At 61.6% G+C, this 112,413-nt stretch carries 107 protein-coding genes, 1 tRNA gene, 11 pseudogenes and 2 riboswitches (1 of these 121 only partly in view); of the genes and pseudogenes, 62 read left to right on the top strand and 57 right to left on the bottom strand.

Annotated elements, in window-relative coordinates:
- Nucleotides 1–33 precede the first annotated feature (33 nt).
- The 5 genes and pseudogenes from AC0L7P_RS17620 to mgtE form a co-directional block, all read right to left on the bottom strand.
- A complete protein-coding gene (locus AC0L7P_RS17620) occupies nt 34–846 on the bottom strand; it encodes a TIGR00282 family metallophosphoesterase (RefSeq protein ID WP_473433893.1) in 813 nt (270 codons plus the stop codon).
- A 67-nt stretch (nt 847–913) separates the two neighbouring features.
- A complete protein-coding gene (bfr, locus tag AC0L7P_RS17615; RefSeq protein ID WP_473433892.1) occupies nt 914–1,402 on the bottom strand; it encodes a bacterioferritin in 489 nt (162 codons plus the stop codon).
- Nucleotides 1,403–1,422: 20 nt separating this feature from the next.
- Nucleotides 1,423–1,644 (bottom strand): annotated as a pseudogene (locus tag AC0L7P_RS17610) ((2Fe-2S)-binding protein); the annotation flags it as partial.
- Nucleotides 1,645–1,741: 97 nt separating this feature from the next.
- Complete coding sequence (locus AC0L7P_RS17605; protein ID WP_473433891.1) at nt 1,742–2,296, bottom strand: 5-formyltetrahydrofolate cyclo-ligase; 555 nt, start codon at nt 2,294–2,296, stop codon at nt 1,742–1,744.
- Nucleotides 2,293–3,681, bottom strand: a complete 1,389-nt coding sequence (mgtE, locus tag AC0L7P_RS17600) for a magnesium transporter (RefSeq protein ID WP_473433890.1) — start codon at nt 3,679–3,681, stop codon at nt 2,293–2,295. The genes AC0L7P_RS17605 and mgtE overlap by 4 nt, the downstream gene beginning before the upstream one ends.
- A gap of 104 nt (nt 3,682–3,785) precedes the next feature.
- On the opposite strand from mgtE, the gene guaD reads away from it, so the two are divergent.
- The 15 genes and pseudogenes from guaD to folD all read left to right on the top strand — a co-directional run bounded on the left by guaD (nt 3,786) and on the right by folD (nt 18,664).
- Entirely contained in the window at nt 3,786–5,093 is a 1,308-nt protein-coding gene (gene guaD, locus AC0L7P_RS17595) for a guanine deaminase (protein ID WP_473433889.1), read from the top strand.
- Between the two features lie 96 nt (nt 5,094–5,189).
- Nucleotides 5,190–5,579 (top strand): annotated as a pseudogene (ybgC, locus tag AC0L7P_RS17590) (tol-pal system-associated acyl-CoA thioesterase); the annotation flags it as partial.
- A gap of 121 nt (nt 5,580–5,700) precedes the next feature.
- Complete coding sequence (gene tolQ / locus AC0L7P_RS17585) at nt 5,701–6,396, top strand: protein TolQ (protein ID WP_473433888.1); 696 nt, start codon at nt 5,701–5,703, stop codon at nt 6,394–6,396.
- 2 nt (nt 6,397–6,398) lie between these two features.
- Nucleotides 6,399–6,872, top strand: coding sequence for a protein TolR (tolR, locus tag AC0L7P_RS17580; RefSeq protein ID WP_473433887.1), 474 nt, complete (start codon nt 6,399–6,401; stop codon nt 6,870–6,872).
- A 10-nt stretch (nt 6,873–6,882) separates the two neighbouring features.
- On the top strand, nt 6,883–7,203 hold the full coding sequence (locus tag AC0L7P_RS17575) for a hypothetical protein (RefSeq protein WP_473433886.1): 321 nt from the start codon (nt 6,883–6,885) through the stop codon (nt 7,201–7,203).
- Nucleotides 7,200–8,093, top strand: coding sequence for a hypothetical protein (locus AC0L7P_RS17570; protein ID WP_473433885.1), 894 nt, complete (start codon nt 7,200–7,202; stop codon nt 8,091–8,093). Before AC0L7P_RS17575 ends, AC0L7P_RS17570 begins: the two co-directional genes overlap by 4 nt.
- A gap of 147 nt (nt 8,094–8,240) precedes the next feature.
- Nucleotides 8,241–9,569 carry a Tol-Pal system beta propeller repeat protein TolB gene (gene tolB / locus AC0L7P_RS17565; RefSeq protein WP_473433884.1) on the top strand — a complete coding sequence of 443 codons (1,329 nt, stop codon included), beginning with the start codon at nt 8,241–8,243 and terminating at the stop codon, nt 9,567–9,569.
- A gap of 139 nt (nt 9,570–9,708) precedes the next feature.
- The gene (pal, locus tag AC0L7P_RS17560) at nt 9,709–10,224 is read left to right on the top strand and encodes a peptidoglycan-associated lipoprotein Pal (RefSeq protein ID WP_473433883.1); all 516 of its coding nucleotides are present in this window, start codon (nt 9,709–9,711) and stop codon (nt 10,222–10,224) included.
- 1 nt (nt 10,225) lies between these two features.
- Nucleotides 10,226–11,038 (top strand): tol-pal system protein YbgF, encoded by an 813-nt coding sequence (gene ybgF, locus AC0L7P_RS17555; protein ID WP_473433882.1) that lies wholly within the window; start codon nt 10,226–10,228, stop codon nt 11,036–11,038.
- Nucleotides 11,035–12,282: a tRNA lysidine(34) synthetase TilS gene (gene tilS, locus AC0L7P_RS17550; protein WP_473433881.1), complete on the top strand. Its 1,248-nt coding sequence runs from the start codon at nt 11,035–11,037 to the stop codon at nt 12,280–12,282. Before ybgF ends, tilS begins: the two co-directional genes overlap by 4 nt.
- Nucleotides 12,283–12,357: 75 nt before the next feature.
- A complete protein-coding gene (gene ftsH, locus AC0L7P_RS17545; protein ID WP_473433880.1) occupies nt 12,358–14,277 on the top strand; it encodes an ATP-dependent zinc metalloprotease FtsH in 1,920 nt (639 codons plus the stop codon).
- The gene (locus AC0L7P_RS17540) at nt 14,277–15,056 is read left to right on the top strand and encodes a methyltransferase domain-containing protein (protein ID WP_473433879.1); all 780 of its coding nucleotides are present in this window, start codon (nt 14,277–14,279) and stop codon (nt 15,054–15,056) included. Before ftsH ends, AC0L7P_RS17540 begins: the two co-directional genes overlap by 1 nt.
- Nucleotides 15,053–15,652, top strand: a complete 600-nt coding sequence (locus AC0L7P_RS17535; protein WP_473433878.1) for an MOSC domain-containing protein — start codon at nt 15,053–15,055, stop codon at nt 15,650–15,652. Before AC0L7P_RS17540 ends, AC0L7P_RS17535 begins: the two co-directional genes overlap by 4 nt.
- 350 nt (nt 15,653–16,002) lie before the next feature.
- The gene (locus AC0L7P_RS17530; protein WP_473433877.1) at nt 16,003–17,679 is read left to right on the top strand and encodes a formate--tetrahydrofolate ligase; all 1,677 of its coding nucleotides are present in this window, start codon (nt 16,003–16,005) and stop codon (nt 17,677–17,679) included.
- 94 nt (nt 17,680–17,773) lie between these two features.
- Entirely contained in the window at nt 17,774–18,664 is an 891-nt protein-coding gene (folD, locus tag AC0L7P_RS17525; RefSeq protein ID WP_473433876.1) for a bifunctional methylenetetrahydrofolate dehydrogenase/methenyltetrahydrofolate cyclohydrolase FolD, read from the top strand.
- Here folD and AC0L7P_RS17520 read toward each other — a convergent pair whose 3' ends face one another.
- Nucleotides 18,665–19,762 (bottom strand): THUMP domain-containing class I SAM-dependent RNA methyltransferase, encoded by a 1,098-nt coding sequence (locus AC0L7P_RS17520; RefSeq protein WP_473433875.1) that lies wholly within the window; start codon nt 19,760–19,762, stop codon nt 18,665–18,667. It lies immediately after the preceding gene.
- A gap of 31 nt (nt 19,763–19,793) precedes the next feature.
- Complete coding sequence (locus AC0L7P_RS17515) at nt 19,794–21,101, bottom strand: P-loop NTPase family protein (protein ID WP_473433874.1); 1,308 nt, start codon at nt 21,099–21,101, stop codon at nt 19,794–19,796.
- A 132-nt stretch (nt 21,102–21,233) separates the two neighbouring features.
- On the opposite strand from AC0L7P_RS17515, the gene AC0L7P_RS17510 reads away from it, so the two are divergent.
- The 3 genes from AC0L7P_RS17510 to AC0L7P_RS17500 are packed head-to-tail and all read left to right on the top strand — an operon-like array spanning nt 21,234 to nt 22,752.
- Complete coding sequence (locus AC0L7P_RS17510; protein ID WP_473433873.1) at nt 21,234–22,427, top strand: hypothetical protein; 1,194 nt, start codon at nt 21,234–21,236, stop codon at nt 22,425–22,427.
- Nucleotides 22,427–22,549 carry a hypothetical protein gene (locus AC0L7P_RS17505; protein WP_473433872.1) on the top strand — a complete coding sequence of 41 codons (123 nt, stop codon included), beginning with the start codon at nt 22,427–22,429 and terminating at the stop codon, nt 22,547–22,549. Before AC0L7P_RS17510 ends, AC0L7P_RS17505 begins: the two co-directional genes overlap by 1 nt.
- The gene (locus tag AC0L7P_RS17500) at nt 22,546–22,752 is read left to right on the top strand and encodes a hypothetical protein (RefSeq protein WP_473433871.1); all 207 of its coding nucleotides are present in this window, start codon (nt 22,546–22,548) and stop codon (nt 22,750–22,752) included. The genes AC0L7P_RS17505 and AC0L7P_RS17500 overlap by 4 nt, the downstream gene beginning before the upstream one ends.
- A 109-nt stretch (nt 22,753–22,861) precedes the next feature.
- On the opposite strand, the pseudogene AC0L7P_RS17495 reads toward AC0L7P_RS17500, so the two are convergent.
- The 13 genes and pseudogenes from AC0L7P_RS17495 to AC0L7P_RS17435 all read right to left on the bottom strand — a co-directional run bounded on the left by AC0L7P_RS17495 (nt 22,862) and on the right by AC0L7P_RS17435 (nt 33,767).
- Nucleotides 22,862–23,349 (bottom strand): annotated as a pseudogene (locus AC0L7P_RS17495) (prepilin peptidase).
- A 7-nt stretch (nt 23,350–23,356) separates the two neighbouring features.
- The gene (locus tag AC0L7P_RS17490) at nt 23,357–24,214 is read right to left on the bottom strand and encodes a tetratricopeptide repeat protein (protein ID WP_473433870.1); all 858 of its coding nucleotides are present in this window, start codon (nt 24,212–24,214) and stop codon (nt 23,357–23,359) included.
- 40 nt (nt 24,215–24,254) lie between these two features.
- Nucleotides 24,255–24,809 carry a tetratricopeptide repeat protein gene (locus AC0L7P_RS17485; RefSeq protein WP_473433869.1) on the bottom strand — a complete coding sequence of 185 codons (555 nt, stop codon included), beginning with the start codon at nt 24,807–24,809 and terminating at the stop codon, nt 24,255–24,257.
- Between the two features lie 5 nt (nt 24,810–24,814).
- On the bottom strand, nt 24,815–25,792 hold the full coding sequence (locus AC0L7P_RS17480) for a type II secretion system F family protein (protein ID WP_473433868.1): 978 nt from the start codon (nt 25,790–25,792) through the stop codon (nt 24,815–24,817).
- A gap of 12 nt (nt 25,793–25,804) precedes the next feature.
- Complete coding sequence (locus AC0L7P_RS17475; RefSeq protein ID WP_473433867.1) at nt 25,805–26,773, bottom strand: type II secretion system F family protein; 969 nt, start codon at nt 26,771–26,773, stop codon at nt 25,805–25,807.
- 5 nt (nt 26,774–26,778) lie between these two features.
- Nucleotides 26,779–28,236: a CpaF family protein gene (locus AC0L7P_RS17470; protein ID WP_473433866.1), complete on the bottom strand. Its 1,458-nt coding sequence runs from the start codon at nt 28,234–28,236 to the stop codon at nt 26,779–26,781.
- A 10-nt stretch (nt 28,237–28,246) separates the two neighbouring features.
- Nucleotides 28,247–29,491, bottom strand: coding sequence for a CpaE/TadZ family protein (locus AC0L7P_RS17465; protein ID WP_473433865.1), 1,245 nt, complete (start codon nt 29,489–29,491; stop codon nt 28,247–28,249).
- Nucleotides 29,492–29,734: 243 nt separating this feature from the next.
- The gene (locus AC0L7P_RS17460) at nt 29,735–30,121 is read right to left on the bottom strand and encodes a hypothetical protein (protein ID WP_473433864.1); all 387 of its coding nucleotides are present in this window, start codon (nt 30,119–30,121) and stop codon (nt 29,735–29,737) included.
- A 5-nt stretch (nt 30,122–30,126) separates the two neighbouring features.
- Complete coding sequence (locus AC0L7P_RS17455) at nt 30,127–31,554, bottom strand: type II and III secretion system protein family protein (protein ID WP_473433863.1); 1,428 nt, start codon at nt 31,552–31,554, stop codon at nt 30,127–30,129.
- Nucleotides 31,555–31,758: 204 nt separating this feature from the next.
- Nucleotides 31,759–32,610, bottom strand: coding sequence for a Flp pilus assembly protein CpaB (cpaB, locus tag AC0L7P_RS17450; protein ID WP_473433862.1), 852 nt, complete (start codon nt 32,608–32,610; stop codon nt 31,759–31,761).
- A 186-nt stretch (nt 32,611–32,796) separates the two neighbouring features.
- The gene (locus AC0L7P_RS17445; RefSeq protein ID WP_473433861.1) at nt 32,797–33,018 is read right to left on the bottom strand and encodes a hypothetical protein; all 222 of its coding nucleotides are present in this window, start codon (nt 33,016–33,018) and stop codon (nt 32,797–32,799) included.
- Nucleotides 33,019–33,129: 111 nt separating this feature from the next.
- On the bottom strand, nt 33,130–33,324 hold the full coding sequence (locus AC0L7P_RS17440; protein ID WP_473433860.1) for a hypothetical protein: 195 nt from the start codon (nt 33,322–33,324) through the stop codon (nt 33,130–33,132).
- Nucleotides 33,325–33,572: 248 nt separating this feature from the next.
- The gene (locus AC0L7P_RS17435) at nt 33,573–33,767 is read right to left on the bottom strand and encodes a Flp family type IVb pilin (protein WP_473433859.1); all 195 of its coding nucleotides are present in this window, start codon (nt 33,765–33,767) and stop codon (nt 33,573–33,575) included.
- 359 nt (nt 33,768–34,126) lie between these two features.
- Between AC0L7P_RS17435 and AC0L7P_RS17430 the strand changes: the two are divergent.
- Nucleotides 34,127–34,946, top strand: a pseudogene (locus tag AC0L7P_RS17430) (lytic transglycosylase domain-containing protein).
- Complete coding sequence (locus AC0L7P_RS17425; RefSeq protein ID WP_473433858.1) at nt 34,939–36,372, top strand: UbiA family prenyltransferase; 1,434 nt, start codon at nt 34,939–34,941, stop codon at nt 36,370–36,372. The pseudogene AC0L7P_RS17430 and the gene AC0L7P_RS17425 overlap by 8 nt, the downstream one beginning before the upstream one ends.
- 79 nt (nt 36,373–36,451) lie before the next feature.
- Here AC0L7P_RS17425 and AC0L7P_RS17420 read toward each other — a convergent pair whose 3' ends face one another.
- The 9 genes and pseudogenes from AC0L7P_RS17420 to AC0L7P_RS17380 form a co-directional block, all read right to left on the bottom strand.
- Nucleotides 36,452–37,195 (bottom strand): SDR family oxidoreductase, encoded by a 744-nt coding sequence (locus AC0L7P_RS17420; protein ID WP_473433857.1) that lies wholly within the window; start codon nt 37,193–37,195, stop codon nt 36,452–36,454.
- A complete protein-coding gene (locus tag AC0L7P_RS17415; protein ID WP_473433856.1) occupies nt 37,195–38,502 on the bottom strand; it encodes an FAD-binding oxidoreductase in 1,308 nt (435 codons plus the stop codon). The genes AC0L7P_RS17420 and AC0L7P_RS17415 overlap by 1 nt, the downstream gene beginning before the upstream one ends.
- Nucleotides 38,483–39,475, bottom strand: coding sequence for a lysylphosphatidylglycerol synthase transmembrane domain-containing protein (locus AC0L7P_RS17410; RefSeq protein ID WP_473433855.1), 993 nt, complete (start codon nt 39,473–39,475; stop codon nt 38,483–38,485). The genes AC0L7P_RS17415 and AC0L7P_RS17410 overlap by 20 nt, the downstream gene beginning before the upstream one ends.
- Before the next feature lie 87 nt (nt 39,476–39,562).
- The gene (locus tag AC0L7P_RS17405) at nt 39,563–39,853 is read right to left on the bottom strand and encodes a GNAT family N-acetyltransferase (protein ID WP_473433854.1); all 291 of its coding nucleotides are present in this window, start codon (nt 39,851–39,853) and stop codon (nt 39,563–39,565) included.
- A complete protein-coding gene (locus AC0L7P_RS17400; RefSeq protein ID WP_473433853.1) occupies nt 39,846–40,469 on the bottom strand; it encodes a 3-oxoacid CoA-transferase subunit B in 624 nt (207 codons plus the stop codon). Before AC0L7P_RS17400 ends, AC0L7P_RS17405 begins: the two co-directional genes overlap by 8 nt.
- Nucleotides 40,469–41,173 carry a CoA transferase subunit A gene (locus AC0L7P_RS17395; RefSeq protein ID WP_473433852.1) on the bottom strand — a complete coding sequence of 235 codons (705 nt, stop codon included), beginning with the start codon at nt 41,171–41,173 and terminating at the stop codon, nt 40,469–40,471. Before AC0L7P_RS17395 ends, AC0L7P_RS17400 begins: the two co-directional genes overlap by 1 nt.
- Nucleotides 41,174–41,246: 73 nt before the next feature.
- Nucleotides 41,247–44,011, bottom strand: a pseudogene (gene topA / locus AC0L7P_RS17390) (type I DNA topoisomerase).
- A gap of 153 nt (nt 44,012–44,164) precedes the next feature.
- A complete protein-coding gene (dprA, locus tag AC0L7P_RS17385) occupies nt 44,165–45,271 on the bottom strand; it encodes a DNA-processing protein DprA (RefSeq protein ID WP_473433851.1) in 1,107 nt (368 codons plus the stop codon).
- 261 nt (nt 45,272–45,532) lie between these two features.
- Nucleotides 45,533–45,616 (bottom strand) — tRNA-Leu (locus tag AC0L7P_RS17380).
- Between the two features lie 190 nt (nt 45,617–45,806).
- Between AC0L7P_RS17380 and AC0L7P_RS17375 the strand changes: the two genes are divergently transcribed.
- From AC0L7P_RS17375 to AC0L7P_RS17355, 5 genes are all read left to right on the top strand, one after another.
- Nucleotides 45,807–45,956, top strand: a complete 150-nt coding sequence (locus tag AC0L7P_RS17375; protein ID WP_473433850.1) for a hypothetical protein — start codon at nt 45,807–45,809, stop codon at nt 45,954–45,956.
- 22 nt (nt 45,957–45,978) lie between these two features.
- On the top strand, nt 45,979–47,613 hold the full coding sequence (locus AC0L7P_RS17370; RefSeq protein ID WP_473433849.1) for a glycosyltransferase: 1,635 nt from the start codon (nt 45,979–45,981) through the stop codon (nt 47,611–47,613).
- Between the two features lie 59 nt (nt 47,614–47,672).
- Nucleotides 47,673–48,176 (top strand): hypothetical protein, encoded by a 504-nt coding sequence (locus AC0L7P_RS17365; protein WP_473433848.1) that lies wholly within the window; start codon nt 47,673–47,675, stop codon nt 48,174–48,176.
- The gene (locus AC0L7P_RS17360) at nt 48,173–48,661 is read left to right on the top strand and encodes a hypothetical protein (RefSeq protein ID WP_473433847.1); all 489 of its coding nucleotides are present in this window, start codon (nt 48,173–48,175) and stop codon (nt 48,659–48,661) included. Before AC0L7P_RS17365 ends, AC0L7P_RS17360 begins: the two co-directional genes overlap by 4 nt.
- 108 nt (nt 48,662–48,769) lie before the next feature.
- A complete protein-coding gene (locus AC0L7P_RS17355; protein ID WP_473433846.1) occupies nt 48,770–49,420 on the top strand; it encodes a DUF3047 domain-containing protein in 651 nt (216 codons plus the stop codon).
- 98 nt (nt 49,421–49,518) lie between these two features.
- Here the strand turns inward: AC0L7P_RS17355 and AC0L7P_RS17350 are convergent, their stop codons facing one another.
- The 3 genes from AC0L7P_RS17350 to AC0L7P_RS17340 are packed head-to-tail and all read right to left on the bottom strand — an operon-like array spanning nt 49,519 to nt 51,249.
- Complete coding sequence (locus AC0L7P_RS17350) at nt 49,519–50,223, bottom strand: hypothetical protein (RefSeq protein ID WP_473433845.1); 705 nt, start codon at nt 50,221–50,223, stop codon at nt 49,519–49,521.
- Between the two features lie 10 nt (nt 50,224–50,233).
- Nucleotides 50,234–50,461: a hypothetical protein gene (locus AC0L7P_RS17345; RefSeq protein WP_473433844.1), complete on the bottom strand. Its 228-nt coding sequence runs from the start codon at nt 50,459–50,461 to the stop codon at nt 50,234–50,236.
- A 2-nt stretch (nt 50,462–50,463) separates the two neighbouring features.
- The gene (locus AC0L7P_RS17340) at nt 50,464–51,249 is read right to left on the bottom strand and encodes an acyltransferase family protein (RefSeq protein ID WP_473433843.1); all 786 of its coding nucleotides are present in this window, start codon (nt 51,247–51,249) and stop codon (nt 50,464–50,466) included.
- A 434-nt stretch (nt 51,250–51,683) separates the two neighbouring features.
- On the opposite strand from AC0L7P_RS17340, the gene AC0L7P_RS17335 reads away from it, so the two are divergent.
- The 11 genes and pseudogenes from AC0L7P_RS17335 (at nt 51,684) to AC0L7P_RS17285 (ending at nt 63,999) form a co-directional block, all read left to right on the top strand.
- Entirely contained in the window at nt 51,684–51,995 is a 312-nt protein-coding gene (locus tag AC0L7P_RS17335) for an ETC complex I subunit (RefSeq protein ID WP_473433842.1), read from the top strand.
- A gap of 94 nt (nt 51,996–52,089) precedes the next feature.
- Nucleotides 52,090–53,022 (top strand): MYG1 family protein, encoded by a 933-nt coding sequence (locus tag AC0L7P_RS17330; protein WP_473433841.1) that lies wholly within the window; start codon nt 52,090–52,092, stop codon nt 53,020–53,022.
- Nucleotides 53,023–53,391: 369 nt separating this feature from the next.
- Nucleotides 53,392–54,729: a proline--tRNA ligase gene (proS, locus tag AC0L7P_RS17325; protein ID WP_473433840.1), complete on the top strand. Its 1,338-nt coding sequence runs from the start codon at nt 53,392–53,394 to the stop codon at nt 54,727–54,729.
- A 151-nt stretch (nt 54,730–54,880) separates the two neighbouring features.
- On the top strand, nt 54,881–56,167 hold the full coding sequence (locus tag AC0L7P_RS17320; RefSeq protein ID WP_473433839.1) for a lipoprotein-releasing ABC transporter permease subunit: 1,287 nt from the start codon (nt 54,881–54,883) through the stop codon (nt 56,165–56,167).
- Complete coding sequence (locus AC0L7P_RS17315) at nt 56,160–56,837, top strand: ABC transporter ATP-binding protein (protein ID WP_473433838.1); 678 nt, start codon at nt 56,160–56,162, stop codon at nt 56,835–56,837. The genes AC0L7P_RS17320 and AC0L7P_RS17315 overlap by 8 nt, the downstream gene beginning before the upstream one ends.
- A gap of 134 nt (nt 56,838–56,971) precedes the next feature.
- The gene (locus tag AC0L7P_RS17310) at nt 56,972–58,012 is read left to right on the top strand and encodes an L-idonate 5-dehydrogenase (RefSeq protein WP_473433837.1); all 1,041 of its coding nucleotides are present in this window, start codon (nt 56,972–56,974) and stop codon (nt 58,010–58,012) included.
- A 105-nt stretch (nt 58,013–58,117) separates the two neighbouring features.
- The gene (locus AC0L7P_RS17305) at nt 58,118–59,020 is read left to right on the top strand and encodes an SMP-30/gluconolactonase/LRE family protein (protein ID WP_473433836.1); all 903 of its coding nucleotides are present in this window, start codon (nt 58,118–58,120) and stop codon (nt 59,018–59,020) included.
- Entirely contained in the window at nt 59,017–60,444 is a 1,428-nt protein-coding gene (gene gndA, locus AC0L7P_RS17300) for an NADP-dependent phosphogluconate dehydrogenase (RefSeq protein WP_473433835.1), read from the top strand. Before AC0L7P_RS17305 ends, gndA begins: the two co-directional genes overlap by 4 nt.
- 183 nt (nt 60,445–60,627) lie before the next feature.
- Nucleotides 60,628–62,427, top strand: coding sequence for a translation elongation factor 4 (lepA, locus tag AC0L7P_RS17295; RefSeq protein WP_473433834.1), 1,800 nt, complete (start codon nt 60,628–60,630; stop codon nt 62,425–62,427).
- Between the two features lie 74 nt (nt 62,428–62,501).
- Complete coding sequence (locus AC0L7P_RS17290; RefSeq protein ID WP_473433833.1) at nt 62,502–62,693, top strand: hypothetical protein; 192 nt, start codon at nt 62,502–62,504, stop codon at nt 62,691–62,693.
- A gap of 48 nt (nt 62,694–62,741) precedes the next feature.
- Nucleotides 62,742–63,999: pseudogene (locus AC0L7P_RS17285) on the top strand (DEAD/DEAH box helicase).
- A gap of 140 nt (nt 64,000–64,139) precedes the next feature.
- Here AC0L7P_RS17285 and AC0L7P_RS17280 read toward each other — a convergent pair.
- Together AC0L7P_RS17280 and AC0L7P_RS17275 are read right to left on the bottom strand one after the other, a co-directional pair.
- On the bottom strand, nt 64,140–65,027 hold the full coding sequence (locus tag AC0L7P_RS17280; RefSeq protein WP_473433832.1) for a DMT family transporter: 888 nt from the start codon (nt 65,025–65,027) through the stop codon (nt 64,140–64,142).
- Between the two features lie 73 nt (nt 65,028–65,100).
- Nucleotides 65,101–65,243, bottom strand: a riboswitch (FMN riboswitch).
- A 69-nt stretch (nt 65,244–65,312) separates the two neighbouring features.
- A complete protein-coding gene (locus AC0L7P_RS17275; protein WP_473433831.1) occupies nt 65,313–66,617 on the bottom strand; it encodes an MATE family efflux transporter in 1,305 nt (434 codons plus the stop codon).
- A 266-nt stretch (nt 66,618–66,883) separates the two neighbouring features.
- Between AC0L7P_RS17275 and AC0L7P_RS17270 the strand changes: the two genes are divergently transcribed.
- The 3 genes from AC0L7P_RS17270 (at nt 66,884) to AC0L7P_RS17260 (ending at nt 71,488) form a co-directional block, all read left to right on the top strand.
- Nucleotides 66,884–68,974, top strand: coding sequence for a hydantoinase/oxoprolinase family protein (locus AC0L7P_RS17270; RefSeq protein WP_473433830.1), 2,091 nt, complete (start codon nt 66,884–66,886; stop codon nt 68,972–68,974).
- Nucleotides 68,971–70,680, top strand: coding sequence for a hydantoinase B/oxoprolinase family protein (locus AC0L7P_RS17265; RefSeq protein ID WP_473433829.1), 1,710 nt, complete (start codon nt 68,971–68,973; stop codon nt 70,678–70,680). Before AC0L7P_RS17270 ends, AC0L7P_RS17265 begins: the two co-directional genes overlap by 4 nt.
- Before the next feature lie 184 nt (nt 70,681–70,864).
- Nucleotides 70,865–71,488 carry a sulfite exporter TauE/SafE family protein gene (locus AC0L7P_RS17260; protein ID WP_473433828.1) on the top strand — a complete coding sequence of 208 codons (624 nt, stop codon included), beginning with the start codon at nt 70,865–70,867 and terminating at the stop codon, nt 71,486–71,488.
- Nucleotides 71,489–71,567: 79 nt separating this feature from the next.
- Here the strand turns inward: AC0L7P_RS17260 and AC0L7P_RS17255 are convergent, their stop codons facing one another.
- The 11 genes and pseudogenes from AC0L7P_RS17255 to AC0L7P_RS17205 all read right to left on the bottom strand — a co-directional run bounded on the left by AC0L7P_RS17255 (nt 71,568) and on the right by AC0L7P_RS17205 (nt 83,356).
- On the bottom strand, nt 71,568–72,512 hold the full coding sequence (locus AC0L7P_RS17255) for an ABC transporter permease (RefSeq protein ID WP_473433827.1): 945 nt from the start codon (nt 72,510–72,512) through the stop codon (nt 71,568–71,570).
- On the bottom strand, nt 72,509–73,546 hold the full coding sequence (locus AC0L7P_RS17250) for an ABC transporter permease (protein WP_473433826.1): 1,038 nt from the start codon (nt 73,544–73,546) through the stop codon (nt 72,509–72,511). Before AC0L7P_RS17250 ends, AC0L7P_RS17255 begins: the two co-directional genes overlap by 4 nt.
- A complete protein-coding gene (locus tag AC0L7P_RS17245) occupies nt 73,536–75,095 on the bottom strand; it encodes an ABC transporter ATP-binding protein (protein ID WP_473433825.1) in 1,560 nt (519 codons plus the stop codon). Before AC0L7P_RS17245 ends, AC0L7P_RS17250 begins: the two co-directional genes overlap by 11 nt.
- Nucleotides 75,096–75,144: 49 nt before the next feature.
- Nucleotides 75,145–76,122, bottom strand: a complete 978-nt coding sequence (locus AC0L7P_RS17240; RefSeq protein ID WP_473433824.1) for a BMP family protein — start codon at nt 76,120–76,122, stop codon at nt 75,145–75,147.
- A gap of 18 nt (nt 76,123–76,140) precedes the next feature.
- Nucleotides 76,141–77,433 carry an amidohydrolase family protein gene (locus AC0L7P_RS17235; protein WP_473433823.1) on the bottom strand — a complete coding sequence of 431 codons (1,293 nt, stop codon included), beginning with the start codon at nt 77,431–77,433 and terminating at the stop codon, nt 76,141–76,143.
- 128 nt (nt 77,434–77,561) lie between these two features.
- A pseudogene (locus AC0L7P_RS17230) lies at nt 77,562–78,789 on the bottom strand (mandelate racemase/muconate lactonizing enzyme family protein).
- Nucleotides 78,790–78,851: 62 nt separating this feature from the next.
- Nucleotides 78,852–79,943, bottom strand: coding sequence for a zinc-binding dehydrogenase (locus AC0L7P_RS17225; RefSeq protein ID WP_473433822.1), 1,092 nt, complete (start codon nt 79,941–79,943; stop codon nt 78,852–78,854).
- A gap of 142 nt (nt 79,944–80,085) precedes the next feature.
- The gene (gene pcaD, locus AC0L7P_RS17220) at nt 80,086–80,874 is read right to left on the bottom strand and encodes a 3-oxoadipate enol-lactonase (protein WP_473433821.1); all 789 of its coding nucleotides are present in this window, start codon (nt 80,872–80,874) and stop codon (nt 80,086–80,088) included.
- Nucleotides 80,875–80,889: 15 nt separating this feature from the next.
- Nucleotides 80,890–81,864: a threonine ammonia-lyase gene (locus AC0L7P_RS17215; protein WP_473433820.1), complete on the bottom strand. Its 975-nt coding sequence runs from the start codon at nt 81,862–81,864 to the stop codon at nt 80,890–80,892.
- Nucleotides 81,861–82,679: an alpha/beta fold hydrolase gene (locus AC0L7P_RS17210; protein ID WP_473433819.1), complete on the bottom strand. Its 819-nt coding sequence runs from the start codon at nt 82,677–82,679 to the stop codon at nt 81,861–81,863. The genes AC0L7P_RS17215 and AC0L7P_RS17210 overlap by 4 nt, the downstream gene beginning before the upstream one ends.
- Nucleotides 82,679–83,356 (bottom strand): haloacid dehalogenase type II, encoded by a 678-nt coding sequence (locus AC0L7P_RS17205; protein ID WP_473433818.1) that lies wholly within the window; start codon nt 83,354–83,356, stop codon nt 82,679–82,681. Before AC0L7P_RS17205 ends, AC0L7P_RS17210 begins: the two co-directional genes overlap by 1 nt.
- Before the next feature lie 177 nt (nt 83,357–83,533).
- Between AC0L7P_RS17205 and AC0L7P_RS17200 the strand changes: the two genes are divergently transcribed.
- The gene (locus AC0L7P_RS17200; protein WP_473433817.1) at nt 83,534–83,962 is read left to right on the top strand and encodes an FKBP-type peptidyl-prolyl cis-trans isomerase; all 429 of its coding nucleotides are present in this window, start codon (nt 83,534–83,536) and stop codon (nt 83,960–83,962) included.
- A 99-nt stretch (nt 83,963–84,061) separates the two neighbouring features.
- Here the strand turns inward: AC0L7P_RS17200 and AC0L7P_RS17195 are convergent, their stop codons facing one another.
- The 4 genes from AC0L7P_RS17195 to fabA are packed head-to-tail and all read right to left on the bottom strand — an operon-like array spanning nt 84,062 to nt 87,638.
- The gene (locus AC0L7P_RS17195) at nt 84,062–85,066 is read right to left on the bottom strand and encodes a serine hydrolase domain-containing protein (RefSeq protein WP_473433816.1); all 1,005 of its coding nucleotides are present in this window, start codon (nt 85,064–85,066) and stop codon (nt 84,062–84,064) included.
- Nucleotides 85,066–85,851 carry an enoyl-ACP reductase FabI gene (locus tag AC0L7P_RS17190; RefSeq protein ID WP_473433815.1) on the bottom strand — a complete coding sequence of 262 codons (786 nt, stop codon included), beginning with the start codon at nt 85,849–85,851 and terminating at the stop codon, nt 85,066–85,068. Before AC0L7P_RS17190 ends, AC0L7P_RS17195 begins: the two co-directional genes overlap by 1 nt.
- Nucleotides 85,852–85,857: 6 nt before the next feature.
- Nucleotides 85,858–87,087: a beta-ketoacyl-ACP synthase I gene (gene fabB, locus AC0L7P_RS17185; protein WP_473433814.1), complete on the bottom strand. Its 1,230-nt coding sequence runs from the start codon at nt 87,085–87,087 to the stop codon at nt 85,858–85,860.
- Nucleotides 87,088–87,128: 41 nt separating this feature from the next.
- Complete coding sequence (gene fabA, locus AC0L7P_RS17180) at nt 87,129–87,638, bottom strand: bifunctional 3-hydroxydecanoyl-ACP dehydratase/trans-2-decenoyl-ACP isomerase (protein WP_473433813.1); 510 nt, start codon at nt 87,636–87,638, stop codon at nt 87,129–87,131.
- Nucleotides 87,639–87,792: 154 nt separating this feature from the next.
- On the opposite strand from fabA, the gene irr reads away from it, so the two are divergent.
- Entirely contained in the window at nt 87,793–88,209 is a 417-nt protein-coding gene (irr, locus tag AC0L7P_RS17175; protein WP_473433812.1) for a Fur family transcriptional regulator Irr, read from the top strand.
- 9 nt (nt 88,210–88,218) lie between these two features.
- Here the strand turns inward: irr and AC0L7P_RS17170 are convergent, their stop codons facing one another.
- Nucleotides 88,219–88,653 carry a hypothetical protein gene (locus AC0L7P_RS17170; RefSeq protein WP_473433811.1) on the bottom strand — a complete coding sequence of 145 codons (435 nt, stop codon included), beginning with the start codon at nt 88,651–88,653 and terminating at the stop codon, nt 88,219–88,221.
- A 78-nt stretch (nt 88,654–88,731) separates the two neighbouring features.
- Entirely contained in the window at nt 88,732–89,601 is an 870-nt protein-coding gene (locus AC0L7P_RS17165) for a hypothetical protein (RefSeq protein ID WP_473433810.1), read from the bottom strand.
- A gap of 114 nt (nt 89,602–89,715) precedes the next feature.
- On the opposite strand from AC0L7P_RS17165, the gene miaB reads away from it, so the two are divergent.
- Nucleotides 89,716–91,023 (top strand): tRNA (N6-isopentenyl adenosine(37)-C2)-methylthiotransferase MiaB, encoded by a 1,308-nt coding sequence (miaB, locus tag AC0L7P_RS17160; RefSeq protein ID WP_473433809.1) that lies wholly within the window; start codon nt 89,716–89,718, stop codon nt 91,021–91,023.
- A 49-nt stretch (nt 91,024–91,072) separates the two neighbouring features.
- On the opposite strand, the gene AC0L7P_RS17155 is transcribed toward miaB, so the two are convergent.
- The gene (locus AC0L7P_RS17155; protein WP_473433808.1) at nt 91,073–91,414 is read right to left on the bottom strand and encodes a hypothetical protein; all 342 of its coding nucleotides are present in this window, start codon (nt 91,412–91,414) and stop codon (nt 91,073–91,075) included.
- 432 nt (nt 91,415–91,846) lie between these two features.
- On the opposite strand from AC0L7P_RS17155, the gene AC0L7P_RS17150 reads away from it, so the two are divergent.
- From AC0L7P_RS17150 to metK, 8 genes and pseudogenes are all read left to right on the top strand, one after another.
- Entirely contained in the window at nt 91,847–92,395 is a 549-nt protein-coding gene (locus AC0L7P_RS17150) for an OmpA family protein (protein WP_473433807.1), read from the top strand.
- A gap of 11 nt (nt 92,396–92,406) precedes the next feature.
- Nucleotides 92,407–92,712 carry a hypothetical protein gene (locus tag AC0L7P_RS17145; RefSeq protein ID WP_473433806.1) on the top strand — a complete coding sequence of 102 codons (306 nt, stop codon included), beginning with the start codon at nt 92,407–92,409 and terminating at the stop codon, nt 92,710–92,712.
- A 235-nt stretch (nt 92,713–92,947) separates the two neighbouring features.
- Nucleotides 92,948–93,889: pseudogene (locus AC0L7P_RS17140) on the top strand (PhoH family protein).
- Between the two features lies 1 nt (nt 93,890).
- Nucleotides 93,891–94,385, top strand: a complete 495-nt coding sequence (ybeY, locus tag AC0L7P_RS17135; protein ID WP_473435496.1) for an rRNA maturation RNase YbeY — start codon at nt 93,891–93,893, stop codon at nt 94,383–94,385.
- Nucleotides 94,386–94,456: 71 nt separating this feature from the next.
- Nucleotides 94,457–95,394 (top strand): annotated as a pseudogene (locus tag AC0L7P_RS17130) (transporter associated domain-containing protein).
- Nucleotides 95,297–95,779, top strand: a pseudogene (locus AC0L7P_RS17125) (hypothetical protein); the annotation flags it as partial. The pseudogenes AC0L7P_RS17130 and AC0L7P_RS17125, both read left to right, overlap by 98 nt.
- A 40-nt stretch (nt 95,780–95,819) precedes the next feature.
- Complete coding sequence (gene lnt, locus AC0L7P_RS17120; RefSeq protein ID WP_473433805.1) at nt 95,820–96,908, top strand: apolipoprotein N-acyltransferase; 1,089 nt, start codon at nt 95,820–95,822, stop codon at nt 96,906–96,908.
- A riboswitch (SAM-SAH riboswitch) is annotated at nt 96,908–96,957 on the top strand. (Overlaps the previous gene by 1 nt.)
- Before the next feature lie 6 nt (nt 96,958–96,963).
- The gene (metK, locus tag AC0L7P_RS17115; protein WP_473433804.1) at nt 96,964–98,145 is read left to right on the top strand and encodes a methionine adenosyltransferase; all 1,182 of its coding nucleotides are present in this window, start codon (nt 96,964–96,966) and stop codon (nt 98,143–98,145) included.
- Nucleotides 98,146–98,248: 103 nt separating this feature from the next.
- Here the strand turns inward: metK and AC0L7P_RS17110 are convergent, their stop codons facing one another.
- From AC0L7P_RS17110 to AC0L7P_RS17095, 4 genes are all read right to left on the bottom strand, one after another.
- Nucleotides 98,249–98,521 carry a cytochrome C oxidase subunit IV family protein gene (locus AC0L7P_RS17110; protein ID WP_473433803.1) on the bottom strand — a complete coding sequence of 91 codons (273 nt, stop codon included), beginning with the start codon at nt 98,519–98,521 and terminating at the stop codon, nt 98,249–98,251.
- Nucleotides 98,521–99,078: a cytochrome c oxidase subunit 3 gene (locus tag AC0L7P_RS17105; RefSeq protein ID WP_473433802.1), complete on the bottom strand. Its 558-nt coding sequence runs from the start codon at nt 99,076–99,078 to the stop codon at nt 98,521–98,523. Before AC0L7P_RS17105 ends, AC0L7P_RS17110 begins: the two co-directional genes overlap by 1 nt.
- A 68-nt stretch (nt 99,079–99,146) precedes the next feature.
- Complete coding sequence (locus AC0L7P_RS17100) at nt 99,147–99,662, bottom strand: copper chaperone PCu(A)C (RefSeq protein WP_473433801.1); 516 nt, start codon at nt 99,660–99,662, stop codon at nt 99,147–99,149.
- Nucleotides 99,663–99,724: 62 nt separating this feature from the next.
- Nucleotides 99,725–100,102, bottom strand: coding sequence for a hypothetical protein (locus AC0L7P_RS17095; RefSeq protein WP_473433800.1), 378 nt, complete (start codon nt 100,100–100,102; stop codon nt 99,725–99,727).
- 104 nt (nt 100,103–100,206) lie between these two features.
- Here AC0L7P_RS17095 and trmB point away from each other — a divergent pair, with 104 nt between their 5' ends.
- The 8 genes and pseudogenes from trmB to trpB all read left to right on the top strand — a co-directional run bounded on the left by trmB (nt 100,207) and on the right by trpB (nt 108,189).
- Nucleotides 100,207–100,950 carry a tRNA (guanine(46)-N(7))-methyltransferase TrmB gene (trmB, locus tag AC0L7P_RS17090; RefSeq protein WP_473435495.1) on the top strand — a complete coding sequence of 248 codons (744 nt, stop codon included), beginning with the start codon at nt 100,207–100,209 and terminating at the stop codon, nt 100,948–100,950.
- 239 nt (nt 100,951–101,189) lie between these two features.
- Nucleotides 101,190–102,543: pseudogene (aroA, locus tag AC0L7P_RS17085) on the top strand (3-phosphoshikimate 1-carboxyvinyltransferase).
- A 50-nt stretch (nt 102,544–102,593) separates the two neighbouring features.
- Nucleotides 102,594–103,205 (top strand): (d)CMP kinase, encoded by a 612-nt coding sequence (locus tag AC0L7P_RS17080; protein ID WP_473433799.1) that lies wholly within the window; start codon nt 102,594–102,596, stop codon nt 103,203–103,205.
- 317 nt (nt 103,206–103,522) lie between these two features.
- The gene (rpsA, locus tag AC0L7P_RS17075; RefSeq protein WP_473433798.1) at nt 103,523–105,223 is read left to right on the top strand and encodes a 30S ribosomal protein S1; all 1,701 of its coding nucleotides are present in this window, start codon (nt 103,523–103,525) and stop codon (nt 105,221–105,223) included.
- A gap of 301 nt (nt 105,224–105,524) precedes the next feature.
- Nucleotides 105,525–105,806: an integration host factor subunit beta gene (ihfB, locus tag AC0L7P_RS17070; RefSeq protein WP_473433797.1), complete on the top strand. Its 282-nt coding sequence runs from the start codon at nt 105,525–105,527 to the stop codon at nt 105,804–105,806.
- A gap of 7 nt (nt 105,807–105,813) precedes the next feature.
- Nucleotides 105,814–106,173 carry a LapA family protein gene (locus AC0L7P_RS17065; protein WP_473433796.1) on the top strand — a complete coding sequence of 120 codons (360 nt, stop codon included), beginning with the start codon at nt 105,814–105,816 and terminating at the stop codon, nt 106,171–106,173.
- A 3-nt stretch (nt 106,174–106,176) separates the two neighbouring features.
- Nucleotides 106,177–106,809 (top strand): phosphoribosylanthranilate isomerase, encoded by a 633-nt coding sequence (locus AC0L7P_RS17060; RefSeq protein ID WP_473433795.1) that lies wholly within the window; start codon nt 106,177–106,179, stop codon nt 106,807–106,809.
- A 150-nt stretch (nt 106,810–106,959) separates the two neighbouring features.
- On the top strand, nt 106,960–108,189 hold the full coding sequence (gene trpB, locus AC0L7P_RS17055; RefSeq protein WP_473433794.1) for a tryptophan synthase subunit beta: 1,230 nt from the start codon (nt 106,960–106,962) through the stop codon (nt 108,187–108,189).
- On the opposite strand, the gene AC0L7P_RS17050 is transcribed toward trpB, so the two are convergent.
- On the bottom strand, nt 108,186–108,518 hold the full coding sequence (locus AC0L7P_RS17050; RefSeq protein ID WP_473433793.1) for a hypothetical protein: 333 nt from the start codon (nt 108,516–108,518) through the stop codon (nt 108,186–108,188). The two genes, trpB and AC0L7P_RS17050, sit on opposite strands and share 4 nt — an antisense overlap.
- A 218-nt stretch (nt 108,519–108,736) precedes the next feature.
- Between AC0L7P_RS17050 and AC0L7P_RS17045 the strand changes: the two genes are divergently transcribed.
- From AC0L7P_RS17045 to AC0L7P_RS17030, 4 genes are all read left to right on the top strand, one after another.
- Complete coding sequence (locus AC0L7P_RS17045) at nt 108,737–109,186, top strand: group III truncated hemoglobin (protein WP_473433792.1); 450 nt, start codon at nt 108,737–108,739, stop codon at nt 109,184–109,186.
- Between the two features lie 64 nt (nt 109,187–109,250).
- The gene (locus tag AC0L7P_RS17040; protein ID WP_473433791.1) at nt 109,251–109,901 is read left to right on the top strand and encodes a 5-formyltetrahydrofolate cyclo-ligase; all 651 of its coding nucleotides are present in this window, start codon (nt 109,251–109,253) and stop codon (nt 109,899–109,901) included.
- The gene (locus AC0L7P_RS17035; protein WP_473433790.1) at nt 109,898–111,100 is read left to right on the top strand and encodes an NnrS family protein; all 1,203 of its coding nucleotides are present in this window, start codon (nt 109,898–109,900) and stop codon (nt 111,098–111,100) included. Before AC0L7P_RS17040 ends, AC0L7P_RS17035 begins: the two co-directional genes overlap by 4 nt.
- Nucleotides 111,101–111,134: 34 nt before the next feature.
- On the top strand, nt 111,135–112,413 hold the 5' portion of the coding sequence (locus AC0L7P_RS17030) for a hypothetical protein (protein ID WP_473433789.1). Its footprint extends 68 nt past the window's final position; only the first 1,279 of its 1,347 coding nucleotides appear in the window; it begins with the start codon at nt 111,135–111,137; its stop codon lies off the right edge, out of view.

The following is a 112,413-nucleotide window of genomic DNA, read 5'->3' as shown; positions in this document are numbered from 1 at the left end:
CTCCGCCGCCTGCACCGCGCCGGAACGTCGCGCTCAGGGCGCTGCCCCCTGCAACCGCCCGCCTTCGCGCACCATGGCCACCTTCACGGCCTTGCCCGTGGCATCGTCGGTTTCCACAAACAACCCCGACAGGGTGGCCGGTCCGGCGGCAGGGGTAAAACGGCCCTTGCTCATGCCGGTGATGAACCGGTTCAGGGGTTCGGCCTTGTCCATGCCGATAACCGAATCGTAATCGCCGCACATTCCCGCGTCGCTTTGAAAGGCGGTGCCCCGGGGCAGGATCATCGCGTCGGCGGTGGGCACATGGGTGTGGGTGCCGACAACCACGCTGGCCTTGCCATCGCACCAATGGCCCATGGCCATCTTTTCGCTTGTGGCCTCGCAATGCATGTCCACCAGCGCGGCATTCACCTGCACCCCCAAAGGCGCGGCCTTCAGCACCGGTTCGATGGCGGAAAACGGATCGTCAAAGGGGCGCTTCATGAACACCTGCCCCAGAACCTGCGCCACCAGAACCTTGCGCCCGCCGGGGGCCGGAAACACCCGCGCCCCGCGCCCGGGCGCCGCCTTGGAAAAATTCAGCGGCCTAATGATCCGCGGTTCCTCTTCCACAAAGCGCAGCATGTCTTTCTGATCGAACGCATGATCGCCCAGGGTCAGAACATCGGCCCCCGCCGCCAGCAATGCCTTGGCGTGATCCGCCGAAAGCCCGGCCCCGTTGGTGGCGTTTTCACCGTTGACCACGACAAAATCCAGCCGCCAGGCGTCACGCAGCCCGGCCAGCCGTTCGGTGATGGCGGCGCGCCCGGCGCGGCCCATCACATCGCCCAGAAAAAGTAATCTCATGGCGCAGCCCTAGTGCGCGCCGGGGGCAGGGACAAGAGAATTGCTCCTGCCCGCGCCGCCCAAACGCTCAGCCTTCGACCTGATCCGCCGGTTTCGCGTTCAACTGGCCGTATTTCTCGGCACCGATATCGTCAAACAGGGCAATCTGGGTTTCGAGGAAATCAATATGGCCCTCTTCATCGGTGATCAGCGATTCGAACAGCCCCTTTGAGGTGAAATCACCCACGGATTCGCAATGTTTGCGGGCCTCGATATACAGGGTGCGCGCGTCATGTTCGCCTGCCAGATCTGCCTCAAGGGTTTCGCGCAGGGTTTGGCCAATGCGCAGCGGGTCCAGTTTTTGCAGGTTCGGATGGCCCTCAAGGAACAAAATCCGTTCGATCAACCGATCGGCGTGGTTCATTTCCTCGATGCTTTCGGCGCGGGATTTGGCGGCGATATGGCCATAGCCCCAATCCTCTTGCAGGCGGTAATGCAGCCAGTACTGGCTCACGGCGGTCAATTCGCTGCGCAGAGCCTTGTTGAGATATTCGATGACTTTCGTGTCGCCCTTCATGAGGAATTCACCTGTGTCTTGGCGCGACGCAAGCCGCGCAGTTGCATGGGTACTTCGAATGTGTCGGAATTTCTCATGGTGTCAAGGAACAGCGGCAGGCACCCGCCGCAATCGGCGCGTTTGCCAAGGGCGCGAAAAATTTTTCCGGCGGTGATGACGGTTGCCGGGTCCGAGGCGCGCATCCAATCAACGGCGCTGCGAATCTCGGTGTCGGAAATACCGTTGCAGTGGCAGATCATCATGTGCGGTGCAAAACCTGTATCTGGTATGGCTTGCGTCAACACCTGACAAAATCTCTCGGATTTGTCAATTCCGATAAATTCACTCTGATAATGCCTGTCAGGGGACAATAACGCCGTGTTCGGTCACGATCATGTCAAGGGGCTGATCGGTGGGTTCCAATGGCAGGTCATCGGCCTCTTGCGCGGCAAAGGCAAACCCGATGGCAAGGGTGGGGCGCTGGTTGCGCAGGCCCTCAAGGGTGCGATCATAAAACCCGCCGCCATAGCCCAGCCGCCCGCCAGTGCGGGCAAAGGCGACAAGCGGCACGATCAGGATTTCGGGACTCATCCATTCGGGATTGGCCGGGATCATCGCGCCGAACGGGCCTGCCACCAGATCGCAATCGGGGGACCACAGGGCAAATCGCAGGGGCGCCCCTGCGCGCTCGATCACCGGCACGCCCACGGGGCCATGGGCGGCGGCCTCGGCCATGGCCGGGGTCGGGTCAATCTCGGTGCGGATCGGCAGGAAACCAGAGACAGGCACCCCGCGATACCCGGCCAGAACCGCGCTCAGATGCCCTGCCGCGCCGGGATGGGCGGCGTCAAAGGCGGCCTTGCGCCGGGTGAATGCGGCGCGGCGGGCCTCGCGCTTGCGGGTCTCAAGCGTCATATGAGCAGGGCTGCCGCCAGCCCGAGAAAGGCGAAAAAGCCGACCACATCGGTCACCGTGGTCACAAACGCCCCCGAGGCCAGCGCCGGATCGACCCCGACCTTTTCCAGAACCATGGGAATTGCCACGCCCGCCAACCCGGCCACCACCAGATTGATCACCATGGCCATGCCCAGCACCACGCCCAGCATCGGCGTGCCGAACCAGACAACCCCGACGATCCCCATGATCAGCGCGAACATGCAGCCATTCAGCAGCCCCGCCACCACCTCGCGGCGTACCACCCGCAGGGCGTTGGAGGATGTAAGGTCGCGCGTGGCCAGGGCGCGCACGGCCACGGTCATGGATTGCGTCGCCGCATTGCCCCCCATAGAGGCAACGATGGGCATCAGAACAGCCAGCGCCACCACCGCCGCCAGCGTCGATTCGAACTGGGCAATCACCAGCGATGCCAGAATCGCCGTGACCAGATTGACCGCCAGCCAGGGAAAGCGGCGGCGCACAATGGCAAGGGTGCTGTCCGACAGGCTTTCGTCGCCCACACCGGCCAGACGCAGGATGTCTTCCTCGTTTTCTTCACTCAGCACGATCATCGCGTCGTCGATGGTGATAATCCCGACGAGGCGTCCATCATCATCCACGACGGGGGCGGAAATCAGGTGATACTGGTTGAACGCATAGGCCACGTCGGCCTCGGGTTCGTCCACCTCGAAGGTGCGGAAACTGTCCTCGATGATATCGGCCAGCTTGATCTGGCGGCGCGATGACATGAGTTTGCCAAGGGTGACATATCCGGTGGGGCGCAGGCGCGGATCGACCAGAATCAGGTGATAGAACTGATCCGGCAGGTCGTCATGCCCGCGCATGAAATCGATCGCTTCGCCCACGGTCCAATGGGCGGGGGCCATCACCACCTCGCGTTGCATCAGACGACCGGCGGAATATTCAGGGAAGGACAGGGCGCGTTCGACGGCCAGCCGGTCTCCGGCCTCCAGCACGTCGAGAATCGCATCCTGCTGGGGCTTTTCCAGATCCTCCAGCAGATCGACCACATCGTCGGATTCCATCTCGCGCACAGCGTCGGACAGAACCTGTGGCGACAGGGCCGCGATCACCTGTTCGCGGATGGCTTCATCAAGTTCCGACAGGATTTCGCCGTCGAATTCCTTGCCATAAAGGATAATCAGCCGCTCTCGGTCGTCGGAATCGATCTGTTCCAGAAGGTCGGCGATGTCGGCGGCGTGCAGCGGCTCCATCAGCGCGGTCAGGGTGACGGCATCGCCCGCTTCGACCGCGTCAAGAATTGCCGCAACCGCGCGGCGGTTCAGTACATAGGCGTCTTCATCATCCCCGTCGATGTCTGTGGTCACGTCCTGATCGCTCATGGGCTGCCCTTTATGCTGATTTCCTTTTCTTAGGGCAGGTGACGGTGCGCGACCAGTGGTCAGGGGCAATTTACCTTACGCCAGCATCGTCCTAGACAGGGCGGATGAACAGCACGTGCCCCACCGCCCAAACCCGTTTGATTCTTGGTCAGACATTGGAATTGCCAAACGATCCGTTCGGCGGCCCGCCCACCGACGGGGCGCGCCACGACAGCCACGGCGCGATTGCGGTGGCCGGGGGGCAGATCATGGCCATTGGCAGTGCCGACAGCCTGCGGGCGGCCCATCCCGACGCGCCGATCGAGGATATGGGCGATGCACTGTTGCTGCCCGGGTTCATCGACGCCCATGCCCATTTTCCCCAGACGGCAATGATTGCCAGTTGGGGCAAGCGGCTGATTGATTGGCTGAACATCTATACCTTTCCCGAAGAAATGCGGTTTGACGATCCGGCCTACGGCGCAAAAATCGCCGGGCGCTATTTCGATCTGACGACGGCCCATGGCACCACCACGACCTGTTCCTTTGCCACGTCGCATCCCGCCTCTGTCACCGCTTATTTCACCGAGGCACAGCGGCGCGGGCTTCGCGCGGTGGCGGGCAAGACCTGTATGGATCGCAACGCGCCGGATGGCCTGCGCGACAGTGCCCAATCGGGGTATGACGACAGCAAGGCATTGCTGGAACGCTGGCATGGGGTGGACCGGCTGGAATATGCGATCACACCGCGGTTTACCCCCACATCGACGCCAGGACAGTTTGCCGCGCTGGGGGCGCTGTGGGGCGAACACCCCGAATGCCTGATGCAGACCCACCTGAGCGAACAGGTGGATGAAATCGCCTGGGTGCGCAGCCTGCACCCCGAGGCGCGCGATTACCTTGATACCTATGAGGCCCATGGCCTGTTGGGGGCGCGGGGGGTTTACGGCCATTCCATTCACCTTGAGCCGCGCGAGGTGGACCGCATCGCCGAGGTGGGCGCGGCCCTGGTGCATTGCCCGACATCGAACACCTTTATCGGGTCCGGCCTGTTTCAGATGGCGGCGCTGAAAGGGCGGGGCATTTGCGTCGGGCTGGCCACGGACACCGGCGGCGGGTCTTCGTTTTCGATGCTGCGCACCATGGCGGCGGCCTATGAAATCGGGCAGTTGGCCGGCACGGCGCTGCATCCGGCGCAATTGTTGTGGCTGGCCACTGCGGGATCGGCCCGTGCATTGCATATGGGTGATCGGATCGGCACGCTGGCCCCGGGCCACGAGGCGGATATCGTCGCGCTTGATCTTGGGTCGACCCCGGCGATTGCCCAAAGACTGGCCGAGGCGGATGATATCTGGGAGGCGATCTTTCCCACCATCATGATGGGCGACGACCGCGCCATCGCGGGTGTCTGGATTGCCGGAACGCGGGTTTGATCCAGCGGAGCGCCTGCGGCGCATTCCATATTTTGCGGGCGCCCGTGGTGGCGGTCACGTCAAAGTGTCAGAGTTGGCGCGATGTTGAGGGACAGCATGACAGAGGGTGAGCATCGGTTTTCCTGTCGGGTCTATTACGAAGAAACCGACATGGCGGGCATCGTTTATCACGCCAATTACCTGAAATACATTGAGCGGGCGCGCAGCGATTGGGTGCGGGGCCTTGGGGTGGATCAGGGGGCAATGCGCGACGCGGGAATGTTTTTTGCCGTGGCACGGATCGAGGCCGATTACCTGCGCCCGGCGCGCTTTGACGACGGGCTTGAGGTTGCCACCCGGGTTCTGCGCAAAACCGGTGCGCGGGTGGTTCTGGCGCAAGAGGTGACGCGCGATGGCGTTGTCCTGTTTGCGGCAGAGGTGACGCTGGTGGCGTTGGACCGGGCCGGTCGGGCCTGTCGCCTGCCGGCAGAGATTCTGCCGAGGCTGACACAGATCGCGGCAAATTTACGGCGTGGTGGTGATGATATTGGATTTCCCTCTTACATTGCTATAACGTCGCCCCCTAGGGAAGGCCGACGCAGAGCGGTCGAATGAGTGAGCAGGTCATATGGAAACGGAAACCCTTGCGCTGGCGCAGGACATCGATTTTTCGTTGCTGGGGCTTTTTGCCCGGGCGACACTTACCGTCAAGCTGGTGATGCTGATGCTGATACTGGCCTCGTTCTGGGGCTGGGCGATCATCATCCAGAAGCATATCGTCTTTGCCCGCGCCCGGCGTGAACAAAAGCGGTTCGAAGAGGCATTCTGGTCGGGCGATCCCCTGGATGAGCTGTATGACAAGATCGGCCCAGAGCCTGCGGGGCGGGCCGAGGCGGTGTTTGCCGCCGGGATGACCGAATGGCGGCGCAGTCACCGGGGCGATGGCGGGCTGATTCCCGGGGCGCAATCGCGGATCGACCGGTCGATGGATGTGGCAATCACCAAGGAATCTGACGGGCTGGAAAAGGGCCTGCCGTTTCTGGCCACGGTCGGATCGACCGCGCCCTTTGTGGGGCTGTTCGGCACGGTCTGGGGCATCATGCACGCCTTTATCTCGATCGCGCAGCAACAGAACACCAACCTGGCCGTTGTCGCCCCCGGCATCGCCGAGGCGCTTTTGGCCACCGGTCTGGGTCTTTTGGCGGCGATCCCCGCGGTTGTGTTCTATAACAAGCTGAGCAGCGATTCCGACAAGATCGTGCGTGGCTACGAAAGCTTTGCCGATGAATTCGCCACCATCCTGTCGCGCCAGTTGGACGCCTGAGCATGGGAAGCGGAGTTCTTCAGAGCGCGGGTGGGGGCGCAGGCCGCCGTCGCCGTCGCGCCCGGCGCAAACCCATGAGCGAGATCAACGTCACGCCCTTTGTCGATGTGATGCTGGTGCTGCTGATCGTGTTCATGGTCGCGGCGCCGCTGCTGACTGTGGGCGTTCCCATCGAGCTGCCCAAAACCAGCGCCGAGGCGCTGCCGACCGAGCGAGAGGAGCCTTTGACCATCACGCTCACCGCCGACGGGCGCGTGCTGTTGATGAGCAATGAAACCGAGAGCGAAGATCTGATGGGACAACTGCGCGCCATTGCCGCCGAGCGGACCAGCAAAAAGGTGTTCCTGCGCGCTGATGGCTCCATCCCCTACGAACGGGTGGTGCAGGTCATGGGCGCCCTGAATGCGGGCGGTTTCAGTGACATCGGCCTTGTCACCGACACCGGTGGCCCCACGCTCGACACCCCGGGAAACTGAGGAGCGGGGCGTGAAGACCGGCACCTATATCTCGGGCATCGGACATCTGGCACTGATCGGCTTTGCGCTGTTCGGGGGCATGTTTTCGCGCGACGCCGTGCCGCCCCCCGACGTGGCGAATGTCACGGTGATGAGCGAAGAGGACTTCGCCGCGCTGACCCGCCCCCAAGAGGCCCCGGCCCCCGCCACCGTGCCACCTGAAACCGAAAACCCGGCCCCCGAGCAGGCCCCGGCCATCGCGCCGGAACCGCCGGTGCAACCCACGCCCGACCCGGCCCCCGAGCCGACACCGGAACCAGAGCCGGTACGCCCCCCGATCCCGAACCGGTGATCGCGGCGCCCGACCCTGTGCGCGAACCCGATCCGGTGCCCGAGCCGCCCACGGCGCCCGAACCTCTGCCGCAACAGCCGGTGGCGCAAACCCCGCCCGAACCAACACCGCCAGTTGTTGCGCCGCCCCCGGTCGCGCCCACGGCGACCCCGCGACCGGCCCGCCGGATTGCGAACGAGGCTACGCCGCCACCACCGCCCGATGTGGAAACCGCCCCCGAACTGGTCGAAACCCAAGCGCCCGAGCCAACGCCGGACCCGCCTGTTGAACCCGCGCCCGAAGAACGCCCGACAGCGCCCGAGGAAACCACGACCGAAATCGTGACCGAGGCTGAAACGCCCACCGACGAACCGGCGCAACCACCCGCCGCGCCGCCCGTCAGCGCGCCCAAAACATCGCCCCGCCCGGCCAACCGGCCACAGCGCCCGGCTCCTGAAACACCCCGCACCCCGGCAAGCACGGCCGAGGCCAGTTCCGACAACGCCGCGAAACCCGCCGCGCCCGAGGCCGAGCCGGGCGAAACCACCAAACCCGACGCGGCCCCTGTCGTTGCCGCGCCTTCCGGGCCGCCCCTGACCTCGGGTGAAAAAGAGGCGCTGCGCGTGTCGGTGCAAAAATGCTGGAACGTCGGTTCGCTCAGCTCCGAAGCCCTGCGCACCACGGTTGTGGTGGCCCTGTCGATGAACCGCGATGGCACGCCTGTGGCGTCATCGCTCAGGATGCTGTCATCATCGGGCGGCGATGCCACGGCGGCGCGTCAGGCCTATGAGGCGGCACGGCGCGCCGTGATCCGCTGTGGCACGTCGGGCTTTCCGCTTCCGGCGGAAAAATACGGCCAGTGGCAAAACATTGAAATGACGTTTGACCCCAGCGGCATGAGGCTGCGATGACTGCAATGCAGCATACTCCAGCCGCGAATGGGCTGTCATCGCGGGGATCATCGCACCGTGCGCGTGTTTTTTCGAACCAATCACGGCCCGACCGCGTTGACAGGCCACGCGCCCCCGGCCCCCGGATTTGCCAAGATGAGGATTGCCATGACCCGTTTCCGTCTTCTGAGCTGCGCGCTGGCGCTGATGCTGGCCCCGCTTGCCCTGCCTGCCCAGGCGCAGGATGGCCCGCTGCGCATTGATATCACCGAAGGCGTGATTGAACCGCTGCCCGTCGCCATCCCCGATTTCATCGCCGAAAACAGTGGTGGCAGCGAATATGCCGCGCGCCTGTCCCGGGTGATTGCCTCTGATCTGGTGGGCACAGGCCTGTTTCGGGAAGTCCCGAAAGAGGCGTTCATCGCCCAGGTCACCAGTTTCACCCCCAGTGCCGATTATGCCAGTTGGAAGGCAGTGAATGCCCAGGCTCTGGTCACTGGCGCCGTGACCGCCAGTGCCGATGGGCGGCTGACGGTGAAATTCCGGGTGTTCGATGTGTTCTCCGAGGCGCAACTGGGCGAGGGGCTGCAATTTGCCGGCACCACCAACAGTTGGCGGCGAATGGCCCACAAGGTGGCCGATGCAGTCTATTCCCGGATCACCGGCGAGGGCGGCTATTTCGACAGCCGGGTGGTGTTCGTGGCCGAATCCGGCCCCAAGAACGAACGCAAGAAACGCCTGGCGGTGATGGATTACGACGGCGCCAACATCCAGTATCTGACCGACAGCTCATCAATCGTGCTGGCTCCGCGCTTCTCCCCCACCGGCGACCGGATTCTGTACACCAGCTATGAAACCGGCTTTCCCCAGATCTATCAGCTCGACGTGGGCAACGTCAGCCGCGTGCCCCTGCCGGTGCCCACCGACAGCATGACATTTGCACCCCGTTATGCACCCGACGGTCAGACGGTTGTGTTTTCCGCGTCCCAAGGCGGCAATACCGATCTTTATCGCCTGCGCCCCGGCGGCGCGCCGGAACGCCTGACCAACAGCCCCAGCATCGAAACCGGCCCCTCCTATTCCCCCGACGGCAGCAAGATCGTGTTCGAAAGTGACCGCTCCGGCGCGCCCCAACTCTACATCATGGACGTGAACGGAGGAGAGCCGACCCGGATTTCCTTTGGCGCGGGGCGCTATGGCACACCGGTCTGGTCGCCCCGTGGCGATCTCATCGCCTTCACCAAACAGAACGCCGGGCGCTTTCACATTGGCGTGATGCGCACCGACGGCTCCGAAGAACGCCTGCTGACGGCGTCATTCCTTGACGAAGGCCCCACTTGGGCGCCCAATGGCCGGGTGCTGATGTTCATGCGTGAAACCCAGGGGGCAGGGGGCCAATCGGCACTCTACTCCGTTGATATTTCAGGGCGAAATCTGAAAAAAGTGCCCATTGATACCGCCGCGTCCGATCCCGCATGGTCGCCGCTTCTGAAATAACCACGGCGTCTGGCTTTTTACTGATGAAAATACTCACTTTTCCGCCACTTGCCCCGTAAACCGACGCCGCCGTTTCCAAATCCGAAACAGGGTGCTAGAATCATCGGCAAACGGGCAGTCGCACAGACAGGATATAAAAATGATCAAGATCGGCATTGCATTGGCTTTGACTCTGGCAATTTCCGCCTGCACCAACGCTGACCGCTTCGGCGGCGGGGGCGCGGATGGCATGGGGCAAGGGGGCCTGCCGGGCAGCGAAACCATCGGGCAAGGCGCGCTCGATCCGGCCTCGCCGGCTTATTTCCAACAGACCGTGGGCGATCGGGTGCTGTTTGCCGTGGATCAATCGACGATCTCCGAAGACGGACGCGCCACCCTTGCGGGACAGGCGCTCTGGCTGACCCGCAACCCGGAATATACCGCCATCATCGAAGGCCACGCCGACGAACAGGGCACCCGGGAATACAACATCGCCCTCGGCGCCCGCCGGGCCTCGGCGGCACGCGATTATCTGGTGTCACAGGGCGTGGCATCGGGGCGGTTGCGCACCGTTTCCTACGGCAAGGAACGCCCGATTGCGGTCTGCTCCACCGAGGAATGCTATGCCAAGAACCGCCGCGCCGTCACCGTGATCGCGTCGGGGGCCACGTCATAATATGATCCGTGCCGCCCTTGCCCTGTCGGTTGCCCTGTCCCTGCCCATTGCGGTGCAGGCGCAGGACAACACGCTGGCCGACATTCGCCAGGAACTGTCGATCCTGCTGGTCGAGGTGCAGAAACTGCGCCGCGAACTTTCGACCACCGGCACACCGGGCGTTAATCTGGCAGGCACCTCGGCCCTGCAACGGATTGACGCGATGGAGGCAGAGCTGCGCCGCCTGACCGGCGATACCGAGCGGTTGGAAAACCGGGTGAACCAGGTGGTCAGCGATGGCACCAACCGGATTGGCGATCTGCAATTCCGGGTGTGCGAACTCGAACCGGGCTGTGATATTGGCGCGCTGGGCGAAACCAAACCCATCGGCGGCGAAGCGGCGCCCGTTGCCACGCCGCCGCCCCCGGCCAATTCCAGCGAAACCGAATATGCAATCGGTGAAAAAGAAGATTTCGATCGGGCCCGGGCGGTGCTCGATCAAGGTGACTTTCGCACCGCCGCTGACCTCTTTGCGACCTTTGCCCAGACCTACACCGCCGGTGCGCTGACCGGCGAGGCGCATTTTTATCGCGGCGAGGCGCTCTCGGCCCTGGGCGAACGGGAAGAGGCCGCGCGCGCCTATCTTGAATCCTTCTCCGGCTCGCCCGACGGTGCCATGGCGCCACAGGCCTTGCTGAAACTTGGCCTGCTGCTGGGGGATCTGGGCCAACCTGCCGATGCCTGCGCGATCCTTGGCGAAGTGACCACCCGCTTTCCGTCCAGCCCCTCCAGCATCGAGGCCCAGACCGCCCGCGCCGGTCTGACCTGCGGATGAGCGACGGCGCCCTGGCGCCGAGCGAAGACGCGCCCCTGTTGCAGGCCATCGCGACATTGCCGCAAAATGCCCCACTGGCTGTTGCGGTTTCCGGTGGCGGCGATTCCATGGCGCTGTTGCATCTTCTGGCCACCCGCCCCAACCTGCGCGCCGTCACCGTCGATCACGGATTGCGCGCCGCCGCACGGGACGAGGCGGCGATGGTTGCGCGGTTCTGTGCTGACAGAAACATCCCGCACACCATCCTCAACTGGCACCGCCCCGACACCCCCGGCAATCTGATGGATCAGGCCCGTCGCGCCCGGTATGGGTTGATGGCGGATTGGGCGGCGGGGCAGGGGGTTGGCCACATTGCCGTTGGCCATACCGCCAACGATCAGGCCGAAACCTTTGTGATGCGTCTGGCGCGCAGCGCCGGGGTGGATGGGCTGTCGGCCATGGCGCCCCGGTTTGACTGGAACGGCACAACCTTTCACCGCCCGCTGCTGGGCGAAAGCCGCACGGCCCTGCGCGGCTATTTGCGCCGCCACGCCACCCGATGGGCCGATGATCCCAGCAACGATGACCCAACGTACGAGCGTGTCCGCGTGCGTCAGGCGATGGCCCATCTGGCGCCTCTCGGGCTTGATTCTGAAACCCTTGGCGCCGTGGCGCGGCATATGGCATCGGCGCGTGACGCCCTGCGCCAGATCACCCACAAGGCCGCAGCGCGGATTGTGGTGCAGGATCGCGGCGATCTGATCTTTGCAAGCAAAGCCTTCCTTGCCCAGCCGGTCGAAATTCAGCGCCGCCTGATGCGCGATGCCCTGCGTTGGATCACCGGCGCCGATTACCCCGAGCGCAGCACAAAGATTGACCGCCTGTTGCGCGCCGCCGGCGCAAAACAGCAGGCCACCCTTGCCGGCTGCCTTTTGGGCGTGGGGCCGGAGGCGCTGCGCCTGACCCGTGAACTGGCCGCTGTGCAGGGGCAAACCTGTGCCACGACCGCGCTTTGGGATGGGCGCTGGCGGTTGACCGGCCCCCACGACGATGGGTTGCACATTGCGCCGCTTGGCCCCGCCGGCCTGCCCCGCTGCCCCGATTGGCGCGGGTGCGGCCTGCCCCGCCAAAGCCTTCTGGCCAGCCCGGCGATCTGGCGGGGCGATACTCTGATTGCGGCGCCTCTGGCCGCATTCGGCGAAAATTGGCGCGCCAGACTGGAAAAACCCCGCGACGATTTCGCCGCGACGCTGTTATCGCATTGAACAAATCGCCATGACCTCTATCTTAGGGGGAACCGTCGCACCGGCGACGATCTGACCTGTGACAGGAGAGTTTCCTTGGGGAATGCGCGCAATCTGGCCTTTTGGGCCGTCCTGATCCTGCTTGTCGTGGCACTGTTCAACCTGTTTTCAGGTGGCCAGTCCTCGATCAACTCGCGCTCGATCAGCTATTCGGAATTTGTGGAATCGGTGAAAGCGGGCAATGTGACCTCGGTAACGCTGGATGGCGAACGGGTGATGTTTCGCGGAGCCGACGGCAATGATTATGTCACGATCCGCCCCGACAACGGCGATGCCCTGACCCAGGAATTGATCGACAAAAAGGTGACGGTCAATGCCAAGCCACAGGAACAATCGGGGTTCACCACGATCCTGATGACGTTCCTGCCGTTCCTTTTGCTGATCGGCGTGTGGATTTATTTCATGAACCGGATGCAGGGTGGCGGCAAAGGCGGCGCCATGGGGTTTGGCAAATCGCGGGCGAAACTGCTGACCGAAAAGCATGGCCGCGTGACGTTTGACGATGTGGCCGGCATTGACGAAGCCAAGGAAGAGCTTGAGGAAATCGTTGAATTCCTGCGCAACCCGCAGAAATTCTCGCGCCTTGGCGGCAAGATTCCCAAGGGGGCGCTGCTGGTTGGCCCTCCGGGCACTGGTAAAACCCTTCTGGCGCGCGCCATCGCGGGCGAGGCGGGGGTTCCGTTCTTCACCATTTCGGGTTCCGATTTTGTGGAAATGTTTGTTGGTGTCGGTGCATCGCGCGTGCGCGACATGTTTGAACAGGCCAAGAAAAACGCCCCTTGCATCGTGTTCATTGATGAAATCGACGCGGTGGGCCGTTCGCGCGGGGTTGGCTATGGCGGGGGCAACGACGAACGCGAACAGACGTTGAACCAGCTTCTGGTTGAAATGGACGGGTTCGAGGCGAACGAGGGTATCATCATCGTCGCCGCGACCAACCGCCCCGACGTTCTGGACCCGGCGCTGTTGCGTCCGGGCCGCTTTGACCGTCAGGTGCAGGTGCCCAACCCCGATATCAAGGGCCGCGAGAAAATCCTTGGGGTTCACGCCCGCAAGGTGCCCCTTGGCCCCGATGTGGACTTGCGGATCATTGCCCGTGGTTGCCCCGGGTTTTCCGGTGCCGATTTGGCCAACCTCGTGAACGAGGCGGCGCTGATGGCGGCCCGTGTGGGGCGCCGGTTCGTGGTCATGGAAGATTTCGAGAACGCCAAGGACAAGGTGATGATGGGCGCCGAGCGTCGTTCCATGGTCATGACCGAGGACGAGAAAAAGCTGACCGCTTATCACGAGGCAGGCCATGCCATCGTGGGCCTGAACGTGCCGCAGCATGACCCGATCCACAAGGCCACGATCATTCCGCGTGGGCGTGCATTGGGCCTTGTCCTGTCGCTGCCCGAGCGCGACCAGCTCAGCGTGAGCTGGACAAAATACACCAGCAAAATCGCCATGGCGATGGGCGGGCGCGTGGCCGAGGAGCTGATCTTTGGCAAGGAAAACGTGACCTCGGGCGCGGCCAGCGATATTCAGCAGGTCAGCAAGATCGCCCGCGCCATGGTGACGCAGTTTGGCTATTCCGAAGAGTTGGGCTTTGTCGATTACGCCAATGAACAACAGTCGCATCTGGGGTCTTACGGCGGTGGCACGTCGCATTCTGCCGATACCCAGCGGATCATTGACGAGAAGGTGAAAGAAATCATCGACACCGGATATGAAACCGCCAAACGCATTCTGACCGAAAAGGCCGATGATCTGGAACGGCTGGCGCAGGGGCTTCTGGAATACGAAACCCTGACGGGCGGCGAGATCATGAAGGTCGTGCGGGGCGAACCTTTGAATCGGGGCGATGACAACGACAACCGCCCCGATCAGGGCAATGCGCCGTCGCTTACGGCTGTTCCAAAGACGAAAAAGCCCAAAAGCGACGATTCAGGGCTAGAGCCTGAGCCGATGGCCTGATGACGCGCGATCGTGACTGGAACCCCGGGGCCTATGACAGGTTCCGGGGTTTGCGTTTGCGCCCTGCGCTGGATTTGCTGGCGCAGGTTCCGGCGCTGCCTGATGGGGATGTGATCGACCTCGGGTGTGGTTCGGGGGCGGTCGGCCCGGCGTTGGCAGAGCGGTTTCCTGACCGTCGCCTGATCGGCGTTGATTCCTCTCCGGCGATGCTGGAACAGGCGGAACAGACTGGCGCCTATACGGCGCTGATCCGTGCCGATGCCGCCACCTATGCGCCGCAAACCGCGCCTGCGCTGATCTTTTCCAATGCCCTGCTGCATTGGCTGCCGGATCATGGCGCGCTTTTCCCACGTTTGGCGCAGATGCTTGCGCCCGGCGGTACGCTGGCCGTTCAGATGCCTGACCAGTTGGACGCCCCCTCGCACCGTCTGTTGGGCGAAACTGCGCGCGCCCTGTCACCCGACCACGGCGATCCGGCGGCGCGTCACGTTCTGCCGCTGACCGGTTATTACCGCCTGCTTGCGCCTCTGGGGACGGGTAATCTTTGGCACAGCGCCTATCTGCAATCACTTGCCGCGACACCCGACGGGCATCCGGTGCGTCATTTCACCCAATCCACCGGGATGCGCCCACATCTCGCGGCCTTGCCTGATACCTTGCATCCGGCGTTTATTGCGGCCTATGACACAGCCCTGAATGCCGCTTACCCTCTTGAGCAGGATGGAAGCGTGCTGTTTCCCTTCCGCCGCCTGTTTGCGGTGCTGACGAAAGACGGATGATGCCTGCCCTGATTGCCACCCAATACAGCGCCACCATCACCTGGCTGGGTTTTGTGCCCCACCGGGAGGATCGGATGATCGAAACCGGGGCACTGTCGGAAATGCCGCTGACATGGGCGGGGTACGGCCCGGATTGTCACAGTGGCGAAACCCGCCTGTCCTGTTCGCGGGTGGTGCAACAGCACAAGCGCGATACCGAAATCAGCAACGCGCGGCAGCTTTCACTGCTGTGCGCCGCCGAACTGGCACAGGTTGCCGCCACCCTGGGGATTGCGGCCATTGATCCCCGCTGGGTGGGCGCATCCATCGTGTTGGATGGTATCCCCGATTTCACCCATATCCCGCCCTCCAGTCGCCTTCAGGCCGCCGATGGCACCACGCTTACCGTTGATATGCTGAACCAGCCCTGCCAGTTTCCGGCGATGGCGATCGAAGCGGCGCATCCGGGCCATGGCAAGGGGTTCATCGCGGCGGCCAGGGGGCTGCGCGGGGTTACGGCATGGGTGGAGCGCCCAGGCACCCTGCGCCTTGGGGATCGCATGACGTTGCACATCCCCGGCCAACGTGCCTGGAATGAAACGACCCCCCAGACATGAAAAAACCGGGCGAGGGAGCCCGGCTTTTTCCAACCTTCTGAGAAGATGGTCTTAGATCAGCATCAATGTGGCCAGAGCGAGGCCCAGAAACAGGCCGGCGTGGATTGTCAGTGTTGCGGTGCGCATTGGAATTTCTCCTTGCTGTTGAAATTATAACGCCGCCGTGCCGCTTGGGTTCCCGAAAATCCGCCGGTTACGCACAAAAGTTTCCGATCTGCCTTGCCGGACTGTGCGATCTGGCGATTCCGCCGTGCGGAATGTCGTAATATCCCTCTGCATTGTGCCCGTCGCACGTTATGACCGAGGGCAGTAAGGCCCACAGGGGCACGCAGGGACAGGGACACAGTTACATGAGCTTTAAATCCGACATCGAAATCGCCCGTGAGGCCAATAAACGCCCGATTCAGGAAATCGGCGCCAAGCTGGGCATCTCGTCGGACGACCTGCTGCCCTATGGTCACGACAAGGCGAAGGTCAGCCAGGATTTCATCAATTCGGTGCAATCCCGCGAGAATGGCAAGCTGATCCTTGTGACGGCCATCAACCCGACCCCGGCAGGCGAAGGGAAAACGACCACGACTGTCGGTCTGGGCGATGGTTTGAACGCCATTGGCAAAAAGGCCGCGATCTGTATCCGCGAGGCATCGCTTGGGCCGAATTTCGGGATGAAGGGCGGCGCCGCGGGCGGTGGCTATGCGCAGATCGTACCGATGGAAGAAATGAACCTGCATTTCACCGGTGATTTCCACGCCATCACCAGCGCGCACAACCTGCTGAGCGCGATGATCGACAATTCCATCTATTGGGGCAACCCGTTAGAGATCGACACCCGCCGCGTGGTGTGGCGCCGGGTGCTGGACATGAATGACCGGGCGCTGCGCACCATAACCGCCTCGTTGGGCGGTGTGGCCAATGGGTTTCCGCGCGAGGCCGGGTTTGACATTACAGTGGCGTCCGAGGTCATGGCCATTCTCTGTCTGGCGAAAGACCTCAAGGATCTGGAAAAGCGTCTGGGCGATATGATTGTCGCCTATACCCGCGAGAAAAAGCCGATTTTCTGCCGTGATATTCAGGCCGATGGCGCGATGACGGTGCTGTTGAAAGACGCGATGCAGCCCAATCTGGTGCAGACGCTGGAAAACAACCCGGCCTTTGTGCATGGCGGGCCGTTCGCCAACATCGCCCATGGCTGTAATTCGGTGATCGCCACCACGACGGCCCTGAAACTGGCCGATTATGTGGTAACCGAGGCGGGGTTCGGGGCCGATCTGGGGGCCGAGAAATTCCTTGATATCAAGTGCCGCAAGGCCGGATTGGCGCCCGCTGCGGTGGTTCTGGTGGCCACGGTGCGGGCGATGAAGATGAACGGCGGGGTGGGCAAGGCCGATCTGGGCGATGAAAACGTCGCGGCGGTGAATGCGGGCTGCGCCAATCTGGGGCGCCATCTGGAGAACCTCAAATCTTTCGGGGTGCCGGTGGTGGTGGCGATCAACCATTTCGTCACCGACACCGATGCCGAGGTGCAGGCGGTAAAAGATTACGTCACGACCCAAGGATCCGAAGCGATCCTGTGCCAGCATTGGGCGAAAGGCAGCGAAGGCACCCGCGATCTGGCCACCCGGGTTGCCGAGGTCGCAGATGCGGGTGTGGCCAATTTCGCCCCGATTTACCCCGACGAAATGCCATTGGCCGACAAGATTGAAACCATCGCCACCAAGATCTATCGCGCCGACGGGGTGGTGATTGACGCCAAGATCCGCGCTCAGTTGAAAGAGTGGGAGGATCAGGGATACGGCAACCTGCCGGTCTGCATGGCCAAAACGCAGTACAGCTTTACCACCGATCCGACCGAACGCGGTGCGCCCACCGGGTTTACCATTCCGGTCCGCGAAGTGCGGCTTTCGGCAGGGGCCGGCTTTGTCGTTGCCATCTGTGGTGAGATCATGACCATGCCGGGCCTGCCCCGCACACCTTCGGCCAATTCAATTCATCTGAACGAGGCGGGCCAGATCGAGGGGCTGTTCTAGGAAAATGCGTTAATATCGCATAAGCAATATTCAGGCGGGGAAATGTGGGTTTTTTTCGCCTGAAATGTGCGAATTATATAAGTTAAGGAATGACATGACCGCCAAGATCATTGATGGAAAAGCCTTCGCCGCCAAGGTTCGCGCCCAGGTTGCCACTCATGTGGAGCGCCTGAAATCCGACCACGGCATCACGCCCGGGTTGGCGGTGGTTCTGGTGGGCGAAGACCCGGCCTCGCAGGTCTATGTCCGTTCGAAAGGCAAGATGACGGTCGAGGTTGGCATGGCCTCGTTTGAACACCGCCTTGAGGCTGACACGTCGGAAGGCGATCTTCTGGCGCTGGTTGAGCAGTTGAACAATGATCCGGCGGTGCACGGTATTCTGGTGCAATTGCCGCTGCCGGATCACCTGAATTCCGATCTAGTGATCAATTCGATCGACCCCGCGAAAGACGTGGATGGGTTTCACATTTCCAATGTCGGGCTGCTGGGAACGGGGCAGAAATCCATGGTGCCCTGCACGCCGCTTGGCTCACTCATGATGCTGCGCGATCACCTTGGGGCGCTCTCGGGGCTTGAGGCTGTGGTGATCGGCCGCTCCAACATTGTCGGCAAACCCATGGCGCAACTGTTGTTGAACGACAGTTGCACCGTCACGATTTGTCACAGCAGAACCAAGGATTTGCAAGAGGTGGTGCGCCGCGCCGACATCGTCATCGCCGCAGTGGGCCGCCCCGAAATGGTGCCGGGAAGCTGGATCAAACCCGGTGCCACGGTGATTGACGTGGGCATCAACCGGGTGCCCAACGGTGAGAAAACGAAACTGGTCGGAGATTGCGATTTCGCCTCTTGCGCCGAGGTGGCCGGTGCGATCACGCCGGTCCCCGGTGGTGTCGGGCCGATGACCATCGCCTGCCTTCTGGCCAACACCATCACCGCCTGTCGCCGCGCCAACAACCTGCCCGAACCCGAGGGGCTGACCGCCTGATCAGCGCAGCGGCGGGGTGCGATACAGCGAAATGCGCAAGCCGCCGTGTTGGACCGGCGGCAGGGCGGGCATGAAGGGCAGGGCGGTTGCCTTGGCCAGCCCCGGGTCACTGGTCACGATGCCGACACGCCAGCCCTTGAACCGTTCCAACAACACCTTGCCCAGTGAACCATAAAGCGCGAAAAGCAATTTGCGCTGCCCGATCCGTGCCCCGTAGGGCGGGTTGATGATGACAAGGCCGGGGGCGGTGTCGGGCGGTGTCAGGTCGGAAATTGCCGCGCGGGTGAAGGTGGTGAACGGGGCAACCCCCGCACGATCAGCGTTGGCGGTGGCGGCGCGGATGGCGCCATCGTCGCGGTCACTGCCGAAAAATACCGGCGCAGGCGGTCGCGGCGATCCTTGCCGCATCGCGCGCCATTGCGCCGGATCAAAGGACGCCAGTTGTTCAAACGCGAAAGACCGGTCGCGCCCGGGGGCCAACCCCGCGGCGATTTCGGCGGCCTCGATCACAAAGGTGCCAGACCCGCACATGGGGTCAACGACCGCCTCATGGCCGTCATAACCACATTGGCGCAGGAATGCGGCGGCAAGGTTTTCGCGCATGGGGGCCTTGCCGACCTGCAACTTGTGGCCGCGTTTGTGCAAAGGCTCTCCGCTGGTGTCGAGCGAGAAGGTGCAAAGATCATCCTCGATCCGGGCTTTCAGCGTCACCGGGGCATCCTCGGCCAATGCAATGCCTTGGGCGGCAAGCGCACCCTCGATCCGCTGTTTCGCGGCCTTGGCATGGTAAATGCGGGATTTGTGACAACTTGCCGTGACATTTACCGGCACATCAGGGCACAGAATGTCGGAAAAGGGAAACTTGCGCGCCCGTTTATCAAGCTGGGCGATGTGCATCACGCGGAACGATCCGATCCGCGCCAGCACCCTTGCGGCGCAGCGCAGATGCAGATTGGCGCGCCACACATCGGGCCAACCGCCGGTGACAGTGACTCCACCAACGCCGATCTCTGGGGTGAACCCCAGCGCGCGTGCCTCTTCTGCCAAAGGCTGTTCCAGACCCGGGGCGCAGACCAGAAAGATGTCGAGTGATTCCATTGGCCATGCCTAGCGGCAAAGCCCGCCGTTGTCAGTGCAAGATGTCTTCTTCCGCAACGAACATGTTGGCCCAGGCACGGTCCATCAATTCAGGAGTCATCTGATAGGGCAGGCCCTCAAACTCGCAAATCGCGATCATCTGGTCGATCAGGAACACCGGCTGATAATTCGCATAGATGTTGTCGATGGTCGGGTATTTCTTCTTGAGCAGATGCACGAGCGTCTTTTCATCCAGCGGCATTTTCTTTTTCTTCGCGACCATGGCAAAGATTTTCAGGTAATCCGCCTGTGACGGCCCGTCGATCTTGATCTTGTAGAAAATCCGCCGCAACGCCGCCTGATCGAATATCTTGTTCGGGTGGAAGTTGGTGGAAAAGATCACCAGCGTATCGAATGGCACAGTGAATTTTTCGCCCGATTGCAGGGCGAGGATGTCTTTGGATTCTTCCAGTGGCACAATCCAGCGGTTGATCAGCGCCTGCGGCGACGACGCCTGTCGCCCAAGGTCATCGACGATGAACACACCGCCGGAGGACTTGAGCTGCAACGGCGCCTGATAGGTGCGCGACGTGGGGTTATAGACCAGATCGAGCATTTCCAGCGTCAGTTCCCCGCCCGTCACCACCGTCGGGCGCAGACAATAGACATAGCGCGTGTCATAGCGGGTGATCCGGCGCAGGGCGTTGGGGTCTTGTTCCGGTTCGGCGACACGGGTGTGAATGATCGGATCGTAAACCGTGATGACCTGGCCGGAATATTCAATGGCACGCGGCACATAGATGTTGTCACCGATGGCATCGCGTACCCCGTTCGAGATCGAGGATTTACCGTTGCCGGGGGGACCATACATCAAAACCGACCGCCCCGACCCAACGGCAGGGCCAAGATTATCAAGCAGGTCATCGGGCAGAATCAGATGCCCCATGGCGCCGGTCAATTGCTGGCGGGTGATCTGGATATTGCGGATGGATTGCCGCTTCATCTGTTCGGAGTAGACATCCAGCGGCACCGGCATCGCCCCATAATATTCGGATTGGGATAATGCGTCGAGCGCGCGGGCCTTGCCGGCCTCGGACAGGGTGTATCCCATTTCGGAACCGGACGAGGCATGCAAGGTGCCCGTCGCCTCGACCATTTTTTGGGTGCGGGCGATATCGACCAATTCCTGCGCCACGTTCACCGGCAGGCAAATCTGGGCGGCAATTTCGCTGACGTGTTCCAGGTTCATGCGGAACATGGTTTTCAACAGGATATCCCGCATCATCACGCTGGGCAGTTGCATCTGTTCCAACGTACGGGGCGGCGGCGGGGCCATGACGGCCGTGGTCTGCATGTTCATTTTGCGCCTCAACTCAATTGTCGATTTCCTGCCTTTTCCACCGGGTTGCCCGATTTTGGTCACCATGGTGGGGCATGTCTGTGGAAAAAGAAGTGCCAGAGTATTGTGGCCAAATGATGGAAAGAGGCAGAGATGAACAGAGCAAAGCCGATCGGACTGTTGGCGCTGGCAATCGGGATGATCGCCGTTCTGGGCGGGCTGAGCCTGTGGAAGGGCGGTCTTTACATGAACTGGTACGAAGGTGACGTTCTGCATCTGGTGGAAATCGTCATGCGCATGGCCGACGGTCAGCGGCCCCACCTTGATTTCATGACGCCCCTTGGTGTGCTGGCAACCTGGCCGATTGCGGTGTTCGTCAAGGCGGGATTGGGCATTGGCATGGCCATTCATGCGGCGCAGATCATGGTGGCGCTGGTTTTGCTGGGGCCGGTTTTGCGGGCCGCGCACAGCCGGTTCTCGGGTGGGTTGGCCTATCTTTTTGTCGTTCTGATGATGGTGCTGCCTCTGGCGCTGGTTCATGGGGGCACCGAAGCAAATATTTCGCTGTCCATGCATTATAACCGCTGGGCCTGGGCGCTTTCGCTGGTGGCGCTGACGCTGGCGGCGTTGCCCCCGTTGGGGGCGCGGCGGCAGGTGTTGGACGGGGTGATCATTGGGGCGCTGCTGGGGGCCGTGGTGTTGATCAAGGTGACCTATGTTGTGGCGCTGGCGCCGGCGGTGATTGCCGGGCTGCTGATCCGCGGCGCAGCGCGTACGCTGATCGTCGGGTTGATCGCCGGAGTCGTGACATTGGGGGTGGCCACGGTGTTTCTTGGCGTGGCGTTCTGGCCCGCCTATGCGCAGGATTTGCTGACCACGGCGCATTCTGAACTGCGGCCATTTCCGGGAAAGCCACTTGGTGAAGTGTTGACCGCGCCGATGTTGCTGGGGGCGCACTTGTTGGCCTTGCTGGCGATTGTCCTGTTGCGGCAGGGACGGCGGGCGGGGCCGGGGTTGCTGTTGCTGATCCTGCTGCCGGGGCTGGTCTACATCACCTATCAGAACTTCGGCAACGACCCGCAGTGGGTGCTGTGGTTGGGGCTGGTGCTGCTGATGTGCCGCCCTGACCCCGGGTTGAAAAACGCGTGGGGATGGGAACTGCGCCCGGCGCTGGGACTGGTGGCGATCGCATTGATGGCGACCGGCTCGGCGTCCTTTTTCAATCTGGCTTACAGCCCGTTCCGCCATGCCTCGGTTGCGACGGAAACCTATGTCGATCTATTCCCGCGTTCCGCGGAGGAGGGGGGCTGTTTTTCCCGCAGGCACGGGCGTCAAAAGTTGGCCTGATGTTCGATGGTGACGCGCGCTATCCGCAGTTTTCCTATGCGCCCAGCAATCCGGAAGATGCCGAGAAACCCACCGTACTTGCTGGCGAAGTTATCGAGAAATGCACGGTTCAGGGGGAATGATCAAGTGGTTCGATCAAACCGCACTCGCCCTTGAAACGGCGGGTTACGCCAACGGATCACAGATCATGGTCGCTGATCTTTTGTCCAACCTGCCATTGTTCAGCGATGGCATCAATTGGGTCAAAGGGGGGCACCATGGCGCTATGACGGGCTTCCGGGGATTGGCGCGGCGGATTATGTGCTGGTGCCGGTTTGCGCTGTGATTCCGAAGGTGCGGCAAATGATCGTGGCGGAATTGACTGATGAAAATATTCCCCTGCACGAGGTGTTTCGTAACGATATGTTCATCCTGTTAGAGAATGGTGCCAAGGGTCAAAGGATCGCCAGCACCAGATAGAACAACAGGGTGCCGCCCAGCGGCAGGCCCATGGGGAATTTCCGGTTGGTCCAACTGGCCCAATCGGGTACCCGGCGCCGCAGGGCGGGGAAATGTTTGGCGGTGCGGTGGGTGGCAAAGGCGGCAAGGATGACGGCGCCAAACAGGAACAACAGCGGCCCGCCGTCCTGTACCAGAACAAAGGGTGCGGCGGCGGCGGCGAATTTTGCATCCCCCGCGCCCAACCCCCGGCCATGTTCATCACAAACCCGATAACCAGAACAACGACAAGGTTCAGCCATTGCCACAGCCAAATGTCCAACGGCAGGGCGATGGGGCCGATCACCAGAAAAACCGCAACCAGGGCCACCACCGCCTTGTTCGGGATTTTCATGAACGCCATGTCATTCCACGCCACCCAAAGGCAAATGGGGGCAACAAAGGGCAGGAACCACCAGGCGGCACTGGCGGGCAGGTGAAACACCACGACCCTAGTTCTGCACGTTGGCTTCCAGGGCCCGAAGGGACCGGACGGCAGCCTCGAAATATTGCGGATGGGTGTCGATCGCCTGTTGCAGCAGGCCCTTGCCGATGGCGACATCGCCTTGCTTGATGGCGGTCAGGGCCATGGTGTGCATCAGTTGCGCCTGTTCGATCTGGGTCATCGGAACGACGGGCATATCATATTTGCGCTGGGCTCCGCGCGCCAGAACCAGATTGTTCTTGGCGGTGAACAGATCCTTGTCATAGGTCAGCGCCTGGGTGAACAGCTTTTCAGCGGCCGGATAATCGCCCCGGCTCAGCTTGGAATAGCCCCAGTTGTTCATCACGCCCGCGGGTTTTGTCGTCAGGCCCACGGCGGTTTCATAGAAACTGTCGGCCTTGGTCCATTCCTTGTTGGAATCCGCGATCATCGCTTCCAACCGATAGCGTTTGTAGGATTCAAAGGTTGGCGGAACGCGGTCCAGCTCGGCTTCGGCCTTGGCCCAGGAACCGTTGCGGATCATCGCATCGGCCAGATCCACGCGGTCGTCCTCGGTGGCGCCGGGCAGGGCGACAACCTTGGTCCAGGTGGTGACGGCTTCGCCATAGCGTTTGGCGCGGATCAAAGATTGGCCCAGTCCCCGCATCAGATCAATCCGGTCGGGATTGTCGTTGGAGGCGCGGCGGAAATAATCGACCGCCTCATTCGGGTCGCCCACGGTCAGCATGATGTCGTTCAGGTTGCTTTCATCAATCACATTGACGTTCTTGATGGCCCGTTCCACTTCGGCGTCGCTTGACCTGTCACAGGCCGACAAGGCCAGCGCACCGCCAATGCAGAGCGCGAAAGTAATGGTGTGGCGCATGTGCCTGCGTCCTTTTTCCTGCTCGTTCGTGCCTTTGCTTTCAGATGCGCGACAGGATCCGATAGTCTCCGGTTCCGCGCCGCACCAATGCAAAGTTGCTTATCTGTTCAGAATCATATGTGGCATTTTCGATTTTGGCGAGGGCCAGGGCAAGATTTGCCCGAATGTCGTCACTTTCGCCACTATCCAGCGCAAAGGCGGTGCGAAACACCCTTTCGGCCTCGGGGTAATTGCGCCGTTCCATCAGAACCACGCCAAGGTTGTTCCAGGCCGGCACAAAGGTTTCGTCCTTTTTCACCGCCTGGCGCAGCAGGCGTTCGGCCTGTCCCAATCGCCCCAGCCGCAGGTTGGCCGACCCCAGCGCCGACAGCACATCAACCGTGGTGCCCTGGGTGCCTGCCGCGCGGTAATAGGCCTTGAGCGCCAGTTCATATTCACCCGCCGCCATAAGGCGATGCCCCACCAGCAACCCGTCAACGCTCTGTTCGTCGCCCGCCACCTGTGGGGCAAAGGGGCTGTCTTTGTCACGGCCAAGGCCGCCGGTGTTTCCACAGGCGGCCATCGCGAGGATCAGAAGAAACGGTATGGCGCGCATGGCCCCTACATTTTGAATTTGCCGAGCGTTTCGGCGATCGTATAGATCGACGGCCCCAAGAGGATGATCAGCAGGGGCGGAACTGTCAGCATCATTGTGGCAAGGGTCATCTTGGTGGGCAAGGTGTTTGCCTTTTCTTCGGCCCGCATCACGCGTTTGTCACGCATTTCGGCGGAAAAGACACGCAGGGCCTCGGCCACCGAGGTGCCGAAGGTGGCCGATTGGATCAACACGGTTACGAAACTGGCCACATCGGTCACGCCGGCGCGTTCGGACATGTCGCGCAGCACGCTTACCTTGTCTTTGCCGGCCTTGATTTCGTGGCTGACGATTTCGAATTCATCGGCCAGTGCCGGAAAACCCGCGCGAATCTCTTTGCTGACCCGCACGATGGATTGATCCAGGGATTGGCCCGCTTCAACACAGACCAGCATCATGTCCAGACTGTCGGGAAACCCGTTGGTGATTTCCTCGCGGCGTTGTTGCTGACGTTTGGTGATCCAGTATTTCGGCGCCATATAGCCCACGGCACCCGGAATAAGCACCGACAGGATAAGGGCCTGGGTGCTGGGCTGGCCTGTGGTGCTGGTCAGGATGGCGTAAAATACCCCCAGAACCAGCAACAACAGACCAAGGGCAAATTGCGCAAAATGGAAGGTGCGCACCGCATCCTTGCTGCGATATCCGGCCTGCATCAGTTTCAGTCGGATCGTGGAATATTCTTCGGCGTTCTGCGGTTCGAGAAAGCTGGAGTATTTTTCAAGCTTGTCATTCTTGTTGCCTGACCGCAGGCTTGGCCCGGCGGTGGCGCCGCTCGTGCGGGCCTCTTTGCGCAGCCGCGCCAGTTTATCCAGCGGATCGGCCCGGCGTTTGAACAGAAACGGCAGTGTCAGCAGGACAAGGGCAACCCCAAGCCCCCCGACCAACATCAGCGGGCCAAGGGGGCCAAGCTGTGCGACGATCATATCATTCAGCATTTCCATGATGTTACCCCCTTATACCTTGATGTTCACAAGGGCCTTCATCACAAAGATGTTGACCACAAGAAACGCGGCAACAACCAGGCAGGCCGGAATGAAATAGGCGGTTTCCTTAACCTCGTCATAGTAATCGGGCGACATCAGGTTGATCATGACCAGCGCACCAAGGGGAAAGACCGACAGGAACATGCCGCTCCATTTTGCCTCGGCGGTGATGGCCTTGACCCGGCGAAACAGCTTGAACCGCGACCGGATAACCGCCGCCAGACCGGCAAGGATTTCGGCCAGGTTGCCGCCCGATGTCTGCTGAATCGTGACCGCCACGGCCAGAAACCGAAGATCCTGCATATCCATGCGTTCGGCCATGGATTTCAACGCCTCGCCCACGTTGCGCCCATAGGCGGCCTCGTCAGAGATCACGCCCATTTCGGTGCCCAGCGGATCGGGCACTTCCTTGGCCACGATGTTCAGCGCGGCGTTGAACGGATGCCCCACCCGCAGCGACCGCACCATCAGTTCAACCGCATCGGGAAGCTGTTCTTCCATCAGCCCCAGACGTTTCTTGGCCTTGCCGTTGACCCAGACATAGACACCGCCGACGCCCATCCCGATGGCCACGGCAATTCGGATCGGGGTGCTGGCGCTGGTTTGCAGGGTCAGGCCCACATAGGCGATCACGCCCAGAACACCCATCACCATCATCATCTGCGCGGGCGTGAATGCGATATTGGCCAGCTGCGCCTTTTTCGCCAGCATGGAATAAAGCGGGATCTTCTGGCTTTTCATGTGCTGGCCCATCTCCTTGCGGAGTTGTTCCAGAACCTGTTCGCGGCCCTTGCCCTTTTCCAGCATGTCCAGCCGCCGGTTGACCCGGTTGTTCAGGCTGATTGATTTGCCGAAAACGGTCAGATAGATGCCTTCGACCAGAACAAGCACGGCCACGAAAATCAGGCCATAGATAAGCGGTTCTGCACTGATGACCATGGGCTTTATCCTTTGGTGGGTTCAAAGATTTCGGCAGGCAGGTTCATGCCCCACATGCGGAACCGTTCCGAAAAGTGCGACCGCACGCCGGTTGCGGTGAAATGGCCGATGATCTTGTTGTCGGGGGTCAAGCCGACACGCTGATATCGGAATACCTCCTGCATCGAGATGACATCGCCTTCCATCCCGGTGATTTCTGTGATGGAGGTCATGCGGCGCGACCCGTCCTGAAGGCGGCTGGCCTGAACGATCAGGTTGACGGCGCTGGAAATCTGCGAGCGCACGGCCTTGATCGGCATTTCCATCCCGGCCATGGCGATCATGTTTTCCAGGCGCGACACACCATCGCGCGCCGAGTTGGCGTGGATCGTGGTCATTGATCCGTCGTGACCGGTGTTCATGGCCTGCAACATGTCGATCACTTCTTCGCCACGCGTTTCCCCGACGATAATCCGGTCCGGGCGCATCCGCAGGGCGTTTTTCAGACAATCGCGCTGGGAAACCGCGCCCTTGCCCTCCACGTTGGCGGGGCGGCTTTCCATCCGGCCAACATGGGTTTGTTGCAGTTGCAATTCCGCCGTATCCTCGATCGTCAGGATGCGTTCGTCGTCGGCGATGAAGGATGACAGCGCGTTCAGCGTGGTGGTTTTACCCGACCCCGTACCGCCCGACACGATCACGTTCAGCCGGGTTGAAACCGCCGCCTCAAGATACAGCGCCATTTCAGGGCTGAACGCGCCGAAATTCACCAGATCCTGAATGGCCAGCTTTTCTTTCTTGAACTTCCGGATGGAAACCAGCGACCCATCTACGGCAATCGGCGGCACCATGGCGTTGAAACGGCTGCCATCGGCCAGACGGGCATCGACATAGGGGTTGGATTCGTCCACCCGCCGCCCCACCGCCGACACGATCTTGTCGATGATGCGCAGCAGGTGCTTTTCATCCTTGAAGGTGATTTCAGTAAGGGACAGTTTGCCGTCACGTTCAACGAAAATCTGCTGTGGGCCGTTCACCAGAATATCGTTCACGCTGTCGTCTTTCAGCAGCGTTTCCAGCGGGCCGAGGCCCTTTACCTCGTCAAACAATTCCTGATTCAGGGTCAGACGCTCATCGCGGTTCAGAACGATGCCGATTTCGTCCAGCGCCTCGCTGGTGATCTCCATGATTTCGGATTTCAGATCGGATTCGCTGGCCTGATCCAACGCAGCAAGATTCAGGTTGTCCAGAAGGCGGCTGTGCAGTTCGACCTTGATTTCGCCCAGGCGTTCACGGCGCTTCTTTTCCTTGTTCTCGGGGGCCGCTTTTGCGGGCACGGGCTTGGGGGCCGGGCGCAATGTGGCGGGTTTGGCGGCAGGGACGGGGGCCTTGGTGGCGGCACCACCGGCGACCTGAGCCAGTGGTTTGGGGGCGGCGTTGCCAGCGACCTTGGCGGTGTCCTGTTTTTTGTAGCGTGCAAACATGGTCTGGCCCTTACTTGGCTGCTGCGGCTGCGGCGCGGTTCAATTCATGGGCCGAGACGGCAAGTTTCTGAATTTCCCGACGCAGGGGGTTCTTTTTGGCGACTTCGACCAGTGGCAAGCCATGATCGCAGGCCTGCACCACCTGCGCACCGCCATCGGGCAGTTGTACCTCGATCGAGATGTCCAGATTTTCGGCCAGCCGCTTGACCCGGCTTTTACCGGTAAGATCGGTGAACTTGGGCGCGCGGTTCAGGATATAGCGCAGCTTTTCCACCGGCAGATCCTCGGCCTTGAGCGCACGGATCAGGCGCAGGGCGTTCTGGGCGCTGCGCATGTCCATTTCCAAAAGCAGAAAATAAACATGGGCGGCGTTCAGCACGGTTTCGGTCCATTGCACCACGGTGGATGGCATGTCGATCACGACATAATCGAAATTGCTGCGCGCCTGATCAATGATCCTGCCCACATCTTCGCTGGTGATCAGGTCAAGCGGCAGCATGTCGACCGGGCTGGTCAGCACCTGCAATTTGTCGTTGAACGGCATCAGCGCCTGAAGAAAGCTTTCGTTGTCCATCGTGTCGGTGTTGGTCAGCATCTCGAACACGGCTTCGCGGCGGGCCAGATCCAGATAGGTGGACACGGCCCCATATTGCAGATCGAAATCCAGAAGACAGACACGCGGCGCGTCGTCCTTGCTCATCGTGGCCAGTTCCCAGGCCAGATTGACGGCAAAGGTCGTGGCGCCCACGCCCCCTGACAATCCATGTACCGGCAGAACCACACCGTCGCGGTCGCCCTTGGGTTTGGTCGGCGTCGGCGGCTCAAGCTCCTGGATGGGTTCTGGTTCTGGTGTGCGGATGCGTTCGATCGCTTCGTGCAGGGCGCCTTCGGGCAGGGGGTAGGGGACGAATTCCTTGGCCCCGAGTTTCAACAGCTGATGCAGCACCATCGGGCTGACCTCTTCGGCGATCACGATCACCCGGATGCCGCGGTTCACGGCAGTCTTGATCAGTTCGGCAATGGTTGATGCGTTGGTTTCATCCTCTTCGTCGATGGCGACGGCGATGAATTCCATGGTGTCCGCTTCGGGCTGCGCCAGAAAAACGGTGGCGTCGGCAAAGCTGAGATCGCCCCAGCGTTCGCCAAGCTCGGCTTCCATATCCTCGATCAGAAGGTCGAAATTCTGCACATTCCGGCAGATGGTGCAGGCCAGGATCGGTTCGGGATCTGCCTGCTGCGCCGCTGTGTTCGTCATGCCTCGGTCCTTCCGTTGCCGAACCCGTCGGGGATTGGGCAACCGAAATGGGTTGCCAATATTGCCTGTCCCTGAGGTTCCGTGCGCGTATCGAGAATCGCGTCAGTTCCGTTGTCTTAAGGGATATTGACCGGCAATATTGGCGACATTGAGGCTAGAAAATCATAATTATCCGTCACTGAGAGACATTTTTGCGGCCATTTTGCGAACAATATGGCCGCGTTTACGGGCATCGTTGACGGCTTACTGCCCCGCAGTCGCGGCGATTTCCGCCAGACCACCCTGATCGCCGGGCGGAAGTTCGGTCGCGCTTTCGACGTACTCTTCGAAGATCACCTGAGCGTATTTGCCGTTCAGATCACCCGAGCAACGGACGCGCGCGCGCCGATATGTTGCCGTATTTTCCTGAGGCGGGCTTTTCGGATCGGGGTTCAGCACGACCACGTGATCGGGCACAATATAGCCTTTGGGCCGACCCACGCACTGGGTCATCGCCTGCGTATTGCGCATGGTCGCGTTGCCAAAGCCGCCTTCGTCGATGAACGCGCCGGCGGGCTGGTTTGCTGTGGTGCAGGCGCCAAGGCCCAGTATTGTTCCGGCCGCGAGAAGCGATTTGATGTGCATTGCCATTGTCCTCACTCCATCACATAGCCGTAGGAGCCGCTGAAATCCTGCTTGGCGACCTCGCCCGCAGCGCCCCGGGTGGGGCGGCGGCTGTTTTTGCTGCCGACCGTCTTGCCGAACAGAAACAATTCGGATTCCGTGGGGGGCGTTATCCGGTCAGTTGGCAGGGCCAATGCCTCGCCCCGGGTGGGGGTAACGAGATGGGGGGTGACGATGATCACCAGTTCGCTCTGGCGGCGTTCGTAATCTGCACTGCGGAACAGCGACCCCAGAATTGGAATATCGCCCAGCCATGGAACCTGACCCGACAGATCCTGAAAATCATCCTGAAGCAGGCCCGCAATGGCGAAACTCTCACCGTCACGCATTTCCACCACAGTGCTGGTTTCGCGGCGCTTGAAGGCGTTGATGGAAAACCCATTGGCCTGATACGTGACGGTATTGTCCAGCCCGGAAACCGCAGCCTTCATTTGCAGGTTGATCAGATCCTTGTCCACCACGCGGGGTGTAAAGGTAAGCTCGACCCCGAAAGGTTTGTAATCAATCGAAACTTTCCCGTCACCATCGGCGATCGGCACCGGATATTCGCCACCGGCCAGGAACGACGCCTCTTGACCGGAAAGGGCGGTCAGGTTCGGTTCGGCCAGGGTGCGCACGACCCCCTTGCTTTCCAGCGCCTCCAGAAGAACCGCAAATTGCAGGCTGCCTGCGCCGAACCCAATGGCCAGCGCGCCCTCGCTCTCTTTGCTTGACGTATACCCGTTGCCCGTCAGAATGTTGGTGGCATTGTTGTTGCTGCTCAGCGTTCCGGTGCCAAGGGTGATGCCGGTGCCGCCGGTGGTTCCGCCCGCGGCAAGCGAGGCTGACAGGCTTTTGCTGACCGATCTGGCCATTTCGGCAAACCGCACCTTCAACATCACCTGTTGGGTGCCGCCCACGCTCATCAGATTGCTGACGCGTTCGGGGGCATAGCGTTGGGCAAGGTCCAGTGCGCGATCCAGTTTGGTCATTGAGCTGACAACACCCGACAGAACAATCCCGTCGTTTGCGGTGCGCACCTCGATCGGCTCGCCGGGCAGAATCTGGCGCAAGCGTTCCTTGAATTCGGCAATGTCGGGGGTCACCTGCACCTCGACATTGGTGATTAACCGCCCCTCGGCGTTCAGCAAGGTTACCGTGGTGCGCCCCGGTGCCTTGCCCAGCACATAAATCGTGCGGTCGGATAATGTGGAAATATCGGCAATCGAAGGGTTGGCAACCGAAAGTTCCGCAAAAGGAACATCGGATTCAACAACCACCGCCCGGTTCATCGGCACATTCAGCGAACTGGATGCCGAACCGTTCATCACCCGCAACGTTTCGGCCCCGGCTGCCGGCGCACTGGCAATCGCCACGGAAAAGCCCAACAGCACGGCTTTCAGAAATCTGTCAATCTGCATGTGATCTGCCTCTCTGATCACGGATGGGATCGGATCTTTTGCCCGAATTTTGAGCCACCATGAGCGAAAAGCAGTTTTTTTGCAATAATCAAGGTGTTGAGCCTCACTGCTTATGTGGATAAGGCGCAACACCGGGATAGGGATAGCGGCAAACACCGGGGTCAGGCCCCAAATGGGGTATTCCTGCCCGGTTTCACATTTCGATCAATTGGTGCAGGGGATCGGAATTTCCACCACATCGGCACCCTTGCGGGTACGCACAGTGCAGACCTTTTCTTTCTCGACTTCGACAACCTGTTCTTCGACGATGCCAAGCAGATCGCGCTGATTGATTTCGACCGCTTCCGAGATCGTGGTGTCGGACGAGCCAACCAATGCCAGTGAAAGGCGCCCTGTCGATTGCGCCTGGGCCAGGGCCGCCACCTGACGACTGGTTGCCTCGACGGTAACGGTGCGCGCCACCGTGGGATGCGAACGGTCCTCATCGGCAGATTGGTCGATGGCCACGAGGCGCACGGCGGTTTCGATCAGCTTGGTCACTTCCTGGCGCCCCCCACGCGAGGTGGGCAGATCGCCGCTCCAGAACACGTCAACGCGGTCCCCCGGGCGCAGAAACCCCGACACACCCGACGACACATCGACCCGGATTGCAAACGCCCGCATCCCCGGCGAAAGACGTGCAGACACGCCGGCATCGACGCCCGGTTCGGTCACTTTCGTGGCCATCACGGCCTCGTCTTTTTCCATGGTCCGCAACACGGCGCGCGGCTTGCTGTTGTCATCGGGAAACAGGACCGCGATGTCAGTGAACGTGCCTTCCGGGATGGCATCGACCGGCCAGTTGACAGCGCGCACATCCTCGGGGGCCAGACGCTCGCCATAGCGGGCGGGGCGGGTCATGACGAACACCTCTTGCGTCGGTATTGCCGGAACGCGATTGGCCTGCGCCAACTCGGCGGCTGCCTGATAATCACTGATGTATCCACGGGCCAGATAAACAGCGAAACCCGCCAACCCAAGGCCCAGGATCAGGACCATTCCGAATACCAGACGCATTGTATATCCTTTCCAATGTCGATGACCTGTCCCCGCCGGGGGCTCGGTAACTCATGCACAGCATCGCCCAGCTTTGCGGCAGAATGATGCTGATATTGCGCAATTGTTGCGATTACACGGCGAAAGCACCGGATGCCCATGCAAAAAAGGGCGCGTGGCGCCCCGATCAATCGCACAATTGATGCCTCAGAACGTCGTGGTGATGGGGCGCGCGATGGAGGTGCTCACCGTTTCCGAAATGGCTTGGGCGCCGTTGCCGTACATGCTCATGACGGCCAGGGTCAGTGACATGACGCCTGCCGTCAGCAACACCCAATCAACCGTTGTTGCGCCTGATTCTTCGTTGAGGAACTCTTCGATGCTGTAGCGCATATCTGTCACCTGCTCTTCAGATTTGGTATGTTCCATACAGGTCAGGTTCCTTGGGATGGTGCATTCATTCCAGGCCCTTGGGGCAATGCCGGAACAGTGATCGTCAGACACGGGAGGGCGCCGGAACGGCACCCTCCCAGATCTATCTTAGAACGTGGTCGTCACGGTCGTGCCGCTCAGGTGGGTCGAAATGGCGCTTGTCACGGTCGAGGTGCCGGAGCGAACCGAAGTCAGCACGGCAATGCCGAGGCCAACGATGGCGGCGGTCAGCACAACCCAGTCGACGGTCACGGCGCCGTCTTCTTCGTTGCGGAATTTCTTGGCGATTTTGAACAGTTTCATTTTATGTCCCTTCAGGTTTCACTCGGTTCAAACGCTTCGGGTGTCCATGCAGCGCGGCCCGTTGGCTGCGTTTGCTCCGTCGCGATATTCCTGTTGTGGTGTTCAAATCAGGCGGGAATGGGGCCAATCTGGTCAGATTTAAAGGTTCTTTCGTGGAATGTTTGGGCTCTAAACGGTGTTCGCCGTGTTTCCGAAACGAAAAAGGCCGCACTCGGGGGTGCGGCCTTTCGACGGATCTGTGGATCAGCTTAGAACGTGGTCGTCACGGTCGTGCCGCTCAGGTGGGTCGAAATGGCGCTTGTCACGGTCGAGGTGCCGGAGCGAACCGAAGTCAGCACGGCAATGCCGAGACCAACGATGGCGGCGGTCAGCACAACCCAGTCGACGGTCACGGCGCCGTCTTCGTCGTTGCGGAATTTCTTGGCGATTTTGAACAGTTTCATTTGATGGTTCCTTTGTTTGATCTTGGTTCTGTCAGCGTCCGATCCGATTTTTGGCGCGGATCGGTCTGCTTTGTGACCGGCGCTTCTTTCGGAATGTCGCCATTAGGGGGGTAAACTGGGCATGAATTGGGCAACGGCAGGGCATTGTTGGATTGAGGTAAATTTTAGCGTTATTTCTTCGTTAAGGTGTTGAATATAATGAGATAGTAAAACTGAATATTTTTCAGTGCCGCTTGTGAACGTTTCAGAAAGGCGACACTTTTGTACGATTCGCGACCGCAAACATGCTTAAAACTGGCGGTGGCGATGTTTCTTTGCAACAAAGGACAAAACACAAAACGGGGCGGAGCAGTCACCGTATGAGGCAGAGATTTATAACGTCGATCACGGTCGCGGCCCTTTTGGTTGTGACGCCGGCCTTGGCCGATGGGCCAAAGCCGTTTCCTGAATTCACCTTCAAACGGATCAAGCCGCCCAAACCGGGCGTCAAGAAACGGATCACGGTGCAGGTCGAACCAAAGACAGTGCGCATAACGGCCCGCCCGGTGGGTGATGCCGCGTTGCCGACCAAGGGGCCGGATACTGATGAATACGGTTGGTTCTGGCAACAGGTAACAGGCGGTTCGCCGGCCGTGCGCGTGTCCAGCGCCCTTGCGGCATTGCAGAACGCTCCGGGGGGGCGGCATCGTCAGCCCACGGTTGCAAAAGCTGCGAGATATTGCCGATCACCACGGAACGGAAATCCTCAAGGCGACGGTGGGCACCCGTATTTCGCCGGCCTTCGCCCTTGCGGTGATCGCAGTTGAATCGGGCGGGCGCAGTGATGCCTTGTCGCGGGTGGGGGCGCAGGGATTGATGCAACTGATGCCGGCCACTGCCGAACGGTTCGGCGTGCTGGACCGCACTGTCGCGTCCGATAACATCCGTGCCGGTGTCACCTATCTTGACTGGCTCATGGGGGAATTCGGCGGCGATCCATTGCTGGCCCTGGCCGGATACAATGCTGGTGAAGGCGCGGTCCGGAAACACGGGGGTATCCCGCCTTTTGCGGAAACCCGGGGGTATGTGCCCAAGGTTCTGGCGGCCTGGGCGGTGGCCAAGGGATTGTGCCTCACGCCGCCGCAGTTGATCACCGACGGCTGCGTCTTTGTCGGCAATCGCGCAGCGACAAATGGCTGACCGCAAACCGCTGGTCCTGGATGTCGACGGGACGTTCCTGCGAACCGATCTGTTGTACGAAACGTTTTGGGCCGGATTGGGCCGTGACCCGCTGACGGTGCTGCGTCTGACGGCCCGGCATTTTCGCCAACCCGCTGTATTGAAAGAGCGTTTGGCCGAAATCACCCCCCTGCGGACCGATCTTTTGCCGGTGAACCCGGAGGTGGCCGAACTGGCCGCCGGTGCGCAGGCCGAAGGACGCGAGGTGATTCTCGCGTCGGCGTCGCACCGTACTCAGGTGCAGGATCTGGCGCGTCATCACGATCTGTCGCCGCGCGTTTTCGCCAGTGCAAACGCCTACAATCTGAAAGGCCAGGCCAAAGCCGATACCCTGGCCGAGGCGTTTGGCGCGGGCGGTTTTCATTATGCCGGAAACGAAGTGGTTGATCGCGCGATCTGGGAGGTTGCGGATGGCGCGATCATTGTCGGGTCGCACGACGCGATCACGCAATCATTGCGCCAGGCCGATCATCCGGTCACAAATATTGCCGCGGGTTGGCAATGGCGGGACATGAAACGCGCTTTGCGCCCGCATCAATGGGTTAAAAACGTGCTGTTGATCCTGCCGATGATCGCGGCCCATGATTTTGAAATGACGACGCTGTTTCTGGTCCTGGCCGGGATCTTTGCCTTTTCCGCGGCCGCCTCGTCAATCTATATCGTCAACGACCTGCTGGATCTCGAAGCGGACCGGCTACATCCCACAAAATGCCGCCGCCCTTTTGCCACGGGTAAGGTGCCCATACGCGCAGGCATGATGGCCTGTGTGATTCTGGGGGGGATTGCGTTGGCGGTTGGCGCCGCGCTCGGCGGTGCGATGCTGGCGATTGTGGGTATCTATATGATGATTTCACTGGCCTATTCGCTGAAGCTGAAAAGAATGCGCTGGGTCGATATCTTTACGCTCGCTTCCCTTTACACGATCCGGGTTGTGGCTGGGGCGGCAGCATCACGGGTGGATGTTTCGATCTATATGCTGATCTTCATCTTTCCGGTGTTCCTCACGCTGGGCTGCGTGAAGCGGATGACCGAACTTGCGCTTGCCACGGGGGATGAACCCCTGCCGGGGCGGGGTTATGGGCGGCGCGACCGGGGGGATCTGCTCAACATGTCGGGGCTGGGAATTGCCGGGGCGCTGGTGATTTTCGCGCTATATTCCGTCAGCGATCAAGGCAGGGCGCTGTACCCGACCACATGGATATTATGGCTGACGCTGATTCCCATAGCGGCCTGGTTGATCCGTATGGTGGCCCTGGGTTTTTATGGAAAACAGGATTACGATCCGATCGTTTTTGCGTTGCGTGACAAGATCGGCATCGGAATCCTGCTGTTGATCCTGTCGCTGATGTTCTGGGCCGCTGGATTGTGGGCGCAGTGGTTTGGTTGACCCAAGCGCTCATCGGTCCTTCGTCCCTCTTCGCTTTGACAGACGGCGAAGAGGGACGAAGGACCGATGAGGGGGCGTTTCAGATCGACATCTTCTTGAAAACCCTCTCGGGGATCGAGCGGATGATCAGCATTATATAGCGCCAGAAAAAAGGCGTATAAACCACATCGCGCCGCCTGTCCGCCGCCTTCAGAATATCTGCTGCCACATGTTCCGGTGCAGCGACCAGAAACATGCCATCAATCCCCCAGGTCATCGCAGTATCGACGAACCCGGGTTTTACCGTTACCACATGCCCCCCGGACCGGGTCAGACGGTTGCGCAGGCCCGACAGATAGGTGTGAAATCCGGCCTTGGCCGCGCCGTACACATAATTGCCCACACGCCCCCGATCCCCGGCGACCGATCCGACGCCAACCACCACTCCGGCGCCGCGGGCCTCAATTTCCGGGGCCAACAGTTGCAGAAAACGGGCCGGGCCGGTGAAACTGTCCATGATCGTGCCATCCACCAGCGCCGGATCGGCGTCGATTGCGCCCTGTTCGGGCATCGAGCCGACAAAGACGGCGGCGTTGACCACGCGATCATCAAGCGAGTCGAGGATCGGTTGAAATGTTTCAGGCTTGCGGGCGTCGAACGTTATTGCACTGGCGAAAGCGGCGCCGCGCGTTTCGCAATCTGCTGCGGTGGCGGCCAGATCTTCCATATCGCGGCCTGCGAGAATCAATGCGTCGCCCCGCGCGGCCAGCATGCGCGCCGTGGCCCGTGCCATTGTCGAGGTGGCGCCGAGTAAGATCCACAGCTCAGTCTTGCGTGCGGCCATCATAGGTTCCTCAGATCAAGTCGGCGGATCATATCCGTGGCCATGGTGGCGCCAGGATCGGCGGTGTTTACGGCCTGCACCCAATCGTGGTGCTCGGGATACATCGCGCGCACTGTTGCCGCCTTTGCCAGAGAATCCTTGGCGAGATAAATGCGCCCACCCGCCGCGAGGGTGTCGCTCTCTAGCTCGGCGATCAGCCGCAGGGCGCGCGCGCGGTTGGGGAAATCAACGGCCAGGGTATATCCCTCCATCGGAAATGACATCATGCCGGCACGTCCTAGCCCCATCCGTTTGAGAACCGCAAGCGGTGAGGCAAGCCCAGATCCGGCAATTCGGGCAAGCATGTCGCGCAGGGCAGGGGCCTGTTCCACGGGCACAACGCATTGAAATTGATGAAACCCTTCGCGACCATAAAGCCGGTTCCAGTTCTGAATGCGATCCAGCGGGAAAAAGAAATCCTGTATCGGCTTGACCGAGGTGCGCCCCTTTTCCGGCACACGGCGAAAATAGGCGGCGTTGAACAGCCGCACAACCGGCGGTGCCAAAGCGAACCCCGGCGTATTGAAAGGCACCGATTTGGCCCGGCCCGGCGCGGTGATCAGGCCTGAACCGGTTTCCGCCTCTTCCAGAATTCCACGGCCCAAGGCATCGCCCTGGGCCGTCGCATCAATCCAGCCCACGGTATAGCTTGCCTCGGAGCCATCGAGATGCGCCAGAAACGTGTCCCATCCGTCGATCCGCCGCTCGGTCACGACAATCACGTCGCCCTTGCATTTGAGCAGTTGCAACTCGGCGCTCGCGATTATGCCTGTCTGACCCAACCCGCCGATGGTTGCGCGGAACAGGGGATCGTCAGAGGTGATCCGGCGTGTCGTACCATCGGGACCGATCAGGGTGATCGCGCGGACATGCTGGCCGAATGACCCGGCGATATGGTGGTTTTTACCATGCACGTCATGGGCAATGGCGCCGCCGACCGTGGCAAATCCGGTGCCCGGCATCACAGCGGGCAGCCATCCGCGCGGGGCAAAAATCTCGGCCATCTCGCCCAACTGCATTCCTGCCTCGACCGTAACAATGCCGCTGTCTGCGTCAAAGCCCAGAATGCGGTCCATTCTCAACATCTGCACCGCCCGCCCGCCGCCGTTCAGGCAGGCATCGCCGTAGGATCGACAGTTGCCGATGGCGGGCGCGGGGCTGTTGGCCATGAGGGCATTCAGGTGCGAGACACGCTCGGGCCGGGCCAGTTCGCCGGTCGCCCGCAAGGCGCGGCCCCACCCGGAATATTCAGTGGTTTTCCAGCGCATCGGCACCCTTTCGTGAAAGACGTTCGGCCAGCGGAAAGGCGATCAGACCCAGAGCAATGGCGAACCACAGGGTGGTCAGTCGAATGATCGCAGTGGCCGGAACGGACACGGCCAGGGGCACGCCTTCGAGGCTGAGCAAGGCAATCATCGCCGCTTCGGCCCCGCCCACACCGCCGGGCGCGCCCGTCAATCCACCCGCCAGTGTGGCAAAGACAAATATCGCAATGGCACTGGCAAACCCAACGTTTTGCCCCATCCACACCAGCAAAAGGTGAAACGAAACACCCTCGGCCAACCATCCGGCCAGCCCGAGGAACAGGGCGGTGCCAATGGTCGCGGGGTTTGAAAAATGTGCCAGCGATCGCGCGGCGCGGCGCAACCGGGCAAACAGCCGGGGCAGGCGCCCGGTGATGCGGTACAGTGTGTTTGCCAGCCCGGACAACAGGGCCGGGCGCGTGGCCACAAAGGCGCCGATCAGGGCCAGTATCGTCACCGGCAGCCCGCCGGCGATACCCGTTGCCGACAGCGAAAGCGCGACAGCCAGCAGAACACCCATCGCCGCCAGGTCCGACGCGCGGTCGATCAGGGCAAGGGGGGCGGTGCGCTCAAAGCTCCAGCGGGTTTCCCGGCGTAACCAGCGCATCCGCACCAATTCGCCCAGCCGTCCCGGGGTGACAGACATGGCGAAGCCGCCAAAGAAATGCAGAAAATTGTGGAAAAATGCGGTGGGCAGGCCCAGACGACGGGCAAAAACATGCCACCGCAGGGCGCGCAGGGCGTAATTTATCAGGCTCAGCCCCAAAAGTGCGCCGATTTGCCAAGGCGCGATTCGGGCGATCTGTGCGGCGATTTCATCCCAACCGGTACCAGCGCCCAATCCGATCAGCCCGCCAATCAGCAACACCAGCAGGCCCGCCATAATCAGGCGGTCGCGGGTCAGATGGGCGCGGGGCGCGGTATTTGTGCTGCTCATGGTCATTGCCCGCCGATTAGCAACGGAATGGGGCGATTCTGTGGTGTTGTTTCTGTTCTCGCGACAAAAACCGCGCGAAATCGCGGCCTAACCGGTGAAAACATCGGCCCATTCGGGGTGTCGTTGCCGCTGTGCCACGACGTAAGAGCACAGCGGTGTGATTTTCACCCCTTCGGCGCGGGCATCCTCGACCATCCGTGCCACCAGTTTGGCGGCAATCCCCTGCCCGCGAAACGCATCCGGCACCCCGGTGTGATCGGCGCTGATCCTGCCGGGCGATTGGATCGTATAGGTCAGTTCGGCCTCGGCATCGCCGTGGGAAATCACGTATCGCCCACGGTGATCGCCGGTTTCGCGGCGGATGGTCGGCTCAGACAATTGTGGCCTCGGTTGCGGCACGCAGGTCGTCCTCGGTTACCCCATCGGCGCATTGAACGATTTTCAGCCCGCCGTCCACCACATCCAGAACGCCCAGATTGGTGATGATCCGGTCCACCACCTGCTGGCCCGTCAGGGGCAGGGTGCATTCCTTCAACAGTTTGGAATCGCCATGTTTATTGGTGTGGTCCATGACCACGATCACCCGGCCAACCCCGGCCACCAGATCCATCGCGCCGCCCATGCCCTTGACCAGCTTGCCGGGAATCATCCAGTTTGCCAGATCGCCGTTTTCGGCCACTTCCATGGCGCCCAGAATGGCGGCGGCAATCTTGCCGCCCCGAATCATGCCGAAACTGGTGGCGCTGTCGAAATAGGCGGTGCGGGGCAGTTCGGTGATCGTCTGTTTTCCAGCGTTGATCATATCCGGGTCTTCGTCGCCCTCAAACGGGAAGGGGCCCATGCCCAGCATCCCGTTTTCGGACTGAAGCGTGATGTCCTTGTCGCCGACGTAATTGGCCACCAGCGTCGGAATACCGATGCCGAGGTTTACATACATGCCGTCTTCCAGTTCCTCAGCCGCCCGCGCGGCCATCTGATTGCGATCCCAGGGCATTATGCGCCCTCCCTTTTCCGCGTTGTTCGCTGTTCGATCCGTTTTTCATGTTCGCCCTGAATGATTCGATGCACATAGATGCCGGGCAGGTGGATGCTGTCCGGCTCAAGGCTGCCGGCGGGGACGATTTCCTCGACCTCGGCGATGCACAGTTTGCCGCACATTGCAGCGGGCGGGTTGAAATTACGGGCCGTCTTGCGGAACAAAAGGTTGCCGGTTTCGTCGGCTTTCCATGCCTTTACGATGGAAATATCCGCGACAAGGCCACGTTCGAGGATATAGGTCTGGCCGTCGAAATCCTTGTGTTCCTTGCCCTCGGCAATCACCGTGCCAACGCCGGTTTTGGTGTAAAATCCGGGAATGCCACAGCCCCCGGCGCGCATCCGTTCGGCCAGGGTGCCCTGCGGGTTGAACTCCAGTTCAAGCTCGCCGGACAGATATTGCCGCATGAATTCGGCGTTTTCGCCAACGTAAGAGCTGATCATCTTTTTCACCTGCCGGGTCTGCAACAGGATGCCGATGCCAAAATCATCGACCCCGGCATTGTTGGACGCAAAGGTCAGATCCTTCGTTCCGGCTTCTTTGATCGCGGCCAGCAAAAGCTCGGGGATGCCGCAGAGGCCAAAACCGCCCGCCGCGATAAACATGCCGTCAAACAGTTGACCTTCCAACGCTTCCTGCGCCGAACCGTAAACCTTTTTCATCCCACGCTCCTTGCCGGTGTCATTACCCATGTTTTGGGCCGCGCCACCGGCGAAGTCAATCAGCCCTGCGCGATCAATCGGCCGCCTTTGGTGTCGCCTTTTTGGCGGCGGGTTTCTTTGTGGTCGCCTTTTTCGCGGGTGCCTTTTTGGCAGCCGGTTTCTTGGCGGCCGCTTTTTTCGGCGCAGCCTTGCGCCGGGTGCCTTTCTTGGCCGCCTTTTCGGCGATCAATTCCAGCGCCTGTTCCAACGTGACCTTTTCGACCTCGCTGTCCTTGGGCAGGGTCGCGTTCACCTTTTCCCATTTCACATAGGGGCCGTATTTGCCCTCCATGATGTCGATTGCACCGCCCTCGTCCGGGTGATCGCCCAGACTGCGCAGGGTTTTCGCCGCCCCGCGCCGTGCGCCGCGCGCCGCGACCTTTTCCGCCAAAAGCTGCACCGCGCGGTTCATGCCGACGGTGAACACTTCATCAATGCCGTCCAGATTTGCATTGGTGCCGCCCCGTTCGCTCGTGCTGGCGGCGTGTTTCAGATAGGGGCCATAGCGCCCGATATTGGCCCAGACCATCACCCCGTCTTCGGGATGTTCGCCAATGGGCCGGGGCAGCGACAGCAGCTTGAGCGCCTGGGGCAGATCCACCTCTTCGGCGGGCCAATCTTTCGGGATCGACTGACGCGGCGGTTTCTTGTTCTCGGTGGTCACTTCACCGCGCTGAACATAGGGGCCAAAGCGGCCCTTGAACGCATAGATTTTATCTTCGCCATCTTCGCCCAACAATTTGCCCTCGGGGGGAATGCCGCCAAGGTCTTCGCCATCTTCGCTGGGGGGGCCGAACGCGCGGGTATAGCGGCACTCGGGGTAATTCGAACAGCCGATGAATGCCCCACCCGAGCGTGCCGTGCGCATGGAAAGCCGCCCGGCCCCGCAGTGGGGGCAAAGGCGCGGATCGCTGCCGTCTTCCTTGGCAGGAAACAGGTGCGGCTCCAGTACCTCGTTGATTTTGTCCAATACTTCGCCAATCCGCAGATCGGCGGTTTCGGCGATGGCGGCGGAAAAATCACGCCAGAACCGGCCCAGAACTTCCTTGTAGTCTCTTTCACCGGCGGAAACATCGTCAAGCTGCGCCTCAAGATCGGCGGTAAAGTCATATTCAATATAACGGTGAAAATAATTCGACAGGAACGCCGTCACCAAGCGCCCTTTATCCTCCGGGAACAGGCGGTTGCCGTCTTTGCGCACATACTCACGATCCTGAATCGTGGTGACGATGCTGGCATAGGTCGAGGGGCGCCCGATGCCCAGTTCCTCCATCCGTTTCACCAGTGTCGCTTCGGTGTAACGGGGGGCGGTTGGGTGAAATGTTGCAGCGCGAGCGTGGCCTGATCGCCCGACAGGATGGCATGGCCGTTCGATTGCGCGCTGCCCGTGGCGGTGGGGCCGTCGTCGATGACATCGCCGCCGCCGCCCCCTGCCTTTTGGAATTCCTGAACCAACGCGGATTTGGCAAAGGCCGCCGGTTCACCCTGCATGATCTGTGGCAGGATCTTGTCGTCGTCCTCGGCAATGTCGTCGCGCCCTTCGACATAGACCTTGAGAAAGCCGTCAAAGGCGATCCGTTGTCCGCTGGCGCGAAACCCGACCTGTTTGTCCTGGCTCAGAATTTCCACCGTCGTCCGCTCAAGCCGGGCTGCCGCCATCTGGCTGGCCAAGGTACGTTTCCAGATTAGATCATAGAGTTTGCGCTGATCGCCATCGCTGATTTTTGCGGCGCTCGCGTCCAGGGTCATGTCGGTGGGGCGAATGCATTCGTGCGCTTCCTGCGCATTTTTCGCCTTGTTCTTATAGATGCGCGGGCTGTCGGGGATGTATTGTTTGCCATAGCGGTCGGTGATCGCGGCGCGCGCGGCGGTGACGGCCTCGGGGGCCATATCGATGCCGTCGGTCCGCATATAGGTGATGTGGCCCGCCTCATACAGACGCTGCGCCGTGCTCATGGTGGCGCGGGCGCCCATGCCGAATTTACGGCTGGCCTCTTGTTGCAATGTCGAGGTCATGAAGGGGGGCGACGGATTGCGCGTGCCGGGCTTGGCCTCGACCGAATCGATGGTAAAGCTGCGCGACGATACCGCCTGCACGGCCAGATCGGCGGCGGTTTCGTTCTCGAGCGAGAAACGTTCCACCTTATCGCCGCCCTGAAGGGTCAGACGCGCCTCGAATTCCTTGCCGCGCGGGGTGGTGAACACCGCCTTCACGCTCCAGTATTCCCGGGGGCGAAAAGCTTCGACTTCCATCTCGCGCTCGACGATCAGGCGCAGGCAAACCGATTGCACACGCCCGGCCGATTTCGCACCGGGCAGCTTGCGCCACAGCACTGGCGAAAGGTTGAACCCCACCAGATAATCCAGAGCGCGGCGCGCGAGATACGCCTCGACCAGTGGCCCATCCACCTGACGCGGGTTTTTCATCGCCTCGGTCACGGCCGATTTGGTGATGGCGTTGAATACCACGCGGCTGACCGGCGTGTCTTTCTTGATTGACTTGCGCTTGCGCAGGGTTTCTTCAAGGTGCCAGGAGATCGCTTCGCCTTCGCGGTCGGGGTCGGTCGCGAGGATCAGAACATTGTCGCTGGCCAAGGCATCGGCGATCGCCTTCACATGCTTGCGGCTGTCGCTTGCGACCTCCCATGACATGTCGAAATCGTTTTCGGTATCGACCGATCCGTCCTTGGGCGGCAAATCGCGGACATGCCCATAAGAGGCCAGAACCGTATAATCGGGGCCGAGATATTTGTTGATTGTCTTGGCCTTGGCTGGTGATTCTACGACGACGACTGGCATAAATTTCCTTCCGACTCGGGGCGGTCCCGCACCGCCGCTAGATGTGGGGTTGAAGCCGGGGTTGTCAATCGTGGCTCTTGGGTTGTCGGCACCCGAGTGGAAAAAACGTCGTGAATTTGGGGGATTAAGGGCGGTGGCAAAAATTTCGGTGCGTCAGAGTCTGGTCAGCAGCCCCCCGGGCTGACGCGCAATCCGTCCTTCCAGTTCCAGGCTCACAAGTTGCGGGCCGACCTCGCCCGCCGAAAGTGACAGATCGCGGATCAGTTGATCTTCGGCCAGTGGGCTGGGGCCAAGCCGGTCGAGAATCTGTTGATGCAGGGCGTTTGTGTCACGCAGGCGGCTGGCGGGTTTGGTGGGGCGCGTGGCGGTGGTAACGGCCACGGGACGGGGCGGCGCGGTGTCGCTTTTGGTGTCGGGGATGGGTGCCGGTGCGTTGCCAAGCGCCAAAAGCACATCGTCGGCACCACGCACCAGCGTTGCGCCATCACGGATCAGCATGTTGCAACCCGACGCGCGGGCATCAAAGGGGTGTCCGGGCACGGCCATGACCTCGCGCCCCTGATCCAGTGCATCGCGTGCCGTGATCAGGCTGCCGGAACGCGCTGCCGCCTCCACCACGACAACCGCGCGCACAGTGCCGGAAATGATCCGGTTGCGGGCCGGAAAATGCCGCGCCTGAGGTTGCAGGCCCATGGGCTGTTCGGACAGGCGCAGACCGCGTTCGGCGATTTCCTGTGCCAGAACGGCGTTTTCCGCCGGATAGATCACATCAACACCGCCGCCCATCACCGCGATTGTTCCATGGGGCAATGCGGCCATATGTGCCGCCGTATCAATGCCCCGGGCCAGGCCGGAAACAATGACATTGCCCGCCTGGCCCAATTCATCCGCCAACCGGCGCGCCATGCGGGTACCAAGAGATGAGGCATTGCGCGCGCCGACCATGGCGATGGCCGGTCGGTCAAGCAGGGTCAGATCGCCAATCGCCCAGAGAAGCGGCGGCGGATCGCCCAGATCATAGAGAGCTTTGGGATAATCCGCGCTGCCATAGGCGATGAGCCTTGCGCCCGCCAATCGCCCCGCTTTCAGTTCCGCCTGTGCAACCCCTGCGGGGCACACCTTGTAATCTTTAACGCCGGCCGCTCCTGCGACATCGGGCAGGGCATCCAGCGCGGCCCTGGCCGAGCCATGTTCCGCCATCATCCGAAAGAATGTCGCGACCCCCACACGGCGAGAGCGCAAGAGACGAAGCCAGTCCAACCGAACTTCCTCGGAGTGGGGTGGGGTGAGGGGGGTGAGGGAAGGGAAAAATCCACCGGTCAATCTGCCTCCGTCTACTTGCGCCTCCAACATGTCGTCAGAATGGTTAAGAGTTGATGAACAAATACCCGGGCGGCGGTGTCATGTTTTAAGCCGTTGATAAATAGTAGTAAATACTGGGGCATAAATCTGCCGTCGCGCATCGTGACACGGGATCTGACAAGAATCAGCGGCCCCGTCGCCCGTTCCCGTGACGGTTTTTGGTGCGGACGGTGGGAATCGAACCCACACGCCTTGCGGCAAGGGTGTTTAAGACCCCAGCGTCTACCGTTCCGCCACGCCCGCACGGATTTGTGCTTAGGTGAGGTTCGGGGCGGGGGTCAATGGTGGCCGGACAGAAACGCGCGGTTTCCCTGCGTGTCGGGATGATCCCTGCAATACCCCGCGTGATGGGGCGGAATGGATTGCCTGAACTCCGTATTGAGGTTAGAGTTCTGACATTCCAAGTCATGTAGTTTCCTTGAAAGAGCACCCCATGGCGATTTTAAAACGAATGGCATTAAAGGTTTCCGCCGCCCTGCTGGTCGCAGCCTGTCAGGTTGAAACCAACGCTTATGACGGCAAGGCCGCGCCCAAGATCAAGGCGGCACAGGCGTCGTCATCTTCGGGTGGTTCGCATTACTGAGCGGCGCTGACATGAGCCGCCGATGATGGATTTCGACGCGGTTTATATTGTCGATCTGCGGTTTCCCGGTGGCACCTCGACGGCGCTGATCCACGAGTTGCGCGCTGCCGTGCGTGCAGGGCTGAGCGTTGCGGTTCTCCCTATGCAGAGCGGGCTGCTCACGCCACGGCGCCCGCCAAATGATGCCGTGCTGGCCTGTCTTGGGGTGCTGAACATTCCCGTCATACCGCCCGACACGCCGGTGCGCACGCCGCTGACGCTGATCTATCATCCGACGTTGTTGAACACACCGCCCACCCGGCGGTTGCCTGTTGTGGCGGGTCGCGTCGCACTGGTGGCCCATCATCCCCTGCGCGACGGCACGGGGGCGGCGCAATTCCGCTATGACGCGCTTTGCCGGATTTCGCAGCATATGCTGGGCCAGGCGCCAGTGGTTTTGCCGGTTGGCCCAAAGGTGCGCGACAGTTTCGTGCAGATGGGCCACGGGGGCGATCTGGCCAGGGCGGATTGGCACAACCTGATTGATGTGGCCGCGTGGCCCCAGGTGCAGGGCAGCGGTCAGAGCGATCAGTTGCACATCGGTCGTCATTCCCGGCCCGATCCATTGAAATGGCCAGAGCGGGATACGGCGCTGTTGGCCTATCCTGCGGCTGCGGGGTTGAAATATACCATGCTCGGGGTTGATGGGGCCGTGCGCGCGGCGCTGGAGCCATGGCCGACCCATTGGCGGGCGCTGCCCTTTGCCCCCGACGGGGCGGGGCGGTTTCTGGCTGAAATTGACGTTTTCGCCTATTTTCACCACCCCGCGTGGATCGAGGCGTTTGGCTATACCATCCTCGAAGCGCTGGCATCGGGGGTGCCGGTTGTTCTGCCGCCGGATTTTCGCCCATTGTTCGGGGACGCGGCCCTTTATGTTGCCCCTGAGGGGGCGGGCGATCTTTATCACGCGCTGCGCCGTGACCCTGCACGCCGGGCCGCGCAGGGGGCACAGGGGCGGGCCTGTGTGGCGGCGAGGTTTGGCTATGATACCTTTGCGGCGCGCTATGAAACCTTGGCGGGCGGTCCTGCGCGGGCACCGAAACCGGCCCGTGCGCGGATCGTGCCCACCCGGCCTTTGCGGCTGATGACGGTCACCTCGAACGGGGTGGGGGCGGGACATATGGTGCGCCAACTGGCCATTGCCGGGGCGGCGGGCGTTGGCGTTGAAACGACATTCTTTTCCCTGTCGAAATCCGTGCGCTTTGCAGCCGAGGCGGGATATGGTGCCGAATACCGCGCCTTTCACCGCCAGACCGGCAGCGATGTTGCGGCGTGGAACGCGTGGCTGTGCGACGAAATGATGGAGGCGCTGGCGTTTTATCGCCCAGATGGCGTGATTTTTGACGGGAACATGCCCTATTCCGGGCTGCTGAACGCGCTGCAATCCCACCCCGAGGTCGCGCGCATCTGGGTGCGTCGCGGCATGTGGCGCGCCGCCAACCCCGACAGCCAGCGGCGCGCCGGTCTGTTTCATCTGGTGCTGACCCCGGGTGAGATCTGTAGCGCCGGCGATCCGGGCCACGGTGCCGCCGATGACCCGATGGCCCAACTGGTGGCGCCGATCCTGCCCCTCCCCCGGACGAGCGGTTTTCAAAAGTCACGGCGCGGCGCCTGCTGAACCTGCCGCCCGCCGCCACCCTGTGCCTGCTACACCTCGGCGCGGGGAGCAATTTTGACATGGCTGGCGCGCGTGAACGGGCCTTGGCACGGGTGCTGGCGCGCCCTGATTGCCATGTTGTTGAACTGGTATCGCCTGCCCGGCTGGACCGGGTGGAATGTGCCGGTGACCGCCACCATCTGCGCACGGTGTTTCCGGCGTTTCTTTATTCAAGCGCGTTTGATTTCGCCGTGGGTGCCGTGGGCTACAATTCGTTTCACGAGGCGGTGGCAGGCGCATTGCCCACGCTGTTCGTGCCAAATTCCGCCGAAGAAATGGATCTTCAGGAGGTCCGTGCCGCTTACGCCGCCCAAGCGGGATGGGGGCTGTGTGCGCGGGCGGATGATGTGTTCGGGCTGGACGATGCCTTGACGCGGATCATTGGCGATGATGCCCTGCGCGCTGGCATGCGCAGGGCCATGGGGGCGGTTGCGCAGAAATGGGATGGGGCAGGGCAGGCGGCACGGCTGATTGCCCTGATGGCGGCGACCATGCCCGTGGCCCGCCCCGTGGTGGCCACATGAGGTGGGGGCGCGGTCTGGGCCGCCGGTTGGCCTTTGGTCTGGCGCGGCTGGCCAAGGGGACGCGCCCGGAAGATGGCCCGGCAGGGCGGCTGTTGGCGCCCGAATCGCGCGATGGGGCGGTGGTGTTGATCTGGGCGCTGGATCAGCCCCCCGATGCCCCTGCGGTGGTCGAAACGCTGAACCGGCTGGCCGGGGTGGCGACGCGGGTTCTGGTGATCACGTCGCTGGACATCCGCAGTGCCGGACAAAACGGCGCGATGATCGAGGTGATCCCCGATGCCGCGATCCGGGCGCGCCACCGGGGGCAGGACTGGCACAGTTACATCACCCGGCGCATTGCACGGATTCGCGAAAGCTGGGACGCTGATCTGGAAGTGACCGTCGGCCCCGGCCCTGCCGATTTTCTGACCGCACTGAACGGGGCGACGCCATCCAAAACACCCCCTGCGCGCGATCCCGGTGTCACCGACGCGCCAATGGAATAGCCGATCTGGCCCGACCGCAGGGCGAACATCAACATGACGGCATCGTGACTGGCCCTGTCTGCGCAACATGTGGTTTTTTGCGTTAATCCGCCCCGGAAAGGAAATCCGATGTTCATGCGTATCCCTGCCGCCTCCCTTGCCCTTGTCGTGGCACTGTCTGGCCCGATGAGCGCGGGGCAACTATCGTTTTCGGGGTGGAAAGAGCAGAAATTCCACCTGTTTTCCAAGGTGGATTATACCCAGGGCGGAAACACTTTGGCGTTTCGTTCGAACGGGGCGGCGTCGCTGGTGTGGCAGCAGATGGCACAGGCGGATTGGGCGACACGGGGGGCCACCTGGAATTGGGCCGTGTCGCAATCGGTGCCTGCCACGGATCTCACCCGCAAGGGCGGCGATGATCGCAATGCGGCGGTGTATTTCGTGTTCCTGCCCACAGCAGTGGCCGCTGCCAATGCCGGGTCTGGCAACATTCGCAAACTGTTGGCGCGCAAGGACGCGCGGGTTCTGGTCTATGTCTGGGGTGGGGTGCACAAACGGGGTGCGCGGCTTGCCTCACCGTATATGGGGCCGCGCAGCCAGACGATTGTGTTGCGTGGGGCCGGCACCGGATCATTTACAGAAAACGTCGATCTGGCGCGCGATTACAGCCGGGCCTTTGGCGGCAGCCCCGGCGCGCTGGTGGGCGTGGCCGTTTCCGCCGACAGCGACGATACCGACACAAGACTGGCCGGCCAGATCAGCGGCCTGACCCTGCGCTAACGCACTTTCGTAAAAACCTGAATCCCCCAACACTGTCTGAAAACGGCGATTTCAACGCGTTCGGTGATGGTGAGTGTTCAAGGTATTGCGTTTCTCGGCTAGCTGCAAATGCCCCGCGTTTGCGCCCCCTTCCATGGCAGGATCACCCCGGTGCGCGGTACGCGGCTGTGGCGTTCCAACGTCGGGAAATAGGGCTGCAACAGTTCATAAAGCCGCTGGGTGCGTCCTCCCTCGGGGTCAAGGGCGCGGCAACAGACATATTCCTCGACGATGCCGCCCTGTTGTTCATAGCCAAAGCTCAGAAACCCCTCTCCCCGCCCCAGATCGAACAGATAAGGATCGCCACCGGGGCGATGCTCGGCGGCGGCGCGCAGGGGGTGATAACCGGTGATCGCCCGGTTCTGCCATTGCCACACATGGGTCAGTTCATGGGCGATAAACATGGCGCGGGCCAACGACAGGGTTGCCGGATAGCCGCGCAGGTAATTGTCGCGATACACCTTTTGCGCCGCAAACATGTGGTTGAACAGCACGAACGCGGCGGTGGAAATGCGGACATCGCCGGTTTCGGGGCGGCGAATCCGTTCGCGGCAGGTGAGCGCCGGGCGCGGCGGGCGGGTGCGGGTGACGTTGCCGATCAGCGCGCCATTGGTGATGCGCACTGGCGCCGGGTTCAGGGCTGGCCCCTGAATAGTGGCGGCAAAGGCCCGTTCATCGGGGCCAAGCGGGCGGGCGCAGGTGGCAAGAAACAACAGGCCAAGGGGCAGCAGGACAAGGCGGATATGACGGGGGAATTTGCCCATGGCAACGCGCTCAGGATGTGGCAGCGAGAGGGCGGCGATGCGGCGCCCGGGCCGGGCGATCAAACCCGACCAGCGCGGCAATCCCGGCCCGGCGGGCGGCAAAATAGAACACGACCGGCCCCATCACCCCCGCAAGCGTGCCAATCACCAAATGCGCCGTCAGATCGTCGATTCCGGCCCGGCCAAGGGCGATACGGATGCCGGCAGTGAACAGGATATGGGTCAGATAGATTGGCATGGTCAGACGCCCCAGCGCGGCAAACGCGGCGCACATGCGGGGGGCAGAGGCAGGTTGGCAAGGCAAAGGACAAATCCAAGCGTGGCCAGCACCATGGCGCTCTCGCTCCAATAAAGGGCGGTTTGGGCCAGCCCGGTGGCAAGAATACCCTGACCGGCAAGAAACAGGCCCAGCCCCGGCATCACCCGCCACGCCCCCAAGAGGCGCGGGCGCGCACCAAGGCTGGCCAAGGCGATTCCGGCAAAGAACTCGGGCATGTGGATAAAGACCGGCCACAGGCTTTCGAATGGTCCGGCGCCGATCCACCCCATGAGTGCGGCCAGCGCAAACCCCGCCATAAGCCCAAGCTGCACCGGGCGGTCGAACCGGGCCAGAACATAGGCCAGAAGGGACAGAAAAAACAACGTCCAGAGAAACCAGAAGATACCCGTTGTCGGCTCCCACGGGATGAGGATTTGCAGCGGCGTGACCGGGGCGCCGTTCACCGATGTTCCGGCGGAATATTTCGCCAGACCATCGACCGCAGACCACAACAGCATTGGCCAAAGCAGCGTCTGCACCCGTCGTTTCAGAAACGTCAGAGCGGGCAACGTGGCCGAGAAGAACAGGCCGGACAGAAAGAAAAAGACAGGCATGTGAAAAAGATAGATCGCCTGATCAACCCGTTGAAACAGGGCCTCATTCGCGATCATTCCAGCCGAATCCAACCCGCGCCAGACATGGCCGAACACCACCAGGATGATGGCGCCCCCTTTGACCACGTCAAACCCGATGAACCGCTGCTGCATCCGTCATTCTCCGTCTTGTCGGGCAGGCTGCATGACGGGGCTATAACTGTCAAATGCGGCAGGGCAATGGCAGCGCGCGGCGTGCAGGAACGGCCGATGTGATATTGTCGGCCGGGCGCATGCGGGCCGGCCCCAAGCGACACTTCGCCGTTCTCCCCTTAGGGTTGAGCGAATTGTCGCCATTTTATTGCGGTTGCCATCTGACACCAGTGTGATGCAACTTTAAGTTGCATTTTAGGCTTGCGCGGCGTCATCGCCCATGCGTAACTGACCGGGCAAGCAGCAAGGCCTGGTTGTCGAAGTTCCTGCTTATTACCCACCCCTCGCTCACCCTGCGGGTTCTTCGGCAACCAGCGCTTTTTGCCTACTATCGCGCTTGCTTTTCAGCGAAGCTTGTCCAATAACCCAAGGCGCATCACAGTGGGAGTCAGGACATGAGCGCACGCATTTTCAAACCTGCAAAAACGGCGATGTCCTCGGGCATGGCGCGGACCCATGCCTGGGTTCTTGAATTCGTACCGGACGAGGCGCGCCAGGTCGATCCGCTGATGGGCTGGACCAGCAGTGCCGACACCCAGGCCCAGGTGCGCCTGCGTTTTGAAAGCGAAGAGGCGGCGCTGGAATACGCCCGCGACAATGGAATTGAAGCCGTGGTCGCGCAACCGCGCAACCGCAGCACCAACATCCGCGCGGGCGGATACGGCGAAAACTTTGCCACCACCCGGCGTGGTGTCTGGACACATTGACGGTTGTAAACCGGGGCAAAATCACTTTTGTAGTGATGTGAAGGGCGGCCTGTTGGGCCGCCCAAATCGTTTTTACCGGCTGGAGCCTATCCCTATGACCATCACCCATCTTGTCACCCATTCCGGTGGCTTCCATGCCGATGAATTGCTATCTTCGGTCATCCTGACACGGTTGTTCCCCAAGGCCGATCTGATCCGCACACGGGACAAGGCATGGATGACGCCAGCCGCGGATCGGATCATTTATGATGTCGGCGGCGATTTTGATGCCGGGGCACAGATTTTCGACCACCATCAACGGCCCAACCCGCTGCGCGAAGATGGGCAACCTTACAGCTCATTTGGTTTGATCTGGGCGCAATATGGCCACGCATACCTGCGCGCGATGGATGTGCCCGACCATGATGCCGATGCGATCCACGGGTCGTTTGACCGTGGTTTTGTGTTGCCGGTTGATCTTGTCGACAATGGCGCGGTGAACACATCAGAGGCCGGGCCGCTGTTTTCCGGCATGACATTGCCGGTCTTGCTGGAAAGCCTGAAAACCGTGTTTGATGACCGCGACGAGGGCGCAGACGACCGCGCCTTCATGGCGGCTTTGCCGGTGGCGCGTTCGTTCGTCGAGGCCCAGATCAGACGCAAAGCCGCGAAATTCCGCGCCGAAACCATGGTGATGACCGCCATTGAGGCCGCAGGCGCGGGCCGCATTCTGGAACTGCCGATGGGCATGCCGTTTCGCGCGGGCGTGGAAAAGGCGGGGGCCGATCACCTGTGGTTCGTCATCCATCCGCGCGGCAGCGATTGGGCCCTGACCACAATCCGTGTGGGCGACGACACGTTCGACAATCGCGCCGATCTGCCCGCCGCATGGGCGGGGCTAACCGACGGGGCGCTTGCAACCGCCAGCGGCGTTGCGGGCGCAAAGTTTTGCCACAACGGCCGGTTTATTGCGGTGGCTGCGTCCCGCGAGGCGGTGCTGAAAATGGCCGACCTGGCCGTGGCAGAGGCTTTGGCTGAAAAGGCCTGAAATCTGAGGGTCTGCGGCGATGGCGCGCTTACATATCGCCCGGCCCTTACGCAAGGTCAGGATTCCCATACTTTCCGTCAGCGTCCGGGCGCGTCACATTTGCGGTGGTTTACGAGTTCGGATTGTCTTCCGAAAACCCAGACAGCCGATGCCGTGATGAGCCTTCAGACGGTTCGGCTGTCTGGACCTGTTCAAGATATATTGCGTTTCCTCTGTCGCCCGCCCCATGGGCGGACAGTTGATGGGGACCGGGCCGCAGCATTCTGTGGATGGTCTGTTGCGCCGATACCCCAGTGCCACCTTGCCTGTGCGGCGCGGCCCGTCTAAACCGAGGCGCAACAATCCTTGTCACAGACCGAGTGAGCCCACATGCGCCTGTCCCGTTATTTTCTGCCCGTCCTCAAGGAAACGCCCTCCGAGGCGCAGATCGTCTCGCACCGCCTGATGTTGCGGGCGGGAATGATCAAACAGGCCAGCGCCGGGATATATTCCTGGCTGCCTCTGGGGTATAAGGTGTTGAAGAACATCGAAAATATCGTACACGAAGAACAACAGCGCGCGGGCCACATCCCGATGCTGATGCCCACCCTGCAATCGGCTGACCTGTGGCGCGAATCCGGGCGCTACGATGCCTATGGCCCGGAAATGCTGCGCATCACCGACCGGCACGGGCGCGATATGCTTTATGGCCCCACCAACGAAGAGATGATTACCGATATTTTCCGGGGTGCCGTGGGCAGCTATAAGGATTTGCCGCTCACCCTTTATCACATCCAGTGGAAATTCCGTGATGAAATCCGCCCCCGGTTCGGGGTGATGCGGGGGCGCGAATTCCTGATGAAGGACGGGTATAACTTCGACCTGACCAAGGACGACGCGCTGCACGCCTATAACCGCCATCTGGTCAGCTATCTGCGCACCTACGAACGCATGGGGCTTCAGGCAATTCCCATGCGCGCCGATTCAGGCCCCATTGGCGGCGATGACACCCACGAATTTCTCGTGCTGGCCGATACCGGCGAAAGCGAGGTGTTCTATGACAGCGAAATCACCGATCTGAAATTCGGTGATCGCGAGATAGACTATGACAACGTGGAACAATGCGCCGCGGTGCTGGATGAATTCACCTCCCGCTATGCCCGCACCGACGAAACCCATGATGAGGCCGAGTTCGCCAAAGTCCCTGAAGAGCGCAAGCGCACGGCACGCGGCATCGAGGTGGGGCAGATCTTTTATTTCGGAACCAAATACTCCGATGCTTTGGGTGCCACTGTCGATGACGGTAAGGGCGGCAAGGTGCCGGTTCATATGGGCAGCCACGGGATCGGCGTTTCGCGGCTTCTGGGCGCGATCATCGAGGCCAGCCACGACGACAAAGGTATCATCTGGCCCGAAGGCGTAACGCCGTTCCACTGTGGCATCGTCAACCTGCGTCAGGGCGACGGTGATTGCGATGCGGCTTGCGAGGCGCTTTACAGCGCGCTGACCAATCTGGGGCTTGAGCCGTTGTATGATGATCGCAACGAACGGGCCGGTGGAAAATTCGCCACGATGGATCTCATCGGCCTGCCCTGGCGGATCACGGTGGGGCCACGGGGGTTGAAAAACGGTGTGGTCGAACTGACCTCGCGGCGCACCGGTGAAAGCGAAGAGATGTCATCCGAGGTGGCTGTGGCGCGCATCGCGGCGATTTACAACAAAGACTGAAACTGCGGGACGCCTCCGGCGGGGAGTATTTTGATCAGTAAAAAATAGATCGCTTTTTACTGACTGAAATACTCCCGCCGGAGGCGGCGCATCATCAGCCCCAAGCGCCCCATCTGAAACGGCGCGTATTCACAAGAAGGCAGGACATTCCGTGACAGGCCGCACCGCCCCGTTTTCCCGTTTCGAATGGATGATCGCCTGGCGCTATCTGCGCGCCAAACGGGCCGAGGGCGGGGTCAGCGTCATGACCTGGATTTCGCTGGCCGGGATCACACTGGCGGTTTTCGCCCTGATTGCCACATTGGCCGTGCGTTCGGGATTTCGTGAAGAATTCGTAGATACGATTCTGGGGGCCAATGCCCATGTGACATTGTATTCTTCGGCGCGCGTCACGGACACCGGGCAGACGACCCGGACGATCCCCGATTATATGGACATGGCCAAACGGGTGCGGGCGGTTTCCGGCGTGACCCGCGCCGCCCCATTGATCAAAGGCCAAGTCATGGCCACCCATCGGGGCAGCAATGCCGGGGTTGAGGTGTTCGGTATAAGCGCCGCTGATCTGGCCACCATCCCGCGCATTGCCCATCCTCTCGACTCTCGGGGCAATCTGGCGGATTTCGATCAGGGTGTTGCTATCGGTTCGGGGGTGGCCCGTGAACTGGGCCTTGGGGTGGGCGACAAGATCAGGCTGATTTCGCCCGATGGGGTGAAGACCGCCTTTGGCACCTCGCCCAGGGTCAGCAATTACGAGGTGACTTATATCTTTACCGCCGGGCGCTATGACATAGACCGCACCCGGGTTTACATGCCCTTTGCCGAGGCGCAGTCCTATTTCAACCGCGAAGGCGTGGCGGACGAGCTGGAGATCATGGTGGAACATCCTGAAGCGGTGGATGCCATGACCCTGCCTCTGTTGGCCGCCGGGGGCGAGGGCGCGCTGCTTTGGACATGGCGCGACGCCAGCGGCGGGTTTTTGCGGGCGCTGGATATCGAAGACAATGTGATGTTCATCATCCTGTCGATCCTGGTGCTGATTGCGGCCATGAATATCGTTTCGGGGTTGATCATGCTGGTCAAGAATAAAGGCCGGGACATTGGCATTCTGCGCACCATCGGATTGTCCGAAGGGTCGGTTTTGCGCGTGTTTTTTATCTGTGGTGCCGCCACCGGGATCATCGGTACGGTGCTGGGCGTTGCCTTCGGCTGTGCCTTTGCGATCTGGATTGATCCGATCTTTTCCTTCGTCAACTATGTGGCCGGGGGCGGGGTGTGGGATCCGTCGATCCGGGGCATTTATGCCCTGCCGGCCAAGCTGCAACCGGGCGATGTAATGTCGGCTGTTGTGCTGTCGCTGGGGCTGTCGTTCATCGTTACCATCTTTCCGGCCCGCCGCGCGGCGCGGATGAACCCGGTCGAGGCGTTGCGTTATGAGTGATCCGGTGCTGGTGCTTGAGGGGATCGACAAGACCTATAACAAGGGCGCCGTCAACGCCGTGCAGGTTTTGAATGGTGCGTCCCTGTCGGTTGAGCGGGGCGAGGTGGTGGCGATCATTGCGCCGTCGGGGGCGGGCAAATCGACCCTGCTGCATATCGCCGGGTTGCTGGATACGCCTGACGCGGGGCGCGTGCGGTTGAGCGGAGAGGATATGACCGGCCTGTCGGATCGCCGCCGTACGCGGGCGCGGCGCGGCGATATTGGGTTCGTCTATCAGTTCCACCACCTGTTGCCCGAGTTCAGCGCGCTGGAGAACATCGTGCTGCCGCAACTGGCCAATGGCGTGGCCGATGGGGCGGCGGCGGAGCGGGCGCGCGATTTGCTGGACAAGGTCGGCATCGCCCACCGCGCCGATCACCGGCCTTCGGCGCTTTCGGGGGGCGAACAACAGCGTGTGGCGGTCTGCCGGGCCTTGGCCAATGGCCCCAAGGTTTTGCTGGCCGATGAGCCGACCGGCAACCTTGATCCGGGCACATCGGATGCGGTGTTCGCCGCGCTGATGGATCTGGTGCGCACCACCGGATTGTCGGCGGTGATTGCCACCCACAACCTGGAGCTGGCCGCGCGGATGGATCGCACATTGCATCTGAAAGAGGGCCAGCTGGTCTGAGGGTTTTCCGCTTGCGCTGCCCGTAAATTTGCCCGTATTGGCGACGGCAATTTTCCACAGGGGTTCTCGACAATCCGGTTACCGTTTCCTAATGATAACGGTAACACTCTTGTCGGCGCATCCAGTGGAGCCCCATGACCCACGCCCAATCCATTGTCATTCACGGCCCCCGCGATCTGCGGATTCAACCCGTCGAGGTTGGCGTGCCGCAGCCCGGAGAGGTGCGGTTGCGCATGGCGGTGGGGGGGATCTGTGGGTCGGATCTGCATTATTATCAGGATGGCGGCTTTGGCGCCGTGCGCCTGCGCGAGCCGATGATCCTTGGTCACGAGGTGTCGGGGCATATAGAGGCATTGGGTGCCGGAGTGAGCAGCCTGAAGGTGGGGCAACTGGTGGCAGTGTCACCATCGCGGCCCTGTTACACCTGCCGGTTTTGCCAGGAAGGCAGCCATCAGCATTGCATGAACATGCGGTTCTATGGCTCGGCCATGGCGTTTCCCCATATTCAGGGCGCGTTCTGTCAAAGCCTGATCGCCGATGCCCGCCAATGCGCCCCCGCCGATGGCCTTACCCCGGCGCAGGCCGCGATGGCCGAGCCGCTGGCGGTGTGTCTGCATGCGGTGCGCCGCGCCGGTGAAATGTTGGGCAAGCGGGTGCTGGTCACCGGGTGCGGGCCAATCGGGCTGCTGTGTATTCTGGCGGCGCGCCGGGCCGGGGCGAAAGAGATTGTCGCGACGGATCTGTCGGATTTCACCCTTGGCATCGCGGCGGCCAATGGGGCCGATTTCACGGTGAATATGGCCGATACGCCCGATGGCCTGGCCCGCTGGGAGGCGGACAAGGGGCAGTTCGATGTGCTGTTTGAATGCACCGGCGCGCAGGTTGCCCTGAGCGGGGCCATCGCGGCCTTGCGCCCGGGGGCGGTGATCATGCAGATCGGGCTTGGGGGTGATATGACCCTGCCGGTGCAGTTGATGACGGCCAAGGAATTGCGCTGGACCGGCTGTTTTCGGTTTCACGGTGAATTTGGCACCGGCGTGGCGTTGATGCAAAAGGGGCTGATTGATGTTGCCCCCCTGATCACGCAAACCCTGCCCCTTGATCGCGCCATTGAGGCATTTGAACTGGCCGGGGACCGGTCGCGCGCCATGAAGGTGCAGATTTCCCTTGGCTGATCCTGGTTCATTTCTGTGCGGGGTGCGCTGGAATGTCACCGTTTGTAATTCCCCTGATACCGCCCCAAAGATAGCTGTGAAACCGCGCCCTCCGGGAGATATGCCATGACATTCTATACCGCCGATGACCCCCGCTTTGAGCGATTTGTGTTGTTCAATGCGCCGCTCAAACGCCTTGCCACCGGGTTTGACTGGGCCGAGGGGCCGGTGTGGTTTGGTGATGCAGATTGCCTGTTGTTTTCCGACATCCCGAATAACCGCATTTTGCGCTGGAACGATGAAACCGGGATCACCACTTATCGCGCGCCATCGAATTTTTCCAACGGTCACACCCGTGATGGGCAGGGGCGGTTGGTGTCGTGCGAACATGGAACGCGCCGGGTCACGCGCACCGAACACGACGGCAGCATCACCGTGATTGCCGACGGGTTTGACGGCAAGCGTTTGAATTCGCCCAATGATGTGGTGGTGAAATCCGATGGCACCATCTGGTTCACCGATCCCCATTACGGGATCATGACAAATTACGAAGGTTTCGCGGCCAAAGAGGAACTGCCGCTTCAGGTGTATCGTGCCGATCCCAGGACGGGCACCCTGACCCATATCCCGACACCGCGCATCAATGCGCCCAACGGGCTGTGTTTTTCGCCCGACGAAACCCGGCTTTATGTGGTCGATACGGGCCGGATGTACAGCGATGATGCGCAAAACGTGCGTGTGTATGATGTGGCGCCTGACGGGGCATTGACCGGCGGCGATGTGTTTTGCACCGTTCCGGTGGGGTGTTCGGATGGTATCCGTTGCGATACCGATGGCAACCTGTGGTCATCGGCAGGGGACGGCGTTTATTGCTTTGCCTCCGATGGCACTTTGCTGGGCCGTATCCATGTGCCCGAGATCGTGTCGAACATCTGCTTTGGCGGGCGGGGAAAACATCGCCTGTTCATCACCGCCACCACCAGTCTTTATGCCATTTCACTGAACCGCCAAGGGGCCCAGACACCATGACTCAACCTCGTATCGGCCTGATCGGCCTTGGAACCATGGGCCGCGCCCTGGCCCTGAACATCGCCGAAAACGCCGAGCCGCTGGCGGTTTACAACCGTACCACTGCCAAAACCGACGATTTCATCGCCCACACCCGCGCCAGCGAACCGGCCCTGGCCGAACGGCTGACCCCCTGTGAAACGCTGGAATCCTTCGTCGCCGCGCTGGCCACGCCACGCGCCGTGATCATCATGGTTGATGCCGGCGCGCCGGTGGACAAGGTGATCGCGGCCCTGCGCCCGCTGTTGAACGATGACGATCTGATCATCGACGCGGGCAATGCCAATTTCCACGACACCAACCGCCGCGCCTCCGAGGCCGAAGCGGCAGGCGTGCCGTTCATCGGCATGGGCGTTTCGGGCGGCGAAGAAGGGGCGCGCCACGGCCCCAGCATCATGGGCGGCGGTCCAAAGGATCACTGGGATCGCGTCGCCGGGGTGCTTGAGGCGATTGCGGCGAAATATCAAGGTGTTCCCTGCGCCACCTGGATGGGCACCGGCGGCGCGGGCCATTTCGTCAAGGCGGTGCACAACGGTATCGAATACGCCGATATGCAGATGATCGCCGAAACCTATGGCATTTTCCGCGATGGTATGGGGCGCGATTCTGCCGCCATTGGCGAAACATTTGCCAAATGGAACGACGGCCCGCTGCAATCCTACCTGATCGAGATTTCCGGCAAGGTGGCCTCGACCGCTGACCCCGACACCGGCAAACCCATGCTCGACATCATCCTTGACCGCGCGGGGCAAAAGGGAACCGGGCGCTGGACGGTGATCGAGGCGCAACATCTGGGCGCGGCCATCCCCGTGATCGAGGCGGCGGTGTTTGCGCGCAATGCCTCATCCCGGCTGCCCCTGCGCCAGCGCGGGCAGGATGTGTTTGGCGCCGCACCCATGACATTGCCCGAGGGCGTGCTGTCTGACGAGGTGTTGGAAGGCGCGATGATCGCGGGCAAGATCATGTGCTATGCGCAGGGGTTTGAATTGCTCAACGCTGCCTCGGCGCAGTTTGACTGGGGCCTGCCCATGCCCGAGGTTGCCCGCGTCTGGCGCGAGGGGTGCATCATCCGCTCTTCCATGCTCAATGATATGGCCAGCGCGCTGACCGAAGCGCCGGACGATACGTTGATTTTCGCCCCGTTCTTCCGCGAGCTGATCGAGCGTCACACCCCCGCGTTGCGCAAAACCGTGGCGACGGCGTTGTCCCACGGGTTGCCGGTGCCCGCACTTTCGGCGGCGCTGAATTGGTTCGACATGATGCGCACCGGGCGCAGCACCGCCAACATGATTCAGGGCCAGCGCGATTTCTTCGGCGCCCACGGGTTTGAACGGACCGACCGCGACGGCAAGGATTATCACGGCCCCTGGGCATTGAACCTCTAGGCCGTCTTTGGCGCTTCTGTGGCCGCTCCTGCCGATTCCGGGCGGGGGTGGTCGGCCCAGCGCGACCTTGATTGTCCCGCCAACTTACCGGCCGGAACAGCGCCGCGCGCCCCTATTCCCCTTGCAAATCCCCGGATCAATCGCCATTCACGGCATCTGAACCTCGCGACGGGCCCTGATCAGATGACCAAGCTTTCCAATATCCGCAATTTCTCCATTGTGGCGCATATCGACCACGGGAAATCCACCCTTGCCGACCGGCTGATTCAGCTGACCGGCACAGTGGCGGAACGTGACATGAAAGAGCAGATACTCGATGCCATGGACATCGAGAGGGAACGGGGAATCACCATCAAGGCCAACACCGTGCGCATTGATTACCCGGCGCAGGATGGCGAAATCTATACGCTGAACCTGATTGACACCCCGGGCCACGTCGATTTCGGGTATGAGGTCAGCCGCTCCATGCGGGCGGTTGAAGGATCGCTTTTGGTGGTGGACGCCTCGCAAGGGGTTGAGGCGCAAACCCTGGCCAACGTCTATCAGGCCCTTGATGCCGACCACGAAATCGTTCCGGTTCTCAACAAGGTCGATCTGCCCGCTGCCGATGTTGAACGGGTGTCCGAACAGATCGAGGATGTGATCGGCATTGATGCCTCGGACGCGATCCAGATCAGCGCGAAAACCGGCCTTGGCATCCCCGAGGTTCTTGAGGCGATCGTGCATCGCCTGCCAGCGCCAAAGGGCGACCGCGACGCGCCTCTCAAGGCGATGCTGGTGGACAGCTATTATGATGCCTATCTTGGGGTTGTCGTTATTGTGCGGATCATCGATGGGGTGCTGCGCAAGGGCGACAAGATCAAGATGATGAAAACCGGCGGCCTTTATGCGGTCGACAATGTCGGTGTGTTCCGCCCCAAGATGGAAGACGTGCCCGAGCTTGGCCCCGGTGAAATCGGATACCTGAACGCCCAGATCAAACAGGTGCGCGACACCCGGGTGGGCGATACGATCACCACCGAGAAAAAGGGCTGCACCACAGCGCTGCCGGGGTTCAAACCGTCGATTCCGGTGGTGTTTTGCGGGTTGTTCCCGGTGGATGCCGCCGATTTTGAAGATATGCGCGACGCGATTGAAAAACTGGCGTTGAACGATGCCTCCTTCTCGTTTGAAATGGAAACCTCTGCCGCGCTTGGCTTTGGCTTCCGGTGTGGTTTCCTTGGCCTGCTGCACCTTGAGGTGATCCGCGACCGGATCGAACGGGAATACAACATCGACCTGATCACGACTGCCCCGTCGGTGGTCTATAAGATCTTCATGCGTGACGAGAGTGAGCAAGAGCTGCACAACCCCGCCGACATGCCCGATCCGGCGAATATCGACCATATCGAGGAACCCCGGATCAAGGCGACGATCCTTGTTCCCGATGAATATCTGGGCGATGTCCTGAAACTGTGCCAGGATCGGCGCGGAATCCAGCTTGACCTGACCTATGCCGGGTCGCGCGCCATGGTGGTTTACGATCTTCCTCTCAACGAAGTGGTGTTCGATTTCTATGATCGCCTGAAATCCGTAACAAAGGGTTACGCCAGCTTCGATTATCAGATGCTCGGCTATCGCGAGGATGCGCTGGTGAAAATGTCGGTGCTGGTCAACGATGAACCGGTCGATGCCCTGTCGATGATGGTTCACCGGGACCGCGCCGAAATGCGCGGACGAGCCATGTGCGAAAAGCTGAAAGAGCTGATCCCACGCCATATGTTCAAGATCCCGATTCAGGCTGCCATCGGCGGACGGGTTATTGCGCGTGAAACGCTTTCGGCCATGCGCAAGGATGTGACCGCCAAATGTTACGGTGGTGACGCGACCCGCAAGCGCAAGCTGCTGGACAAACAGAAGGCGGGTAAAAAGAAGATGCGCCAGTTTGGCAAGGTCGAGATTCCGCAACAGGCGTTTATCAACGCGCTGAAGATGGACGACTGACAGCGCACCGCACAGCGCCATCAATCGGCGGCATCTGTGCGACACCGCTTGACTTTCCGCGCGCAGGGGCCGATATGGCCCCCAACCGCCGCCCTCTGCCGCGTGAGCAGAGCTGCCCGAACCGGGCCGATTATGGGGCCGCGACGATTTACAGTTTCCCACATCACGCAGGGGGGCAGCGCTTTGACGGCTTTTCGGGGCATCCGGCCCCCAAGGTCAGATCGCGGCGCAACCTGCACGACGCCCGGGCAATTCCCGGCGCGTAATCGTATTCATGCGCTCGGCTTTCTGGCGGGCGCAACAAAGGACATCCTATGGATTTCGACATGCTGGGCCTTGCGCCCAAGATCGTTTCAAACCTCACGGCCCTTGGCATCACCGATCCGACGCCGATTCAGAAACAGGCCATTCCCCATGCCATGAACGGGCGCGATGTGATGGGCCTCGCGCAGACCGGCACCGGCAAGACGGCGGCGTTTGGCCTGCCGCTGATTCACACGCTGAGCAAACTGGGGGTCAAACCCAAGCCGCGTTCGGCCCATGGTCTGATCCTTGCGCCGACGCGCGAATTGGCCAACCAGATCGCTGAAAACCTGCGCGCCTATACGGGTGGGTCGCACCTTTCGGTGGCCATCGTCGTGGGCGGCGTTTCCATCAACCGACAGATCAACCGGCTGGAGCGTGGCGTTGATTTGCTGGTCGCCACTCCGGGCCGCCTGATGGATCTTCTGGACCGGCGCGCCGTCACCTTGTCGGACGCTAAATTTCTGGTGCTGGACGAAGCGGATCAGATGCTGGACATGGGGTTTATCCACGCCCTGCGCAAAATCGCGCCGCTGCTGGCCAGGGATCGCCAGACCATGCTGTTTTCGGCCACCATGCCCAAGCAGATGAATGAAATCGCATCCGCCTATCTGACCGATCCGGTCCGCATCGAGGTCGCCCGACCGGGGCAGACCGCCGACAACATCAGCCAATCGGTGCATTTCATCGCCCAGTCCGAAAAGCAGGGGCTGTTGATGGAATTGCTGAAAAAGCACCCCGAAGAACGGGCGCTGGTGTTCGGGCGCACCAAGCATGGCAGCGAAAAACTGATGAAAAATCTGGATCGTGCCGGGTTTTCCACCGCCTCGATCCACGGCAACAAAAGCCAGGGGCAGCGCGACCGCGCCATCGCCGATTTCAAATCGGGCAAGATCAAGATTCTCGTCGCCACCGATGTTGCGGCCCGTGGGATCGACATCCCCGAGGTGATGTTTGTCTATAATTATGACCTGCCCAACGTGGCCGAAAACTATGTTCACCGGATCGGGCGCACGGCGCGCGCCGGGGCCAGCGGTCAGGCCATCGCATTCTGCGCGCCTGATGAGATGCCCTATCTCAAGGACATCGAAAAGGTTGTAAAACAAAGCATTGAAGTGGCTTCTGGCCGCCCGTGGGAGGTGGTGGGCGCCGCCAAACCGGCCCGTCGTCGGGGGGGGCAACGGCGGTAAACCGCAGGGCAATCGTAAACCGCAGGGCGCCAAGCCCGCAGGCAACAGCGGCCAGCGCCGCCGCCGCCGCGCCGCATGATGCCGCGCCCGCCCCGATGCACCGGGGCGGGCGTTTTTCAATAGCGTTTCGACTTAACCTTGAATCGCTTGTTCGCTGCCTCTCCCTTCGGTCGAACGCGAAAAGCGATCTGTGATGTTTCAGTGCAAAGTCGAAACGCTTTAGGCAGGCTGCGGGGCGTTCATCGCCTCAACCCGCACCAGCCACAGGGACGCCCCAAGGATCATGATTGATCCGATCCACATGGCCCCCTCGGGCAGAAACCCGAACACCAGCCAGCCAAGCCCCACGTTCATCGGCAGTTTCAGATGATCGAAGGGTTGCAGATAGGCCGCATCCGCCACCGCATAGGCCCGCACCAGCGCATATTGCGCCACCGCCGTCAGGATGCCCGCAACCAGCACCAGCCAGATCGCATCACCCGACAGGGCAAACCCGTCACCCATGGCGATGGCGGCGTTGATCGGGGTCAGCAAGACCAGCAACCACAGGGTCAGCGCCTCGGGGGTTTCGCGCCCTGTCAGGCTTTTCGTCACCAGCGACGATCCGGCCCAGAGCAGCGCGCCACCCAGCGGAAACAACACGGCAGGGCCAAACCCGTCGGACCATGGCGCCAGAATGACCATGCCCCCGGCAAACCCCGTGGCGACCGCGCCCCAGCGCGCCGCGCTTAACCGTTCGCCCAGAAACAGCCCGGCACCGGCGGTTACGAAAAACGGCGATGTCATGACAAGGGCGATCGCCTGCCAGATCGGCACATGGGCCAGCCCCAGCACCCAAAGCTGCACGCCCCCCGCCGCCAATGCGACACGCAACAGATGCCAGCCAAGATGACGCCCGCGCAATGCGCCGCGCATCTGAGTGGCGACAAACGGCAGCACGATCAGCAGCGCGATGAAATATTGCCAAAAGGCGACGGCGGTTGAACCTTGGCCCAGGGCCATCGTCGCGCCCTGCACGGTGATATTGATCAGCGCGAAAATCGCTCCGGCCCCGATCATCCACAGCGCACCCGCCAGTGGCCGGTTCATTTCAAGTATCTGAGTCATGGCGTTGTCCTTTTTCCTTACGCACAAGACCCAAGGCAAAACAGGACAGGGCGCCGCTGATGCGACGCCTGAAACCCGCTCTCTTTCATCCGGACTGTGACCGTCGGCCCCGGAGTTGCACCGGATCTGCTGACCCCGCCAAGGCGGGCGCTCGCGGGCTTTCACGTTCTGTGATTTACCGCCGGTGGGGAATTTCGCCCCGCCCTGAGAACATCGCCGCACCCCATGGTGCGACCGGAAATTCCTAGCAGTGGAAAACCCGCCGCGCAATGGCGCGTGTTTGGGTCAGAGGCGGCGCATCCGCAGAACAAAGCGCAGCATCAAAAGCATTCCGGCCACGCCCAGCCCCACAGCAAGCCCGAGCCAGATGCCGACCCCGCCAAGCCCCAGAGGAAACCCAAGGGCATAGGACGCCGGGGCACCGATGACCCAGTAAGAGATCACCGCGATCACCATCGGCCCCCGGGTATCCTGCAAGCCGCGCAACAGGCCAAGCGCCATGACCTGCGCCGCATCCATGAGTTGAAACAGCGCCGCAGCGGCCAGCAGGCCAACGCCGATCACCAACACCTGCGCACGGGCCGGATCGTCCGGGTCAAGGAACAGCCCCAACATCGGGCGGGGCAGGGTGAGGAACAGGATCACGGTCAGCACCACCACCGCCATGGACAGGGCAATTGCCACCACAGCGCCGCGGCGCAAGCGCCCAACATCGCGGCGCGCCACCGCCTGACCGGCGCGTATCGTGGCGGCATTGGACAGCCCGATATGGACCATGAACGTCAAGGATGTGATCTGAAGCGCGATCCCATGGGCGGCCAGGGTGATTGGCCCGATCCAGCCCATCATCACCGACGAGGCGGCAAACAGCCCCACCTCGGCCAGATTGGTCAGCCCGATGGGCCAGCCAAGGCGAAACACCTGACCGAACGCCTCCCAATCCGGGCGCCACAGGCGCACGAACAATTGATGTTCCGGCGTGGCCCAGCGGGCATAGGCCGCCAACCCAAGCAACGACACGATGTTCACCGAAAGCGAGGCATAGGCCGCGCCTTCGATCCCCAGTTCGGGCGCGCCCCAATGGCCGAAAATCAGCACATAGTTGATGATAATATTCACCCCGACGGCGCCTATGGTCACCCACATCACCACCCGCGTGCGCTCCAGCGCGGCAAGATAGCTTTTCAGCACCATCACCCCAAGGGCCGGAAACTGTGCCCAGGCCACGATGTCGAGATATGAGGACGCCAGATCAACGATCAGCGGATCCTGCCCCATGGCGCCGAGCCAGACGTTGGAGACCAAAAGAAACGGTGCCGCCAGCCCGGCGAAAATCATCGACACCCAGATACCCATCCGGGTGACACGGCGCACCTGCACCCCGTCACCCATTTCGTTGGCCTGTGCCACCATGGGCATGACCGCAAAGGCAAAGCCCGAGCCGAACAGGAACAGCACAAACCACATGGTGCCGCCCAAAACCTGCGCGGCCAGCGCATTCACATCATACCACCCCAGCATGAGCGCATCGGTCAGCGAAATGGCGAACTGCGCCACATGGCTTGCGATCAGGGGCAAGCCAAGGGTCATGATTGCACGGGCGTGGCCGGCCCGCGACAGGGGGGTGGGGGTGAGTCGGACATCACCAACCGGTAGCCGAGAGCCGCACCCCCGGCAAGCGGCGTGTCAACCACTGCAGGGAATGATGCCTGTGGTGTGCGGTTCATTGCCCAGAGGATTGCGCGCGGCGATTTTCGTGGACAAGCCAACATCCGGGGCAGCACCCAACCGGGTAGAAAACATTGGAATCCCCCCGCGGTCCCGTCTAGGGTGCGGGGCAACAACTGGGGGCATTCATGACGGCGGTTTCGATTCGGATGGGCGTGGACATTGGCGGGACTTTTACCGATGTCGTTCTGGAACATGGGGATACCTCGTTTTCGACCAAGGTTCTGACGACCTATGGCGCCCCCGAGGATGCGATCATCGACGGGATGGGGCAGGTTTGTGCCAAGGCGGGGGTTGCGCCGTCGCAAATCGGGCAGATCATCCACGGGACCACCCTGGCCACCAATGCCCTGATTGAGCGGCGCGGCGCGAAAACCGCGCTGATCACCACCGAAGGCTTTCGCGATGTCATTGAAATGCGCACGGAATCGCGGTTTGAACAATATGACCTGAACCTTGAACTGCCCCAGCCCCTTTTGCCCCGGCAGATGCGGTTTACCGTGGCCGAGCGGATGGATGCACAAGGCGATGTGTTGATCCCCCTCAAGCGCGCGGATGTTGAAACGCTGGTCGATCGGATCGCCGAGGGCGGTTATGAAAGCGTCGCGGTTGGATTGATCCACTCCTATCTGAACGACGCCCATGAACGCCTGATCGGTGAGGTGCTGGCTCAGCGGATGCCGGGTGCCATGGTGTCATTGTCCTGCGAGGTCAGCCCGCAGATGCGCGAATACGAACGGTTCAACACGGTGGTTGCCAATGCCTATATCAAACCGCTGATGAAATCCTATCTGGGCCGTCTTAAGGGGCGGTTAACGGACGAAGGCGTGGGGTGCGATATTTTTCTCATGCACTCGGGCGGCGGGATTATCTCGCTTGAGAATGCTGCCGAATTTCCGGTGCGGCTGGTGGAATCCGGCCCGGCAGGCGGGGCGGTATTTGCCGCCGACATTGCGGCGCGCCATGGGATCGACAAGGTGCTGTCGTTCGACATGGGCGGCACCACGGCCAAGATCTGCCTGATCAAGAACCAGACCCCGAAAACCAGCCGGGTGTTCGAAGTGGCGCGCACTTATCGGTTCAAGAAAGGGTCGGGGATGCCGATTTCCATTCCGGTGATCGACATGGTTGAAATCGGCGCCGGGGGCGGATCATTGGCCCATGTGGATGCCATGCGCCAGATCCGGGTCGGGCCGGAAAGCGCCGGTTCGGAACCGGGGCCGGCCTGTTACGGACGGGGCGGCACCCGTCCGGCCGTGACCGACGCCGATCTGGTGCTGGGCAAGCTGGACCCCGACAATTTCGCCGCAGGTTCGATCCGCCTGTACCCCGAAAAATCGCGCGCCGCCCTGACCGAACATCTGGGCGCGCCCCTGTCGATGGAGGGGGACGAGGCGGCCTTTGGTCTGGCCGAGGTGGTGGATGAAAACATGGCCAACGCCGCGCGGGTTCACGCGGTGGAAAACGGCGAGGATCTGTCAGGCTATACCATGATCGCCTTTGGCGGGGCCGCCCCGCTGCACGCCGCGCGCCTGTGTCAAAAACTGGGGGTGGATCGGTTGCTGGTGCCGCAGGGGGCCGGGGTCGGTTCGGCCATCGGGTTTCTGCGCGCCCCGTTCAGCTTTGAATCCAACCGCTCGGTTTACATGAAACTGTCGGATTTCGACCCCGTGCGCATTGCCGCCCTGCTGGCCGAATTGCGGGACGAGGCGACGGGGTTTGTGCGATCCTGCGACGCAAAAAGCGAGATCATCAGCGAATACAAGGTCTACATGCGCTATTCCGGGCAGGGCTGGGAAATCCCCGTGGTGCTGAGCGCGGCGCAGGCCGAAGCCCCCGACGCGGCCACCTTCCTGCGCCTGTTCGAGGCGGATTACGAAAAACTGTTCGCGCGCACTGTGGCGGGCATGGATGTGGAAATCACCGTCTGGTCGGTCAATGCCACCACACCGCCCGCGCCGGTCACGCCCGCGGCCCCGGTGGCGGTCGGCGCGGCGGCCCCGTCCGGGGGCAGCCGTGCGTTGTTTGATGCAGCCATGGGCCGTGTGATGGATGCACAGGTGGTGGCCCGTGCCGCCATGGCCCCGGGGGCCACTGTCGCGGGGCCGGCCCTGATCGTCGAGGATGAAACCACGATCGCTGTTCCCGCCGGGCGGCGCGCCATGGCCCAGTCTGACGGCACCCTTGACGTGACCCCAACCAAAGGAGGCACCCAATGACCCAGCCCAGCAATGTCGCCTATCAGGTCATGTGGAACCGCCTGATTTCGGTGGTCGAGGAACAGGCGCAGGCCCTGGTGCGCACCGCCTTTTCCACCTCGGTGCGCGAGGCGGGCGATCTTTCGGCGGGGGTTTATGACGTTGAGGGCCGGATGCTGGCCCAGGCCGTGACCGGCACCCCGGGCCATGTGAACGCCATGGCCGATGCGGTGGCGCATTTTATCCGCCGGATCGGGCGCGACAATATATTCGAGGGTGACGTCTATATCACCAACGACCCGTGGGAGGGCACCGGCCACCTGCATGATTTCACCATGGTCAGCCCGTCATTTCTGAACGGCACGCTGGTGGGATTCTTTGCCTGCACCGCCCATGTGGTTGATGTGGGCGGGCGCGGGTTTGGGGCCGATGGCGCCAGCGTCTATGAAGAGGGGCTGTATGTTCCGATCATGAAATTCGCAGAGCGCGGGACGGTCGATCAGACCCTGCTGCGCCTCGTGCGGGGCAATGTGCGTGAACCGGGGCAATTGGTCGGCGATCTTTACGCGCTGGCCAGTTGCAACGAAATCGGCCACCGCCGGCTGGTCGAAATGATGGGCGAATTCGGGCTTGATGATCTGACCGGGATTGCCGGGTTCATTCTTGAAAATTCACGCCGCGCCACGCTGGAACGGATCGCCGCCCTGCCGCGCGCCAGTGCCACGGGTGAAATGGTGATCGACGGGTTTGACACGCCAATCACTCTGCGTGTGACCCTGACCATCGAGGGCGACCGGATCATCTCGGATTTCGCAGGCACCTCTGGGGTGGATCGCAAGGGGATCAACTGCCCCAAAGTCTATGCCAAGGCCTATGCCTGTTATGCCCTGAAATGCGCCATCGCGCCGGAAATTCCCAACAACGCGGCGTCATTGGCGCCGTTCGAAATGGTGGCCCCCGAAGGGACCATCGTAAACGCCGTGCATCCCGCGCCGGTGGCATTGCGCCATATCATCGGCCATTTCGTGCCCGACACGGTGTATGCCGCGCTCGATCAGATATTGCCCGGCGTTGTTCCTGCCGAAGGGGCCGGGTGCCTGTGCAATTTTCAGGTTTCCCTGCGCCCGCGCACAGATGCGCCCGCGCCGGATGATGCCCTGCGATCCGAGGTTCTGGCGTTCAATTCCGGCGGATCGGGGGCGCGGCCCGGGTTTGACGGGCTGAACGCCACGGCATTCCCGTCAGGGGTGATGACCATGCCGATCGAGGCCACCGAACATGCCGGTCCCGTCATCATCTGGCGCAAGGAGTTGCGCCCCGACAGCGGCGGTGCGGGCCATCGGCGCGGGGGGCTGGGCCAGTTCATGGAGGTGGGCGGGCGCGAAGGTCACGAGTTTGATTTCCAGGCGATGTTTGATCGGGTGGATCACCCGGCGCGGGGGCGTCAGGGGGGCCACGACGGCGGCGCCACGACCATCGCCCGTGACGATGGCGCTGCCATGCGCGGCAAGGGCAAACAATTCGTCCCCCATGGGCGGCGCGTGTTGCTGGGCCTGCCGGGCGGCGCGGGATACGGCGATCCGAAACTGCGGCCCATGGCCGAGGTGAAACGCGATCTGGCGCGTGGCTATATCTCGGCCAAGATCGCTGCCGGGGTCTATGGGCTGAGCGCGGATGACATCGCCGACGTGGCCGAGGCAGTGCGCCGGGGCGACCCGGTCGAGTGATCCGGGGGTGCCATCCTGCGCGAAATGCGGGATAAGGCCCCATTCAATGCCGTGCAGGAGTGCCCATGTCTGAATTATTGCTGTTTTTCTTCGCCGGTGTTGTGGGGGGTATTGTCAATGCCGCAGCCGGGGGCGCGAAACTGTTCGTCTTTCCCATGTTGCTGGCCACGGGAATGCCCCCCTGATGGCCAATGCCACGGGGGCGGTGGGCATGTGGCCAGCGCAAATCGCGGCGGTCTGGGTCAATCGCAAAGGGTTATTCGAGGCACCGGGCAAGATGTTCGCCCAGATGCTCCCGGCGCTGATCGGCGGGTTTCTGGGGGCGGTTGCGTTGATATTTTCGTCGGAAAAGGCGTTTTTGGCGGTGATTCCGGTGCTGTTGGTGCTGTCGGTCGGCGCAATCCTCATGGGGCGACGCCTGACCACGGTGATGCAGCGGGTCTTTCCCGGTGGGCGGTTGCAGAAAGTATCGCAGATTTTGATGTTTGCGATGGGCCTTTATGGCGGCTATTTCGGCGCGGGTCTTGGGTTCATGCTGATCGCGGTGCTGTCGGTGGCGGGCGGTCTGACCATGCAAAAGGCCAACACCCTCAAGAATCTCACGGCATTTTTCATCTATTCGGTGGCGATGGTGCCTCTGTCATTTTCGGGGCTTGTGGAATGGCGCGCCGCCGGAACGGTTTTGGTGGGCGGGTTGATTGGTGGTTATCTGGGGGGGCATCTGACGAAACATCTGCCTGAAACCCCCATGCGCATCGCTGTGGCCGGAATCGGGCTTGTACTGGTGGTGTCGTACCTTTTCACCTGAGTGTTGCACCTGTGGTGGGTGCGGGACGCCTCCGGCGGGGAGTATTTGGATCAGTAAAAAGCCGGGCGCTGATGCCAGGTCACCGTTCGCCGCGCCGGTAGGGTTTCATCAAGGCCTGTGGCACCCGGGCGCGGCGCGACATGACAACCAGCGCGACGATGGACAGGACATAGGGCAGCATCAGGAAAAGCTGATAGGGCACCGCCTTGCCAAAGATCGTTTGCAGCCGCAGCTGATAGGCATCGAACAGCGCAAACAGCAGTGCGCCCAACAAGGCGCGCATGGGCCGCCATGTGGAGAACACCACCAGCGCGATACAGACCCAGCCGCGCCCCTGCACCATGGTCGGGAAAAAGCTGTTGAAGGCTGCAAGGGTGAGGAAACTGCCCCCCACGGCCATTAATGCCGAACCAACCACCACCGCGCCGATACGGATACGGATCGGGTCAAGGCCCTGCGCCTCGGCGGCATGGGGGTTTTCCCCGGTGATGCGGATGGCAAGGCCGAGTGGCGTGCGCGCCATCACCCAGGCAAGAAGCGCGACGCAGACAATCGCCAGATAGGTCAGCGGTGTCTGGGTGAACAATGTAGGGCCGAGGATCGGCAGGTCAGACAAAAGCGGCAGGGGATAGTTGGCAAACGCCTCGATCGTGGGCGGGGTGCCTTGCACCGGCACCGCAAGGCGAAAGATGTAATAGCTGGACGAGGAGGCAAAAAGAGTGATGCCAAGGCCGGTCACATGCTGAGAAAGCCCAAGATTGACGGTCAGCAGGGCATGCAGCAACCCGAACAGCGCCCCGCAGGCCGCCGCCGCCGCCACCCCGGACCACAGATCACCGGTGTGAAACACCGTGAGCCAGCCGACCATCGCGCCGAAGGTCATGATCCCCTCGATCCCGAGGTTCAGCACCCCGGCCCGTTCGCACACCACCGCGCCGAGGGTGCCAAAAATCAACGGCGTGGCAATGCGCAGCACCGAGACCCACAAACCGGCGGTCAGCAGAATATCGAAAAGGTCGCTCATCTGGTGATCCGGTATTGGGTGAAAAACAGTGCCACCAGCATCGCCAGCAGGGCAAGTGACGTGGTGACATCCGCGATAAAGCTGGGCACTTCCAAGGCCCGGCTCATCCCGTCGGCGCCCACGAACATGGCGGCAACGAACAATGCCGCAAAGATCACCCCGATGGCCGACAGATTGGCCAGCATCGCCACCACGATTCCGGTGTATCCGAACCCCGGCGACAGGGCGGTTGAAACGTGGCCCTTGACCCCGAGCACCTCGATCGCGCCGGCCAACCCGGCCAACCCACCCGACAGGCAGGCGACCTTGATCAGGGTTGCGTTGATCGGCACCCCGGCAAAGCGGGCCGCCTCTGCGTTGGTGCCGGCCGCCTGGGATTGCAGGCCGAATACGGTAAACCGGTGGATCGCCCAAACCACCAGCGCCACAACCACGGCGATGATCAACCCAAGATGCAGGCGGGATTTGGGCACCAGCTTGGGCAGGCGCGCCTCGGGTGGAACCGGAATGGATTGCGGCCACCCGAACGCAAGCGGATCGCGCAGGAACCCTTCAATGGCGAGCGAGACAAACAGCAGCACGATAAAGTTGAGCAACAGCGTCGTCACCACCTCATCCACCCCGAAGCGCAGGCGCAGCATCACCGGAACGACCAACAGAACAACCCCCGCCAGCGCGCCAATGATCAACAGCGCCGGAATGGCGATGACGCCCGGAACCACGCCCCCCATGGCCGCCACGGCCAGCGCCCCGATATAGAATTGCCCCTCGGCCCCGATGTTCCAGACCTTGGCGCGAAACGCCACTGCCGCCGCCAGCCCGGTCAGGATCAGCGGCGTGGCCCGGGTGAGGGTTTCGGTGATCGCCAGTTTGCTGCCAAAAGCGCCAACCCCGATGCGCCAATACGCCTCAAGCACCGGCGCGCCAGACAGCGCGATCAACCCGCCTGCCACGATCAGGGCAAAGGCCAGCGCCAGAACCGGTGCGCCAATGGTCAGCAGGGCAGGGCGGGTGGTGCGTCTCTCAAACCGCATCCAGGCCCTCCCATTCGCCAGCCATCATCAGGCCCAATCGCTGTGAGTTCAGAGTGTCGCCCGACACCGCAGGCGATAGTTGCCCCTTGACGATGGCCTGCACCCGGTCAGCCAGTGCCAGTGTTTCGTCCAGATCCTCGGAAATAAGCAGCACCGCGCAACCATTGGCGCGCGCTGCCAAAATCTCGGAATGGACAGCGGCGATGGCGCCTTCGTCCAACCCCCGTGTCGGTTGCGCCGCGATCAACACCGCGGGACCGTCGGACAGATTACGCCCGAAGATCAGCTTTTGCATATTGCCCCCCGACAGGTTGCGGGTGACCGTATCAGGCGTGCCACCCCGCACATCGAACCGGGCAATCACATCGGCGCAAAACGCCCGCGCCGCTGCTGCGCGCACAATCCCATGCCGCGCGAACCGGGCATCGCCCAACCGCTCCAGCACCGCGTTTTGCCAAAGGCTGAAATCACCCACGGCACCCTCGGTGTTGCGGTCTTCGGGAATGCGCGCCACGCCTTTCGCGATCAGATCGCCAGGGGCGGCCCCGCCAATGGGCGTGCCAAACAGCTCCAGCGTGCCGCCGCTGGGATGCGCCAGCCCCGATAACAAATGGGCCAGCGTGGTCTGGCCGTTGCCCGACACGCCGATGATGCCCAGAACCTCGCCCTCGTGCAGGGTAAAATCCAGCCCGCGCAGCACCTTGCGCCCGTCCACCGCCACATCGACACCCCGCGCCTGCACGATGGCCGCGCCCCGTGTCACATCGGTGCGCCGCGGGCGTTCCACCCGGCGCCCGACCATCAGCTCGGCCAGTTCCTCTTTCGAGGTGGCCTCAGTCAGACGCTCGGCGCTGACCCGCCCCGCGCGTAAAACCACAACCCGGTCCGCGCCCTCGATTACCTCGTTCAGCTTGTGGGAAATAAAAATGATCGACAGCCCCTCAGCCGCCATTCCGCGCAGGACAGAAAACAGCTTATCCGCCTCCGGACGGGTCAGAACGGCCGTGGGTTCATCCAAAATCAGGATTTTTGCATTGTTGTACAGCGCCTTGAGAATCTCGACCCGCTGCTGTTGTCCCACCGACAGATCGCTGACCCGGGCATCTGGGTCCGCCGCCAGCCCGAACCGATCACACAATGCCTTCAGCCTGTCCCGTGCGACACCACTGCGTGATTTTACCGCAAACAGGGGTTCTGTCCCTGTCATCACGTTTTCCAGAACTGTCAGGTTGGGGGCCAGCGTGAAATGCTGATGAACCATGCCCACCCCCGCCGCGATGGCGTCGCGCGGGCGCCCCAGGGTCAGGGCGCGCCCGTTCACCGAAACGGTGCCGGAATCCGGCATGTAATGGCCAAACAGAATGTTCATCAGCGTGGTTTTGCCCGCGCCGTTTTCCCCCAACAGGGCCAGAACCTCGCCCTTGGCCAAATGGACCGACACGTCTTCGTTGGCGACCACCGGACCAAACCGCTTGGTGATCCCCTCCAGTGATAAAACACAAGAGGAAGAAACCGCGAGACCCTGCTTTTTACTGATAGAAATACTCATTCAACCTTGCCGAAAGGGGCCACGCCGCGTTGGCACGACCCCGTGAAAATCAGGTGGGTTCTTCCATGTTTACGGCCACCTCGAATGTTCCGGCCTTGATCGCGGCGCGCACCTCTTCCATTGGGCCGATGGCATCGGCAGGAACCATGCCTTGCGCGAAAACGATGTCGTTGCCGCCCTCTTTCATCAGGCAATAGGGGGTGTAATCCCGTCCTGTTGCGTTCCCGGCCAGCTTGTCAGCCACGGCGGCGTTCAGCAGCGGGCGGAAATACCACATGGCGTTGGCAAACACCGTATCGGGATAGCGCGGCGTATAGTCGATAAGCGATCCGATGGCGTGAACACCCCGTTCCTTGGCCGCGTCCGCCGTGCCGATCCGCTCGCCGAACAGAATGTCCGCGCCTGCGTCGATCTGGGCCAATCCGGCCTCACGCGCCTTGGGCGGGTCGAAAAATGTGCCGATGAACCCGACCAGATGCTCGGCATCCGGGCGCACGGCTGTAACCCCGGCGCGATAGCCGTTGATCAGCAGGTTCACCTCTGGAATGGGAATGGCCCCGACGGCCCCGAATGTGCCCGTCTTGCTCATGGGGGCGGCCAGCATCCCGGCCAGATAGGCGGCCTCGTGTGTCCAGGTGCCGAAGGTGCCGAAATTATCGCCCGACGGGCCGCCCGATGAGCCGAGCAAATAGGCCACTTCCGGATAATCGGCTGCGATTTCACGGGCTTCCTGCTCCACCGCATAAGCTTCACCGACGATCAGATCGACGCCCTGTTCGCCGTATTCCCGCATGGCGCGGCCATAATCGGTGCCGCTGACCCCTTCGGAAAAGACATAATCAATGCTTCCGTCGCTGGCCGCGTCCAGCAGGGCGGCGTGCAACCGGCTGTTCCAGGCGTTTTCAACCGGGCTGGCGTGAATACCTGCCACTTTCAGTTTCGCCTGCCCGATGGCGGCGGGGGCGTAAAGCCCGGCGGCGGTGGCGGCCGATACGGTTTGCAGGAACGTGCGTCTTTTCAATCTCATAGCGTTTCCTTTCCCTGTTTATTCTGTATTTTTGGGGGCATAACTTGCCGGGTTTACCTGATCTGGTCGCCCATTCAGACGCAGTGTACTGATCTGGGGCGCGCTTTGGGCGATCAGTTTGCCGCCTTTGATGACCGTCAGGCGCGTGGGGCGCAGGCGGATCGCCTCGATCGTGTTTTGTGCCTGCAACAGCACCATATCGGCGGGATTTCCCACGGCGATTCCATAGCCGGGCAGGCCCATGGCCCGCGCCGGGTTGGCCGTAACCGCGTCAAACGCCTGCCGGATTGCGGCGCGCGAGGTCATCTGCGCCACATGCAACCCCATGCTTGCCACTTCCAGCATGTCGCCCGAGCCCATGGAATACCACGGGTCCATCACGCAATCATGGCCGAACGACACATTCAGCCCCGCCGCCATCAACTCCGGCACACGGGTTTGCCCCCTACGTTTCGGATATGTGTCGTGGCGGCCCTGAAGGGTGATGTTTATCAACGGGTTGGCGATCACCTGAATGTCGGCCTCAGCCATCAGGGCGATCAGTTTCGAGACATAGTAATTGTCCATGGAATGCATCGATGTCAGATGGCTTCCGGCCACGCGCCCCTGCAATCCGAAACGCACAGTCTGTTGCGCCAGCGTTTCGATGTGGCGCGACATCGGGTCGTCGGATTCGTCGCAATGCATATCCACGGGCAGGCCCCGGTCGGCGGCAATGCGGCACAGGCGTTCCACGCTTTCGGCGCCATCGCCCATGGTCCGTTCGAAATGGGGAATACCGCCGACGATGTTCAACCCCATATCAAGGCTGCGTTCCAGCAGGTCAACCGCACCGGGGCTGCGCAGGTATCCATCCTGGGGGAAAGCCACAAGTTGCAGATCTATATAGGGTTTTACCCGCTCTTGCACCTCCAGCATCGCCGTTGCGGTGCGCAGGGTCGGGTCGGATACATCCACATGGCTGCGGATCGCCAACAGCCCCCGCGACACGGCCAGATCGCAATAGCGCAAGGCACGTTCAACCATGGCATCAACGGTCAGTTGCGGTTTCAGTTCGCCCCACAAGGCGATCCCTTCCAGCAACGTCCCGCTGAGATTCATCCGGGGCATTCCCAGCGAAAGCGTGGCGTCCATATGGAAATGGGAATCGACAAAAGGCGGTGTAACCAGTTGGCCCGCACAGTCGATCACATCTTGGGCTTCACCGCCAAGAGACTGCTCCAAAGCAGTTATTTTTCCAGATTTGATACCAATATCCATGCCGGCCCGGTCATCTGGCAGGGTGGCGTTGCGCAGGATCAGGTCAAACATTGAAGCCGCTCGTGTGAATCATCATCAATTTGACCATACAGACAAATTTGGCAAGTTGGACTCTGCACAGCGAATTGCGGCGGGAAAACTGCCCAGAGCGCGGGCGATGCCTGAAAATTAGGCGCTGTCTAATCGTGGGGGGCCGGGGCACCGCCTTCGAACAGGTTTTCGCCCTGATAATCGCAGGGTGCCTCTTGCGTCTGAAGATGCAGATCACTGCCACGATAGGGGTGCGCGCGGGCCAGGGCTTCGTCCACTTCGATGCCGAGACCGGGGGCGGTTGGCGGTGTGATGAACCCATTATCAACGGAAATAGCGTTTTTTATCAATGCACTGTGGAACGGTGTTTCGATGGTCTCGCACATCAGAAGATTGGGAATACTTGCCGCCAGCTGGATATTCGCCGCCCATTCCACTGGCCCTGCATAAAGATGTGGCGCCAGTTCGGCGTTCCACGGTTCGGCCAGGATGGCGATTTTTTTCGCCTCCCAAATGCCGCCCGCACGGCCAAGGGCCGGTTGCAGGATTTTGACACCGGCGCGCAGAAGGGCGGCGAATTCCACCTTGGTGGTGTGGCGTTCCCCGCTGGCGATGGGAATGCCAACGGAATTGGCAACCCTCTGGAATTCCGCGATATTATCAGGCGGTATCGGCTCTTCGAACCACAAGGGATCAAACGGTGCGATGGCGCGGCCCAGCCGGATGGCCCCGTGGGTGTTGAATTGACCATGGGTTCCGAACAACAGATCGGCGCGGGTGCCGACGGCGTTGCGGATGGCATCGCAAAAGGCGACCGAACGCGCAATATCCGACAGGGCGGGTTGATGGCCTGTGCGAATGGTATAGGGGCCGGCGGGATCGAATTTAACAGCCGTATAGCCACGCGCAACACAATCTGCGGCAGCTTCGGCCGCTTGATCCGGGGCGTTCCAGAATGCGGGGAGTTTATGGTTTTCAAGAGGATAGAGGTAGGTATAGGCGCGAATGCGGTCGTTGACCCGCCCACCAAGCAAGGCATGAACCGGGCGATCACGATCTTTGCCCAGAATATCCCAGCAGGCGATTTCCAGCCCCGAAAAGGCGCCCATAACGGTCAGATCGGGGCGTTGGGTGAAACCTGACGAAAACACCCGGCGGAACATGAGTTCGACATTTTCGGGGTTTTCCCCGGCCATGTGGCGCGCGAACACGTCTTGGATCACATGTTGCATGGCCTCGGGACCAACCGAAGAGGCGTAACATTCGCCCCACCCGATGATACCGGTATCGGTCGTGACTTTGACCAGAATCCAGTATCGCCCGCCCCAGCCGGGCGCCGGGGGCGGTGACGATGATGTCCAGATCGGTGAGTTTCATCGGCTGATCCCTTTGCGTGACTTATACAATACGGACAATTCAGGGGGGTGAGCTGTTTCGTTCTATGAATAATCTTGCAGAATTATAACATTCCGCCGGGCCGCCCCGGTTTTTGTATCGGCGATCGCTTCGTTGATCTGCGACAGGGACCAACGGCCTGAAATCAGTTCGTCAAGTTTCAGCCGCCCCTGACGATAAAGATCCACCATCCACGGTATATCCCGGGCCAGCACCACATCGCCCATTTTAGACCCCACTGCGCCCTGGCCATAGGCGGCCATGGTACCCGGGTCGATTTCGGTCAACTGGCCCGATGGCGGCATCCCGACCATCACAATCCGCCCCCCTCGCGCAAGGTAGTTTGGCGCTGTGGCATAGGCCGCCCCGACGCCCACGGTGACGATCACCGCGTCGGCCAGCCGACCGATGGACTGCGCCATTGCCGCCCAAGGGGCCGGATCGGTCGCCAGGATGGCGTCGGTCGCGCCAAAACTGCGGGCGATGTCGAGCTTTTCGGCGCTCATGTCCACCGCAACGATGCGCCGCGCGCCGGCGATGCGGGCGCCCTGAATGGCGTTCAGGCCGACGCCGCCCGCCCCAATGACCACCACATCCTGACCCGGGCGCAGGCGGGCGGTGTTGACCACGGCACCGACCCCGGTGATCACCCCGCAGGACAACAGCGAAGCCGCGTCCATGGGCATTTCTTCGGGGATCGCGGCAATCTGGCTCACATCCACCACCACCTTTTCTGCGAAGGCCCCGCAGGCCATGGCCTGATGCAGCGCCGTGCCGTCAGGCAGGGACAGGGGGCCGTGATCGGGGTGAGGTGTGGCGCAGGCCACGGGCGATCCGGTGGCGCAGGGCACGCAGGTGCCACAGGCACGGATCAGTGTGGCGATCACCGGCTGGTTCAGGGCATAGCCCCGGGCCTCTGGCCCAAGGGCGGTGATCCGGCCTGCGGCCTCGTGGCCATAGACGGCGGGCAGGGTGCCGCCCCAGGCGCCCTCGGCATAGGAAATATCCGAATGACAGATCGCAACGGCGGCAAGCGTGACTTCAATCTCGCGACCGACAGGCGCGCGCAGATCAACGGTTTCAACAGAGAGCGGGGCGCCGAAGCGGTGACAGACGGCGGCCATGATCTGTGGCATTTGCGGCTCCTGTGATTTGGGTGGGACTTGAGAATAAATGACATTTCGGGCCGCATCTGGCCTTTAGCCAGGGCGAAAATATGGGTTTTGCGACAATCCAGGCATTTCGGGGCAGATGTTCCCGCCCATGTGAAACCTGTGCTCAGACATGGCCAATGGAGGCTAGAAACGCACTGAGGATCTGGGCGAATTCGGCAGGCTTTTCCACGCAGGGCAGGTGGCCCGCCCCCCGGATCAGGTGAAACTGGCTGCCGCGGATCAACGCGGCGGTTTCGCGCACCATATCCGGGGGCGTTGCGCCGTCTTCACTGCCTGCGATGGCCAGTGTGGGCAGGGTAAGACTGGCCGTGGTGGTCAGGAAATCACTGCCCGAAATGGCCGCACAACAGCCGGTATAGCCCTGCGCAGGGGTGCGGGTCAGCATGTGACGCCATTCCAACAGGTCAGGGGTGGCGCGGAAGGCGGCAGAAAACCAACGCTCCATGGTGCCGTCGGCCAATGCCTCGATCCCGCCCTGTCTGACGGCGGCGATCCGGTCCTCCCACATGGCAGCAGTGCCGATCCGCGCGGCGGTGTTGGACAGCACCATGGCACGCACGAGGTCGAGTCGTTTCACCGCCAAGCCCTGCGCGATCATTCCGCCGATTGACAGGCCGACGAAGACGCAATCGCGGATTTGCAGATGGTCGAGCAGCCGTTCCGCATCCGTCACCAAAGCGCCCATGTGATAGGGCGCGTCAGGCGCATCGCTTAACCCGTGGCCGCGTTTGTCATAGCGCAAAACGCGCAGGGTATCGGGCAGATGGGGCAGGATCGGATCCCACAGCCGCAGATCGGTGCCGAGCGAGTTGGAAAATACCACCACCGGCCCTTTTTCGGGGCCATCAAGGCGGTAATGCAGGTTCAGGTCCGGCAGGGCGGCGATGGGCATCGGGCGATCCTTTGGTCAGAGGGCAAAGCGGGACAGGGCGGTGGCAAAGATGTCGGCATCCACATTGCCCCCGGACGCCACGGCGACAACAGCATCGCCCGCAATCTGTTCAGGGTGGAACAGGGCCGCCGCCAAGGCAACGGCGCCCCCTGGTTCAAGTACCAGTTTCAGCCGTTGAAAGGCGAGCGCCATGGCGTGCAGCGCCTGATCCTCGGTCACGCTCAGGCCCGGGCCGCACAGACGCAGCATGATCGGAAAGGTCAGGTTGCCGGGTTGCGGGGTGATGATCGCATCGCAAATCGACCCGGACAATCGATCATTGCGCTGGATCGCACCGCTGGCCAGCGACCGCGCGGCATCGTCAAACCCTTCGGGTTCGGTCGGGCGGGCGCGCAGGCCGGGGGCATGCGCCTCAAGCGCCAGGGCAATGCCCGAGGTAAGCCCGCCACCGCCGCAGCAAACCAGCACATCGGCGGTGTTCACCCCCACCGCCGCCGCCTGTTCGGCGATCTCAAGGCCGGTGGTGCCCTGACCTGCGATCACCTGTGGATCATCGAAGGGTTTGATCAGGGACAACCCACGTTCGTCGGCCATGCGCGTGCCGATTTCATCGCGGTCTTCGGTGGCGCGGTCGTACAGCACCACCTCGGCCCCGAGCGCGCGGGTGTTGTCGATTTTCGTCTTTGGTGCATCCGAGGGCATGATGATCACGGCCGAGGTGCCATGTTCGCGCGCCGCATGGGCCACCCCCTGGGCGTGATTGCCGGATGAAAACGCGATAACCCCTGCCGCGCGTTGGGCCGGGTCCAGTGCGGAAACGGCAGACCATGCGCCGCGCGCCTTGAAGCTGCCGGTGTGTTGCAGGCATTCGGGTTTTACCAGCACCCGCCGCCCGGCGATATCGTCCAGAAAGGGCGAGCTGAGCAGGGGCGTGCGCCGGATATGGCCGCGCGCCCGTTCGGCGGCGGCAGTGATCATGTCGATGTTCATAGGTGGGTTGTCCAGTCGTGCAGGGCGGCAAGGGCCTCGGGTTCATCAAGAAAGGGGATATGGCCGCGATCCGGCACTTCGGTGAAAATCATGTCGGGGCGGCGGCGGCGCATTTCGGCGGCTGTTTCGGGGCTGAGTAAATCCGAGTTCGCGCCCCGGATCAGCGCCAGGGGCAGACCGTTCATCGCGTCGAACAATGGCCACAGATCGGGCGTGGGCTGTGCGCCGGAATCGTCCATGGTGCGGGCCAGCGCCGGATCGTAATTGATGGTCAGGCCCTCGGCGGTGGCGATATAGTGCTTTGCCGCCTCTTCGGCCCAGCGGGTGGGCGGGACATTGGCAAAGCCGCTCATTCGTTGCGCCATGAGGTCGGCGGCCTCGGCGTGGGTTTTTGCCGCCGGATTGCGCCCGAGATAGCCCTTTATTGCCGCAAGCCCGGCGGGCGCGATTTCGGGGCCGATATCGTTGAGGGCCACACCGGTCAGGCGGTCGCGCGCCGTGGCGGCCAGAAACATGGCGATAAGCCCGCCGCGCGAAGTGCCAAGGACAGCGGTTTTCTCAAGGCCCAGATGATCGAGAAGTTCCAGAGCATCCCGCGCCTCGACCGGGATCGTATAGCTTTGCCACGGCGCGCGGGCGGAACGGCCACGCCCCCGATAATCAAGCCGGATCAACCTGTTATCACTCAGGTGAGGCAGGACGTAATCGAAATCGGTGGCGTTGCGGGTAAGCCCGGCAAGGCACAGGATCGGCGGGCCGCTGCCGTGATCGTCATAATGCAGCGCAACGCCATCGGATGTGGTGAACCGCCCCATCAGATCAGCCCCGGGATGGCGGCCAGATCGGACAAGATATGGTGCGGCGTTGCCGGCAGGCGGTCAACCGGGGCGCCCGCGCGGTTGACCCACGCTGTGGTGAACCCATAGTGCGCCGCGCCCGCCGCATCCCAGCCGTTGGACGAGACAAACAACACCTGATCGCGGGGGCAGCCAAAGCGTTGGCCAACCAAATCATAAACCCGCGCATCCGGTTTGAACACGCCCACGGATTCCACCGACAAGGTATCATCAAGCAACCCGCCAATATCGGCAGAGTTGACGGCCCCGGCCAGCATTTCGGGTGATCCGTTGGACAGGATCGCAGTGTTCAGCCCGGCGGATTTCAACGCACCCAGCATGTCGGGCACCTCGGGATAGGAATCCAGCTCCCAATACAGTGCAAGCAGCCGTTCGCGCAGGGCGGGGTCGTCGATCTTTGCGGCCTCAAGCGCCCAGTCCAGACCATCGCAGGTGACCTGCCAGAAATCGCAGTGGTCGCCGGTGATGGCGCGCAGCCAGGTGTATTGCAATTGCTTGTCGCGCCAGTCGGTGGCCAGCTTTTGCCACGTCATGCGCAGCACCCCGTTGCCCGGTTCCTCTGCTGCCGCCCGGGCGGCGGCGGTCACATCAAAGAGCGTGCCATAGGCGTCAAAGATACAGGTGGTGATGGCCATGGATGCCCCCGTTGTTCGCGTTGGTGCGACCGTCGCACAGCTTTGCGCCAAGGGAAAGAGCGTGAAAGAAAGTGTAGGGGGGCGGGGTTTACTTGGACCGTATGGTTTGGCAGGTTGCGCGGGAAATTGGCGCGCCGACCCCGGCGCGCCTTTAGTTTTATAGAGGAAGGACACATCATGGCCACTGCAACCGCAGGCAACACGATCCAGATGCACTATACCGGCTCGCTTGAGGATGGAACGGTGTTCGACAGTTCCGAAGGGCGCGACCCGCTGCAATTCGAGCTTGGCTCGGGGCAGATCATTCCGGGGCTTGATGCCGCTGTGACCGGCATGGCGCCGGGTGAGGAAAAGACCGTGACGATCCCCGCCGACGAAGCTTATGGCGCCCATCACCCCGAGCGGGTGCAGTCGGTGCCACGCGCACAATTCCCCGATCATATTCCTGCCGAAGTGGGCACCCAGCTTCAGGTGCAGACGCCCGAAGGCCAGACATTGCCGGTGGTGATCGCCGAGGTGAACGAAGAGGCGGTCACGATTGATGCCAACCATCCGCTGGCAGGCAAGGATCTGACCTTTGCCGTGTCGATTGTTGAAATTTCGTAAGAAACCATGCTGTTTGCGCCGATGATCGGCGCGAAAATGTTTGGTTTGTGCAATTGATGGCCGGGGTGGTTTTGCTGCCCCGGCTTTTTCATACCCCGTTCAGGTGGGGCAGGTGACGGGCAGGATGACGCCGGAAAACAGCGCGTGCAGAGTTTTCAGGTGGCCCGCTACGGTGGCTGGTTTGCCCGAGTCAGAGGTGATGCAGACCGTCAGTTTACGCTCTGGCACCACATAGATCATCTGCCCGCCATAGCCGCGCGCATAATTCACCCGCACCCCATCCACATCCCATAAAAACCACGTCAGCCCGTATTGATGGCCCGGCACATCCGCCATGGTGCGCGGCTGCCAGCAGGTTTCGATCCAATCGGGGGTGGTCAGGGTTTCGTCCTGCCATGTCCCCCCGGTGCGATAGGCCTCGCCAAAGCGGAACATGCCCATGGGCGAAATTCGCATGTCATTGCCACCAAGGTAAAACCCCTGCGGGTCTTGCGTCCAACCCGAAAACGCAATGTCGAGCGGATCGCCAATGCGTTCGTTCGCCAGTTCCAGAAGGGTTTTACCGGCGGCATTGGCCAGAACAACGCCCAGAATATGGGTGTTGGCGGTGGAATACAGCCGCGTGGTGCCCGGATCGGCCAGCATCGGCGCCTCAAGCGCGTCGAAAACCCAGTGTTTTCCCGACACCCAGCCCCCATAACTTGCCCCCGCATAAGGTGTGAGGCCCGATTGCATGGCCAGCAGGTTTTCCACCGTGATCTGGCGCACCCGTTTGTCGGCGCGCCGGGGAATCAGACGTTTGAGATATGGTGCAACCGGGGAATCCAACGCCGGAATTTCACCCTTTTGCAGCGCTGCTCCCGCAAGGGTGGAGAGCAGCGTCTTGCTGACAGATTTGACGTTGACCGGGGTTTCCAGATCGGGGCCGCGAAAGGCGCGGGCGTCAATGATTTGCCCATCCACGGCGATCAGCAGGGAATGAAGCTGTTCCACCTCACGCGCGAGGGTAAAGGCATCGTCAAAGCGGGGGGTGGCGCGGGCGGGCAAGGCGATGCCCGCCCCCAGCAGGGCCAGTGCGTTGCGGCGGCTCAGGCCGCATCGCATCAGAGGTTTTCGGGCTGGGGCATTCCCAACACATGATACCCGCCATCAACGCGCACAATTTCACCGGTGGTACAGGCGCCCGCCTCGGACGCCAGATAGACGGCAGTGCCGCCCACGGCCTCAAGTGTGGCGTTGGTGCCCAGTGGGGCGTTGGTATCGGTGTGTTTGAACGTCTTGCGCGCCCCGCCGATGGCCGCCCCGGCAAGGGTTTTCATCGGCCCCGGTGAAATGGCGTTCACCCGAATGCCATCGCGCCCCAGATCGTTGGCCAGATAGCGCACCGAAGATTCCAGCGCCGCTTTGGCCACGCCCATGACGTTGTAAAACGGCGTCACCCGGTTGCTGCCCTGATAGGTAAGCGTCAGCAGGGTGCCGCCATCGGGCATCATTTCAGACGCACGTTTGGCGACGTCGATGAAACTGTAACAAGAGATCGTCAGCGAGTTTTGGAAATTGGCGCGGCTGGTGTTGATGAACCGGCCCGTCAATTCATTCTTGTCGGAAAAGGCGATGGCATGAACGAGGAAATCCATGGTCCCCCATGTGTCTTTCAACTGGGCAAAGGCGCCATCCATCGAGGCATCATCGGTGACATCCACATCAATCAGAATGTCACTGCCCACGGACGCGGCCAGGGGCTGCACCCGTTTGCCAAATGCCTCGCCCTGGTAAGAGAACGCGAGTTCCGCCCCCGCCCCGGCCATGGCACGGGCGATGCCCCAGGCGATGGAGCGGTCATTGGCCACGCCCATGATCAGGCCGCGTTTTCCCTTGAGATCAAACATTTGTGCTTATCCGTGAAATTTCGACAATAGCATTGAACCATTCGTTCCACCAAAGCCAAAGCTGTTGGTCATGACCGTATCAAGGCCCGCGTTATCCACCCGCACCGTCGCAATCTCATCCGGTTTCAGGGCCGGATCAAGGGTTTCGACATTGATCGAGGGGGCGATGAAATCATCGCGCAGCATCAACAGGCAAAAGATTGCCTCAAGCGCGCCGGCGGCCCCCTGGGCGTGGCCGGTCATGGATTTCGTGCTGCTGACGGGGGGCGTTGTGCCGGCGCCGAACACCCGGCGCACGGCCTCGATTTCGCCCACATCGCCCACCGGGGTACTGGTGCCGTGGGCGTTGATATAACCCACTTTGCGCCCCTCGGGCAGGGTTTGCAGGGCGATGCGCATGGCGCGTTCGCCGCCCTCGCCCGATGGCGCAACCATGTCATGGCCGTCGGATGTGGCGGCATATCCTGTCACCTCGGCATAGATTTTCGCGCCCCGCGCCTTGGCGTGTTCCAATTCCTCAAGCACGACAATGCCGCCGCCACCGGAAATCACGAACCCGTCGCGCCCGGCGTCAAAGGCACGGCTCGCGCGCTCGGGGGTGTCGTTGTATTTGCTGCTCATGGCGCCCATGGCATCGAACAGGCAGGACAGGGTCCAGTCCAGTTCTTCTCCGCCGCCCGCGAACATCACGTCCTGTTTGCCCATCATGATCTGTTCCGCCGCGTTGCCAATACAATGCAGCGAGGTGGAACAAGCAGAGGTGATGGAATAATTGATGCCCTTGATCTTGAACGCCGTCGAAAGGTTGGCGGAAATCGTCGAGGACATGCATTTTGGCACGGCAAAGGGGCCGATCCGCTTGGTCGCCTCGGTTTTCAGAACCGTCTGATGGGCGGCGAACATGGCGCTGGTGCTTGGTCCGCCCGACCCGGCCACAAGGCCCGTACGCGGGTTGACGACATCGCTTTCCGCAAGTCCGGCATCGGCAATCGCCTGTGACATGGCGATATGGGCATAGGCCGCCCCCGGCCCCATGAACCGCAGGGTGCGTTTGTCCACATGTTCGGCGGGGTCGATTTTCAGCGTGCCGGCGATGCGGCTGCGGAACCCATTTTCGGCCATCTCGGGGCTGGCGACGATCCCCGATGTGCCTGATTTCAGAGAGGCAAGCACCTCTTCGGCGTTGTTTCCGATGGATGAGACAATTCCCAATCCGGTGACGACGACTCGTCTCATGGGCAAACCTCGGGTTTGACGCGGCGCATTGGCGGCTCCTTTCAGGTGGCGGTGGCCAGACCCACCTTCATATCCTTGACGGCATAAATCTCTTCGCCATCGGCCACAACCCGGCCATCGGCCACACCCATTTTCAACCGCCTGTCAATGACCCGGGTAAAATCAATGTGATAGGTCAGCATCTTGCGGTCGGGTTTGACCATCCCGGTGAGTTTCACCTCGCCCACACCCAGCGCCATGCCCTGACCCTGCCAGCCGCGCCAGCCAAGGTTGAAGCCGGTCAACTGCCACAGCCCGTCAAGGCCCAGACAGCCGGGCATGATCGGGTTGCCGGGAAAGTGACACTCGAAAAACCACAGATCGGGGGTGATGTCGAATTCGGCCACCACATGGCCCTTGCCATTGGCACCGCCATCGGCGGAAATATCGGTGATCCGGTCCATCATCAGCATGGGCGGCAGGGGCAGTTGCGCATTGCCGGGGCCAAACAATTCGCCCCGGGCGCATTTCAGAAGGTCGTCCTTGTTAAAGGTGGTCGGATACTCGGCCATCTGGCGCCCCTTGCAGTGTTATCAGTCCGGTAGCAGGACATATCACCCCCCATCGCAGGCTGGCAACCCTGATGCGCGCCATGGATTACAGGATTTGCAATTGAAACAGTGGCCGTGGCGCTATTATATGTGGGGTAAGGGAGCGGACAGATTTATGAACACCGATGCAATCACCAGAGGCACCCATTGGCTGGCCAAGGCCGAACTGCGCCCGACACGCCAGCGCGTTTCGTTGGCGGCGCTGTTGGTGGGCGACGGGCAAAACCGCCACGTCACGGCCGAAAGCCTGTTCGCGGCGGCCTCAACTTCGGGCGAGGCAGTGTCGCTGGCCACGGTTTACAACACCCTGCGCGCCTTCTGCGATGCGGGATTGATGCAAGAAGTGACGGTGGACGGCTCCAAATCCTATTTCGATACCCGCATGGACGACCACCCGCATTTTTACTGGGAAGACACCGGGCGTTTGACCGATGCCCCCGCCGATGCCTTGGAAATATGCGCATTGCCCGAGGCCCCGGAGGGGACAGAGATTTCCAAGGTGGATGTGGTGATCCGGTTGCGGCGGGTTTGAGGGGCCACCCTATGGCGACAGGAAATTCGAAAGCATCGAACTGTCATTCGTGCCCACGCGCACGCGCCATTCACTGGTGAACTGGCTGTATTGAACAGCAGATTTTCCGACGGCGCTGATCTTTGGCGTGTCGTCGATGATCGTCTTGAACCAGCGTTTCGCCGTTCGTTTGGCCAGATCCTTCACCAGCTTTTGAACCGAGTGTGACGGCGCGACAGACATGAATGATGACCATACGTCGAAAAGATAGCCCGCCTTTTCGCTTTTATCGATCGCGATAAGCAGGGCAGCTTGGATGAATGCGCGATCACGATCGGTGAACTGATCGGGGCCAATGCTGGTGGTGCCCCAAAAATCCTTGGCAACCGCAGCACATTCTTCGCCGGACAGAAAAAGTTGAGCTTGGGTAAACGTCAGCCCTTTGAATTCTCCCATAAGCTTCATTGTAAAATCCTCAGTGCAGATAAATCCTCACAAGTAAAGGATAATTTCTTGCGAGATTCAATGATAGATGGGCGCCCTTCAAAACCACTGGCCCGGTTCCATCAGGCCCAAATCCAGTAACTGCTGGGATTGCCACGAAAAGGCGACCGAGTTGCGCCAGCGGAAGTTGTCTATTTCATGCATGCTTCCGGGGTTGGCGCGCAGGGCTTTGGCGGTGCGGAACGAACAGATGGTTGCGGTAAGGTTGTTGTGCCAGGGGCAGGCGAATGTGTTCATTTCGGCGTCGTTCAGGGTGAAATCGGGGTGCAGTTTCAGGCCCGGTTTGGCGCGGAACAGGGAAATCCGGTCGATCTTGCGCTTTTTCCACGGAATGTGCTCCTCAAACCGCCAGCGCAATCCGCCGAAGAAATCCAACTGCCGCTCCAGCGGGCGCCAGCCATCATCGGGGTTGCCGCGCGCCAGGGCGTAATAGCCGGATTTGTCGAGCCAGGCATCGTTGATGGCCACGGCATCCGGGTGGGTGGTCAGGTCGCCTGCGTAAAGGTCGATTACATAGGTCAGCATCGCGTCGCGGCGTTCTTCCGCATGGAAGGTCAGCATTTCATTCACGCTGCGGGATTCGGTGAAGGGGTGGAACAGGTATTCGGCGTTGAAACAATAATAAATCCAGCGCCCCGGCGCCATTGTGATCACGGTGTTCACCGCCTCGACACCGGCATTTTGCGCCTTGGTGTTGAAATCGACCCGCAGCACGGTTTTTTCCAGATCGGCGGGCAGGGTGCATTCGGGCAGGGCAAACAGGATGATGGCGCCAAACCCCCGGTTGATGTGATGGCGCAGGGTGCTTTCCACCTCAACCAGATCTTCGGCAACGATCAGGGCGATGGGGCCTGTCCCAAGGGCGGCGCCGCCCCGGGTGGCAAAATCTTTCAGTGATGCAAAACCCATGGTCCGCCTATCTTTGAGCAACGATGTTAAAATCGGCTGAAACGGCGTCGGATTGCAAGCGGCGCAGCAATCAGATAGGACGCGCCCTTGGGAATTCAGTGCAGGACCGGTACTATGGGCGAGGCGAAAAAGCTGTTTATCAAGACCTACGGGTGTCAGATGAATGTCTATGACAGCGAACGTATGGCCGAGGCGTTGGGCGGGCAGGGGTATGTCACCACCGACCGGGCCGATGATGCCGATATGATCCTGCTGAACACCTGTCATATTCGCGAAAAAGCCGCCGAGAAGGTATATTCCGAACTGGGCCGCATGAAACCGCTGAAAACCGCGCGCCCGGATTTGAAAATCGGCGTGGCGGGCTGTGTCGCTCAGGCCGAGGGCGAAGAAATCATGCGCCGCGCGCCGCTGGTCGATCTGGTGGTGGGGCCGCAGAGCTATCACCGTCTGCCAGAGATGGAAGAGGCATTGGGGCGGGGCGAACGGGCGCTGGACACGGATTTTCCTGAAGAAGACAAGTTTACCCACCTCAAGGCGCGGCCCAAGGCGGCCCGTGCGCCAAGCGCGTTTCTGACGGTGCAGGAAGGGTGCGACAAGTTTTGCGCCTTCTGCGTGGTGCCCTATACCCGGGGCGCCGAAGTGTCGCGCCCCGCTGCAAAGGTGCTGGACGAGGCGCGCGATCTGGTCGAACGGGGGGTGCGTGAAATCACCCTGCTGGGTCAGAATGTGAACGCCTATCACGGGCACGCCGGCGGGCTGGCCGGGTTGATCCGTGATCTGGATGCCATCGACGGGCTGGCGCGGATTCGCTATACCACATCGCACCCCAACGATATGGACGATGCCCTGATCGCGGCCCATGGCGATTGCGAAAAGCTGATGCCCTATCTGCATTTGCCGGTGCAATCGGGCAGTGACAAGGTGTTGAAGGCGATGAACCGCAAACACACCGCGCAAAGCTATATCAAGCTGATAGAGCGTATTCGCGCCGCGCGGCCTGACATTCTGCTGTCGGGGGATTTCATTGTCGGGTTCCCCGGTGAAACCGATGCCGATTTCGAAGATACGCTCGCGCTGGTGCGGGCTGTTGAATATGGCCAGTGTTACAGTTTCAAATATTCAACCCGCCCCGGCACCCCCGCGGCCGAGCGTCCGCAGGTTGACGATGCTGTTGCCGCCGAACGGTTGCAGCGGTTGCAGGCCCTGCTGGGGCAACAACAACGCAGCATTCAGGATGCCATGGTGGGCCGGGTGGTGAATGTGCTGTTTGAAAAGCCCGGGCGCCAGGCCGGTCAGATGGGCGGCAAATCAGATCATCTGCACGCGGTCCATGCCCACGCGCCTGACATGGCTGTGGGAACGCTGGCCCCGGTGCGGATTACCGACAGCGGGCCAAATTCGCTGGGTGGCGAATTGGTGTAAGATACGGCGCGCCCCTCCCGCGTGTGGGGGCCGCGCCGGAATTGCAGGCTCAGCCGTGCGCCCTGTGGTGCGGTGCGGCGCGGACGATGCGCTTAACTTCTTCAATCATGTTTTGCAGGTTGCCCACCAGGCTTTGATCCCGGCAGATCCGGTTGCCCACGGCATCGGCGGTGGACGGAGAATAGCCGGCCGCGACCAGGCTATCATAGAACACCGGATTCGCGCGGTCCCAGATCACCTCGTGCCAAGGGCCACGATAGCAGCTGACCACGATCGTGATATTGCTGATCGTATATGTGCCATAGGCGTGTTTATGGTGGTGTTTGCCCCCGGCCATGGCCGTTGTTGTTCCGGCGGCGAGAATCGCCGCAGCCAAAATCAGTTTCTTCATCTCGCCACTCCACTTGAAAAATCTCACCCGTCGCGCGCCGCGTGACTTCTGTTCGCTGGATTGGCGAGACTCACACTCGTGCCGCAAATCCGCCGCGCATTCGTCACAAACTATCGGAAGATTTTAGCGGTTTGGCAAGAAAACCCTTGAGAAGGTGGGCAACTGTCGCCCCAGGCGAAACGAAGCGGCGCGAGGCGTCGGATTGGTGACGCAACGACAGGCGCAACTGGCGGTGGTCGGGGAATCAGAGTCGCCGCTGCCCTTGCCAGCCCGGGCAGGTTTGCCGCTATGTTGCGGGTTTCATTGACGCACAGGCCGGAATGCGGCTTCACAAGTTGGTGAAACTTGCTAGAGTTTGAGATGACAGAATGACGAAGACTGCGCGGGTGCTGCCAATTGCCCGCCGCGTGTAATTTTCGAAGGAGACAGGGTGTGTTGAATATTTCCAACGCCGTTCGCGCCGCGCTTGGTGGTGCGGTCGTGGCGGTCGTGACGCTGATCTGGGCGGGTGCTGCGGCCGCGCAGGCATCGTATGTTCCGGGAATCTGGGTCGATCCCGATGGCTGTGAACATTGGGTGATGGATGACGGCTGGGAAGGGTACATGACGCCCCACACCAACCGGCAGGGTATTCCGGTCTGTCGGCGGGGCAACACCTGTGCGGTGATGAACAGTGATCAGTTGTTCGCGACGGACAGCTATCGGATCAGCGCCAATGGCCGCCAGCTTTTGCAACAGTTCTTTCAGTCGGCGGGCGCCACCAGCTATATCATCGCCGGGCATACCGACAGCCGCGCCTCGGATGAATACAACATGCGCCTGTCGATCAACCGCGCCAATTCGGTGGCCCGGGTCGCCCAAAGCGTGGGCGCGCGCATTGCCGATGTGCGCGGTTATGGTGAACGTCTGCCCAAGGCATCCAACAGCACCCGTGCCGGCATGGCGGTAAACCGCCGTGTCGAAATCATCTGCATTCGCTGAGGAGAGCGGTCATGAACATCACGAAAATCGCGCTTCTCGCTGTTATCGGCCTTGGCGTTGCCGGTTGTGACGAATTGCTGGACAAGCAGGACAAATCCGTGGACCGGTTCATTGACAGCAAGGATCTGTCGCAGTTGAAGGCCGGTATCTGGATTGACCCGAACGGCTGTGACCACTGGATCATCGACGACGGCATCGAAGGCTATCTGTCACAGCGGCTGGATAAATACGGCAAACCCGTGTGTTCGGGCGCCGGGCCACCCAATACCGCCGTTGGCCCCTTCAACAAGGGCACGACGATCCCTGATCCGATCTGATTGCGGGAAGGTAAAACAAAAGGCCGCGGCACATGCTGCGGCCCTTTTGCATTGCCTGGGCGTTGGTCAAAAAGGCGATAATCGGCCATTGCCCCGTGATATTTTCATGACAGGCGCAGCTTTCCCTTGCGCCTGTCCGGGCATGTTGGCACCATCCCTAGTGTAACCAACTGTTGGAGCATTATTTGGGCCTTATCCCGCCACCCCCGCACCCGGCAACGACGCGACCAGCGAAATTCTGGTCGAATTTCAGGACAATCGCCTGTTGATCGACCTGTGCGGCGAATTCGACCGCAATCTGGCGCGAGATCGAACAGGGGCTTGAGGTGCAGATCCTGCGGCGCGGCAACGTGCTGGCCGTGATTGGCGACCCTGCCGCGCAAACCCGCGCGGTTGATGTTCTGCACGCCCTTTATGCCCGGCTTGAGGGGGAAGGCCCCTTGAAACCGGCGACATCGACGCAGAGTTGCGCATGGAGCCTGCGGCCCGCAGTGGCGAGCAGATGGAAGTGATTCACGGCGGGCGGGTGGAAATCAAGACCCGCAAAAAGCTGGTCGAACCGCGTACAGACGCCCAGAAGGCCTATGTCAAATCCTTGTTTTCCAATGAGCTGGCCTTTGGCATCGGCCCGGCGGGGACGGGCAAGACCTATCTTGCCGTGGCCGTTGGCGTGAACATGTTCATCGAGGGGCATGTGGACAAGATCATCCTGTCCCGCCCTGCCGTTGAGGCGGGCGAAAAGCTTGGCTATCTGCCCGGTGACATGAAGGACAAGGTCGATCCCTACATGCAGCCGCTTTATGACGCGCTGAATGATTTTCTGCCGGGCAAACAGGCCGCCAAGCTGATGGAGGAAAAGCGGATCGAGATCGCGCCGCTGGCCTTCATGCGCGGGCGCACCCTGTCCAACGCCTTTGTGGTGCTGGACGAGGCGCAGAATGCCACGTCAATGCAGATGAAGATGTTTCTGACCCGGCTTGGCCAGAACAGCCGCATGGTCATCACCGGTGACCGCACGCAGGTGGATCTCCCGCGCGGGGTGCAAAGCGGGTTGCAAGATGCCGAACGGTTGCTGAGCGGGATCGACAGGATCGCCTTCAACTATTTCACCTCCAGAGATGTCGTGCGTCACCCGCTGGTGGCAAAAATCATCGAGGCCTATGAGGCCGATGGCTGACATCATCTGCGATGTGTTGATCGAGGATCACCGTTGGGCCGATCTGGGCCTTGACGCATTGGCGCAGCGCGCCGTCGGGGCGGCGCTGGCCCATTTGCCGCCCGCCCCGTGGGAGGTCAGCCTGCTGGCCTGCGATGACAACCGGATTGCCACGCTGAACGCCGATTTCCGGGGCAAACCCGTGGCCACCAACGTGCTGTCCTGGCCCAGTGACGAACGGGGGGGCGATGTGGCGGGCGTGGCTCCGGCCCTGCCAGACCCGGCTGGTGATACCGAATTGGGCGATCTGGCCATCGCATTTGAAACCTGCCGCGCCGAAGCCGAGGCAGGGGGCATTGCAATGGGCGATCACGTGACCCATCTGCTGATCCACGGCACGCTGCACCTTTTGGGCTATGACCACGAGGACGACGCCGACGGCGATCTGATGGAGGCGCTTGAAACCCGCCTGTTGATCGGGCTGGGCATTGCCGACCCCTATCGGCCCGTGCCATAGAAAAACAGCGGCCCCGCTTGGGCCGTGCAACACAGCATCCGCCGCCATGGGGGGTGAACCGGAAAGGTAAGATGGGCGATACGGACGACGGGTCCACGGGGGCGGCGCAGAGCGCGCCGGACGAAGACGGACAAGACCCCCACCAGAACCGCGGCTTTTTTGGCCGTCTGATCGAGGCGCTTAGCCCGGGCGAAGATGCCGACGACGACGAAGGCAATGACAGGCGCAGCACACCTCAGGGCCGGGCGCCTGCCGGACAGCCGCTGGGCCTGTCCAATCTGCGCCGGATGCGGGTCGAGGATGTGGCGATTCCCACGGTCGAAATCGTTGCGGTGCCCCATGACATCGGAAAAGAGGCGCTGGTCGCCGTGTTCCGCGAAAGCGGCATGACCCGCCTGCCGGTCTATCGCGAAACGCTGGATCATCCGGTGGGGATGATCCACCTGAAGGATTTCGCGCTGCAACACGGGTTCAACGGCACCAGCGCGGTCTTTGACATGGCGTCGATGCTGCGCCCGCTGATCTATGCGCCGCCGTCCATGCCCATCGGGGTGTTGCTGCAAAAAATGCAAAGCGACCGGATGCATATGGCCCTGGTGATCGATGAATACGGCGGCGTTGACGGGTTGCTGACCATCGAGGATCTGATTGAACAGGTGATCGGTGAGATCGAGGACGAGCACGACATCGACGAGGGACAGTATTGGACCGAGGAGAAACCCGGTGTGTTCCTTGCGCTGGCCAAAACGCCACTGGATGAATTCGAGGCCCTGATCGGGCTGAAACTGATCGACCCCGAGGAAGACGAGGAAATCGACACCCTGGGGGGGTCGCCTATGTGCTGACCGGGCGGATTCCGGCGCGCGGCGAAGTGATCGCCCATCCGTCGGGCGCGCAGTTTGAAATCGTCGATGCCGACCCGCGGCGGATCAAGCGTATCCGTGTGCGCCTTGCAGGGGCCGAGCGTGGCGCGGCACCAGCAACAGGCGAACAGGCCGCCGGTGACTGATCTGCGCGGTTGGCGGTTCGTCGCGCTGAACCTTGGCGCCGGGGCGGTCACGGGGTTGGGGCAGGTGCCTTTTTCGCTGGTGCCGCTGGCGCTGATCGGGCTGGCGATGTGCTGTTGGCTGGGGCTGCGTGCGGCAAACTGGCGGCGCGCAGCGCTTGCGGGATGGCTGTGTGGTGCGGGATATTTTGCCGTGACCCTGCACTGGATTGTCGATCCCTTTCTTGTGGATGCGGCGCGCTATGGCTGGATGGCGCCCTTTGCGCTGCTGTTGTCGGCCTTTGGGTTTTCCCTGTTCTGGGCGCTTGGTTTCGGTCTGGCTCATGGTGTGGCGCGCCCCGGCTGGCCCCGGGCGCTGGCCTGGGCCGTGGCAATGACGGGGGGCGAGCCTGCTGCGGGGCTATATCCTGACCGGGTTTCCCTGGGCGATGCTGGGTTATATCTGGAGCGAAACACCGGCGGCGCAGCTTGTTGCCTTTATCGGCTCTTACGGGCTGACCCTTTTGACGTGCCTCGGCTGCGCCTCGGCGGCCAGCCTCTGGCCCCGCCGGGGCCTCTCGGCCGGGGCGCTGGTGGCGAGTGGCGGTGCGCTGACGCTGCTGGGGCTGTTGGTGCTGGCGCCGGAACGCAACGCGCCGGCCGGTGCCCCGGTGATCCGCATTGTCCAACCGAACGCACCGCAGGATCAGAAATGGGATCCGGCGTTCGCCTATGGTTTTTTTGACCGTCAGATTGCCTTTACCGCAGCCCCCGGCGCGCCGGATCTGACCATCTGGCCGGAAACATCGATCCCATGGGCCGCCGCGCCGAGGGATCCTGCGCTGGTGCAGATATCCCAGGCGGCAGAGGGGCGGCCAGTGGTGATCGGCGCGCAGCGTACCGAGGGGATCCGGGCCTATAATTCCCTGTTGGTTCTGGGGGCGGGCGGGGTAATCAACACCATCTATGACAAGCACCATCTGGTGCCTTTCGGCGAATACATCCCCTTTGGCCGGTTGGCACAGGCCATCGGGCTGCGCAGCTTTGCCGCGCGTGACGGATATGGGTTTTCACCCGGACCGGGGCCGCAACTGATTGATCTTGGCCGCTTTGGGCGCGCCCTGCCGCTGATCTGTTACGAGGCGGTGTTTCCCCAGGATTTACGCGGCACCGACCGGCCCGGCTGGTTGTTGCAGATCACCAATGACGCCTGGTTCGGCACCTTTGCCGGACCACAGCAACATCTGGCGCAGGCCCGCCTGCGGGCCATTGAACAGGGATTGCCGATGATCCGGGTGGCCAATACCGGCATTTCGGGGGTGATCGACGCCTATGGCCGGTTGCGCCGCCATATCCCCTTGGGGCAGGCGGGTTTTCTGGATGTCACACTGCCCCCGGCGCGCGCCGCGACCCCTATTCCCGCACAGGTGATCTGCCGCTTGCGGTGTTGCTGTTTGTCTTGTTGGGGGGCTTTTCCTTGGGGCGCGACGGAATGGCGATTGAACCGGCGGCGCGACGGGTGTAATCGCCACGCCTAATGCCCGCGCAACGGCTTCCTGGCGCGTCGGGTGCAATTTGAATGGAGCACGTCCCATGACCCGTCAATCCTATACGTTCACTTCGGAATCCGTGTCCGAAGGCCATCCTGACAAGGTGTGCGACCGCATCTCGGATGCCATCCTCGACGCCCTTCTGGCCGAAGAACCCGAAGCGCGCGTTGCCTGCGAAACCTTTGCCACCACCAACCGTGTGGTGATCGGCGGCGAAGTGGGGCTGAGCGATCAGGCCAAGCTGAACGATTACATGGGGCAGGTGGACAGCATCGCGCGGGCCTGCATCAGGGATATCGGGTATGAGCAGGACAAGTTTCACCACGAAACGGTGGAAATCACCAACCTGCTGCATCAGCAATCGGCCCATATTGCCCAAGGCGTGAATGCCGCCACCAACAAGGATGAAGGCGCCGGCGATCAGGGAATCATGTTCGGTTTCGCCACCCGCGAAACGCCCGAATTGATGCCCGCGCCGATCCATTACGCCCACGCGATCCTGCGCCGTCTGGCCGAGGTTCGCAAAGACGGCACTGAACCGACCCTGCGCCCCGACGCCAAATCCCAGCTTTCCGTGCGCTATGAGAACGGCAAACCGGTGGGGGTGAGTTCGATCGTCCTGTCCACCCAGCACGCCCATGAGAGCCAAAGCAGCGCCGACATTCGCGCCATTGTCGAACCCTATATCCTTGAGGTGTTGCCCGAAGGCTGGGTCGATGCCAACACCGTCTGGCATGTGAACCCAACCGGCACATTCGTGATCGGTGGTCCCGATGGCGACGCGGGCCTGACCGGGCGCAAGATCATCGTCGATACCTATGGCGGCGCGGCCCCCCATGGCGGCGGCGCGTTTTCCGGCAAAGACCCCACCAAGGTGGACCGTTCAGCGGCCTATGTGGCGCGCTATCTGGCGAAAAACGTGGTGGCGGCGGGGATGGCCGACAAATGCACGATCCAGCTTTCCTATGCCATCGGGGTGGCGCGGCCCCTGTCGATCTATGCCGATACCCACGGCACCGGCGATGTTGACCCCGAGGTGATCGAACAGGCCATCACCCGGGTGATCGACCTGACCCCCCGTGGCATCCGCAGCCATCTGAACCTGAACCGCCCGATCTATGCCCGCACCGCCGCCTATGGCCATTTCGGCCGCGCGCCTGACGCCGATGGCGGATTTTCGTGGGAACGGACGGATTTGGTCGAGGCGCTGAAAAAGGCGGTCTAACATTTCGACTTTACATCGAAACATCACAGATCGCTTTTCGCGTTTGACCGAAGGGAGAGGCCGCGAACAAGCGTTTCAAGGTCAGGTCGAAACGCTATAGCCTTCAGAGCATGGGGATCAGGTATAGCCCCAGCAGCATCAGGCAAAACAGGCCAAGACAGAGATTGAACCCGCCGCGCCATGACGGCGCGGTGGCAAGCCCCAGATAGCGCGCCAGAATCAGCCGTGCCTTCAGGAACGCCAGTATCAGAACCAGCGCTCCGGTAAGTCGCCGGTCAAATCCGCCAGTAACCAGTTCGGCCACAAGGGTTGTCAGACCGCTTAGCACCAAAAGTGCGATCCAGGCGCGGGTGAGGGTGTTGAGGCGCGTCATCATCAGGCCAGCAGATAGATCACTGGAAACAACAACACCCAGACCAGATCGATCATATGCCAGAAGGCCGCGCCGGTTTCGATGTTTTCAATGGAATCGCGCCAGGCGATCAACAGCAACACGACGATCCCGGCAATCACATGGGCCGCGTGGAACCCCGTCAGCAAGTAATAGAACATAAAGAACGGGTGGGTGTCGTAATCGATCCCCTGCGCGGCCTTGTCGGTGTATTCGATCCCTTTGATGACAAGAAACACCACCCCAAGGATCGACGCGCCCACAAGGCACAGCCGCGCGGCGGTGCGCCGGGCCGCCATGCGCAGGTGCAGAGCCTGCGCAGCGAGATATCCGCTGGTGATCAGAACGACGGTGTTCAGTGCGGCACCAACCCGGTGCAGGTGGGTTTGGGCCTCGGCAAACCCTGCCGGATCGGTAAGGCGCACGGCCAGAAACGCGGTCAGACCGGCGCCAAAAATCAGCAATTCGCTGACGATCAGCACCCACATCATCAAATCGCCGGGCAGTTCCTCAAGCAGGCTGGGGGGTGTTTGTTGGCTCATGGGGGCTTTGCGTTGCTGGCTGGAAGGAAGGGGTGCCACCGTGCTTGCGGCACCCGATCGTGGTTTGGTCAGTTCTTTTTGTCGTGGGCCATGTCCATCCCGTGACCAGAGTGATCCATCGCCTTGCCGTTCGCAGGGCGGTCTTCGACGTTGAACACAACATCCACCGAACCGGCCTTTTCAAACACGAGGGTTGCGGGGATTTTTTCGCCGGTTTCAAAGGGTTTGCCGTTCAGACCCATGAACATGATGTGATACCCGCCGGGCGCCATGGTGATGGTTTCGCCCGGGGCGATATCAATGCCATCCACATGAATCATGCTGGCCACGTCGTTGTTCATTTCGGTGGTATGGATCTGGATACGGGGAAAATCGCCCTTTACCTCGATCAGGCGGTCGGCGGTATCGCCGTTGTTGGTGACGCTCAGATACCCAGCCCCGGTCTTGGCGGTGATCGGGGTGGCAAAGGCCATGGGGTGGCCGATGGTAAGATCGCCAACAGTGAATTCATGGGCGGTTGCCGGGCCACCAAGGGCGACGGCGGCAAAAAGCGCAGCAATGCGCAGGGATTTGGTAATGTTCATGTCATGTCTTTCTGCGGTTGGCCAATGTCGGCCGGATTGATCTGTTTGAACGCGATGTCAGATCAATCCGCAGGGGGCGCGCGGGGCGTATGGCGCAGCCTGCGCGGTGCAGGTTTGAGACGAGGCCGGAACGGGCGCTGCGTGATACGGCGCAACGTAACGCTGTTGCGGACTGTCAGAGCAGGGGCTTGCGGCATCAATGCAGCACCCACCAGACGGCAGGCATCACAGCCCTGCGTGCGCAAATGGTGGGGTGATTTCGGATCACCGCAGAAATCATCGACAGAGCCGCCTGCCGCCACAAAAGCGGCAAGGGCCAGATCGTCGGTGGTGATCGGGGCGCGGTGGGCAAAAGCCGAGGCCGCCAACGCCAGCGACACCACAGCGGCCAGCCAAAGGCGCAGGGCAACACGGGCGATATGGGCCACAGGGTGTTTCATGGCCGTTGGTCTAATGTGGCACCAGGGGGCGCGCAAGCCACGACCGCATGGCAGAGTGCCGCAGCGATTGCATCCTGCTGCGCCGCCCCCTATCACCCCGCCCCATGGAAAATCGCAAACACCCCTCAGGCGCGCCCTGGCGCAATTTTTATGGCCGGTTCAAGGGCAAGACCCTGCGCCCCAGTCAACACACCTATCTGGCCGAAGATCTGGCACCGCTGTCCCCCGGCGCGGTCAGTTGGGAGGACAACCCCGAGCGCACCTGCCTTGATCCCGCTGCCATTCTGGAGGGGCGGCCCCTGTGGCTGGAAATCGGCTTTGGCGGCGGCGAACATCTGGTGCATCAGGCGCAGGGCAATCCCGATATTGGCCTCATCGGCTGTGAACCGTTTGAAAATGGCGTGGCGATGGCCCTTGGTAAAATCCGCAAGACCGGTGTGGGCAATATTGCCATCCACCCCGGCGATGTGCGCGACCTGTTCGATGTGTTGCCCGATGCCTGCATCGAACGTGCGTTTCTTCTGTACCCCGACCCATGGCCGAAAAAGCGCCACCACCGGCGCCGCTTTGTAACGTCCGAGCATCTGCAACCCCTGGCCCGTGTTCTGACGCCGGGGGCGATTTTCCGCGTCGCCACCGATATTCCCGATTATGTGCGCCAGACCTTGCAAGAGGTGCCGCGCGCCGGGTTCGAATGGCTGGCCGAGGGGCCCGAGGATTGGCGCGAACCCTGGGCCGACTGGACCCGGACACGCTATGAACAAAAGGCCCTGCGCGAAGGTCGGGTGCCCCATTACCTGACCTTCCGGCGGAAACTGGCCGAGGGCACCGGGGCGGGCGAAATCTGACTTTGTGATTTGCCGGGGCCGGGGTAATTTGGCGCTATTCAAAGCTGCCATTTTATCAACCCTTCTTTTTACGGATTCCCGTCATGCGTCGTCACCTTCCGTTTGTTATCTTTGTTTTCCTGCTGCTGCCTCTGGCCGCACTGATCTGACCTGTCAGCCCATGGGCCATTTGCGCCTTGCACCCCCGTGGCGCGGGGATAGTATCCGCGCGATTTCAGCGAGCGGATAAAGGATACGGCATGGCAGGCCACGGCGCGGCAATTCCAATGACATCACACCCTTGCGGGGCGCTCGGCGGCACGGCGCATGTGCCGGGGGACAAGTCGATCTCGCACCGGTCGTTCATTCTGGGCGCGCTTTGCGTGGGCGAAACCCGGATCACCGGCCTGCTGGAAGGGCAGGATGTGTTGGACACCGGGCGCGCCATGCAGGCCTTTGGCGCCGGGATCACGCGCCACGATACTGGCGATTGGTCGGTGCATGGCGTGGGCGTCGGCGGCTTTGGCGAACCGGACAACGTGATTGATTGCGGCAATTCCGGCACCGGTGTGCGGCTGATCATGGGGGCCATGGCCACCACGCCCATCACGGCCACGTTTACCGGCGATGCGTCATTGAACGGGCGGCCCATGGGGCGGATCACCGATCCCATGGCGCTGTTCGGGGCGCAGGCCTTTGGGCGCAGCGGCGGGCGGTTGCCGATGACGCTGGTGGGGGCACCCGAGGCGGCCGGGGTGGAATATACCGTGCCGATGCCCTCGGCGCAGGTGAAATCGGCGGTGTTGCTGGCGGCGCTGAACGCCCGGGGCGAAACCCGCGTGATGGAACGCGAGGCGACCCGCGATCATACGGAACGGATGCTGGCGGGATTCGGCGCCGACATCAGCGTTGAAACTGCGCCCGAGGGGCGAGATCATCACCCTGCAAGGCCAGCCCGAGTTGCGGCCGCAGGCTATCACCGTGCCGCGCGATCCCAGTTCGGCCGCTTTTCCGGTCTGTGCCGCGCTGATTGTTGAGGGGTCCGACGTGCTGATCCCAGGCATCGGGCTGAACCCCACCCGCGCCGGGCTGTTCACCACCCTGCGCGACATGGGAGCCGATCTGACCTATGAGAATGAACGGATCGAGGGCGGCGAACCCGTGGCCGATCTGCGCGCCCGGTTTTCGCCCGATATGAAAGGCATTTCCGTGCCCCCCGACCGGGCCGCCAGCATGATTGACGAATACCCGATCCTGGCCGTGGTGGCCTGTTTTGCCGAAGGGCGCACCGAAATGCGCGGGGTGAAAGAATTGCGCGTGAAAGAATCCGACCGGATTGATGCCATGGCAAAAGGCTTGCGCGTCTGTGGCGTCGAGGTTGAGGAAGGCGCGGATTGGTGGATCGTGACGGGGCGCGGCCCCGGCGGCGTGCCGGGCGGTGCCACAACCGAGGCGCGGCTGGATCACCGGATCGCCATGTCGTTCCTGATTTTGGGCATGGCCGCGCAAAATGCGGTGTCAGTTGATGACGCCGGGCCGATCGCCACCTCATTCCCGATCTTTGAAACGCTGATGGGGGATTTGGGCGCGCAGCTTGTGCGCGCAACCGCTTGAACCCACGCACGGTTTGGCATAGCAATAAAGACCCGAAAGCGGAGCGTTTCATGGCATTCACGGTGGCAATCGACGGCCCGGCGGCCAGCGGCAAAGGTACAGTGGCGCGCCAGATCGCGGCGCGTTATGGCTTTGCACATCTGGACACCGGGTTATTGTATCGCGCGGTTGGCCAGCGGGTACTGGAGGGGGCCAAGCCGGTAGAAGCGGCCGAAACCCTGTCGCCGGAAGACCTGAAGCATCCAGGTCTGCGGGGGGCCGATGCGGCACAGGCAGCCAGCCGTGTGGCGGTGGATCCGCAGGTGCGTGCGGCGCTGCTGACGTTTCAGCGCGCCTTTGCGCGCCGCGCGGGCGGGGCGGTTCTGGACGGGCGCGATATCGGTACGGTGATCTGCCCTGATGCAGACGTTAAGCTGTTCATCACCGCCAGCGACGCCGTGCGCGCGCGCCGCCGTTACGACGAACTGCGCGCGGGTGGTGCCGATACATCGTTCGAGGTCGTGCTGGCCGATCTGCGCCAACGTGACACCCGGGATCAGGCTCGCGCCACGGCACCTTTGCAGCCCGCCGATGATGCGTTTCTGATTGACACCTCGCAGATGGATATCGCTGCGGCCATCGCGAGCGCAATCGCCGTGATCGAAAAATGCCGGGCCGATTGAGGCCGCCCCTTAGTATTGAGCGCAGGACCGGGGCGCTGCCCCGGACCCCGGAGTATTTGAATCAGTAAAAAGCCGGGTCCGCACCTTTCACTTTTTACTGATCCAAATACTCAAATCGGTTCATCGGCGCCGGGCGCGGCGTTTGATCGTGGGCTCTCCCTTGCCATTCCGCCCGTCGTGGCCTATACGCGCGCCTGTCGAAGGGGCGATCACAGTCCCGGGCAGAGGAATGCAGGGTCGGGTTTGCCGGCCCTTGTTTTTTTGCATCTGACCAATGGAACCCAAAGACCGGCGGAGACAACCGTTCGGCCAGCAAAATGACCCAAAGGACCATACGCCACATGAGCGCATCCGCATCCATGGAGGAATTCGAAGCCCTCCTGAACGAAAGCTTCGAAATTGACACGCCTGACGAAGGTTCGGTTGTCAAAGGCAAGGTTATAGCCATCGAGGCGGGCCAGGCCATTATCGACGTCGGCTATAAGATGGAAGGCCGTGTCGAGCTGAAAGAATTTGCAGAACCCGGCGAACAACCCAACGTACAGGTTGGCGACGAAGTCGAAGTGTTTCTGCGTCAGGTTGAAAACGCCAAGGGCGAGGCCGTCATTTCCCGTGAAATGGCCCGTCGCGAGGAAGCCTGGGATCGTCTGGAAAAGGCATATGCCGACGAGGACCGTGTCGAAGGCGCGATCTTTGGCCGGGTCAAGGGCGGTTTCACCGTCGATCTCGGTGGTGCTGTTGCCTTCCTGCCCGGCAGCCAGGTCGATGTGCGCCCGGTGCGCGATGCCGGTCCGCTGATGGGGCTCAAGCAGCCGTTCCAGATTCTGAAAATGGACCGTCGCCGTGGCAACATCGTTGTGTCGCGCCGTGCCATTCTTGAAGAATCCCGTGCCGAGCAGCGCGCCGAGGTTATCGGCAATCTGACCGAAGGTCAGGCGGTTGATGGTGTGGTGAAGAACATCACCGAATACGGTGCGTTTGTTGATCTGGGCGGCGTTGACGGCTTGCTCCATGTCACCGACATGGCGTGGCGTCGGGTGAACCACCCGAGTGAGATTCTGTCGATCGGTGAAACCGTCAAGGTTCAGGTCATCAAGATCAACAAGGAAACCCACCGTATCAGCCTTGGCATGAAGCAGCTTCAGGATGATCCGTGGGATTCGGTCGAGGCGAAATTCCCGCTGGAATCATCCCACACTGGCCGCGTGACCAACATCACCGACTACGGTGCATTTGTTGAACTTGAGCCGGGCGTTGAAGGCTTGGTCCATGTTTCGGAAATGTCCTGGACCAAGAAGAACGTGCATCCCGGCAAGATTGTTTCGACCTCGCAAGAGGTTGAGGTCATGGTTCTGGAAATCGACCCCGCCAAGCGCCGTGTTTCGCTGGGTCTGAAACAGACCATGCGCAACCCGTGGGAAGTGTTCGCCGAAACCCATCCCGAAGGCACGCAGGTCGAAGGCGATGTGAAGAACATCACCGAATTCGGTCTGTTCGTCGGATTGGACAACGACATCGACGGTATGGTTCACCTTTCCGATCTCAGCTGGGATCAGCGCGGCGAAGAGGCGATCCAGTCCTATCAGAAGGGCGATGTCGTGCAGGCGGTTGTCACCGAAGTGGACGTTGAGAAAGAGCGGATTTCGCTTTCGATCAAGGCGCTGGACGACAGCTTTACCGGCGCAACCGAGGGCGTGAAGCGCGGCTCGATCATCACGGTCACCGTGACCTCGATCGAAGATGGCGGCGTTGAAGTGGAATATGAAGGCGCGAAATCCTTTATCCGCCGCTCTGACCTGTCGCGCGACCGGGCCGAACAGCGCCCCGAGCGTTTCGGCGTGGGCGATCACATTGACGTGCGTGTCACCAATGTCGATCAGAAAACCCGCCGTCTGGGCCTGTCGATCAAGGCCCGCGAGATCGCAGAAGAGAAAGAGGCCGTGGAGCAATACGGTTCTTCCGACTCGGGCGCATCGCTGGGCGATATCCTTGGTCGTGCGCTGAAAGGCGAAGACTGATCCATCGCTGATCTGACCATTTGAAATGGCACCTCGCGGCGCAGGCCGCGGGGTGTTTTCGTTTCGTCAGGGTGCGAGATCATCGGTGCCGCAGGGGCGGATCGACCGGCATCAATCGGCACATCTGTGCGGATCACAGCCGACGTATGGGCAATTTCCCACTTGAAACAGCCCGTTAGCCCGAAATTTTGGCGCAACCCGGGCAAGGCTTTTGTTCCCCGCGCGAAATTTATCTCTTATAGTCCAGGGGCAGGCGCCAAATGCGCAGGCACGGCCAAACGACGCCACAGGGGGAAACCGTATGATCCGATCCGAGTTGATTCAGAAGATTTCGGATGACAATCCGCATCTCTATCAGCGTGACGTGGAACGCATCGTAAATACAATCTTTGAAGAGGTGATTGCCGCCATGGCCCGGGGCGACCGGGTGGAACTGCGCGGTTTCGGGGCCTTTTCAGTCAAGAAACGGGATGCCAGAGTGGGGCGGAACCCACGCACCGGAGAATCGGTGCATGTCGAGGAAAAGCACGTGCCGTTTTTCAAGACCGGCAAGCTGCTTCGCGACAGGCTGAACGAGGAATAGATCCGTTATGCGTTACATCCGTTATGCTTTTTTGCTCGCTCTGGCGATTTGCCTTGTCGTTGTGGCGCTGGCCAATCGGGGCATGGTTACGCTGCACCTGTTGCCGGTGGAAATGGCGGGGTTTCTGGGGCTGAGCTGGACGGTGACGCTGCCGCTGTTTCTTGTCATTCTGGGCGGGATTTTGGTGGGCGTTCTGGTTGGGTTCGTTTGGGAATGGCTGCGCGAGCATAAATTCCGCGCCGATGCCCGGCGCCAGCGTCGCGAGAAGGAAAAGCTTCAGCGTGAGATGAAACAGATGTCGACGCCTCCGGCCCGCAATGGCGACGATGTGCTGGCACTGCTGAACCAACCCAGCACGCCGCGCTGAGCGATGGCGGACAGGAGGGTCAAGATCTGCGGGCTGACGCGGCTTGCCGATTTGCGTGCGGCGCGTGATGCCGCCTATGTTGGCTTTGTGTTTTTTGCGAAATCGCCGCGCAATATTTCCCTTGAGGATGCTGCGTCCTTGGCCACCGACGTGCCGGTCGGGCAATGCAAGGTGGCGCTGACGGTTAATGCCGACGATGATATGCTGGATGCGCTGTTGGGTTCGGTTCCCATCGACATGTTGCAGCTTCACGGCGCTGAAACGCCTGAAAGGGTGGCCCAGGTGCGCGCGCGGTTTGGTCTTCCGGTGATGAAAGCGGTCGGCATCGCGGATGAGGCCGATCTTGCCGCGCTGAGCGAATATGGCCGGGTGGCCGATCAGGTGCTGGTTGACGCAAAGCCCCCCAAAGGCGCGGCCCTGCCGGGCGGCAACGGGTTGTCGTTTGACTGGCGGTTGCTGGCGGGGCGGCGTTGGCCTGTGCCATGGATGCTGGCCGGTGGGTTGACCCCGGCCAATGTGGCCGAAGCGGTACGCCTGACCGGCGCGCGGCAGGTGGATGTATCGTCCGGAGTCGAATCAGCGCCCGGTATAAAAGCCCCGGGCCTGATCGCGGAATTTATCGCGGCGGCGGGGTGATCGGCGATGCCGAGGCGTGCGCCCGTACCCTGTTGTACCTGACCACCAATGCCAGCCGCCCCCGTGGCCGGTCATTTTATGAAAGGCTTGGCTTTACGCCTTCGCGCATAGGCTTTAAACGCGATCTGACTTAGGTTTTGGGGGTGCGGCATGGGCGATCTTTTTAACAGTTTCATGAAAGGCCCCGACGAAAATGGCCGGTTTGGCGATTTCGGCGGTCGGTTTGTGAGCGAAACCCTGATGCCGCTGATCCTGTCCCTTGAGGCCGAGTATGAAAAGGCCAAGACGGATGACAGTTTCTGGGCCGAAATGGACGATCTGTGGGAACATTACGTGGGCCGCCCCAGCCCGATGTATTTCGCCGAGCGCCTGACCGACCATCTGGGCGGCGCCAAGGTGTATTTCAAACGGGACGAGCTGAACCACACCGGGGCGCACAAGATCAACAACGTGTTGGGCCAGATATTGTTGGCGCGGCGCATGGGCAAGACACGGATCATTGCCGAAACCGGCGCGGGGCAGCACGGGGTTGCCACGGCCACTGTTTGCGCGAAGTTCGGCTTGCAATGCGTTGTTTACATGGGCGCCCATGACGTTGAACGGCAATCGCCCAATGTGTTCCGCATGAAGTTGTTGGGCGCCGAGGTGGTGCCGGTGACATCCGGGCGCGGCACCCTCAAGGATGCGATGAACGACGCCCTGCGTGATTGGGTAACCAATGTGCGCGATACGTTTTACTGCATTGGCACGGTTGCCGGGCCGCACCCATACCCGGCCATGGTGCGCGATTTCCAAAGCATCATCGGCAAAGAGGCAAAGGCCCAGTTGCAGGCGCAGGAAGGCCGTCTGCCAGATACGATCATCGCGGCCATCGGTGGCGGGTCCAACGCCATGGGGCTGTTTTACCCTTTCCTTGATGACCAATCGGTTAACATCATCGGGGTCGAGGCGGGCGGTAAAGGCGTGAATGCCAAGATGGAACATTGCGCCTCGCTCACGGGCGGTCGGCCCGGGGTGCTGCACGGCAATAAAACCTATCTGTTACAGGATGATGATGGCCAGATCCTTGAGGGATTTTCAATCTCGGCGGGGCTGGATTATCCGGGGATCGGCCCCGAACATGCCTGGCTGCATGATATCGGGCGGGCGCAATATGTGGCGATCACCGATGCCGAAGCGTTGGAGGCGTTCAAACTGTCCTGCGCGCTGGAAGGGATCATTCCGGCGCTGGAACCCTCGCACGCCTTGGCGCATGTGATGAAAGTCGCGCCGGAATTGCCCCGGGATCATATCATCTGCATGAATATGTGTGGGCGCGGCGACAAGGATATTTTCACCGTCGCCAAACACCTCGGCTGGGATATGAACGCCGGCGGTTAAGGTGCGATGGGCAGGGTGAGAAACACCACCGTGACCATGCGGTTGCCATCGGCGGTGGGGCCATAGATTTCATCAAGGATGCGTTTCAGCCCCGCATGGGTGCGGGCATCGGAATCGTGCTCAAGATCCAGAATGCCCTGCGGAATATCGGGCAGATCGCAATAGAACATCCCGGTGATTTCAGCGGTGATCGGCCCGTCGCGCCCGTCGATGGCCAGACTGTCACCGATCCGGGCCAGCTTTGCCCACTTGTCGCCATGGCGCACGGTGATGTTCAGACCGGCGTGAAAGGTGGGGTTCACGAATGTCATATTATGAATGTTTGACATGGGTTTAGGGCCTTGTCCGGAGTGTTATTGTCGCATTTTTGCAAGTGCATTGCGAGGTAAAGCGCCCGCGCGGTCAAGGGAAAACCGACGACCGCCATTGATGGTCAGTTTCTGGCGCGTCCCGGGGTGGTGGAAACGTCAGGATATTAAATAGGTATTTACAATACCTATTAAGGGGTTTAGTCAAAGCCTCACGCAGCATACCGCAGGAGGCGGCTATGGATGGCACCACCGCAGACAACCCCACGATCAATTCTGCCCGCCCCGAGATGACCCGCGCGATCATGGCCGAAACCGGGCTGAGCGAGCCGGTTCTGCACGATTTGGTACACCGTTTTTATGCCAAAATCCGCGCCGATGACGTGCTTGGCCCCATTTTCAACGCCCGCATCGCCGATTGGGCGACGCATCTGGACAAGATGGTGTCGTTCTGGTCGTCCGTTGCCCTGATGACGGGGCGCTATCATGGGGCACCGGTGGCGGCCCATACCGGCCTGCCGGTCGCCTGGGCGCATTTTGACCGCTGGCTGATGCTGTTTGATCAAACGGCCCACGAGGTATGCACCCCCGCCGGTGCCGATCATGTGACCGAGCGGGCCAGGCGGATTGCCCGCTCGCTGCATATGGCGGTGCAAGACACACTACCAGATGTGCCCGAGCTTTGCTGATTCATGAGAGAGACCCGATGACTGACCAAAATGACACCCCCGGCAGCTTTGCGTCGCCCCCTGCATGGCCCACGAGGTGGACCCGACCTATTTCGACCCGCTTGCCGTTGACCCGGATCAGGCGCGTGATGTCGCCCGGTGGCGCAAGGCCGAGCGGAAACGCCTGCGCGCCGCCCGGATCGAAATGACCGTTGCCGCGCGGCACGAGATCGCGGCGCGGTTGGCAGATCATCTGGCCGATCTGCTGACCGCGCGCTTTGATGGCGCACGAGGACGGATCATGTCGTTTTACTGGCCGATCAAGGCCGAGCTGAACCTGCGTCCGCTGATGGTGCAACTGCACGAACAGGGGGTGCAGATCGCCTTGCCGCTGGTTGAAACCAAGGCCGCGCCGCTGGTTTTTCGCCGTTGGACCCCGGACACGCAGATGGTGCGCGGCGACTGGGACATCCCCGTTCCCACCTCGGAATCCGAGGCGGTAATCCCCGACATCACCCTGGCGCCGCTGGTCGGCTGGGATGCTGCGGGATTTCGCCTGGGGTATGGCGGGGGGTATTTTGACCGGACGCTGGCGGCGTTGGCGCCCCGGCCTGTTGCCATCGGCGTGGGGTTTGACGCGGCACGCCTGCCCACGATTTTTCCGCAACCTCATGATATTGGGCTTGATTTCATCGTCACCGAGGCGGGTGTCAGGGTCGAGAAAGACAGATCATGAGCAGCACGGCAGAATTGATGCGCGAATGGCGCGGCCCGGCGATTTTCAGCTTTGGCTTTCGCCCGTTCTTTCTGGGGGCCGGAATATGGGCCGTGGTTGCCATGGCGCTGTGGGTTCCGATGCTGGCCGGGGCGGTGGACCTGCCGACGCGGTTTGATCCGGTCAGTTGGCACGCTCATGAATTTCTGTTCGGCTATCTTGCGGCCGTGGTGGGTGGGTTCATCCTGACGGCGGTTCCCAACTGGACCGGGCGGTTGCCGATTGTTGGCTGGCCTTTGGCCGGGTTGTTCGCACTGTGGGGCGCGGGGCGGTTGGCGGTGTTGTGCGGGGCGCTGATGCCGCCGCTGGCGGTGGCGCTGATTGATCTGTCGATGCCCGTCGCCCTTGCCGCAGTGATCGCGCGTGAAATCGTGGCGGGCAAAAACTGGCGCAACCTTATGGTGCTGGCGTTGATCGGCGTGTTCACTGTGGGCAATGGGGTGTTCCACTGGGAGGCGGCGCGGGGCGATTATGCGGCGCATGGGTTTGGGCTGCGCATCGGGTTGGGCGCGGCGATGATGATGATTTCGGTGATTGGCGGGCGGATCGTACCATCGTTCACCCGCAACTGGCTGGTGAAACAGGGGGGCGGGCGGTTGCCGGTGCCGCCGATGCAGAAGTTTGACAAGGTGGCGCTGTTGTTGCTGTTGGTGACATTGCTGACCTGGGTCGTGGCCCCCGAGGCGGCGTTGACCGGCGTGCTTTTGCTGGCGTCGGGTGTGGCACAGGGTGCGCGGTTGGTGCGTTGGGCGGGGGATCGGACGTTGGGTGATCCGTTGGTCTGGGTGCTGCATCTGGGTTTTGCCTTTTTGCCCCTGGGGGCGCTGGCCATTGGCGGTGAGATTCTCTGGCCCGGTCTGTTGGGCGCAGCGGGGGCGCAACATTTGTGGATGGCGGGTGCCGTTGGCCTGATGACGCTTGCGGTCATGACCCGCGCCACCCTTGGCCATAGCGGCGCCGCGCTGCGCGCAGGGCGTGGCACGTTGGTGGTTTATCTGCTGGTGGTGGCAGCCACGCTGACCCGCTGCGCTGCCGGCATCTGGCCCGCCGGGGCCGAGCATCTGTACCACCTGGCGGGGCTGGCGTGGATTGGGGCTTATGGAACGTTCGTGGTGCTTTATGGCCCGCTTTTGATGCGGCTGCGCCCGGCGCGGTTCTGATCGCCATTGATCTTGTCGCGGGCCTGCGCGACACATGGGCATGGCGGATCGGGATCACAAAGTGTTGCGCGGGGACAGTGGCGTTTTGCTGCGGGTCGGCAATGGCACCGCTATAGGATATGATGGCACGGGGTTGATCCTGCGCCTGTCTGACACCGTGGTTGATGAATTGCGCGGTCGCATCGGCGTGGCGCCTGCGGGTGACGCGCCGTCGTCGTGGATTGATCCGGCGCAGGTGGGCGACATCGACGCCTGGAATGTCACCCGACAGGGCGAGTGGCATCACTTTGATGCACAGCTTCCCGGCTATCCCCATCCCCGCCGGTTTCGCCGCCCCGTCACCGGGGGCCATGTGGTGGCCGAGGCGGCGGGGCCGCTTTTGGCGGTGCTGTCCATTGGCGGCGCACGCCGGGCTTGGGCGATATCGGGGCAGGCGGCCATGGCGGCCCATGTGCTGTGCCCCGGTGATGATGTGGGGCCGGTGGGCGTGGCCGGGGTGGAACCGGCACAGCCCACGGCGGCGCTGGAACGGGTGCGCGAGGTAACGCTTGATACGCTGGTGGCCGATGCAATGCTGGCCACGCGCCGCGCACAGGGCCGCGCCTTGCCGTTGATCGTGACCCGCGCCGAAACCGATTGCAGCATCACCGCGATGGCGCTGGCCGAAGGTGCGGCCATGGGCAATCTGGAACAGGCCATCGACAATGTGGTGGCGGCTGCGGCGGCACTGGGTGTGGCCCCCCGGATTGCGGCCATCGCCATTGATTATGGCGCCGAGGACGTGGTGAGCGATTTTGACGCCTATGTTGCAGGCATTCGCGCGGTGATGACCCGGATTTCCCGCAAACTTGCCGCGCTTGACCTGCACGAACCGGTGTTCGTCATGCGGGCCGATGAAACCGGGGCGCGGGTGCGTGAACATTGGCATCTGGCTGTGTTTCCGGGCGATCACCGGTTGGTGTTTTCGGCCCCCGGCTATGCCTTTGCGTTTGATGAAAATCACCGCCCCACCCTCGCCGCAATGCCCGCCATGGCCATGGCCGAGGCACAGGCGATTGACGCCACTTTGGCGCGCGAGCTGTGGCATTGCCCCCGGTTGTTGCTGGCCGAGACCGAGGCGCCGGGGCGGGTGCGGGTTATCACCGATGCGCTGACCCCACTTACGTTGGACAATGGCGCGGATCATGGGTTCACCATGGGCGACGCAGGGGCGGTCACCGGGGTGCATGTCGCCGGGGATGATGACCGTGCGCTGATTGTGACCCACGATGCGGACCCGGGTGCATTAACCCTTCAGTATGCCGTTGGCCGCC

It is taken from the genome of Oceaniglobus sp. K40-3 (assembly GCF_055808395.1).
Note: the sequence above shows the minus strand (reverse complement) of the source record. Positions and strands in the feature narration are given on the sequence as shown.

Excerpts from the sequence above, each read along its gene's own strand:
- AC0L7P_RS17535 (WP_473433878.1), top strand. The coding sequence starts at position 15,053 with ATGATGCCTGCCCTGATTGCCACCCAATACAGCGCCACCATCACCTGG.
- AC0L7P_RS17050 (WP_473433793.1), bottom strand. The coding sequence starts at position 108,518 with ATGTCAAACATTCATAATATGACATTCGTGAACCCCACCTTTCACGCC.
- miaB (WP_473433809.1), top strand. The coding sequence starts at position 89,716 with ATGGGCGAGGCGAAAAAGCTGTTTATCAAGACCTACGGGTGTCAGATG.
- tolQ (WP_473433888.1), top strand. The coding sequence starts at position 5,701 with ATGGAAACGGAAACCCTTGCGCTGGCGCAGGACATCGATTTTTCGTTG.
- AC0L7P_RS17290 (WP_473433833.1), top strand. The coding sequence starts at position 62,502 with ATGGCCCCCAACCGCCGCCCTCTGCCGCGTGAGCAGAGCTGCCCGAAC.
- rpsA (WP_473433798.1), top strand. The coding sequence starts at position 103,523 with ATGACCCAAAGGACCATACGCCACATGAGCGCATCCGCATCCATGGAG.
- AC0L7P_RS17235 (WP_473433823.1), bottom strand. The coding sequence starts at position 77,433 with ATGTTTGACCTGATCCTGCGCAACGCCACCCTGCCAGATGACCGGGCC.
- metK (WP_473433804.1), top strand. The coding sequence starts at position 96,964 with ATGACCCGTCAATCCTATACGTTCACTTCGGAATCCGTGTCCGAAGGC.
- AC0L7P_RS17255 (WP_473433827.1), bottom strand. The coding sequence starts at position 72,512 with ATGAGCGACCTTTTCGATATTCTGCTGACCGCCGGTTTGTGGGTCTCG.
- AC0L7P_RS17460 (WP_473433864.1), bottom strand. The coding sequence starts at position 30,121 with ATGGCAATGCACATCAAATCGCTTCTCGCGGCCGGAACAATACTGGGC.
- AC0L7P_RS17315 (WP_473433838.1), top strand. The coding sequence starts at position 56,160 with ATGAGTGATCCGGTGCTGGTGCTTGAGGGGATCGACAAGACCTATAAC.
- cpaB (WP_473433862.1), bottom strand. The coding sequence starts at position 32,610 with ATGCGTCTGGTATTCGGAATGGTCCTGATCCTGGGCCTTGGGTTGGCG.
- tolB (WP_473433884.1), top strand. The coding sequence starts at position 8,241 with ATGACCCGTTTCCGTCTTCTGAGCTGCGCGCTGGCGCTGATGCTGGCC.
- AC0L7P_RS17280 (WP_473433832.1), bottom strand. The coding sequence starts at position 65,027 with ATGACTCAGATACTTGAAATGAACCGGCCACTGGCGGGTGCGCTGTGG.
- AC0L7P_RS17165 (WP_473433810.1), bottom strand. The coding sequence starts at position 89,601 with ATGGGTTTTGCATCACTGAAAGATTTTGCCACCCGGGGCGGCGCCGCC.
- ihfB (WP_473433797.1), top strand. The coding sequence starts at position 105,525 with ATGATCCGATCCGAGTTGATTCAGAAGATTTCGGATGACAATCCGCAT.
- lepA (WP_473433834.1), top strand. The coding sequence starts at position 60,628 with ATGACCAAGCTTTCCAATATCCGCAATTTCTCCATTGTGGCGCATATC.
- tilS (WP_473433881.1), top strand. The coding sequence starts at position 11,035 with ATGAGCGACGGCGCCCTGGCGCCGAGCGAAGACGCGCCCCTGTTGCAG.
- AC0L7P_RS17485 (WP_473433869.1), bottom strand. The coding sequence starts at position 24,809 with ATGCGCGCCATACCGTTTCTTCTGATCCTCGCGATGGCCGCCTGTGGA.
- AC0L7P_RS17245 (WP_473433825.1), bottom strand. The coding sequence starts at position 75,095 with ATGAGTATTTCTATCAGTAAAAAGCAGGGTCTCGCGGTTTCTTCCTCT.
- AC0L7P_RS17480 (WP_473433868.1), bottom strand. The coding sequence starts at position 25,792 with ATGGAAATGCTGAATGATATGATCGTCGCACAGCTTGGCCCCCTTGGC.
- AC0L7P_RS17355 (WP_473433846.1), top strand. The coding sequence starts at position 48,770 with ATGTTCATGCGTATCCCTGCCGCCTCCCTTGCCCTTGTCGTGGCACTG.
- AC0L7P_RS17250 (WP_473433826.1), bottom strand. The coding sequence starts at position 73,546 with ATGCGGTTTGAGAGACGCACCACCCGCCCTGCCCTGCTGACCATTGGC.
- AC0L7P_RS17350 (WP_473433845.1), bottom strand. The coding sequence starts at position 50,223 with ATGGGCAAATTCCCCCGTCATATCCGCCTTGTCCTGCTGCCCCTTGGC.
- trpB (WP_473433794.1), top strand. The coding sequence starts at position 106,960 with ATGGGCGATCTTTTTAACAGTTTCATGAAAGGCCCCGACGAAAATGGC.
- AC0L7P_RS17410 (WP_473433855.1), bottom strand. The coding sequence starts at position 39,475 with ATGAGCAGCACAAATACCGCGCCCCGCGCCCATCTGACCCGCGACCGC.
- AC0L7P_RS17395 (WP_473433852.1), bottom strand. The coding sequence starts at position 41,173 with ATGAAAAAGGTTTACGGTTCGGCGCAGGAAGCGTTGGAAGGTCAACTG.
- AC0L7P_RS17515 (WP_473433874.1), bottom strand. The coding sequence starts at position 21,101 with ATGAACATGCAGACCACGGCCGTCATGGCCCCGCCGCCGCCCCGTACG.
- AC0L7P_RS17505 (WP_473433872.1), top strand. The coding sequence starts at position 22,427 with ATGTTCGATGGTGACGCGCGCTATCCGCAGTTTTCCTATGCGCCCAGC.
- AC0L7P_RS17530 (WP_473433877.1), top strand. The coding sequence starts at position 16,003 with ATGAGCTTTAAATCCGACATCGAAATCGCCCGTGAGGCCAATAAACGC.
- AC0L7P_RS17345 (WP_473433844.1), bottom strand. The coding sequence starts at position 50,461 with ATGCCAATCTATCTGACCCATATCCTGTTCACTGCCGGCATCCGTATC.
- AC0L7P_RS17100 (WP_473433801.1), bottom strand. The coding sequence starts at position 99,662 with ATGAACATTACCAAATCCCTGCGCATTGCTGCGCTTTTTGCCGCCGTC.
- AC0L7P_RS17210 (WP_473433819.1), bottom strand. The coding sequence starts at position 82,679 with ATGGGGCGGTTCACCACATCCGATGGCGTTGCGCTGCATTATGACGAT.
- AC0L7P_RS17605 (WP_473433891.1), bottom strand. The coding sequence starts at position 2,296 with ATGACGCTTGAGACCCGCAAGCGCGAGGCCCGCCGCGCCGCATTCACC.
- fabA (WP_473433813.1), bottom strand. The coding sequence starts at position 87,638 with ATGGCCGAGTATCCGACCACCTTTAACAAGGACGACCTTCTGAAATGC.
- AC0L7P_RS17155 (WP_473433808.1), bottom strand. The coding sequence starts at position 91,414 with ATGAAGAAACTGATTTTGGCTGCGGCGATTCTCGCCGCCGGAACAACA.
- AC0L7P_RS17365 (WP_473433848.1), top strand. The coding sequence starts at position 47,673 with ATGGCTGGCGCGCGTGAACGGGCCTTGGCACGGGTGCTGGCGCGCCCT.
- AC0L7P_RS17035 (WP_473433790.1), top strand. The coding sequence starts at position 109,898 with ATGAGCAGCACGGCAGAATTGATGCGCGAATGGCGCGGCCCGGCGATT.
- AC0L7P_RS17040 (WP_473433791.1), top strand. The coding sequence starts at position 109,251 with ATGGCCCACGAGGTGGACCCGACCTATTTCGACCCGCTTGCCGTTGAC.
- AC0L7P_RS17540 (WP_473433879.1), top strand. The coding sequence starts at position 14,277 with ATGACGCGCGATCGTGACTGGAACCCCGGGGCCTATGACAGGTTCCGG.
- AC0L7P_RS17500 (WP_473433871.1), top strand. The coding sequence starts at position 22,546 with ATGATCAAGTGGTTCGATCAAACCGCACTCGCCCTTGAAACGGCGGGT.
- AC0L7P_RS17510 (WP_473433873.1), top strand. The coding sequence starts at position 21,234 with ATGAACAGAGCAAAGCCGATCGGACTGTTGGCGCTGGCAATCGGGATG.
- proS (WP_473433840.1), top strand. The coding sequence starts at position 53,392 with ATGCGCCTGTCCCGTTATTTTCTGCCCGTCCTCAAGGAAACGCCCTCC.
- AC0L7P_RS17095 (WP_473433800.1), bottom strand. The coding sequence starts at position 100,102 with ATGAAACACCCTGTGGCCCATATCGCCCGTGTTGCCCTGCGCCTTTGG.
- AC0L7P_RS17145 (WP_473433806.1), top strand. The coding sequence starts at position 92,407 with ATGAACATCACGAAAATCGCGCTTCTCGCTGTTATCGGCCTTGGCGTT.
- AC0L7P_RS17370 (WP_473433849.1), top strand. The coding sequence starts at position 45,979 with ATGATGGATTTCGACGCGGTTTATATTGTCGATCTGCGGTTTCCCGGT.
- tolR (WP_473433887.1), top strand. The coding sequence starts at position 6,399 with ATGGGAAGCGGAGTTCTTCAGAGCGCGGGTGGGGGCGCAGGCCGCCGT.
- AC0L7P_RS17400 (WP_473433853.1), bottom strand. The coding sequence starts at position 40,469 with ATGCCCTGGGATCGCAATCAGATGGCCGCGCGGGCGGCTGAGGAACTG.
- bfr (WP_473433892.1), bottom strand. The coding sequence starts at position 1,402 with ATGAAGGGCGACACGAAAGTCATCGAATATCTCAACAAGGCTCTGCGC.
- AC0L7P_RS17105 (WP_473433802.1), bottom strand. The coding sequence starts at position 99,078 with ATGAGCCAACAAACACCCCCCAGCCTGCTTGAGGAACTGCCCGGCGAT.
- AC0L7P_RS17270 (WP_473433830.1), top strand. The coding sequence starts at position 66,884 with ATGACGGCGGTTTCGATTCGGATGGGCGTGGACATTGGCGGGACTTTT.
- AC0L7P_RS17455 (WP_473433863.1), bottom strand. The coding sequence starts at position 31,554 with ATGCAGATTGACAGATTTCTGAAAGCCGTGCTGTTGGGCTTTTCCGTG.
- AC0L7P_RS17335 (WP_473433842.1), top strand. The coding sequence starts at position 51,684 with ATGAGCGCACGCATTTTCAAACCTGCAAAAACGGCGATGTCCTCGGGC.
- AC0L7P_RS17470 (WP_473433866.1), bottom strand. The coding sequence starts at position 28,236 with ATGTTTGCACGCTACAAAAAACAGGACACCGCCAAGGTCGCTGGCAAC.
- guaD (WP_473433889.1), top strand. The coding sequence starts at position 3,786 with ATGAACAGCACGTGCCCCACCGCCCAAACCCGTTTGATTCTTGGTCAG.
- AC0L7P_RS17415 (WP_473433856.1), bottom strand. The coding sequence starts at position 38,502 with ATGCGCTGGAAAACCACTGAATATTCCGGGTGGGGCCGCGCCTTGCGG.
- AC0L7P_RS17305 (WP_473433836.1), top strand. The coding sequence starts at position 58,118 with ATGACATTCTATACCGCCGATGACCCCCGCTTTGAGCGATTTGTGTTG.
- AC0L7P_RS17225 (WP_473433822.1), bottom strand. The coding sequence starts at position 79,943 with ATGCCACAGATCATGGCCGCCGTCTGTCACCGCTTCGGCGCCCCGCTC.
- ybgF (WP_473433882.1), top strand. The coding sequence starts at position 10,226 with ATGATCCGTGCCGCCCTTGCCCTGTCGGTTGCCCTGTCCCTGCCCATT.
- AC0L7P_RS17310 (WP_473433837.1), top strand. The coding sequence starts at position 56,972 with ATGACCCACGCCCAATCCATTGTCATTCACGGCCCCCGCGATCTGCGG.
- AC0L7P_RS17435 (WP_473433859.1), bottom strand. The coding sequence starts at position 33,767 with ATGAAACTGTTCAAAATCGCCAAGAAATTCCGCAACGACGAAGACGGC.
- AC0L7P_RS17330 (WP_473433841.1), top strand. The coding sequence starts at position 52,090 with ATGACCATCACCCATCTTGTCACCCATTCCGGTGGCTTCCATGCCGAT.
- AC0L7P_RS17265 (WP_473433829.1), top strand. The coding sequence starts at position 68,971 with ATGACCCAGCCCAGCAATGTCGCCTATCAGGTCATGTGGAACCGCCTG.
- AC0L7P_RS17420 (WP_473433857.1), bottom strand. The coding sequence starts at position 37,195 with ATGGCCGCACGCAAGACTGAGCTGTGGATCTTACTCGGCGCCACCTCG.
- lnt (WP_473433805.1), top strand. The coding sequence starts at position 95,820 with ATGCTGGGTTATATCTGGAGCGAAACACCGGCGGCGCAGCTTGTTGCC.
- pcaD (WP_473433821.1), bottom strand. The coding sequence starts at position 80,874 with ATGCCCATCGCCGCCCTGCCGGACCTGAACCTGCATTACCGCCTTGAT.
- AC0L7P_RS17620 (WP_473433893.1), bottom strand. The coding sequence starts at position 846 with ATGAGATTACTTTTTCTGGGCGATGTGATGGGCCGCGCCGGGCGCGCC.
- AC0L7P_RS17200 (WP_473433817.1), top strand. The coding sequence starts at position 83,534 with ATGGCCACTGCAACCGCAGGCAACACGATCCAGATGCACTATACCGGC.
- fabB (WP_473433814.1), bottom strand. The coding sequence starts at position 87,087 with ATGAGACGAGTCGTCGTCACCGGATTGGGAATTGTCTCATCCATCGGA.
- irr (WP_473433812.1), top strand. The coding sequence starts at position 87,793 with ATGAACACCGATGCAATCACCAGAGGCACCCATTGGCTGGCCAAGGCC.
- AC0L7P_RS17490 (WP_473433870.1), bottom strand. The coding sequence starts at position 24,214 with ATGCGCCACACCATTACTTTCGCGCTCTGCATTGGCGGTGCGCTGGCC.
- AC0L7P_RS17205 (WP_473433818.1), bottom strand. The coding sequence starts at position 83,356 with ATGGCCATCACCACCTGTATCTTTGACGCCTATGGCACGCTCTTTGAT.
- AC0L7P_RS17215 (WP_473433820.1), bottom strand. The coding sequence starts at position 81,864 with ATGAACATCGACATGATCACTGCCGCCGCCGAACGGGCGCGCGGCCAT.
- AC0L7P_RS17045 (WP_473433792.1), top strand. The coding sequence starts at position 108,737 with ATGGATGGCACCACCGCAGACAACCCCACGATCAATTCTGCCCGCCCC.
- AC0L7P_RS17440 (WP_473433860.1), bottom strand. The coding sequence starts at position 33,324 with ATGAAACTGTTCAAAATCGCCAAGAAATTCCGCAACGAAGAAGACGGC.
- pal (WP_473433883.1), top strand. The coding sequence starts at position 9,709 with ATGATCAAGATCGGCATTGCATTGGCTTTGACTCTGGCAATTTCCGCC.
- AC0L7P_RS17520 (WP_473433875.1), bottom strand. The coding sequence starts at position 19,762 with ATGGAATCACTCGACATCTTTCTGGTCTGCGCCCCGGGTCTGGAACAG.
- trmB (WP_473435495.1), top strand. The coding sequence starts at position 100,207 with ATGGAAAATCGCAAACACCCCTCAGGCGCGCCCTGGCGCAATTTTTAT.
- AC0L7P_RS17195 (WP_473433816.1), bottom strand. The coding sequence starts at position 85,066 with ATGCGATGCGGCCTGAGCCGCCGCAACGCACTGGCCCTGCTGGGGGCG.
- AC0L7P_RS17375 (WP_473433850.1), top strand. The coding sequence starts at position 45,807 with ATGGCGATTTTAAAACGAATGGCATTAAAGGTTTCCGCCGCCCTGCTG.
- AC0L7P_RS17190 (WP_473433815.1), bottom strand. The coding sequence starts at position 85,851 with ATGTTTGATCTCAAGGGAAAACGCGGCCTGATCATGGGCGTGGCCAAT.
- AC0L7P_RS17360 (WP_473433847.1), top strand. The coding sequence starts at position 48,173 with ATGAGGTGGGGGCGCGGTCTGGGCCGCCGGTTGGCCTTTGGTCTGGCG.
- AC0L7P_RS17170 (WP_473433811.1), bottom strand. The coding sequence starts at position 88,653 with ATGAAGCTTATGGGAGAATTCAAAGGGCTGACGTTTACCCAAGCTCAA.
- AC0L7P_RS17275 (WP_473433831.1), bottom strand. The coding sequence starts at position 66,617 with ATGACCCTTGGCTTGCCCCTGATCGCAAGCCATGTGGCGCAGTTCGCC.
- AC0L7P_RS17060 (WP_473433795.1), top strand. The coding sequence starts at position 106,177 with ATGGCGGACAGGAGGGTCAAGATCTGCGGGCTGACGCGGCTTGCCGAT.
- folD (WP_473433876.1), top strand. The coding sequence starts at position 17,774 with ATGACCGCCAAGATCATTGATGGAAAAGCCTTCGCCGCCAAGGTTCGC.
- AC0L7P_RS17465 (WP_473433865.1), bottom strand. The coding sequence starts at position 29,491 with ATGACGAACACAGCGGCGCAGCAGGCAGATCCCGAACCGATCCTGGCC.
- AC0L7P_RS17240 (WP_473433824.1), bottom strand. The coding sequence starts at position 76,122 with ATGAGATTGAAAAGACGCACGTTCCTGCAAACCGTATCGGCCGCCACC.
- AC0L7P_RS17445 (WP_473433861.1), bottom strand. The coding sequence starts at position 33,018 with ATGGAACATACCAAATCTGAAGAGCAGGTGACAGATATGCGCTACAGC.
- gndA (WP_473433835.1), top strand. The coding sequence starts at position 59,017 with ATGACTCAACCTCGTATCGGCCTGATCGGCCTTGGAACCATGGGCCGC.
- AC0L7P_RS17425 (WP_473433858.1), top strand. The coding sequence starts at position 34,939 with ATGGCTGACCGCAAACCGCTGGTCCTGGATGTCGACGGGACGTTCCTG.
- AC0L7P_RS17340 (WP_473433843.1), bottom strand. The coding sequence starts at position 51,249 with ATGCAGCAGCGGTTCATCGGGTTTGACGTGGTCAAAGGGGGCGCCATC.
- mgtE (WP_473433890.1), bottom strand. The coding sequence starts at position 3,681 with ATGAGCGATCAGGACGTGACCACAGACATCGACGGGGATGATGAAGAC.
- AC0L7P_RS17065 (WP_473433796.1), top strand. The coding sequence starts at position 105,814 with ATGCGTTACATCCGTTATGCTTTTTTGCTCGCTCTGGCGATTTGCCTT.
- AC0L7P_RS17475 (WP_473433867.1), bottom strand. The coding sequence starts at position 26,773 with ATGGTCATCAGTGCAGAACCGCTTATCTATGGCCTGATTTTCGTGGCC.
- AC0L7P_RS17110 (WP_473433803.1), bottom strand. The coding sequence starts at position 98,521 with ATGATGACGCGCCTCAACACCCTCACCCGCGCCTGGATCGCACTTTTG.
- AC0L7P_RS17080 (WP_473433799.1), top strand. The coding sequence starts at position 102,594 with ATGGCATTCACGGTGGCAATCGACGGCCCGGCGGCCAGCGGCAAAGGT.
- AC0L7P_RS17260 (WP_473433828.1), top strand. The coding sequence starts at position 70,865 with ATGGCCAATGCCACGGGGGCGGTGGGCATGTGGCCAGCGCAAATCGCG.